Consider the following 115343-nt stretch of genomic DNA (forward strand, 5'->3'; position numbering starts at 1 on the left):
CGGATCGCCTCGTCGAGGTCATGGGTGATGAACATGGTGGTTTTGCCCAGCTTGCGGGAAAGCTCCATGAACTGGTCCTGCAGCTGCTTGCGGATCAGCGGGTCCAGCGCTGAAAACGGCTCGTCCATCAGCAGGATCTCGGGGTCGGAGGCGATGGCGCGGGCCAGCCCGACGCGCTGCTGCATGCCGCCCGACAGCTCATGAGCGTATTTGTCCTCCCAGCCCGAAAGCTCCACCAGCTCCAGCACCCGGTCGGCTTCCTCCCAGCGGCGGGCCTTGCCGGTGCCGCGGATTTCCAGCGGCATCGCCACGTTGTCGCGCACCGTGCGGTGCGGCATCAGGCCGAAGTTCTGGAACACCATGGCAACCCGGCGGTTGCGCAGGTCGCGCAGGCCTTCGGCGTTCAGCCCCATCACATCGTCGCCGTTGATGTAGATATGGCCGTCGGTCGGCTCCAAGAGCCGGTTCACATGGCGCACAAGCGTCGATTTGCCGGAGCCAGACAGGCCCATCACGCAGAACAGCTCGCCGCGTTCGATCTGGAAGCTGGCATCGGCGACGCCGACCACGCAGTTGAACCGCTCCAGCACCTGCGGCTTGGTCAGCCGTTCGGCGTGAATGGCCTTCAGCGCCTCGGCGGAGCGTGCGCCGAAGATCTTCCAGACGCCGCGTGCGTCGATTGCAATGTCCTTTTCCATCCGGACCCCCGTCTAACTTAATGAAGGTGCCCCGGCGGCAGGCCGCCGCCGGAGCGCGCGTGTGGGAGGGCGTGTTATTTCAGGCCAAGCCAGGTATCGACGGTATCGCCATTGTCGGCGATCCAGTCTGCAACAACCGCGTCGATCTCATTGCCTTTGACCACCACCTCGTAGGTGAGTTCGGACAGGGCTTCGGCGCTCATGTCGATGCTGGACAGGAAGGAGGCAGCGGCCGGGTTGCGGTCCTTCAAGGAGCTGGAATAGGCCACGGTCACGGTCTTGACCGGCTCGCCGGTGGAGATGTGCGAGTTGTTGTACCAATCGGCATGCTGATCCGGCTGCACCATCTTGTAGGTGGCTGCGTCATGCTCCGGCTCTTCCAGGATGGTCACGTCATAGAGCGCGTGCACATAGTGCGGCGCGTAGCAGTAGAAGGCGGCGCCTTTCTCCTGGCCGACCAGATCCTTGAGGCGGGAGTAGAACACGGTTTCGTCTTCGGTGGTCGGGGTCAGGAAGGTTTCGATGCCGTAGTCGCGCACCCGCACCTTGAAGGTGTTGGTCGAGGCCCAGCCGGAAGCGCCGACCCAGACCTCGCCCATGCCGTCGCCATCGCTGTCAAACAGTGCCTGTGCTTCGGGGGTGGCGAGGTCGAAGATCGATTTGATGTTGTGTTTCTCGACCATGTAGTTGGGCACGCAGATGCCTGCGCGGCCCTCGTAGCTGCCGGAAGAGAGGGCCACGGAGCCTTTCTGATCGACATATTCATCGGTGAAGGAGGCCTGGTTCGGCAGCCAGACATCCGGGTGCACGTCGATGTCGCCGCGGCCGCCGTCCATCGAGGCGAAGATCACCGCGTTGGCGCCGGGGGCGTAGCCGGCCTCGCTGCCGAGGCGGGTTTCGATCACCTGGCCGATGATCCGGCTCATGATCTTGGCTCCGGGCCAGCTGGGCTCGCCCACCATGACTTTCTCCTGTGCCGTGGCACTAGTGGCCGCAGCTGCGCCCAGGGCGGTAACGGCGGTGGCGAAGATGATATTTTTCATCGTTTTCTCTCTCCTGTTGGTGTTTGTTTCAAGCGCCTCAGGCGCGCGCCCGCTTGCGCTGCGGGTCTAAGAAAGGAATATCCGTGACGGTGGCACCGAGGCGTTTCATCCGGCCGTCGAGCTGGCCGATTTCCAGCCGGGTGCCGTTTTCCGCGTGCTCGACACCAAGCCGGGCGATGGCGATGGCATGTTCCAGCATCGGCGAGCGGGTGGCGGAGGTGAGGGTGCCGACCTGCCGTTCGCCGGCATAGACCGGGCTGCCGTGCAACGGCACGTCATTGCAGCCCAGCAGCAGGCCCTTGAGCACCCGGCGCGGCTCGCGCGCGTTGCGCTCTAGCGCCACCTTGCCAGTGAATTGCGGTTTGGTCAGGTCGACGGCAAAGCCCAGGCCCGCCTCAAACGCCTCCACGCCCGGTGCGAATTCCGCGTTGGCGGCCGCCAGCCCGGCCTCGATCCGGATGATCTCCAGCGCGGCGGAGCCCATCGGGGTGACCCCGAATTCCTCGCCTGTCTCCATCACCGCGTCCCAGATTTCCAGCGCGTGGGCCTGGGAGCAGAAAATCTCATAGCCCAGCTCGCCGGTGTAGCCGGAGCGGGACAGCATGAAGGGCGCACCCTCGCGGTCGTGCAGCCGCGCCACGGTGACGCCGAACCATTTGAGCTGGTCCAGCTGCGGCACATGCGGCTGGGTGAAGGCGATCTTGCGTAGGAGGTCGCGCGACCTGGGGCCTTGGATGGCCAGATTGGGCAATGCGCCGCGCATGTCGTGGATGCGGACCTGCAGGCCCATCTGCTGCGCCAGCGTCTCCAGCACCCGGCCGCTTTCCTCGGAGCCGCAGCACCAGCGGAACAGGTCGGGGGCGAGCCGGAACAGGGTGCCGTCGTCGATCACCGTTCCAGCCTGGTCGCACATCAGCGTATAGGAGCCGCGCCACACCGCCAGTTTGGCGACGTTGCGGGTCGTGGCCTGCTGCAGCAGCACTTCGGCGTCGGGGCCGGCGATGTCGTATTTGCGCAGCCCGCTCATGTCCTGCAGCGTCACTGCATTGCGGCAGGCCCAGTATTCGCCTGTGGTGCCATGCGACGGGAAACTCACCGGCGCCCAGAAATCACGCGCGGGGGCAAAATGCTGGGTCAGCGGCTCCAGCCGCTCGTGAAAGGCGGAGTTCTGGCTGATCGACATCGGGGCGTCTTCCTTTTCGCGGTAGGCAACAGCGCGGCGCAGGGGTGTTTCTGGGCGGTAGATGCGGACATGCACATCCGTGGGGTTCCAGCCGTTGATCGGGTCGATATCGTCCGGGCAGGCAGTGGAGACGCAGACCAGATCCTCCAGCGCCCGCATTGCTACATAGTCGCCGGGGCGGGAGTGCGATTCCTCGGTCAGGATGTGGTGCGAATGCGGATCGACCCAGGTGTTCCAGAAGAAATTGATGGCAGGCCAGGCCGCGCGCGGTGCCACGCCGTATGGGGCCAGCGCGTGGGACATGTTGTCGGAGCAGTTCACATGGCCGGGGAAGCCGCGCTCCTCGTACCCGCGCGCGGTGCAGGCGAGGCCGAAGGTGTCGTGGCGGCCGCAAGTGTCCTGGACCACGTTCAGCATCGGGTGCATACCGGGGTCGAAAAACTTATCTAGCAATCCCGGCCCCGGATAGGCGCGGCGCACCATCGAGCGGGTAGCGGTGCTGTCGATCATCAGCTCCTCGCCGCGCTCCAGCCCGGCGGCGCGGAAGGCGGTGAAGTCGGAACACTGCTGCCCCTCCACGTCGATGATCTGGATGATCTCGCCTTTCTTAACCTCATAGGCAAAGCCGGTGCCGCGGCTGACGGTGAACTCGTCGCGGGTGTCGCCGAGCAGCGGCGGCAGCAGCGGCGCGGTGCCCGTTCCGGGCTGCCAGGTGATCTCCATCCCGCCAGAAACGGTGCCGTGCACCAGGTCGTGCGGCAGTGCGGTGCGGAAGATCCAGACCGTGGCCCGGGCGGAGGCTTTCAGAATCAGCGGCTCCTCCGCAGCGGCACGCGTGCAGGCCGGAATATCGGTGGCGCTGTCACCACCACGGGCGCATACCCAGCCCAGAAGCTCGCCGACGTCACTTTCCGCCAACTGCAGCGTGCCGTCTGCTGCCAGCCCCAGTGCATCCAGCGCCGGGCCGCCCGCCGTGTCAAACGCCGCGATCTGGCAGTCCGAGCCGGTAAGCGACAGCAGATCCCCCGGCCGCATCTCCTGCATCAGGCCTTGGCGCGGGGCGAGGCGGTGCGTCACGCCTTCGCGGGGCTTGGGGAAACCGGGGAAGGACCGGGCCAGGGTTCTGAACCCCATATTGTCGAAGTCGCGCAGGACTGCGTAGCGGGTCATTTTTTTGCCGAATCTAGTTATGTAACTGGTTACATAGTTGATGAAACCAGTTACATATGTCAAGATTTTCGTTAACAATGAGGCCGGAGCGGTAAAGGAAGGCAGGCGGAATGCAGCGGAACACTCCCCGGAAACGCGCCAACTTGCGTGACGTTGCGGCGGCGGCCGGCGTCTCGGTGGCGACGGTTTCCCGCGTCATGAACGCACCGGAAACCGTGGCAGAAGCAACCCGGAAGAAGGTCGAGGAGGCGATGAACAGCCTGCACTGGGTGCCCAGTGCCGCAGCCCGCGCCATTAACACCGGGCGCACACGGTTTGTCGGGGCGCTGGTGCCGACGCTGGACAACGCCATTTTTGCCCGGGTGCTGGCCAGCATGGAAAGCCGGCTGGCGGCGCACCGGCTGTCGCTGGTGGTGGCGACAACCGACAATGACCCTGCCCAGGAGGCGGAGAAAGCCAAGGGACTGGTCGATATCGGCGCGGAGGGGCTGATCGTGTCCGGTATTACCCACGCGCCGCAGTTCTACAGCCTGATCGAACGCTGTCAGCTGCCGACGGTTTCCACATCGTTCTATGATCCGGGCTACCGTCTGCCCACTATCGGATATGATAACGCAGCAGCGGCCCGTACCGCTCTCACCCATCTGACGGATCTGGGCCACCGCCGGATCGCGGTGGTGCATGGACCAAGTGCCAGCAACGACCGGACGCGATCGCGCATTGCCGGGCTCGAGGGTCACAGCCCGAAGCCTGACCTGAGTTTCCATGAAGTCCCTTTGTCCATTGCCGGCGGCTGCGAAGCGGGCCGCGGCATCCTGCAGGCGGAGGAGCAGCCAAGCGCTGTTCTGTGCCTGTCGGACGTGCTGGCGTCGGGCGTGCTGTTTGAGCTTCAGCGCGAGGGTGTGGCTGTACCACAGGAAAAATCGGTGATGGGGCTCGACGACTTGGCCGCGTCAGCCCATTTGTTTCCCGCGCTGACCACCGTCCACTTGCCGGTGTCGCGGATGGGCACAGCGGCGGCAGACGCAATAGCCTCATGGGTAGAAACCCAACAGGCGCCCACGCCCAGCTTGTTGAAATCAAAACTGGTGGTCAGGGATTCGACAGCGTTCTTATCGGCAGCTGCCAAGCCTGGCACTGGCAATAGGGATGGTTCAGATTCGGATGGGCAATCCATTCCGGGCACTGCCTGAAACCGCTGCAAGTAAACGGTGTCCGTTCCCGCATCTCCTTCCCCTTAGACAGCCATTTCATTGGCCACGCATGCTATTTGCGTTGGGTTCTCTACTTTGCACCATGTCCCCTTGCACGCCGCAGATGTCCGACGGTGCGGTCGAATTTTGGCCGATTGCCTGCCCGGCATCTGGCAAAATGATAAGCATGCCGAAAACGCGGCAAGTGAGGGCTTAAACAAAATCTGTGATAACTGCGGGGGATCCGCTATGTTTTTAGTATCAGCCCTAGGCAGAATCCTGAATTGGCACCAGGCTGCCGGCAACCGGATTTTGCTTTTTGATGGGATACCGCAGAACGCAGTCAGAGCCGCAGATCACTCCTGCAGATGCTATCAAAGCACTTGAGAAGCAGCTGGCGCAGGAAAAGGCACGGTTTGCCGCCACCGCCGCAATCCTAAAGGTCATCGGACAGTCGCGGGAAGACATTCAGCCGGTTTTCGACATCATTGTAAAAAGCGCCACCGAGTTGTGCGGCGCACGGTTCTGCATGCTGTGGCGCTGCAGCGGCGGCATGATCCACTACTGCGCAAGCCACGGCTTCACGCAGGCGTTCATGGACGGTTACCTGGCCAATTATCCGGCACCGCCAGCTGCCGGTTCCATTTCCGGGCCGGCTATCCGAACGGGCCGCACGGTTCATCTGACCGATGCCCAGGCGCCGGACTATTACGATCACAAGACCGCGCGTCAGTTCGGCTACAAGGAGATGGCCGCTATTCCGGTCAAGGCTGGGCCAGGCATATGGGGCGTTCTTGTTCTGGGGTGGCCAACAGGAAAGGCTGCTCTGGCAACTGACATCAGCTTGCTGGAAACCTTTGCCGAACAGGCCAGCATCGCCATCAGCAATGCGCGGCTATTCAGAGACACTAAGGAAGCGCTGACGCATCAAACCGCGACATCTGAGGTGCTGGGTGTGATCTCCCGCTCGCCCAATGAGATCCGGCAGGTGCTTGACGTCATTCTGAAAGTAGCCTCTGACATCTGCAAACCGCAGACGGCCTATGCGACACTGCTGGATCCCGACGGCAAATACAGGATCGCAGCGGCGCATGGCATGACGCCGGAATTCCGCGGGTTCCTTGCGGAGCAGGCGTTTGAGCCAGAGGCCGGCAGTTGCACGGGGAGAACGGCGCTGCTGCAGAAAACAGTGTATATCAGGGACACCGAAGCCGACGCGGAGTTCAAATGGAAAGCCGCCGCCAAGCAGGGAAATTTCCGGTCGGCGCTGGGGGTGCCGCTGATCAAGGATGGTGTCGTGGCGGGTGTCATAACCCTTGGCCACGAACAGACCGGAGCTTTCACGGAGAAGCAAATCAGCCTTTTAGAAACCTTTGCGGCGCAGGCGGTGATAGCGATCAGCAACACGCAGCTGTTCGAGGAAGTACAAATGCGCACGGCTGAGCTGAGCGAAGCGCTAGAGTATCAGACCGCGACATCGGAAGTGCTGAGTGTGATCTCACGGTCGCCGAGCGAACTGGAGCCAGTGCTGGACTCTATCCTCCAGGTGGCCTCCCGGCTGTGCGATCCTGAATATGCGTTTTTTGCAATGCTGGACGCAACAGACGGGCTGTACAGGATCAGCCGGTCCCACAACGTACGGCCTCGGTTTCTTCGCTATCTTGAAGACAACCCGATTGCACCGGGGGAAGGCAGCTGTATCGGCCGGACGGCTTTGACTGCCAGGACAGTGTATATTGCGGATACGCTAAATGACGACAGCTACACTTGGAAGGAAGCGGCGGGAATTGGCAATTTCAGAAGCACGCTGGGGGTGCCTCTGATCAAGGACGGTGTGGTCCTCGGGGTGATCGTGATGGCGCACAGCCAGCCGCGGGCCTTTTCCAAAAAACAACTGGGCCTGTTGGAGACCTTTGCCTCTCAAGCGGTAATTGCAATCAGTAACACCCGGCTATTCGAAGAGGTGCGGGCGCGCACCGCAGAGCTGAGCGAGGCGCTAGAGTATCAGACCGCGACATCAGAAGTGCTCAGCGTTATCTCGCGTTCGCCGAATGAGCTGGAGCCGGTTCTTGAAGCGGTGCTCAAAGTCGCTGTGCGGATTTGCAGCCCTGAGGTGGCCTATGTGGCGCTGCTGAACGAAGAGAGCGGCGCCTATGACGTGGCCGTCACCCACAATGCGAATGACATCTTTGAGGAGATTCTGGCTCAGCAGGAATTCGTGCCGGGGATGGCGACGACAACCGGCAGGGCCGCATTGACAGGCCGAACAATCTACATACCCGACATCGAGGCCGATCCTGACTACGGCTGGCGGGAGCAGGCGCGCAAGGGCGGCTTCCTGTCCAGCCTCGGTGTGCCGCTGATCAAGAACGGCAAAACCATCGGCGTGATCACACTGGCCCATGTCCGCAGGAATGCCTTCAGCACCAAGCAGATCGCCCTGTTTGAAACCTTTGCGGCGCAGGCAGTGATTGCGTTGAGCAATGCGCGGCTGTTCACGGACTTGCAGAATGCGCTGGTCCGCCAAACTGCCAGCGCCGATATCCTGCGAGTGATCAGCAGTGCGCAGGAGGATGCAAAACCGGTTTTTCTGGCGATCGCAGCGGCAGGGGTGCGGCTGCTAGACTGCGACGGGGCCGCAGTGCTGATCCGGAATGGGGATCATTTCTCCCCGGCCGCGGGAATGCGCAGAGACGGGCCGATGGACACTTTGAATCCCGATCCGGTGCTGATTGACCCCAAGCTCAATTTTCCTAGCCAGGTCTTTGTGACTGGAAAGATGGTGCATGTTCCGGACTTCGCCGAAACGGACCTGCCCCCGCATGAAGTCGCAACGGTGGAAAAATTCGGCCTGCAGTCCTGCCTGTACCTGCCGTTGCTCCGCGACGGCGATTGCGTCGGGGTGCTGGCGTTTTCGCGTGCGGACAGCAAACGCGCCTTCACCGGCGAGCAGGTCCGGCTGGCAGAGAGCTTCTGCGACCAGGCGGTCATCGCCATTCAGAATACGCGCATGTTCAACGAGACCCAGTCGGCCCTGGCGCGCCAGACGGCCAGTGCTGATGTGCTGCGGGTGATCAGCAAATCACCGACCGACACCAAGCCGGTGTTCGACGAGATCGTGCGCCTGGCGATCTCATTGATTTCCTGCGATCTGGCGATTGTGACCGAATGCGATGGCAAGGCGTTCTGGCAGACTGCGGTCGCAACGCCTGCCGGTGTGGAAACTGAAATCAGCCAGACCCGGCATCCCGTCGACCCAGCACAGAACTTTCCGTCGCAGTCCTATACAGGCAAGAAGATCCTGCACATTCCCGACTGGTCAAAGGTGGAGCTTCCCCCGATGGACTGGCGGATCTATCACGCCAGCGGCTTCCGCTCCTCCTTGATGCTGCCCTTGCTGCGGGACGGGGTGTGCATCGGCGGCCTGGGATTCATCCGCAAGGCAGCGCGGGCGTTCTCCCGGGATGAAATTGCAATGGCAGAATCCTTTGCCGACCAGGCGGTGATCGCCATCGGCAACGTCCGCCTGTTCCAGGAGGTGCAGGAGGCCCGCGCCGCGGCAGAGAAAGCGAATGAGGCCAAAAGCGCGTTCCTGGCCACGATGAGCCACGAAATCCGCACCCCGATGAACGCGGTGATCGGCATGAGCGGGCTGCTGATGGACACCGAACTGAACGTTGAGCAGGCCGACTATGCCCGCACCATCCGCGACAGCGGCGACGCGCTGCTGGGGATCATCAACGAAATCCTCGATTTTTCCAAGATCGAGGCGGGCCAGATGGTCATCGAGGCGCACCCCTTCGATCTGCGCGACTGCATCGAAACCTCCCTGGACCTGATCAGCGGGCGAGCTGCTAAAAAGCAGCTGGATGTTGCCTATGTCATGGACGACAGCGTGCCGCCTGCCATCAGCGCCGACCTGACCCGGCTGCGGCAGATTCTGCTCAACCTCCTGTCCAACGCGGTTAAGTTCACCGACACCGGCGAGGTGGTGCTGTCGGTAACGTCGGACCCACCTGCAGATGGCCGGGTAAAGCTGCATTTCGATGTCCGCGATACCGGCATCGGCCTGTCCGCGGAGGGGATGAGCCGCCTGTTCCAGTCCTTCAGCCAGGCGGATTCCTCAACCACGCGTAAATACGGCGGCACCGGGCTGGGGCTGGCGATTTCGAAGCGGCTGGCAGAGCTGATGGGGGGCACGATGCAGGCCGCCAGCGAGGGGCCGGGCAGGGGATCGGTGTTCAGCTTCACCATCCTGGTGGAACCGGCAGGGATGCCGAAACCGGCGGCCCGCAGCTTGCTGGGCCAACAGCCGGAATTGGCTGGCAAGCGCATCCTGATGGTGGATGACAACGAAACCAACCGGAGAATCCTGACGGCGCAGACCCGCAAATGGGGGACGCAGACAACCGCCGTGGCCTCAGCCGGTGCGGCGCTGGAGGTGCTGGCGAAGGATGCTGAATTCGACCTGGCGATCCTGGACATGCACATGCCCGGAATGGACGGGGTGGCACTGGCGCGCCGGATCAGGGCGACGAACAACGACCTGCCGCTGGTGCTGTTCAGTAGCCTTGGGGATCGCGGCACCGGTGCGGAAGAGGGGCTGTTTGCGGCCTGTCTGGCCAAGCCGCTGCGCCAGTCGCAACTGTTCGATACGCTGGCCGGGCTGTTTGCGCCGTCGGCTGTGCCTGCGGCAAGGGCCGGCACGGGCGGCAAACCGGCAGCCGATCCGGAAATGGCCGCGCGCCACCCGCTGCGGATCCTGCTGGCAGAGGACAATCTGGTTAACCAGAAGCTGGCGGTCCGGCTGCTGGAGCAGATGGGCTACCGCGCCGACCTTGCCAGCAACGGGATCGAGGCGCTGGAAAGCGTGGCACGCCAGGTCTACGATGTGGTGCTGATGGATGTGCAGATGCCTGAAATGGACGGGCTGGAAGCCTCGCGGCGGATCACCGGCGCATATCCGCAGGACGGCAGGCCCGCGATCATCGCGATGACCGCAAATGCGATGCAAGGCGACCGGGAGATGTGCCTCGAAGCGGGTATGGACGGCTACATTGCTAAACCCATCCGCGTCGAACGGCTGATCGAGGCGCTGGAAGGCATTCAACCGCGCGGAAAGGAGACGCCATGAGCGCCAGCCCCCTGGACCCCGCTGTCTTTGCAGAGCTGCAGGCCGCCACCGGCGCGGATTTCGCGGCAGAACTGGCCGCCACCTTTCTGGAAGAGGCGCCGGGCATGATCGCACAGCTGAAACAGGCGGCGGCGGCCGGCGATGGCGACGCTTTCCGCCGCGCCGCGCATTCGCTCAAGTCCAACGCAAACACCTTCGGCGCCACTGCGCTGGCGGCACTGGCACGGCAGATGGAACTGTCCGGGCTTGGCGGCCCGGCACCGGATCTTGCCGCGCTGGATAGGGAATACACCCGCGCGGATGCCGCGCTGCGGGGGCTGCTGGATGGCTGAGGCGCTGGGGCATGTGCTGATTGTGGACGACAACAAGGTCAACCGGCTGCTGCTGGCGCGCAATGTCGAGCTGCTGGGGCACCGCGCCGAGGCCGCGGAAAACGGCAAGGTCGCGATGGAGCGGCTCAGGGCCGAAACCTTTGACCTGATCCTGCTGGACATTGAAATGCCCGAGATGGACGGCTTCGAAGTGCTGGCGGCAATCAAGGCGGCACCGGATCTGCGCGATATGCCAGTGATTGTCACCTCTTCGCTGGAAGGGCTGGAAAATATCGTGCGCTGCATCGAATTGGGCGCGGAAGACTACCTCCCAAAACCCGTGAACCAGGTTCTGCTGGGCGCCCGGCTCAGCTCGAGCCTGGAAAAGAAGCGCCTGCGGGATGAGCAAAAGCGGCTGCTGGACCGGTTTGCAACCCACGAGGTGGCGCTGGACCTGCAGAACTCAGGTTTTGCCATCGGCGGCAAGCGGCTCACCGCATCGGTGCTGTTCTGCGACATCCGCGATTTCACGGCTTTGTCCGAAGATCTGCTGCCGGAGGCCACCATCGAGCTTCTGAACACCTATTACACGCTGATGTTCGACGCCGTCAGCAGCAACGGCGGCATCGTGAACCTGATGATTGGCGACGGGCTGATGGCGCTTTTCGGCGCGCCGCAGCCTCTGGAAAACCCGGCGCAAAGCGCGGTGGCGGCGGCCGGGGAAATGTTCGGCATGATCACGGTTCTGAACCAGGAGCAGCGCGCGGCGGGCGCGCCGGAAATCCAGCTGGGAGCCGGCATTGCCACTGGCGAAGTGGTGGCAGGTTATGCCGGCACGGACGACCGGGCCGCCTACACATGCGTCGGGAAAACCGTCAATCTGGCGGCCCGTCTGGAGGCGCATACCAAGATTGCCTGCCGCAGAATACTGATTGACGAGCAAACCCGGAACGGCCTGCCGGACTCCGCCAAAGCTGAAAAGATTGAGCAAGTGGAGTTCAAGGGGTTTTCAGAAGCGCTGGATATTTTCGCTCTTTGACCCAGTTGCAAGTCGCCGAGTCCGCTGGGCCGCCGAATTTGATAAAGGCCTAATCAAGGACAGAACTATGCAAAGCTTCCGCTGCAGAAAAAACGTGCTTCAAACCGGCGGATTGCCGGCGTCACGGCAGACGTGCAAAATATCTTGAACAAATAGCTCTACTGCATATCGCGGGATCTGACCGCGGCGTGTTGCCAAATAGAAGGTCGAATTCCAACGCAGCTGCTTGTTCCTGACCTCTTTGAGTTTGCCTTCTGCTACCCGGCTATCAGCAAAGTGTTTTGGCAGCGGCCCCAGAAAATGACCGGTTTCGATCAGCATTGCCATCGCTTCCATATTGGCGACGACGGCCTTTGGTTCCGGTGTTCCTAGGTCGGGCGATACCAGCATATCGTAAGAGCGCTGGCACAACTGGTACTGAAAGATGGTTTCTAGGCTGGCCTCCTTGTCCTGTTGCTCAAAGAGGGGATGCCCCGGTGCGCAATACAGACAGTGCTCTTCAGCGCATAGCGGCACATAAGCAAGCTCTGGCACCTGATGACGGAACGGCGCGAAGGCTGCATCAAGCTCACCCATAATCAGCTGCTGCGTCAGATCCGTGGGGGAGGCAACCACCATCTTAATTCGGACTTCATTCGGCCGAGATAAGAACCGCTGCAATGCCTTGACCAGATCAAGGTCTGGTAAGCTGTCGATTGCATCCACCATCCCGACTCGCAGGTCCCCGGCAAGAGTATTACGCAGCTCCAGAAGCTCTGCATCGAAATCGCGGGCACTGCGCAGCATATCACGTGCCTTCTGATAAGCGATCGCGCCGCGTTCCGTCAGCCGGAACCCGCCACGGCCGCGTTCGCAAACCCGGTAACCGAGAGAGGTTTCCAGGTCGCGGATACGAACACTGATCGCGGACTGTGTGATCCCAAGGGCATATTGCGCATCGGAGAACCCGCCGCACTCAACTACAGTGACAAAGGTTTCCAGCAAAGTGTTGCGCAGCAGTTTCATAGTCAGTGTGGTCCCTGTGAAGCGCGCTAATTACATAAAAAATTCTCATGTGAAGATATGCAACATAATATTTTGCCACACTGCACACTGTGGTGATGTCTCTCAAGACCCCGTCAAAAACGTAAAGGGTAGGGGCACTCACATGAATAATGACTTAAAATTGGCAGCTTCACCTTTGCTATGCCCGGCCCCCGCCCTTGCTTTTTTGTGGACTGGAATTCGCCATAGTGAAGCTTCCGGACTTAATCACGACACCCACGAGCAGGAGTTCAATAGCGCTTCACGAACGCACCGTCGGCTGCGTTACCTTGGCGGTCTGCCCGATGGGTAAGCTCGGCTCCATGGTGGAGACCGTTTAGCAGACTGCGGACGGCCGCCTTTCCGCAAATCGTCCTGCTCCTTCCGGGGCCAGTCTATCATAGAGAAATTCGGAGAATCATATGTCTGGACACGGTTACGAATCCGGCCGCCTGAACCTGCCCTTTGTCGGCATCGCCACCTTCGGCAAGAAACCCTATGTCGAGGATTGGGACAGCATCGACGCCGATGTGGCAATCCTGGGCGCCCCGTTTGATTTCGGCTGCCAGTTCCGCTCAGGCGCGCGGTTCGGCCCACGGGCGGTGCGCGAAGCTTCGACGTTGTTCAGTTTCGGTCATGCCGGCGCCTATGATCACGAAGATGATGCCACGTACATGGGTGAGGACGTGCGCATCGTCGACCTGGGTGATGCCGACATAATTCACACCAAGACCGAGGAAAGCCACGCCAACATCGAATACGCCGTAAGGAAAATTTTGGATGCAGGCGCACTGCCCGTCACTATCGGTGGCGACCATTCCATCAACATCCCATGTATCAACGCCTTTGCCGAGGACTGCGCCAGGAACGGCTCTCTCCATTTGGTCCAAATCGACGCCCATCTGGACTTTGTCGACGAGCGCAAGGGCGTCACCGATGGCCACGGCAACCCGATGCGCCGCGCGATCGAAAAGGAATACGTCTCCGGCATGACTCAGCTGGGCATCCGCAATGTGTCATCAACTGCCAAGGAAGGCTATATCGACGCGCGTGAACGCGGCTCGGACATCCTCTCGGTGCGCCAGGTGCGCAAGCTGGGGACGGACGCCGTGCTGGATCGCATCCCCGCAGGTGCACGCTACTACGTGACCATCGACATCGACGCCTTCTGTCCGTCGATCGCACCCGGAACTGGTACCCCCAGTCACGGAGGCTTCCAATACTACGACGTGCTGGAAATCTTGCAGGGACTCAGCAAACGCGGCGAAGTTGTCGGAATCGACCTTGTTGAAGTGGCCCCGGCCTATGACCCCTCCGAAAGCACCCAGATCCTGGCGGCCCAGCTTTTGCTGAACTTCATCGGCTTTATCTTCCACAACAAGGCATAAGCCCCTCCCGAGGCGCCTGCAAATTCAGCCCCGGTGTCAGCCGGGGCGTGTCGGCATCTGTGCATCAGGCCTCTTGCCAACAAGCGAGCGCTCCGTTTACCTGCAACAACAGCACCGTTTCAGGCGTAGTGTTTGTTCCGGGACATTTTGCCGATGCCGGGATTCATGCTGTTTGTGGGATCTACCGTTTTGTAGAACGCCGCCAGGTCCGGTTTGGCCGGGTACAGATGGCCGACGTTGTGCTCAGCCGGGTATTCCACCCCGCGTTTGTCCAGCAGTGCCAGCATCGCGTCCTTCAGCGCTTTCACGTCTGCCCCCTTCTTCACGATGTAATCCTGATGCAGCACGTGGCACATGAAATGCCCGTAATAGAGCCTGCTGACCAGCTGATCCCCGATCTCCGGCGGCAGCTCCTCGAACCAGTCCTGATCGTTGCGGCGCAGGGCGATGTCCAGGGCGATGATGTCCTCCACCTCTGCCCGGTGCACGGCCATATAGCGCACCGCGGCGCCGGCCGCGGCAAAGCGGTGCAGCCCTGCCATCTTGGCCTCGCGCGGGGTGCATTCGAAGTAGCTGAGGTCGCCGTCCCCCGCCATTTTATCCAGCAGCGCGCGGGCCTCGGCGATGCCGCCATCGCGCATTTTGAGGATCAGGTGATGCGGGTGGGACTGGCGGAACGCCCGCATCCGCCGCGGCAGGATGTCCGGCCACAGGCGCGACAGCATCTGCATCACCCGGTCGGTCAGATTGCCCAGGCCGGGAATGCCCGCCAGCCGCGCATCCACCGCGCCCTTCAGGGCAAAGAACACCGGCAGCCGGTCTGTGCCCAACTTGTCGATCATCACCATGGTGTCCTTGCCATAGCGGTCCGACAAGTCAAAGACATCCCTGTGCATGTATTCGGCGCTCACCGGCAGGGTGGCAAACTCCGCCAGGATGCGGCGGCGCAGGGCGGTCAGCGCCGCGGTGGTTTGGCTGCCGACATAGAAAGTCAGCTCCTCAGCATTCTTGGCGTAGGTATCCAGCCGCACCGCAAAGACCGCCAGCTTGCCCGCACAGCCCGCAGCCTCGTAAAGCCGCGACTTGTCGGCATTGAACCGCGCCGGAGTCGGCGCGTCGATGTCTCTAACCCTGCGCGCATAGGAGGTGTCGGAGGCTTTCCGGTTGCCGGTCTCAACATCCTCAGGGCGGTAATCGCCGCGTTGCAGTCGGGTCAGGATCTCCTCCGGGCTGGCGCCCAGATTTATGCCCAGGTGGTTAACCAGCTCCAGCTGGCCGTCCCCGGTAATGCGAGCAAACAGCGACAGCTCGGTATAGGACGGCCCCCGCTCTACCAGCGACCCGCCGGAGTTGTTGCAGACCCCGCCCACAATCGACGCCCCGATGCAGGAGGAGCCGATCACCGAATGCGGCTGGCGGCCCAGCGGCGCCAGCAGCTTTTCCAGCGCAAAGAGGGTGCTGCCGGGGAAGCTGACGACCTGCTTGCCGCCGTCCAGCAGCTGCAGCTGGTCCATCCGCCGGGTGTTGATCAGCACCACACCGCGGTCATAGCTGCCCTTGGGGGTGGACCCCTCGGTCAGGCCGGTGTTCGCCGCCTGCATGATGATGATCTTGTCCGCCGCTACACAGGCCTGCAGCACCTTCCACTGCTCCAGCAGGGTTGCGGGCTGGACCACCGCCAGCGCTTCCCCCTCGCCGGAGCGGAACCCCTTGCGGAACCGCCGTGTGGCGCGGGCGCTGGTCAGTACATGGCGGCGCCCGCATAGGGATTTCAGGGTCTGGATCAGTTCTGCATCGGTCATCACAGCCGCCTTTCCCTGCTCAGTAAGCCACAGATGGCAGCCAGGTTGCCAGTGCCGGCCACAGGTAGACGAACATCAGGCCGGTCAACTGCAGCAGCACGAAGGGAATGATGCCCTTGTAGATATGGCCCAGGCGGATCTCCGGCGGGCAGACGCCCTTGAGGTAGAACAGCGCAAAGCCAACCGGCGGCGTCAGGAAGGACGTCTGCAGCGTCACCGCCACCAGGATCACGAACCACACCAGCGCCGGTTCATCAATGGCGCCGAAACCGGGGATATCCAGGCCCAGCCCGTTCACGATCGGGCGCATCAGCGGCAGCACGATCAGGGTGATCTCGATCCAGTCCAGCACAAACCCCAAGAGGAACACGATGAACAGGATCATGAAGACGGTGCCCTCGGGGCCGAAACCGGTGCCCTGGATCATCTCCTCGATCAGTGCATCACCGCCCAGCTCCCGCAGCACATAGGAAAACACCGTCGCGCCCAGGAAGATCGCAAAGATATAGGCGGTGGTGTTGAAGGTCGCCTTGAGCACGTTGACCAGCTTCGCCAGCGTCAGCTTGCGGTAGCCAAGCGCTAGCAGCGTCGCCCCCAATGCGCCCACGCCCGACGCCTCCGTCGGCGTGGTGAGACCTGCAAAAATAGAGCCTAACACGGCCAGAATCAGCCCCAGCGTCGGCAGCACCGCAATCAGCACGTCCTTGACCGCGGCCCAGTCCGGACGCTTGGCCCCCGCAGGCACCGGCGCGACGTCGCGTTTGATCAGCGCAATCACGAAGATATAGGTGAGGTAGAGCGCGCCGATGATCACGCCCGGGAACACCGCGGCCATGAACAGATCACCAACGCTCAACGCCATCTGGTCCGCCATGATCACCAGCATGATCGAGGGCGGGATCAGAATGCCCAGCGTGCCGGAGGCCGAGACCACGCCCGCTGCCAGCGCGGGGCTGTACTTCTGCTCCATCATCGACGGCAGCGACAGGACGCCCAGCAGCACCACAGAGGCCCCGATGATGCCGGTGGAGGCCGCTAGGATGATGCCGATCATGGTGACAGTGATCGCCAGCCCGCCACGCACGGTGCCGAACAGCCGCTGCATTGCCCCCATTAGCCGCTCGGCAACGCCGCTTTCGTCCAGCATCAGACCCATGAAGATGAACATCGGCAACGCCACCAGCACCGCGTTCGACATGGTGGCATAAACCCGGTTCACCACCGCCCCCAGCGTCAGGTAATCCAGCCCGGTCAGGGTTTCCTCCAACCCGGTCCAGTTCATCATGCCGTTGTCGAACAGATAGGCCAGCCCGCAATAGGCCACCCCGACCCCGGCCAGCGTCCAGGCCACCGGAAAGCCGGTGAACAGCAGCGCAATAAAGGTGAGGAACATGGCAATAACCAGCTTTTCCTCGGTGGTCTCCACCAGGAAGGTCAGCGCGGTCGCGACAACAGCAAAGCCAACCAGCGCCCAGATCACCAGCCGCAGACTCTTGCCGGCGCGCTCCTCTGCCGGACCGGCCAGCAGCGCGTGGCCGTCATGGATCAGCCGCGCCAGCGCCGCTGCCGCCAAGAGGACAAAGCTCAGCGGGATCACCGCTTTCAGCGCCCAGCGGGCCGGCAGGCCCGTGGGGCTGTCGGAACGTTCGCTCACCCGCCAGCTTTCGTAAAAATAATCATAGCCCTGATCGATCATCAGATAGATGAACGGCACCAGCAGGGTCAGGATGCCGATCACCTCGATGATCCGCCGGGCGCGGCGGCTCAGCTGCATATGCAGAACATCGACCCGCACGTGGCTGTCGGTGACCAGCGCATAGGAAATGCCGATCATCGTCACCAGCCCGTAGAAATGCCACTGGATCTCGTCCAGCTTGGGATAGTTCTGGTTCAGCATGTAGCGCAAGGCGACCTGCGAGACGACGGCCAGCACCAGCAGCAGGTTGGCCCACATCACCAGATTTCCGGTGCCCTTGACCGCGTTGTCGATCCACACCGCCAGCTGCTGCCGGTCCTCGTCGCCATGCTCAAGGATCTCTTCGTAGCGTTCGATCGGGTCGTCCTGCAGGTGCAGATTCTCAGCCATGGTTTCCTCCTCCGGAACGTGGCGTGCGCGGACGTGAATGCGCCCGTGTCAGTCAGGGAAATGACGAAAATCAGGGAAAGCGGGGCGGCGGGAATATGGCCGCCCCGAGGTTGCGCAAGCGGCTTACTTGCGCGGGAGGAATGCGTTTTCCTTCCAGACCGCATAGCCTTCGCGGAAGGTTTGCATGTCCAGCAGCACCCGGCCGAAGAACTGGTCGTTGGTGGCCTCTTCCGCGGCAACCTCATCCCAGGTGGCGCGGAACAGCTCCAGCATCTGCGCGTCCCACTGCTTGATGTGGACGCCGTTGTTTTCGACGTTGTCGATCAGCGCCGCGTGCTGGATCGCCTCGCCTTCGGCAAAGCTGTCGGCCATCGAGGCCTTGCAGGCATTTTCGATGATGGCCTTGTGCTGGGCGCTGGCCTCGTTCCAGACATCCTTGTTGACCAGCAGTTCAAACACGGTGGCCTGCTGGTGCCAGCCGGGGAAGTAGTTGTATTTTACCAGCTTGTGGAAGCCCAAACGGGCGTCGATCGCAGGCATCGAGAACTCGGTTGCGTCGATGGCGCCCTTCTCCAGCGCCGGGAAGATCTCGCCGCCGGGCAGCAGCGATGTCGCCACGCCCAGCTTTTGCATCACCTTGCCGCCGAGGCCAAAGAAACGCATCTTCAGGCCGTTCAGGTCCTCGGCGCTGTTGATCTCCTTGGCGAACCAGCCGGAGGTCTCCGGCGCGATCACCGCGCAGGGCAGCACCTTCACATTGTATCCCGCCTGATCGTACATCTCCTGATACAGGGTCATGCCGTTGCCATAGTAGAGCCAGGCCATGTATTCGCCCGCCTCCGGCCCGAACGGCACGGCAGAGAACAGCGGCGCAGCCGGGATCTTGCCTGCCCAGTAGCCGGCGGTGGTGTAGCCGGAGTTGATCTTGCCCGAGGACACCGCATCCAGGATCTCGAACGGCGGCACCAGTTTGCCGGGCTCATAGACTTTCATCTTCAGGCTGCCGCCGGACATCAGGTCCAGCTGCTCTGCCACCCGCGGGATCGGCGTGCCGAGGCCCGGCAGCGCGGTCGAAAAGGCAATCGGGGTCTTGAGCAGCAGCTTGTCAGCGGCCTGCGCGGCAGGGGCTGCCAGCAGCGATGCGGCCACGGCCAGCGAAGTCAGGGTCTTTTTCATGGGGTCTCCTCCGGGTTCAGTCCGGCCGCTCCTCCGGCCGCAATTCCAACCGCTGATGCGGTATGACTGGTAAATATTGTTGACCACACAACTCAGTCAACAACTTTATTTACCACTGAGCTGACTGCCCGCGGGAACGTGAAGCGTACAAAACCGCATGTTTTTTCCGCACTTTGAAGGCAGGTTCAGAAAAGATTGTTTTCTTTCATGCTATTGTATCAACCCCGGATATCCGTATTTCTGGGTACATCAGCTTGCAGTTTTTCGGGGCAGTGGTAAAGTTTCAGAATGACCTCTGTTCCGAGGTTTCCCAGCATCTAAGTGGACGCCATGACCGACATCCGCCCGTTTGACCCCGTTGGACACGAATCAATTGCCGATGCCGTGGTCGAGCAGATTGAGGCGATGATCGTCGACGGCATCCTCAAGGAAGGCCGCAAATTGCCCTCCGAGCGGGAGCTGGCAGAGGCCATGGGGGTGTCGCGCCCCAAGCTGCGCGAGGCACTGCAAACGCTGGAAAGCCGCGGCCTGGTCAATGTCCGCCATGGCGAGGGCACCTTCATCGCGCCGCTCACCGGGCGGGCCATGTCCCCCGCGCTCCTGTCGCTCTACACCCGCCACGGCGGCGCCTTTTACGACTACCTCGAATACCGCCGCGAGCAGGAGGCCTTCGCCAGCCGCCTGGCCGCCACCCGTGCCACAGACTCTGACAAGGCACGACTCACCGAGATCGTCGCCGATATGCAGACCGCCTGGGAGCAGGACGATCAGGACGCCAGCCAGGAGGCCGACTTCCGATTGCACACCGCAGTGGTCGACGCCAGCCAGAACACCACGCTGATCCACATGATGGCCTCGGTCTACGACCTGACCCGGCAGGGGGTGTTCTACAACCGGGAATTCCTGCGCACGATGGATGGCACCGGCGCGGAGCTGCTGAAACAGCACAAAGAGATTGCCCAGGCGATCATCGACGGCAACCCGGACCGCGCCGAGACCGCTGCACGGCGGCATATGGATTTCGTTGAGGAATCCTTCCGTGCCGGCCAGGAGCAGCAAGCCCGCGAGATCCGCGCCGCAAAGCGGCGGCAGCTGACGAGGTAGGTTTCTAGCCTGTGCCGCCAAAGGGCATAGCCGAGCGGCGTCAAGTCAGCTGCAAAGGCGCGGCATACTGACTTCAAAGAAAATTGACGAGCCCTTGAGGGTTGCCATTTTTCACAATAAATCAAAATCTTATGAAAAATCTCTCCAACCATTGGTCACATTTTTTTCAATCGTTTACGAACCACACTTCCAACTTTCTTCATCTCAGTGCGAGCCAACAGGCAGCGGCAGTGACTGGTATGCAATTTGGTGAGCTGAAAGGGCTCGATTTCGCCCCGGACGGGACTGCTGGCTCAGGTTGTGCGAATGGACGCTGAACGTATGGGCTCAGCCCGACAGTACCAGAGGTGAACTTCGCCATCACCGGTAAACTCAGCCTGACATCAGCTACCTGACAAGGCCGCTGAAACTGGCCCGGCGCTGCCAGTTGGCGCCGGGTGTCCTGTGCGGTCATTGCGGCCGTGTTCAGCTGGACATCAGCACCGGGATCCGTGCTTCTTGCAGCACGTGCTCGGAGGCATCGCCGAAGATCAGCCGGTGCAGCCTGGAATGGCCGTAGCCGCCCATGATCAAGAGGTCGCATTGTTGGCTGGCCGCCTCCATCAGCAGGCGGAGGCCGGCCGAGTGCTCGCCGTCCGGGATATCGCGCACCTCTGCCGTCACCCCGTGGCGGGACAGCATGCGCGCGATCTCGTGCCCTTCGGTGGAGATATCGGCGGAGGTGTGCGGGTGCTCCTCGATGGTGACGACCTCTGCAAAGGCGGCGGTTTGCAGGAACGGCAGCCCGTCGTGCAGGGCGCGGGCCGCTTCGCGGGAGGGTTTCCAGGCTGCCAGAATCCGGGTGCCGATGGGCTGGTCGCCCCAGTCATCCGGCAGCAGCAGCAGCGGGCGGCCGCTGTTGGCAACTAGATCCTTCTGAAATCCTCTTTGGTCGAACCGTTCCCGCTCCGCGTCCGGGAAAAGGGCCACGGTCAGATCTGAGCGGATGGCGGATTCCCGCAGCTGATCCGCGGCATCCGGCGAGCGGGCGGCCTGCGAGCGCCATTCCGAAAGGCAGCCGGCCTGATCCGCTGCGGCCTTGAACAGCTTTTCGATCTTGCGGTCTTCCTCTGTCACCCGGCTGCTGAAATCCCCGATGGTGATTTCGTCTGCGGCGATGGCAATGCCGGAGTAGGGCACAAAAGCCTCCCGCGTGTGCAGCCCGGTCAGATGGGCATTGAACCGCGCGGCCAGGCCGCAGGCCGCGGGCAGCAGCTGTCTGGCGGCAAACTCTGATGTCAGGCAGGCCAGAATGGTCTTGTAGCTCATGGCGTCTCCTCCCGGTGTGGCGGTCAGGGTGCGGTGTGCACATGCCCGGGCCGCCAGTGAATTATAGCAGGTTCAGCCGCCAACGCGCTTGACCGTGGTCAAGGGCTGGCGCACGGGGCAGGGGGGTGTTTACCCCGGTTAATGCACCGGCGGCGGCGCTGGCTGAGGCTGGAAGGGTAGCGACTCACCCGGTTTCGGAGGAAACTGAAGGCGGCCCTTGGCGCATTCAGCCGGCAGACGGCAAGACAGGAGCAGGCCGGGGGCGGTCCAGAAAGGATAGGCCGATGCTTGTACATGAGATCATGACCGTGCCCGCGCGCTTTGCGGCGCCGCAGGACAGTGTCGGCAGCGCGGTGCAGCAGATGCAAAACCTTGGCATCGGGGTGCTGCCGGTGGTCGAGGAGGGCCGGGTGGTGGGCATTCTCACCGACCGGGATCTGGTGCTGGCGCTGGCTGGCCAAGACAGCGCGCTGGACGGGATGCCGGTTGCTGCCGTTATGAGCCCCGGGGCGGTCTGCTGCCGGGCCGAGGACACCGTCGAAGCAGCGGCGGCCCTGATGGGGGACCACCAGATCCGGCGGCTGCCGGTGCTGGATGAGGAGGGGCGGCTGGCGGGGCTGCTGTCGGTCACCGACATTGCCGTACATGCCTCGGAACAGCTGGCGGGTGAAGCGCTGGGGGAAATTGCCGAATACCGCTAGGCGCGGGGGCTTAGCCCAGAACCGGGGTGATCTCGGTTGCCAGCCGGTCAGGGTCGGTGCCTGCAACCTCTGCCAGGGCGGAGAGATCATTGATCCGGATGTCCATGTGATCGGCGGTATCAACAAGCCCGTTTCTGACAAAGCGGCGCAGGGTGCGGCAGACATGCACCGCCGTCAGGCCGGTAAAGTCGCCGATGTGCTGCTGGGTCAGCGGCAGGTGGAACGCGCAATTCTCGGACAAGCCCAGCGGTTTCAGCCGCAGGCACAGTTCAATCAAAGCATAGGCGATACGGCTTTGGGCGCTGCCGCGGCCCAGGCGCAGCATGCGTTCGGACAGCCGGGTGCGTTCGGCGGCCTGGACAATTTCATTTGCCCGCGCCAGCCGCGGCGAGGCCGCCAGCATCGCGTGCCAGGCGGGCAGGGGGATGACGCAGACCAGGGCGTCCGTCACCGCCTCGATGCTGAGGCCGGCTGTTTTTCCGTCCGCGGAGGTTGGATCCGCTGCATCCCCCGGCAACAGGAAATCGATCAGCTGCACCTCGCCGTTCATTGAGGATTTCGAGGTCGCCAGCCAGCCGTCGATTACGATGATGATCTTGCCGCTGTCTTCGCCGTCCTGCAGCAGCAGCCGGTTGGCCGGCACGGTCTGGATGTTCTTGCGGAAGCTGTGCAGCGCGGGGTCGCTGCCGTCAAAATCCATGGCACCGATGCGCAGGCAGGTGACATCGGCGTTCCGGGGCGGGATCGGGCCTTCCTTGGTCACAGAAACGTTTCCTGTCGCAAATGCAGTACGGGTTCCAGTCCGGAGGCCGCTGCGCGCAGGCGGCGGGCTGGGGCGGGCCGGCGTCACAGTGCAGAAGCGACGTTACGCCCGCAAAGCGATTCTGTCGACGGGACGGGGGCGGTCCTGGGGACGGGGGCGCGGCGTCTGCGCCCCCGCGGGTCTCAGATGTGCAGCGCGTGCCCCAGCGCGCGCAGGCAGGCCTCCTGCAGGCCTTCCGACTGGGTCGGGTGGGCGTGGATGGTCGCGGCGATGTCTTCCAGGCAGGCGCCCATTTCGATGGCCAGCGAAAAGGCGGCCGACAGCTCCGAGACACCGGCGCCAACCGCCTGCAGCCCCAGAACCGCGCGGTCGGCGTCGCGCCAGACAACGCGGATGAAGCCATCTTCGCGCTCTGTCGTCATCGCACGGCCATTGGCGGCAAAGGGAAACTCGGTGCTGCTGCTGCCCTCCACCTCGCCCGGCAGGGCGCCGCAGGTGACAATTTCGGGGTCGGTGAAGCAGACGGCGGGAATGGCGCGCTTGTCCCATTCCACGGCGTAGCCCGCGGCATGTTCGGCCACCATTTCGCCCTGGGCCATGGCGCGGTGCGCCAGCATCGGCTCGCCGGTGACATCGCCGATGGCGTAGATGCCGCGCATCGAGGTCTGGCAGGTCTTGTCGATGCGGATGAAGGGGCCGTTCAGGGTCAGCGCCAGCTCATCGATGCCGATGCCCTCGGTGCGGGGGCGGCGGCCGATGGTCACAAGGACCTTGCCGGCCTCGATCCCGCCCTGGCTGGTGGCCAGAACGCCGCCGACATAGCCTTCGGCGCGGGCGCCGGTCATCACCTTGACGCCCAGGGCCTCCAGCCGTTTGGCGACGGGCCGGGTCAGGGCCGCATCGTAAAGCGGCAGAATGCGGTCCTCGGCCTCGACCACGGTGACCTTGGTGCCGAGCTTGGCAAAGGCTGTGCCCAGCTCCAGCCCGATATAGCCCGCGCCAACGACGGCGAGGGTTTCCGGCACCGCCTGCAGCGACAGCGCCCTGGTTGAGGACAGGATATCGCCGCCAAAGGGCAGGGCGGGCAGTTCCACGGGCGCGGAGCCGGAGGCGATCACGATGCGTTCGGCGCGGATCTGAGTGGTTTCCTCACCGCGTTTCACCGCCACCGTCTTGCCGTCGATGAACCGCGCGCGGCCTTCGACCAGGCGCACGCCGGCCTTGCGCATCAGGCCGCTGACGCCGCCGGTCAGCCGCTTCACGATGCCGTCTTTCCAGGCCATTGTCCGGCTCAGGTCGATCTCAGGCGTGCCTGCGGAAATGCCAAGCGGCCCACCGGTCGCGTGCGCCATCTTGTGGAACTCATCCGCGGCGTGGATCAGCGCCTTGGAGGGGATGCAGCCCACGTTGAGGCAGGTTCCGCCGGGGTTGGCCTCGTCCACCACGATGGTGTCGACGCCCAGCTGGCCCGCGCGGATGGCGCAGACATAGCCGCCGGGGCCCGCGCCGATGATCAGCAATTTGCATTTAAGGTCAGTCATTTAGCCCTCGACAAACAGCATGGCCGGAGTTTCCAGCAGGGATTTCAGTTTCTGCACGAACACCGCCGCGTCCCAGCCGTCGACCACCCGGTGATCGAAGGAGCAGGAGATGTTCATCATCTTGCGGGGGCGGAATTGCTGGCCGTCCCAGACCGGGCGGATCTGCATCTTGTTGACGCCGACGATGGCCACTTCGGGGTGGTTGATGATCGGAGTGGTGGCAATCGCGCCCAGCGGCCCCAGCGAAGTGATGGTGATGGTGCCGCCGGTCAGCTCCTCGCGCTTGATCGAGCCGTCGCGGGCGGCGTCGGCGAGTCGGGCAAGCTCGCCTGCGTTGTCCCACAGGCTGTTTGCCTCCGCATGGTGCAGCACCGGCACGTTGAGGCCCTGAGGCGTCTGGGTGGCGATGCCGATATGGACGCCGCCGTGGCGGTAGATCACACCGTCCTCATCGTCGTAACGGGCGTTGAGGCCGGGCTGTTCGCGCACCGCCTCGACGATGGCGCGCATCAGGAAGGGCAGGAGGGTCAGCTTGGGGCGGCTGCCTTCGTGCTTCTTGTTGAGCGCGGCGCGCAGGTCCTCCAGCGCGCCCATCTCCACCTCCTCGACGATGGTGATATGCGGGATGTGGCGTTTCGACAGCGCCATCTTCTCGGCGATCTTGCGGCGCATCCCGATGACGCGCTGCTCCTCGACGCCGGTGTTGCGGCCGCGGGTGACGCTGCCCTGGCGGATGCCGCCGGATTCGATCCAGCTGTCCAGATCCTCGTGGCTGATGCGGCCGCCCGGGCCGGTGCCGGGCACATGGCGCAGGTCGACGCCTTCGGAGCGCGCCCGCGCCCGCACGGACGGTGCCGCCAGCGGCTTGGCACCCTCGGGCCGGGGCAGGCGGTGGCCGGGTTTCTTGGCGGCAGCCGGGGCAGGGGCCTTTGCGGGCGCCGGTTGCGGTGCCTCCTCAGCCGCAGGCTGCGCTGCTTCATCCGGGGCCGGTGCGGGCTGCGGCGCCGGGGCTGCGGGTTTGGCTGTGTCAGAGACAGAGGCAGAGCCGGGCGTCTCGTTGCCCTCTCCCTCGACCTCGATCCGGATCAGCACGGAGCCGATCGCCATCATCTGGCCGATCTCGCCGCCCAGTTCCAGTACCTTGCCGGAAACCGCTGAGGGCACCTCGACCGCGGCCTTGTCCGTCATCACCGCCGCCAGGATATCGTCCTCGCGCACGATATCGCCGGGCTTGACGTGCCATTCTGTCAGTTCCGCCTCGGCAATGCCTTCCCCGACATCGGGAAGGCGCATCGCAAACACACCCATCCGGTCAGCCCTCCATCACTTTTTTCAATGCCTCGCCGACGCGGGCAGGGCCGGGGAAATACTCCCACTCCTGCGCGTGCGGGTAGGGCGTGTCCCAGCCGGTGACGCGGATAATCGGCGCCTCCAGATGGTAAAAACAGCTCTCCTGCACCAGGCTCATCAGCTCGGCGCCGAAGCCCGACGTGCGGGTTGCCTCATGCACGATCACGCAGCGGCCGGTCTTTTCGACGGAGGCCTGGATCGTTTCCAGGTCCAGCGGCAGCAGGGTGCGCAGGTCGATCACCTCGGCGTCGATGCCAGAAGCCTCTGCCGCGGCTTCGGCCACATAGACCATGGTGCCATAGGCTAGAACGGTGACATCCGCGCCTTCGCGGGTGATGCTGGCCTTGCCCAGCGGCACGATCTCCGCACCCTCCGGCACCTCGCCCTTGGGGTGGTTCTTCCAGCTAGTGACCGGGCGGTCATGATAGCCGTCAAACGGCCCGTTATAGAGCCGCTTTGGCTCCAGGAAGATCACCGGATCGGGATCTTCGATGGCGGCCAGCAGCAGCCCCTTGGCGTCGTACGGGTTGGAGGGCACCACCACCTTCAGCCCCGACACATGGGTAAACAGGGCTTCCGGGCTCTGGCTGTGGGTCTGGCCGCCGAAGATACCGCCGCCGGTGGGCATGCGGATCACCAGCGGACAGGTGAAATCGGCGTTGGAGCGGTGCCGCAGCCGCGCTGCCTCAGACACGATCTGGTCATAGGCGGGATAGACGTAGTCGGCGAACTGGATCTCGATTACCGGCTTCAGCCCGTAGGCCGCCATGCCGATGGCGGTGCCAACGATGCCGGATTCGTTGATCGGCGCGTCAAAGCAGCGGGATTTGCCGTATTTCTGCTGCAGGCCCGCGGTGCAGCGGAACACACCGCCGAAAAAACCCACATCCTCGCCGAAGACGACGACGCGGTCGTCTGCCGCCATGGCAACATCATGGGCCTCGCGGATGGCCTCGATCATGGTCATGCTGGCCATCTCAGTACCCCGCCTCCTGGCGCTGCCGGATCAGATGCGGCGGCATGGTTTCATAAACGCCCTCGAACATGTCGCGCGGGCTGGGGGCCTTGCCGCCGCCCAATGTGCCGACGGCCTCAGCCTGTTTCTGGGTGGCGATGACGCCGTCCAGGATTTCCGCCTCGGCCTGTTTGTGGCGGTCCTCGCTCCACTCGCCGATGGTGATGAGGTGCTTCTTCAGCCGCTCTATCGGGTCGCCCAGGGGCCAGGCGGCGGCCTCGCGCTTGGAGCGGTAGGCGGAGGGGTCGTCGCTGGTGGAATGGCCGCCGGCGCGGTAGGTGACATGTTCGATCAGGGTGGGGCCATGCCCCTGGCGCGCCCTTTCACAGGCCCATTTCGCCACCGCGTGCACGGCCAGGTAATCGTTGCCGTCCACCCGGATCGAGGCGATGCCAAAGCCGTGGCCGCGGGCGGCAAAGGTGCCGACGCCGCCGCGGGCAATGCCCTGGAAGGTGGAAATGGCCCATTGGTTGTTGACGATGTTCAGGACCACCGGCGCGTCATAGGTCGAAGCAAAGACCATGGCGGAGTGAAAATCGCTCTCCGCCGTGGAGCCGTCGCCGATCCAGCCGGTGGCGATCTTGGTATCGCCGGAAATCGCCGAGGCCATCGCCCAGCCGACCGACTGCACAAACTGGGTGCCGAGGTTGCCGGAGATCGAGAAGAACCCGTGTTCCTTGGAGGAATACATGATCGGCAGCTGGCGCCCGTGCAGCGGGTCGTCGGCGTTGGAATAGATCTGGTTCATCATGGTCAGCATCGGATAGCCGCCCGCAATCAGCAGCCCGGCCTGGCGGTAGGTCGGGAAGTTCATGTCGCCCTGGCGCAGGGCGCGGGAAAAGGCGCAGCTGACCGCCTCTTCGCCCAGGTGCTGCATGTAAAAGCTGGTCTTGCCCTGGCGCTGCGCGTTCAGCATCCGCGCATCGAAGGCGCGCAGGGTCAGCATGTGGCGCAGGCCCTCGCGCAGCTCTTCCGGGCTGAGCGCGCCGGCCCAGTCGCCCACCGCCTCGCCGTCCTTGTTGAGCACGCGGACGATGGAAAACGCCATATCGCGGATCGCATCAGGATCCACATCCGTTGGCGGGCGTTTGACTGCCCCGGCGCGCGGAATTTCGAAGTCCGAGAAATCAGGCGTGCTGCCCGGCCTGCAGCCTGGTTCCGGCACATTCAGCGATAGCGGCGGGAAGTCATCACTCATGCGGTTTCCTTCTTGTCTGGGCGTGTTCAGGCGGCGCGCGGTTTGTTTTCAGGCGCGCAGCCTGTCTTTCCAGCTTAGCAAAACCGGTTGGTTGAAAAGCCTCAATTTTGGGGCCGGTGCGGTAAATTTTAGAGAAAAAGCAACGGATTGAGGGGAATCTTGGTGGTTTCCGCTATGAATTCAAAAAGGTGGAGAGGCTTGCCGCTCCGCGGGGCAGGGGCGAAACAAGGCTGGAAGAAGTTTTGTAAGAAGCAGAATATTCATCGTGACCCAGCCGCCTGGAAGCGCGTGAGGCCCTGGTCTCATTTAATTTCAAAGCCAGCAGAGGGCGAGGACGGCAAGAGCGATAGCTGACAGTAAGGCTTTTGGGCAGCTGCCGTAATGCGTTGCGACCCGCTGCCAGCCCTTCAGCCCTGCGTGCATAATCTCTATGCGGTTGCGACGTTTGTCGGGTCGCTTGTCGTATCTGATGGCTCCCTTGCGCTGTTTTAGGCCGGGGATGCAGCACGTATCCGTTTGCCATTTTGCCTGGCCTGAAGAGATCGCGCGTAGCGTAAGACTGTTAGGCAAGACACTCAAAATCATCGTCATTGCCGCCGCGGTGTAAGCTGGTGTCTCAGAACTTGGGAAGAATGCCGCTGCTAACGCGCCTTGCTCTGCCATTGCAGGAAGGCATTGAACAGCTGCTGCTGTGTGCTGATGCCCAGTTTGGCATAGGCGTTCTTGCGGTGGGTCTTGACCGTCGGCAGGGCAATCCCGAGGGTCAGGCTGATCGACAGGCTGGAATGGCCCTTGAGGATCATCTGCACGATCTCCGCCTCCCGCGGGGAGAGGATGGTGCGGGCAAAGTCCTGCAGCGTCCGCTCTGGTTTGGCTGCGCTGAGATCCGGGGCCTGCCGGGACCAGAGCCGGGCGAATGCTGCCCCGAACAGCGGCAGGAAGGGGCGCAGCCGGTCCAGCAGATCATCGGGAAAACCGCCGTCTGCCGCAGGACGGGCAAAGCTGACTTCGCCCATGGCTCCGCCGGGCAGTTCTGTCAGCAGGGTGAGTTCCACCAGCCCTGCGGGCCAGCCGGGGGTGCGGTAGCCGATTTCCTCGGCGTCCTCGACCAGAATGCCCGGGGTCTCCGGCGCCGGGTTCCAATTGTCGGGTGCCAGGTCCGCCATCCTGTAAAGCCCCGGCTGCAGCCCGTCGAGCAGCGCGTTATAGACCGGGTTCAGCAAGTAGGTGCTGTTCACATAGAGCTGCACTGCGTCCTTGGCGGCGCCTTGCGGGTAGCTGTCATCCAGGTAGTGCGGGCGCTGGCCGGGGCGGTTCACAACACAAAAGGCAGCAGTGAAGGGCAAAAGCGGGCGGGCGGCGGCGATCAGCCCGGCCGCGCCGCGCTGGCCGCTGATGACGCTGGCCAGCGCGCTGTTCGCAGCCGCAATGTCAGTGCCTTGAAATTCCACATGATCCTCCCGGTTGATCCGCCATAGCACGCGGCAGGGGGGCGTGCATCATCCTTGGGGATGATGGCGGCGGGGCAGGCGCGCGCGCTACCCTTCGGGCAAAGAAGGAATATGCCGATGATGAAAACCCCGATTGTGTTGGATGCCGAAGCCGTGGCGCAGCTGCTGCCGCAGGTCGATGTGCTGCAGGAAATGCGCGCGCTTTTTGCAGACCTGGGCCTTGGTCAGGCGGTGCAGCCTGCACAGACATTGACGCTGTTTCCGGAAGGGCAGGGAGATTTCATCACCTATCTGGGGGCGGCTGCCGGGGCAGGCACCTTTGGCGCCAAGCTGTCGCCTTATCTGCCGCGCGCGGGCGGGCCGGTTATCACCGCCTGGACCGTGCTGATGTCGATGGAGACGGGCCAGCCGCTGATGCTGTGCGACGCCGGCCGTTTGACCACCGAACGCACCGCGGCCACCACGGCGCTGGCGGTGGATCTGCTGGCAGGCGAGGGGGCTGCGCGGGTGGCCGTGATCGGCTCCGGCGCGGTGGCGCAGGCGCATTGGCGGCATGTGCAGGGTCTGCGCGATTGGCAGGAGGTGCGGGTCTATTCGCCCGGCCTGGGTGCGGATGCGGGCAAGCAGGCCGCGTGGCGCGGGATCTGCCCGGAGGCAGAGTTTGCCGCCAGTGCGGAAGAGGCCGCGCGGGGGGCGGATGTGGTGATGCTCTGCACCTCTTCGGGGACACCGGTTCTGGATGCAACCGTGGTGGCGCCCGGCGCGCTGGTCACCTCGATCAGCACCAATGCGGCAGAGGCGCATGAAATTGCGCCCGCCTTCCTGGCCTCGGCGCAGGTCTATTGCGACTATCGCGAGACCACGCCGGCTAGCGCCGGGGAGATGGTACTGGCCGCGCGGGATCATGGCTGGAGCGCGGATCAGCTTCGGGGTGATCTCGCGGGGCTTGCTGCCGGAACCTGCGAAGGGCCTGAAGCCGGCCGGTTGGTATTCTTCCGCTCCATCGGGCTGGGGCTGGAGGATATCGCCGTGGCCAACGCTATCTACCGCGCCGCCAGCGCTTGAGAGACAGGAGAGAGACATGCATATCGAACCTTTCGGTGTCGAAATCTGGATGAACGAGTGGGAGACCAAATGCGAATGGAACCTCGCTGAGACCTGTGTTGAGAGCCTGACCATCGAGGAGCTGCTGCAGCTGGCCGGGAAAAACTCTGCCGATCTGTCAGAGCTTCTGGCGATGAAGATGACTTATGGCGCGATCGAGGGCTCGGACCGGCTGCGCAATGCCATTGCGGCTTTGTATCAGGGACAAGGCCCGGAAAATGTGATCGTCACCCATGGCACCATCGGCGCCAACATGCTGGTGCACAAAGCGCTGGTCGAGCGTGGCGACCGCGTGGTGGCGGTGGTGCCAACCTATCAGCAGCATTACTCGATCCCGGCCAGCATTGGTGCGGATGTGCATCAGCTGCGCCTGCGGGAGGAGAACGGGTTTCTGCCTGACTTGGACGAGCTGCGGGCACAGGTGACGCCGGGGACGAAGCTGATTGCCATCAACAATCCCAACAACCCGACCGGCGCGCTGATGGACCGGGCGATGCTGGAGGAGATCGCCGCCATTGCCCGCGAGGCGGGTGCCTGGATCCTGTGCGACGAGGTTTACCGCGGCACCGATCAGGAAGGGGACGGGATGACTGCCTCGATCGCGGATATCTATGAAAAGGGGATTTCCACCGCCGGCATGTCCAAGGCCTATTCACTGGCCGGGTTGCGGCTGGGCTGGATCGCCGGGCCGAGGGAGGTGATTGAGGCGGTGGCCATTCACCGCGATTACGACACCATCTCGGTGGGCATGATCGACGATCACTTTGCCGCGCTGGCGCTGGAAAACCGCGAACAGGTGCTGGCGCGCAGCCAGCGGATCACCCGCGGCAATCTGGAGATCCTGTCCGACTGGGTGGATCAGGAGCCGAAGATCTCCTGGGTGAAGCCGCGCTCGGGTACCACCGCGCTGCTGAGGTTCGATCTTCCGATGACTTCGCGGGAGTTCTGCGTGGCGCTGCTGAAGAAGACAGGGGTGATGTTCACGCCGGGTTCGGCCCTGGGCATGGAGGGCTATGTGCGCATCGGCTATGCCAATGGGCCGGAAGTCCTGAAGCAGGGGCTGGGTCTTGTGTCCGGCTTTTTGGCAGCACAGGGGTAGTCAAGAGGATGCGCGGCGGCTGAACGCCGCCGGCCCGCTGTCTGTTTGAGGCAGTGTATTATTGCGTTGCTTGGCGCAAACAAGGCTCTGAGCCTTCATCTCAAGATCCTCATTGGCCTTGCCAGGCTTCTGTGAAGCCTGCTTTCCTAGCCTGTTCTGGGGTTCGGGCAAGCCAAACGCCACTGAGACAGATTGCCAGGGGATTTGATCTTGCCAGATCATAGGAGGCGCTGCCGTCACGACGTTCACCAGGCGCCAATCGCGTGGTCCGGGACCACATGTCCGCTGGGAAGGCCGCTGGCGGAATGCCGCGTCAGAAGCCCCTCAGCGCCTTCAGCGCGGTGAGGTCCAGCCTGGCCCGGAACGGAACCGGGGCTTGATGGGCAAGATCGGGTCCTTCCAGATATTCGCAGAACTTGCAGACGGGAAGCCTGCACATGTCTGCTGCAGGCACATGTCACACATTGCAAACTTCGGACAGCCTCCAAGCAGCCCGCTTCAGGGAAGTCGCCAGCGTGTTTTCTCCATGCCAAATGTTCTGGCAGCCCGCTCAAAAATGCGGCGCAACCACGTTGTCTGAAAATCAGCCCGGCTCCGCGGTCTTTACAGCCCTCCGGCATTCTCATCACGCTCTGCCGCATGCCCGATGCCCTGTCCATTGTTGTCGTCGAAGCCGACCGCGAACGCGCCTTCCTGATTGTAGAGGGGCTGCGGGTTGCCGGGGAATTCGACATTGAGGTCATTTCGAGCCCTTCGGGCCTGGCCCGTCAGATTCAGATGCGTGACCCGGATGTCGTGCTGATAGATATTGCAGATCCCTCGCGAGACGCGCTCGAGGAACTGACGCTGGCCTCCGGCCCCAAGGACCGGCCAGTGGCGATTTTCGCCGACCGCAGCGCGGACGGGCTGTCTGCTGCTGCGGTGGAGGCGGGGGTTTCGGCCTATGTGGTTGACGGTTTGCAGCCCGCCCGGCTGAAACCGGTTCTGGATGCTGCAATTGCCCGCTTCCGGCTGTTTCAGCGGATGCGCACGGAGCTTGCCGAGACCAAGCGGGCGCTGGAAGAGCGCAAGGTGATCGACCGCGCCAAGGGGATGGTAATGAAAGCCCGGGGCGTTGGCGAGGATGAAGCCTATGCGCTGCTGCGCAAGGCGGCGATGGATCAGAACAAGCGTGTGGCCGAGGTGGCGCAGGCGCTGGTCACGGCGGCGGGGCTGCTGGCATGAGCGTGACGCGGATCCCCGCCGGTTATGTCCCGCTGACCGATGCGGCGCCGCTGATTGCGGCGCAGGAAATGGGGTTTGCCGCCGAAGAGAAACTTGCGCTGGACCTGCACCGCGCGCCCTCCTGGTCGTCGCTGCGGGACATGCTGGCCTTTGGACAGGTGGACGCGGCCCAGATGCTGGCGCCGGTGCCGGTTGCGGCGGCGCTTGGCCTGGGCGGCGCCAGCGCGCCTTTGTCGGTGCTGTCGGTGCTGTCCGTCAACGGCACGGTGATCGGGGTCAGCAGCAGCCTGGCCCGCAGACTGGCTGATACTGGGCATGGGTTTTCCTTTGACGATGCCCTGTCTGCTGGACAGGCGCTGATCGTTGCGGGCGGCCCGGAGTTGCGGATCGGCGTCCCGTTTCCATTTTCCATGCACGCTGAACTGCTGAACTATTGGCTGAAGGGGCTGGGGGCGGACACGCCCCCGGACATCGGCATCCGCACGGTGCCGCCGCCGCAGATGGTGGAGGCCATCCGCCGCGGCGAAATCGACGCTTTCTGCGTTGGCGAGCCCTGGGGGTCGATGGCGGTGGAGCAGGGGGCCGGCGCGCTGCTGCTGCCGGGCCGGGCGATCTGGTCTTTTGCTCCGGAGAAGGTGCTGGCCGTGCGCAGTGCCTGGGCAGACGCGGAGCCCGGCCTGGCCAACCGCCTGATCCGGGCGCTGTGGCGGGCAGGGCGCTGGCTGGCCGATCCGGCCTCGCGCGGGCTGGCGGCGGAAATCCTGTCCGCGCGGCGATACCTGGATCTGCCCGCTGAAATCATCGAGCGCGCGCTGTCTGGGACGTTCACGGTGACGCCGCAGGGGCTGCAGCGCGAAGCGCCCGGTTTTATCGGTTTTCACGAGGGTGCGGCGGGGTTTCCCTGGCGCACCCAGGCACAGTGGATTGCCCTGCAACTGGCCCAGCGGAACGGATTGGACCAGCAGACGGCGCTGGAAACCGCGGGAGCCGTTTTCCGCAGCGATCTGTACCGTGCCGCCCTGCGGGGCACTGGCGCGGAATTGCCGGGCGCCGCCTCGAAACCGGAGGGCGATTTTGGCGCGCCGCGGACGGCTGGCAGAGAATCGGAACCTGCCGGCCTGCTGCAGAACCGGTTTTTTGATGGCCGCGTTTTTGATCCCCTGATCGCGGACTGATGAAAATACAGGCAGCTTGCCGCGCCGCAGCGCTGCAATGCAGAATTTCTTGCTGCGAGAGCAAAGAAACCTTTGGCGCAGGCCGGGCCTTGCGGCAATCTGAGGTCAGGCAGGCAACGGAGCCTGACTGAGAATTTTCCCGAAGACCGGGGTTCACTGAGCAAAGCCGCTCGACCCACCGCCACTCCTTCCGGCGGTGCGTGTCAGCGGCTTTTTCTGTTCCGGCGCCTGCCGCCGGACGCAGCTAGGAAAAGGAACCAACCCGATGAAGACACTCATCATGGCGCTTGCGGCCTCAACTGCACTGACCGGACCGGCTTTGGCCGCCACCCTGGATTTGGAAAAGGACGTGCTGACCTTCGGCTTCATCAAGCTGACCGATATGGCGCCGCTGGCGGTGGCCTATGAACAGGGCTTCTTTGATGACGAGGGGCTGTTTGTCACGCTGGAAGCGCAGGCGAACTGGAAGGTTCTGCTGGATGGCGTAATCAGCGGCACGCTGGACGGCGCCCATATGCTGGCAGGCCAGCCGCTGGCCGCGACCATCGGCTATGGCACCGAGGCGCATATCGTCACGCCGTTTTCCATGGACCTGAACGGCAACGGCATCACGCTGTCCAACGAAGTGTGGGAGATGATGAAGCCGAACCTGCCCACGGACGCAGACGGCAGGATCGCGCATCCGGTCTCCGCCTCCTACCTGAAGCCGGTGATTGAGGATTTCAACGCCAAGGGCAAGCCGTTCAACATGGGCATGGTGTTCCCGGTTTCCACCCATAATTATGAGCTGCGCTATTGGCTGGCGGCGGGCGGCATCAACCCCGGCTATTACTCGCCCGAGAACGTGACCGGGCAGATCGGGGCAGAGGCGTTCCTGTCGGTGACCCCGCCGCCGCAGATGCCCGCGACGCTGGAGGCCGGCACGATCTCCGGCTACTGCGTCGGCGAGCCGTGGAACCAGCAGGCGGTGTTCAAGGGCATTGGGGTGCCGGTGATCACCGATTACGAGCTGTGGAAGAACAACCCGGAAAAGGTGTTCGGCATCACCGCGGAATTTGCCGAGGAAAACCCGAACACCATGCTGGCGGTGGTCAAGGCGCTGATCCGCGCGGCCCAGTGGCTGGATGAAAACGAAAACGCCAACCGCCCGGAAGCGGTGGAGATCCTGTCGCGCCCCGAGTACGTCGGCGCCGATTACGAGGTGATTGCCAATTCGATGACCGGTACCTTTGAATACGAGAAGGGCGACAAGCGCGACGTCCCGGATTTCAACGTGTTCTTCCGCTACAACGCCACCTACCCGTTTTATTCGGACGCGGTCTGGTACCTGACCCAGATGCGCCGCTGGGGGCAGATTGCCGAACCCAAGCCGGACAGCTGGTATGACGAGGTTGCCCGCTCTGTCTACAAGCCGGAGATCTATCTGGAAGCCGCAAAAATGCTGGTGGATGAAGGGCTTGCCAGCCCGGAGGATTTCCCCTGGGACAGTGACGGCTACAAGGCCCCGACGCCCGCAGAGGACATCATCGACGGCATTCCCTTCGATGGCAAAACACCCAACGCCTATATCGACAGCCTGCCGCTCGGACTGAAGTCCGGCCAGACCGTCGTTGGCAGCGCCATTCAGGGCTGACCCCGGACAGGAGGGCAGGGGGGCGGTGCGCCCGCAAGAGCGGGCGGCCTTCCCCTCCCTCAGCATTTCCCAGAGGACGACACCATGACGATCGCCGACCCCGACACTCTGAACCCCGCCAGTGAACAAAAGGAGGCCCGCCGCGCCCGGCTGTTCACCCGCATCAGCAAGATGGACGCCTGGTTCCAGGTTTTTGGCCTGGCCTGGGTGACGCCGGTGCTGAAAGCCGCCTCCGGGGACAATCCCAGGGCGCAGATCAGGGAAATCTGGCGCTTGCTGGCGGTTCCCGTCATCGCCATTGCCGCCTTCCTGATGCTGTGGGCCGTGCTGGCGCCCAAGGTGCAGACCTCGCTGGGCGCCATCCCCGGGCCCGCTGCTGTGTGGAGCGAAGCGGTGAACCTGCATCAGGATGCGCAGGCCAAGGCCGCCAAGGAGCGCGCCCATTACGAGAAGGTGGAGGCCCGCAACCAGCGCTTCATCGACCGCGGCCAGCCGGAGCGGGTGAAAGACATCCCCTTTACCGGCGCGCCGTCTTATTACCGGCAGATCGGGACCTCGATCCTGACCGTTTTCTTCGGGTTCCTGATTGCTGCCGCCGTGGCGATCCCGCTGGGCATCCTGGCCGGGCTTTCACCGGCTGCAAACGCGGCCATCAATCCGCTGGTGCAGATTTTCAAACCGGTGTCGCCGCTGGCCTGGCTGCCGATCGTGACCATGGTGGTTTCGGCGCTTTATGCCAGCAACGACGGGCTGTTCTCCAAGTCATTCCTCGTTTCCGCAGTCACCGTGACCCTGTGCTCGCTGTGGCCGACGCTGATCAATACCGCGCTGGGGGTGGCCTCCATCGACAAGGACCTGGTGAATGTCTCCAAGGTCCTGAAAATGAACACCTGGACCAAGATCACCAAGCTGGTGCTGCCCTCGGCACTGCCGCTGATCTTCACCGGGCTGCGGCTGTCGCTGGGGGTCGGCTGGATGGTGCTGATCGCGGCGGAGATGCTGGCGCAGAACCCGGGCCTTGGCAAATTCGTCTGGGACGAATTCCAGAACGGCTCCAGCCAGTCGCTGGCCCGGATCATTGTTGCGGTGCTGACCATCGGTATCATCGGCTTCCTCTTGGACCGGGTGATGTACGCGCTGCAGTCGCTCTTTACCTTCACGAACAACCGGTGAGCCGTCATGAGCATTCTTGAGTTCAAAAACGTCTCCAAGAGCTTTGGCGAGGGCAACAGCCGCACCGACGTTCTGAACAACATCAGCCTGCAGGTGCAGGAGGGCGAGTTTCTTGTGCTCTTGGGCTTTTCCGGCACCGGCAAGACAACCCTGATCAACCTGATGGCCGGGCTGGAGAGACCGGCGGAGGGGTCGGTCAAGTACCGGGGCAGGGAGGTCACCGGCCCCGGTCCCGAGCGCGGGGTGATCTTCCAGAGCTATTCGCTGATGCCGTGGCTGACGGTGAACGGCAATGTTGCGCTTGCGGTTGACACGGTCTTTCCCGGCCTCCCGAAGGCGGAGAAACAGGCGAAAGTGGACCATTATGTGGAAATGGTCGGCCTCAGCCACGCTGCGCACCGCCGCCCGGCGGAGCTGTCGGGGGGCATGCGCCAGCGGGTCAACGTGGCGCGGGCGCTGGCGATGGATCCGGAGATGCTCTTGCTGGATGAGCCGCTGTCGGCGCTGGACGCGCTGACCCGCGCCAATCTGGCGGATGAGATCGAGGCGATCTGGGAGGCGGACAAGAAGACCTGCGTGCTGATCACCAACGACGTGGATGAGGCCATTCTGCTGGCCGACCGCATCCTCGCCCTGAACCCGGACGGCAGCCTGGGGGAGGCGTTCACCGTCGCCATTCCCCGCCCGCGCGACCGCTCCGCGATGAACACGGACGAGAGCTTCAAGCGCCTGCGGGCGTCGGTCACCTCCCGCTTGATGGATGTGGGCATCCAAGCGAGGGCCGAAGGCACGAAGACCCTGCCGGACGTGACCCCGATCCACGGGCTGCCGGCGGCTGTGGCGGAGGCTGCAAAGTCGATCACCGAGGAGCGGTTTCTGGATTTCTCGCAGCTGCACAAGATCTACCCGACGCCCAAGGGGCCGCTGACGGTGGTCGAGGATTTCAACCTCAAGATCAGCAAGGGCGAGTTCATCTCGCTGATCGGCCATTCCGGCTGCGGCAAATCCACGGTGCTGACGATGGCCGCCGGGCTGAACCCGATCTCCAAGGGGGCGATCAAGCTGGACCGCCGCCATGTCGAGGGTGCCGACCCGGAGCGTGCTGTGGTGTTCCAGTCGCCCAATCTGTTCCCCTGGCTGACCGCGCGGGAGAACTGTGCCATTGGCGTCGACAAGGTCTATCCCAAGGCGACGCAGGCCGAACGGCAGGACGTGGTGGAATACTACCTGGAGCGCGTCGGCCTGGCGGATGCGATGGACAAGCCCGCACATGCGATGTCGAACGGCATGCAGCAGCGGGTCGGCATCGCCCGCGCCTTTGCCCTCTCCCCGAAACTCCTGCTGCTGGATGAACCCTTCGGCATGCTCGACAGCCTGACCCGCTGGGAGCTGCAAGAGGTGCTGATGGAGGTCTGGAGCCGCACCAAGGTGACCGCGATCTGCGTCACCCATGATGTCGATGAGGCGATCCTGCTGGCAGACCGGGTAGTGATGATGACCAACGGGCCCCAGGCCACCATCGGCAAGATCACCGACGTGGACCTGCCGCGCCCGCGCACCCGCAAGGCGCTGCTGGAGCACCCGGATTACTACACCTACCGGCAGGAGGTGCTCGATTTCCTGGAGGAATACGAGCACGGGGCGAAACCCGCTCCCAAACCAGCCGCAAAACAGATCGCAGCGGAGTAAGACCATGACCCAGAAACTCGTCATCATCGGGGCCGGCATGGCCTCTGGCCGGGTGATTGAGCATCTGCTTGATGCCGATCCCGGCGCCTATGACATCACCCTGTTCAACGCCGAGCCGCGCGGCAATTACAACCGCATCATGCTGAGCCCGGTGCTGTCGGGCGAGAAGACCTATGAGGAGATCGTCACCCATTCGGACGCGTGGTACGCGGAGCGCGGCATCACCTGCCGGTTCGGCGAGCATGTGGTGAAGATCGACCGCGAGATGAAAGTGGTCGAGGGTGAGAACGGCCATGTGCCTTACGACAAGCTGGTGATCGCCACCGGCTCCGCCCCCTTCATCATCCCGGTGCCGGGCCACGACTTGCCTGGGGTGATTTCTTACCGCGATCTGGATGACACCAACGCGATGATCGAGGCCGCCACCAAGGGCGGCAAGGCGGTGGTGATCGGCGGCGGCCTCCTCGGGCTGGAGGCCGCGGCGGGGCTCAAGGAGCGCGGCATGGATGTGTCCGTGCTGCACCTGATGGGCCACCTGATGGAGCGCCAGCTGGATGAGGCCGCAGGGTATCTGCTGCGCAAGGATCTGGAGGCGCGCGGCATCACCGTGAAAACCCAAGCCTCGACCAAGGCGATTTTGGGCGAGGACCGCGCCCAGGCGGTGCTCTTGGAAAGCGGTGAGACGCTGGGGGCGGATCTGGTGGTGATGGCAGTGGGCATCCGCCCGGAAACCCGGCTTGCCACGGACGCGCATCTGGATGTGGCGCGCGGCATCGAGGTGAACGCGCAGATGCAGACTTCCGACCCGGATGTCTATGCGGTGGGGGAATGCGTGGAATTCGGCGGCCATCTGTTTGGCCTGGTGGCGCCGCTCTATGACCAGGCCAAGGTGCTGGCGGACAGCCTGCTGGACCAGCCCAACGCCTTTGCAGTCAAGGAACTGGCGACCAAGCTCAAGGTCACTGGCTGCGACCTGTTCAGCGCCGGGGATTTCGCCGAGGATGAGGGGCGCGAGGACATTGTTTTCCGCGACCCGGCCCGCGGCATTTACAAGCGGCTGGTCATCGAAGACGACCGGCTGATCGGCGCGGTGATGTACGGTGACACCGCAGACGGCAGCTGGTTCTTCGGGCTGATCAAGGACGGCACCGACATCGACGAGATGCGTGAGACGCTTATCTTTGGCCCGGCCTTTCAGGGGGGCGCCTCCGCGGACCCTCTGTCAGCCGTTGCAGCCTTGCCGCCTGAGGCGGAGATCTGCGGCTGCAACGGCGTCTGCAAGGGACAGATCACCAGCGCCATCGAAGGCGGCGCAACCGACCTTGGCGCGATCCGCGCCACGACCAAGGCCAGCGCCTCCTGCGGCACCTGCACCGGGCTGGTGGAACAGCTGCTGGCGGTGACGCTGGGCGATGGCTATGCCGCCCCGCAGGCGCAGCCAGTCTGCGGCTGCACCCATCACACCCACGAGGACGTGCGCCGCCTGATCAAGTCGCAGGAACTGAAAAGCCAGGCCGCGGTCTGGCAGGAACTGGGCTGGACCACCCCCAACGGCTGCCATGTCTGCCGCCCGGCGGTGAACTACTACCTGCTGGCGGACTGGCCGCTGGAATACTGCGACGATCCGCAAAGCCGTTTCGTCAACGAGCGCAAGCACGCCAACATCCAGAAGGACGGCACGTTCTCCGTGGTGCCGCGGATGTGGGGCGGCATCACCACCCCGGACGAACTGCGTGCGATTGCCGATGCCGCTGACAAATATGATGTGCCGAAGGTGAAGGTGACTGGCGGCCAGCGTATCGACCTGCTGGGGGTCAGGGGCGAGGACCTGCCCGCGATCTGGTCCGACCTGAACCGCGCCGGGCTGGTGTCGGGCCATGCCTATTCCAAGGGGCTGCGCACGGTAAAAACCTGTGTCGGCACCGACCATTGCCGGTTCGGCACTCAGGACTCGACCGGGCTGGGCATCAAGCTGGAGAAACACCTGTGGGGGTCCTGGACGCCGCACAAGCTGAAGCTGGCGGTCTCCGGCTGTCCGCGCAACTGCGCCGAGGCGACCTGCAAGGACATCGGCGTGGTCTGCGTCGACAGCGGCTATGAAATCCACGTCGGCGGCGCCGCGGGGATGGAGATCAAGGGGACCGAGCTGCTGTGCAAGGTGGCGAGTGAGGACGAGGCGATCGAAGTGATCTCGGCGATGACCCAGATCTACCGCGAGAACGCCCGGTATCTGGACCGGATCTACAAATGGCTGGCCAGGGTCGGGCTTGATTGGGTCAAGGTGCAGATCGTGGACGACGTGGAGAACCGCAGGGCGCTGGCGGAGCGGTTTCAGCTGTCGCAATCCGTCTACCGCAAGGACCCTTGGGCGGAGCACGCGCAGGACAGCGCCACCCGGGCGCGATACGCGCCGCTTGCCAATCTCACCCTGGAGGCTGCGGAATGAACTGGATCGACATCGGCCATATCGACGACATCCCGCCGCATGGCGCGCGGGTGGTGAAAACCCCGGTGGGCTGCGTTGCCTTGTTCCGCACCGGCGCGGCAGAGGTCTTTGCCGCCGACGACCGTTGCCCGCACAAGGGCGGGCCGCTGTCCGAGGGGATCGTGCATGGCCAGAGCGTCACCTGCCCGCTGCACAACTGGGTGTTTGATCTGAACACCGGTGCAGCGCAGGGGGCGGATGAGGGGCGGATCGGCACCTATCCGGTGCGGGTGGACAGTGGCCGCCTGCTGATTGACGGTGATGCTATTGGAAAGCGGAGCGCGGCGTGATGCCGGGGGCCGCCTGCCAGGAAGTCCGCTCCACCTGTCCCTATTGCGGCACCGGCTGCGGCGTGCTGCTGCGCCCGGACGGGCAGGGCGGGCTGGCGGTGCGCGGTGATCCGGACCATCCGGCCAACCGCGGGCAGCTCTGCTCCAAGGGGCTGGCGCTGGGGGAAACCCTGGGGCTGGAGGGCCGCCTGCTGGCACCGCGGGTGCACGGGCAGGAAACCGATTGGGACAGCGCCCTGGACCTGGTGGCCGCCAGTTTCCGGCAGGCGGTGGAGCAGCACGGCCCGGACAGCGTCGGTTTCTACCTGTCGGGCCAGATGCTGACCGAGGATTACTATGTCGCCAACAAGCTGATGAAGGGCTTTCTCGGCTCCGCCAATATCGACACCAACTCGCGCCTGTGCATGGCCTCCACCGTTGCGGGCCACAAACGCGCCTTTGGCACCGACACGGTGCCCGGCACCTATGAGGATCTGGACGAGGCGGATCTGATTGTGCTGGTGGGTTCCAACCTGGCCTGGTGCCACCCGGTTCTGTATCAGCGAATTCTGGCGGCGCGCGGAAGCCGCGGCACCAGGCTGGTGGTGATCGACCCGCGCCGCACCGCCAGTTGCGACCAGGCGGACATGCACCTGAAACTGCGGGCAGGCAGCGACGTGGCGCTGTTCAACCACCTGCTGGCGGCGCTCCGCGCAGGCGGCGCGCTGGATGCGGACTATCTACGGCATGTGAATGGGCTGGGCGCGGCGCTGGACGCCGCCGCCGCGGAGGATGCCTCTGTGACCGGGTTGTCCGAGGGAGAAATCAAGGCTTTCTGCGATCTGTGGATTCGCACCGAGAAGGTGGTGACGATCTTTAGCCAGGGGGTGAACCAGTCCACCTCCGGCGCGGACAAGGTGAATGCGATCCTGAATTGCCATCTGGCCGCGGGGCGCATCGGCAAGCCCGGCTGCGGGCCGTTTTCCGTCACCGGCCAGCCCAATGCCATGGGCGGGCGCGAGGTGGGCGGGCTGTCCAATATGCTGGCCTGCCACATGGATCTGGACAACAGCCGCCACCGCGATGCGGTGCAGGCGTTCTGGGACGCGCCCGCGATGCCTGACCGCGCGGGCCTGAAGGCGGTCGACCTGTTCTGCGCTGCAGGCGACGGGCGGCTCAAGGCGCTGTGGATCATCCACACCAACCCCGCCGTCACCATGCCGGAGGCCGATGCCGTCTCCGCCGCGATAAAGGCCTGCGATTTCACCGTGGTCAGCGACATTACCGCCGCAACCGACACCGCCCGTCTGGCGGATGTGCTACTGCCCGCTGCCGCCTGGGCGGAAAAGGACGGCACCGTCACCAATTCGGACCGCACCATCAGCCGCCAGCGCGCCGCCCTGCCGCCGCCGGGTGAGGCCCGCGCCGATTGGGACATTCTGGCCGGTGCGGGCCGGCGCATGGGCTGGGGCGCGGCGTTTGATTACCAGTCTCCGGCGCAGGTCTTCCGCGAACATGCGGCCTTGTCCGGGCTGGCAGGCGGCTTCGGGCTGGACTTCGATATCTCCGGCCTCAGCTCCCTGTCCGATGCTGGCTATGACGGGCTGGCCCCGGTGCGCTGGCCGGTCAACCGCGACAGGCAGGGCGGGCGGTTCTTTGCGGACGGGCGGTTCTTTCACCCCGACGGCAAGGCCCGGATGCTGGCGGTCCGGCACAGGCCCCCGGCGGCCGCCCCGGACCGCCAGTACCCGTTCCGCCTGAACACCGGCCGCATCCGCGACCAGTGGCACACGATGACCCGCACCGGCATGGCGCCGCGCCTGACCGGACATCTGGCCGAGCCTTTCGCCGATATCCACCCGGAGGACGCCCGGCGGCTGGGCGTGCAGCCCGCCGACCTGCTGCGGCTCAGCAGCCCGCACGGGCAGGCCATCCTGCGCGCCCGGATCACTGCGGATGTGCAGCCCGGCGACCTGTTTGTGCCGATCCACTGGACTGGAGAAACCGCCCCTTCTGCGCGCATCGATACCCTTGTCGCCGCCGCTGTTGATCCGGTTTCGGGCCAGCCCGAAAGCAAAGCTGCCGTTGTTGCGGCGGAACGCTGGCAGCCCGCCTGGTACGGCTTTGCCGTATCCTGCAGTCCAATGACCCCCCAGGCAGAATACTGGGCCGCGGCACGCACCGGATCCGGATACCGGGCGGAACTAGCGGGGCTGGCTCCGCTTGTGGATCTTGAAGCCGTGGCGCGGGTTCTCTTTGCCCTGCCTGAAACCGAAGTGCAGGTGATCACGGACCGCCACAAAGGTATCGCCAGGCTAGCCTTGTTTCAGGACGGCAGGGTCATGGCCGCGCTGTTCACTGCGCCGGAACCGGTGGCGGTCAGCCGGGACTACCTGGCGGGTCAGCCGGGCAGCTGCACGGCAGAGGTGCTGACCGGTGTTCCGGCGGCGGGGCGGCCTGATCCCGGGCCTGTGGTCTGCGCCTGTTTCGGCGTCGGTGCCAACACCATCTTGCAGGCCATCGAAAGCGGCGGGCTGTTGAGCGTGGACGAGGTCGGCGCTGCCTTGCACGCAGGCACAAATTGCGGCTCCTGCCGCCCTGACATTGCAGACCTGCTGGCACGGCGCCCGTTCAGGCAGGCCGCGGAATAGGAGGGTTTCAGATGCCGGTTCCTCCAGCAAAGGTGCCCGCGATCTGCTCACTCTGCGCGCTGTGCAAGGGCTGCAGCAGGCTGATACGGTTTTCGATCGCCTTGTCGAGAAAGAGGTTCTGAGCCTTGCTCGGCCTGCAGCCAAACGGGTCTTTGCCGGGAAACACGTCGGGGCCCACAGCTGGCCGCAGGACAGGATCAACGCGGCCGTTGTGGGGGAGGCCTTGAAGGGCCGCCGGGTCGTGCGCCTGAAATCGGGAGATCCCAGTATCTTCGGGTGTGCTGCGGAAGAACTGGCCGCCGCGCTTGCAGCAGACATCGATGCGGAGATCGTTCCCGGGATCACCACTGCCTGCGCCGCCGCTGCGCAATCCGGTACGCCACTGACCGAACGCGGCCTGTCTGACACGCTTGTGCTGACCACTGCCAGATGCAAAGCCGGCGACTCTCTGCCCGATTGCGTCCGGCATGAAATGCCGGGAACCACAATTGCCTATTACATGTCGGTGGAGCAGGCACCGCGGGTGCGCGACGGTCTGCTCGGCCAAGGCTTGTCAGCCTCCACTCCGGTCACGATAGCTGCGGATGTTTCCAAGCCAAGTGCACGGACCGTCTCTTGTGGCCTCAGCGTGCTTCCGGACACCCTGAAACTTCATGAAATCTCCGGTTGTGCAGCAATTATCATCACATTTCCAAAACTCGGGTCCGGGCAGGTTTCTCTCCCAAAAACTAAGTCTTGCCGGCAAATAGCACGGCCTTAGGCGGACTGCCGGAACGCGCGAAATTCCTTCTGCCATGCGGCGCGAGTTTTTGAGCATTGCAGAAGATCAGGCTCTGGTCTCATTGAATTTCAACGCCAGCAGATGACGAGGGCGGTAAGAGATATAGCTGACAGGAAGACTTTTGAGCATTGCTGTACCGTGTGGCGGCCCGCCGCCAGTCCTTCTGCCTGCCGAACATAATCTCAATGCGGTTGCGCCGCTTATATCGGCGTTTGTCGTATCTGATGGCTTTCTTGCGCTGCTGTCGGCCGTGGATACGGGCACGTATCATTTTGTCTTTAAACATTTTATAACCTACATCTTGGGCGTCCGTCATCCAGAAATGATCAGACACACACCATTCGTTTTTCAACCGTGAATCATGCCGCCAATCGGATATCAACGGGTCCTGAGCCTTATAGGTGACGCAGTTTGGGGTAGCGCGTACCCGGGCAAAAATGAATTCCAATAATCATACTTATGTTAAATAATTTAACCGAGCAAATTACCTGATGCGGACCAGTCAGTCCGTCCCTTCAGCCAGACTTTGCACCGACTGAAGGTATGTGATGACGTTGCCCAGGGAGCGGGATACCATCATAGGCTGACCGCTTGGCAGGGCCAAAGTCACAAATTGATCCTCATCCAGGGTCGGGCCAAACATTGGCATATCACCGTGGGCGGCAACCGGCTGGCGGCCATCTATTTGCTTGGCAACAGCTGCCATCGGGAATTCACCGTTATTGCGCGCGGCCAAGTGGGTCAGGTCCGGCGGCTGCAAGGCCATCATCTCCGCCATCGGTCCCTGGCTTGCCGCGTCCTTGCCGTGGCATTCAGCGCAGAAATACAGGAACAGGTCCCGCCCCTCTTCCACGCCGTGGATTTGCGCCCAGCCCGGCCCTGCCGCAATTGCAAGTGTTGTCGCCAGCCGCATCAGCATTGCTGTTCTCCTTTGCTCCGGAACCTCCGTGCCGCCCGGCCCGAACCCGGTATCTACCGCACATGATGTGATGATAGCGGCAATCCGGCAGCGCAGGATTGACTCAGAGCAAGGCAGGATGAGCGGAACCCGGCTAGGCTCCGCAAGTGCTGCAACGGGACGGGGTGCTTTGCCATGACCAAAACTGCCGGTGCACTTCTTGCCGCGGCGGCTGTTCTGCTCTCGGCCGCCGCCGTCTATCTGTTCATTTCAGAAAATGGCGCGGACTTGCCGGATGGCTTCGTCCAGGGCAACGGCCGGATCGAGGCCGAACAGGTTGAGATCGCCGCTGCCCGGGCCGGCCGGGTGGCCAAGGTGCTGGCGGCCGAGGGCAGCCTGGTGGCGGCGGGCAGCATCCTGGTGGAAATAGACACGGATGAGCTGTCGGCGGCGCATGACCGGGCCACCGCCGAAGCCGCGCTTGCGCGCCAGACCAAGGCCGAGGCCGAGGCGCTGGTGGTCCAGCGCCAGAGCGAGCACCGCCGCGCAGAGCATGAGCTGGACCGCGCCACCGCCCTGCTGGCCGGGCACAACATTTCAGAAACGGTGTTTGAAGAACGCGAAACCGCCCACCAGGTCGCCGAGGCGGTGCTGGGCGCGGCCAAGGCGCGAGTCGCCACAGCGGAGGCAGGGATTGCGGCCGCTGAAGCAGAGGTCCGCCGGATCGCCGCGCAGATCGAGGACAGCACCCTCACCGCGCCGGTGCCGGGTCGGGTCCTGTACCGGCTGGCGGAACCGGGTGAGGTGGTCGGCGCCGGCGGCCCGATCCTGACGCTTCTGAGCCTTGAAAACATCTATATGGAGGTGTTCCTGCCCGCCCGCGAGGCCGGTCTTCTGCCAATCGGCGCCGAGGCGCGCATCGTGCTGGACGCCCTGCCCGATTACGCCATTCCCGCCACCGTCACCTTCGTCTCGCCAGAGGCCCAGTTCACCCCCAAGCAGGTCGAGACCCTCAGCGAACGCGAGCAGCTGGTGTTCCGCGTCCGCGTCCGCATCCCGCAGGATCTGGTGGCGGCGCGGATCGAACATGTGAAAACCGGCCTGCGCGGCATTGCGGTGATCCGGCTCGATCCGGACAGCCCCTGGCCCGAAGCGCTGGAGCGGCGCATCCCGCCTGAGCTGTTCGAATGACCGCCCGGGCAGACAGTCCCGGCATACACGCCGCAGGCGTCACGCACCGCTACCGCAAGCACATTGCGCTGGACGCGCTGTCGCTGGACCTGCCGCCGGGCCGGCTGGTGGGCTTCATCGGGCCCGATGGGGTCGGAAAGTCGACCCTCCTCAGCCTGATCACCGGCGCCAGGAAACTGCAGGCAGGTACCATAGATGTCCTTGGCGGCCCCATCGGCGACGCCGCGCACCGGCACCGCATCTGCCCCGCCATTGCCTTCATGCCGCAGGGTCTGGGCCGCAACCTCTATCCTGAGCTTTCCGTACGCGAAAACCTCGAATTCTTCTCGCGGCTGTTCGGCCAGGGCGCGGCAGAGCGCGAGGCCCGCATCGGATCGCTCCTCACAGCCACCGGGCTGACGCCTTTTGCAGACCGGCTGATGGGCAGGCTGTCGGGCGGCATGAAGCAGAAGCTGGGCCTCTGCTGTGCCCTGATCCACGACCCCAAGCTGCTGGTGCTGGATGAACCGACCACCGGCGTTGACCCGCTGTCGCGCCGCCAGTTCTGGGCGCTGATCGGCGCCATCCGGGAAACCAGCCCCGGCCTCACCGTGCTGGTTTCCACCGCCTATATGGAGGAGGCGCAAAGTTTCGACTGGATCGTCGCCATGGATGCGGGCCGGGTGCTGTACCAGGGACCGCCGGATGACCTGAAGCGCCAGACCGGCGATCTGGAAACCGCATACCGCCAGCTGCGGGCAAACGGCAGCCCGCCGCCGGTTCAGCACCCTGCCCCAGCGGCGCACAGCGGCGAGCCGGTCATCACCGCCCGCGGCCTGACCCGCCGCTTTGGCGATTTCACCGCCGTTGACCACGTCGATTTCAGCATTGCCCGCGGGGAAATCTTCGGCTTTCTTGGCTCCAATGGCTGCGGCAAGTCGACCACCATGAAAATGCTGACGGGCCTCCTGCCCATCAGCTCCGGCGAGGCGCAGCTGTTCGGCAGGCCGGTGGATGCCAGGAACCGCGCCATGCGGCACGAGACCGGCTATATGAGCCAGGCGTTTTCGCTTTATGGCGAACTGACCGTTGAGCAGAACCTGCAGCTGCACGCCCGCATTTTCGGGATCAAAGACCGCGCGGCCCGGGTCGCGGAACTGACGCAGCGATTCGGCCTTGCGGCGCACAGCACCTCCCTGGCCGCTGCCCTGCCCCTTGGCATCAAGCAGCGCCTGTCGCTGGCGGTTGCGCTGATCCACCGCCCGCGGGTGCTGATCCTGGACGAGCCGACCTCCGGCGTCGATCCGGAGGCGCGGGACATGTTCTGGGCGCTGCTCCTCGGCCTGTCCCGCAACGACGGCGTGACGATCTTTGTCTCCACCCATTTCATGGGCGAGGCCGAACGCTGCGACCGGGTTTCCTTCATGCATGCGGGCAGGGTGCTGGCCGAAGGCACACCCAAGGCGCTGATGGCATCGCAGGCTGCGGACACGCTGGAACAGGCCTTTGTCTCCATCCTCAGGGCCGCCGACCCCCCTGCCCCGGTCTCCGCTCCGGAAACCGCCGTTCAGGCACAGGGCCGCGCGGCAGGCGGTCTCACCCGCGCGCTGGCCTATGCGCGGCGCGAAACGGTGGAGGTGCTGCGCGACCCGGTGCGGCTTGCCTTTGCCTTCCTCGGGTCGGTGATCCTGATGCTGGTGTTCTGCTTCGGCATTTCGCTGGACATTGATGAACTGGACTATGCCGCCCTCGACCTGTCGCAAAGCCCCGAAAGCCGCGCCTATCTGGCGGAGATTTCCGGCTCCCGCTACTTCCGCCCCACCCCGCCCCTGTCCAGCGCCGCCGAGGGCCGCAGCCGGCTGGTCGCGGGCGAGGTCTCGCTGGTGGTGGAGCTGCCGCCCGATTTCGGCCGCAAGCTGCGCGCAAATGAACCGGCAGAGGTGCTGGCGATTGTCGATGGCGCCATCCCCTTCAAGGGTGAAACGGTGGAGGGTTACGCCGCCGGTCTGCATCAGACCTTCCTGAGCGCCGAGGCCGCCGCCAGCGGCATCCGGCAGGGTGAAACCGCCCGCATAGAGCCGCGGTTCCGCTACAATCAGAGCTTCGAGAGCATCGCCGCCATGGCGCCCGCAATGCCCGCCATCCTGCTGATCATGCTGCCCGCGGTGCTGATGGCGGTCAGCGTCGCGCGGGAAAAGGAACTGGGCTCGGTCACCAATTTCTACGTCACGCCCACCACCCGGCTCGAATTCCTGATCGGCAAGCAGATCCCCTATATCGTGATCGCCTATCTGAACTTCCTGCTGCTGACGGCGATGACCATCGCGGTCTTCGGGGTGCCGCTCAAAGGCGACCCGCTGCCGCTGGCCCTTGGCGCGCTGCTCTATGTCTGGGCTGCCACTTCCTACGGGCTGCTGATTGCCACCATGACCTCCAGCCAGGTGGCGGCCACCTTTGCGACCACCATCGCCTCGGTGGTGCCGACAATCCAGTTCTCCGGCCTGCTGCAGCCGGTCTCGACGCTGGAGGGCGGCGCCCGGACCATCGGGTCGCTGTGGCCGTCCTCCTATTTCCTGCATCTGAACGTCGGCGCCTTCACCAAGGGCCTGGGCTGGGAGGCGCTGATGCCGGACATTCTGGCGCTGGCCTGCTTCGGCCCGGTGTTCACCCTGCTGGCCGCGCTGGCGCTGCGCGCGCAGGAGAAGTAGATGCAGCGCCTGTCCCGCATATTCTGGCTTGGCCTCAAGGAGATGATGAGCCTGCGCCGCGACTGGGTGATGATGGCGCTTCTGGCCTGGTCCTTCACCCTTGCACCGGTGATGGAAGCGACCGGAGTCGCAACCTCGGTCAACAACGCCTCCATCGCATTTGCCGATGAGGACAACTCGCCCCTTTCCCGCACCCTGGCCGCCGCGTTTTTCCCGCCGGAGTTCCAGCCGGTGGTGCAGATCGAACCCGGCACCGGGGCGGCCCGGATGGACGCCGGCCATTTCCTGTTCGTGGTCGCCGTGCCGCCGGGGTTCGAAAAGGACGTCCGCGCGGGCCGGGTGCCGGAGATCCAGGTGCTGATCGACGCCACCGCGATGGAACAGGCAGGCATCGGTGCCAATTACATCACCAGCATCCTCAGCACCGAAATCCGCCGCTTTGCCATCGGCGCCGATCTGGCCGTGCCGCAGCCGCTGGACATCATCATCCGCAGCGCCTTCAACCCCAACCGCGACACCGTGCGCTTTGCCGGCATCAACGCGCTGATCGGCCAGATCATGTGGCTGACCACGATCCTAACCGGCGCCGCGATGATCCGCGAGCGCGAGCACGGCAACATCGAGCACCTGCTGGCGATGCCGCTCTCGCCCTTCGATATTGCCGTGGCCAAGATCTGGGCCAACGCCGCGGTGGTGCTGGTTGCGGCGGCGCTGTCGCTGGGTTTTGTGATGCAGGGCGTGCTGGAGATCACCATCGCCGGCTCCAAGCTGCTGTTCCTCTGCGGCACCGCGCTGTTCCTGTTCACCGCCACCGCGCTGGGAGTGTTCCTGGCCACGGTCGCGCGCTCAATGGCGCAGTTTGCGCTGCTGGTGATGCTGACCATCCTGCCGATGCTGATGCTGTCGGGCGGCGAAACCCCGGTGGAAAGCCAGCCCGTCTGGCTGCAGGCTGCCACCACCCTACTGCCCTCGCGCCACTACATGGCCGCCAGCCAGGCCATCGTCTTCAAAGGCGCAGGGGTTGAGACCGTCTGGCCCGAGTTCCTGTGGATGGCGCTGCTGGGCGCGGCCCTGCTGGCGGCCAGCCTGGTGCTGTTCCGCCGCTCAGTCGCGCAGGACGGCTAGCGGATCACCACCACGGTGCATTTGGCATGGCGCACCACCCCCGCCGCGGTCGAGCCCAGGAAATAGTCCTGCAGGCCCGGCCGGTGCGAGGCGATGACGATGCAATCCGCGCCATGCGCATCGGCGTAGTCGGTGATCGTGCGCCCGGCATGGCCGGTCACTACATCCGCCTTGACGTCCGTCACCCCGCCCAGGTCCGCCTTGAGCGACGCCAGCATTTCTGCGCGGGTGCCTTCCAGCAGCCCCTCCGGCAGCTGCTGCGCCATATAGCCGGGGATCTCGTCAGCCACGGTCAGCGCAGTGATCCTTGCATCGCTGTCCGCCAGCAGGCGGGCAGCCTCCAGCGAGCGGGCCGTATTGGCACCGTGATCCGGTGCGACGGGAACCAGAATATGCTTGTACATCGTGATCCTCCTTTGATGCCGCCCGAGTGTACGCCGCCCGCCGCCGCCCCGCATTGACGGAGGTTAGCCGCCTCAAGGCCGCCGATTGATCCGGATCATGGCACCTGCCGGCAAACCTGTTCTACTGATCAATGCGGTGCGCACCCGCCTGCCGCGATCCAGCCCGGAGGCCCGCCATGCAACGCAAAACCTCTCTCTTCGTTCTTGCCACTGACACCAGCGACGCAACCATCACTGCCGCCGCCGAGGCAGCGCAGGGCCAAAACACCTACCTAGCCTGCCTGCTGCTCGATAATCCGCCCGGCAGACCCTACTTTGTCTCCGGCACAACAGCCTTCGGCTCGGCTGCGATGCCCGCGAACTGGGTTGATCATCTGCGGGACGCCCGCCAGGCGGCAGAAACCCGCGCGGCAGAGGTGAACGATCTCCTCACCCGCAACACCTGCTCTGGCGATGTGCACTATGCGGTCTGCGCCGGCTCGGACATCCGGATGCTTTGCGCCCAGCGGGCCAAGACCTGCGACATCGCGCAGTTTGCCGATGGCCTCAGGGACCACGAGGCTGTCTTCCGCGAGGCGCTGCACGGCCTCCTCTTCCAATCGCCGGTACCGGTGATTGTGAACGGCGCGCCTTTTGCCAGCTACAGCCGCGTTTTCCTGGCCTGGGACAGCAGCCTTGCTGCCTCCCGCGCGGCCCACGCGGCGCTGCCCTATCTGCGCCACGCTGACGAGGTCGTGATCGGCTGCTTTGAAACCAGCACCTCCGATCAGCGCGGCGGTGAGGATCCGGGCACCGATGCCGCCGTATGGCTCAGCCACCAGGGCTGCAAGGTGACCGTGTCTCAATTCCCCGGCGGCGGGCAGGATGTCGGCCACGGCATCCAGCAGCGCGCGCGCGAGGCCGGGGCCGGGCTGGTGGTGATGGGCGCCTATGGCCATTCCCGCCTGCGCGAGGCCGTTTTCGGCGGCACCACCCGCACGATGATCGAGCAGACGGACCTGCCGGTCCTGTTTGCCCACTGACGCCCTCTGCCCCCTAGCCCATGAACTCAGGAGCCGCCTTATGACCAGCCAGGCCCCGTTTGATGCCTACAAGCCTGCTGAAATCGCAAACCTGGTAGAGACCGCCGGGACCGCCAAGGCCCGGCTGCCGCTGCCGCAGATGTTCGTGCTGGCGATGCTGGCGGGCGCTTTCATCGGCTTCGGCGCGGCGGCCTATACCATGACCCTGACCGGTGCATCCTCCGTCACAGGGCCTATACGGGTGCTCGGCGGCGCGGTGTTCTCGCTCGGCCTGATCCTGGTGGTTATCGCCGGGGCAGAGCTGTTCACCGGCAATGTGCTGATGGTGATCGCCGCGGTGGACCGCAAGATCCCGCTGCGCCTGCTGCTGCGCAGCTGGGGCGTGGTCTATGCCGGCAATCTGGCCGGCGCTGCCGGGCTGGCCGCCGCCTTTGCCCTTACAGGGCTGCTGGACGGTGCAATGGGTGCAACCGCCGCCGGGATCGCAGAGGCCAAGGCCGGCCTTGCCCCGCTTGAGGCCTTTATGCGCGGCGCGCTGTGCAACGCCCTGGTCTGCCTCGCCGTCTGGCTGTCTTTCGCGGCCCGCACCGCCGCCGGCAAGGTTCTGGCCATCCTCTGGCCGATCACCGCCTTCGTTCTGCTGGGGCTGGAGCACTCCATCGCCAACATGTACTTCTTCCCGCAGGCGTGGGCAGCGGGAGCGGACCTTCCCCTTTCTGCGGCAGCCGCCAATCTGTTCTGGGTCACCGTCGGCAACATCGCAGGCGGCGCGGGCGGGGTCGCCCTGGCCTACTGGTTTGCCTTCCTGGGCGGCTCTGCGCAGCGCCAGCCTGAACAGCCGACTGAGCAAAGCCGCTGACGCCGCCGCCTTACTCTGCCTTGCGGTCTGGCAGCCGGATTTCCTGCAGCACCGCCAGATACCCCGTCAAATCAGACAGCGTGACCACCCCCAGCAACTGGCGCTCCTCTGCCACCAGAAACTTGCGCCGCCCGGTGGAGGAGATCTTTGCCATCAGCTCCGCAGCCGGCATTTCAGGCCCGACCGTATCGTCCGCATCCGCAGGAACATAGACGTCGCCCACACGGGTATCCGCCCAGTCCGCGCGCGGGGTCTGCGCCAGCAGGCTGGTATCTGCATAGCCCAGCAGCACGTCGCCCAGCACCACCGGCACAAAGCTTTTGCGGCCGCTTAGCATCACGTCATCCGCAAGGTATTGCAGGCTGACCTCCGGCGGCACCGATATCACATGATGTGTCATCAGAGCGGCAACCGTCTTGCCCTTGAACGCAGCCTCCTGCAGCTGGCGGGCATAGGTGCCCTTGGCCGCCGCTAGCACAAACACCCCGATCAGCACCTGCCACAGCGAAGCGACCGGATTGCCGGAAAACAGCCCGATGACACCAAAGAGGATCAGCGCATAGGCAAAATAGCTGCTGATCCTTGTGGCGGTGGCAGTCGCCTGCAGCAAATCGCGGCTGCGGCTCCACAGGAAGGCGCGGAAGATCCGCCCGCCATCCAGCGGAAAGGCCGGCAGCAGGTTGAACACCGCTAGCACCAGGTTGATCAGCGCCAGGTAGTCCAGCACAGGGTTCAGCGCCATCCCTGGCGCAAGCCACCCGCCCATCTGCGCCAGCAGCCAGAAGCCAAAGGCCAGCGCAAAGCTCATCAGCGGGCCGGCTATGGCAATCCAGAACTCGCTGGCGGCGGTCTTCGGCTCCGATCCCAGCTCGGCAACCCCGCCGAAGATGAACAGCGTGATCCCCTTGATCTCAACACCGTAACGCCGGGCCACCACCGAATGGGACATCTCGTGCAGGATCAGCGAGGCAAAGAAGCCCAGCATCGCCAGCAGCGCCAGGGTGAAGTACAGGCTGCCGCCGGCACCGGGATAGATCATCGGGAAATACTGCGCCGACAGGCTCCAGGTGATCAGCGCGGCGATCAGCGCCCAGCTCGGATCGATGCGGATGTCAAACCCCTGCAGGGTGGCGATCTTGATGGCATTGGAAAACATCGGCTCCCCCTCCGGTCCCCAGCTTAGGGCCAAACCGGCCCCGCCCCCTTGATCCGGCTCAAGCCCGGAACAGGCTGCCCGCCAGATAGGCCACCGCAGCAGCACAGGAGCCGATGGCCAGCGTCTCCAGCCCGGATTTCCACCAGGGCGCCAGCGACCAGACGCTCTTGCTGGCGCCGATGCCAAAAAACACCGCCCCGGTGGCAATGGCCGCCGTCAGGAACGGATCAGGCAGCCCCAGCATGAAGGGCAAGAGCGGCACGATGCCCGCGGCCATAAAGGCGGCAAAGGTGGTCAGCGCCGCCGCCACCGGGTTGGGCTCGGCCGGCGCCAGCCCGTATTCGCTGGTCAGCATCAGCGAGATCCATTTCTCCGGCTTGGCGGCAACCGATTGCACCGCTCCGTCCAGCACCTCGCCGCTCAGCCCTAGCTCCTGAAAGATCTGGCGCAACTCCTCGCGCTCGCCCTCCGGGTAGTCGCGGATATGGCGCTTCTCCACCTTATAAAGCCGCCGCCGGTCGTCCAGATCCGCCTTGGTGCCCAGGTAATTGGCCGCCGCCATGGAAAACCCGTCCGCCAGCACGTTGGCAATGCCCAGGGCAATGATCACGCCTTGCGAAAACCCGGCCCCCTCGACACCCGCGGCAATGGCAAAAGTAGTGACCGCACCGTCAATGCCGCCGTAAACCGCGTCCCGCAGCCGCCCGCTTCCATTGCTGCCCGCAAGCCGCCGCGCGATGTCTTCCTTGCTGTGCCCGTGATCGCCCTTCATACCCGCAGGATGGCCCGGAACGGCAAAACCCGCATTGAGGGAGGTCAAGCCGCAGCAGCAGCCCGCGTGGTCCGGCGGCTGGCGAGATAGCGCAGGGTTTTCAGCACCTCCGGCGCCACCAGGATCGGCAGCACCAGCAGCGCGATCAGCCCCCACTGCTCCGCCTGCAGCGGCACCGTGTGCAGCAGCACTTGCAGCGGCGGCCAGTACACCGCCGCCGCCTGCGCCCCGATGGTCACCGCCAGCGCCGCCAGCAGCAGCGGATTGCTGAAGAACCCGATCCGCCAGCACGGCAGATGCAGGGAGCGGAAGGCAAAGACGCTGGCCTTCTCAAAGACCACCATCGCGGTAAAGGCGGCGGCGCGGGCCAAATCCTCGTTGCCGTCCAGCAGATGCAGAAACAGCCACAGGCTGGCGAGCCCGGTATAAAGCCCCAGCGCCAGAATGGTCAGCAGCCCGGCCTTCCCCACAATCGGCGCGTCCTTCTTGCGCGGCGGATGCTCCATCTGGTCCGGTTCACCCTTCTCCAGCCCCAGCGCCACGGCTGTCACGCCATCGGTGACCAGGTTCATCCACAGAATCTGAGTCGCCAGAAAGATCAGCGGCCCGCCGATCAGGATATTGATCAACAGCGCAATCACCTCGCCCGCGTTGGAGGACAAGAGGTAGCGCACGAACTTGCGCACATTGGTGAACTGCCGCCGCCCCTCGCCGATGGCGCGGACGATGGTGGCAAAGTTATCGTCCAGCAGCACCAGGTCAGAGGCATCCTTGGCCACATCGGTGCCCCGCACTCCCATCGAGACGCCGATATCGGCCTGTTTCAGGGCCGGCGCATCGTTCACCCCGTCACCGGTCATCGCCACGATCTGATGCTGCCCCTGCAGGGCCGAGACGATCCGCATCTTGTGGGCGGGCCTTGTGCGGGCAAACAGCACATCCTGCTGCAAAAGCCGGTCCAGCTCCGCATCCTCCAGCGCCTCCAGCGCATCGCCGGTCAGGGTCTTTCCCGCAGGCAGGCCCAGCTGGGCGGCAATTGCCTTGGCAGTCAGCGGGCTGTCACCGGTGATCATGATCACCCGGATGCCCGCCGCCCGCGCCGCGCCGATGGCATCCCGCACTTCGGGCCGCGGCGGGTCAATCAGCCCCGCCAGCCCGAGGAAGGTCATGTCCTTTTCCTCGATCCCGCCGCCCTGCGCCGCGCCGGCTGCCAGGCCGATCACCCGCAACCCTTCTGCGGCCATCGCCTCATAGGCGCCGGTGATGGCGGCCGCTTCCTCCGCACCCAGCTGCCGCGGGCCGTCCTGGGTCAGCACCTCCGTGCAGATGCCCAGAACCTGCTCCGGCGCGCCCTTGGTCAGGACCTTTCCGCCGCCGCCACTGCGCGCCAGCACGCTCATCCGCTTGCGCTCGCTGCTGAAGGGGATCTCCGCCACCACCGCATCCGGCGACGGCAGCGCTGCCCAGCCCTTGTAGCCCAATGTGACTAGCGCGCCCTCGGTCGGGGCGCCGGTCATCTGCCAGTGGTCGCCGTCCTGGTGCAGGCTGGCATGGGTGCAGGTCAGCCCCGCTTCCAGCAGCTCTGCCAGCACCGCATCCTCCCGCGCGCCGGTGACCGCGCCGTTCCAGGCAATATGGCCCGCCGGGTCATAGCCGGTGCCGGTCACCTGATAGCTGCGGTCCAGCGTCCAGACCCGGGTCACGGTCATCTTGTTCTCGGTCAGGGTGCCGGTCTTGTCGGTGCAGATGACTGAGGCCGCACCCAGCGTTTCCACCGCCTGCAGACGCCGCGCCAGCGCCCTTTGGCGCACCATTGCCGCCGCCCCCAGCGCCAGGGTGATGGTGACCACCGCAGGCAGCCCCTCCGGCACCATCGCCACCGACAGCGACAGGCCGGTCATGAACATCTCCGCCGCGTCCCGCCCCATATACAGCCCCAGCGCCAGGATCGCCGCCGCCACCGCCAGCGCCGCAAACCCCAGCTGCCGCGCCAGACGGCCCAGCTGCACCTGCAGATTGGTCTTCTTCAGGCCCACCGCCCCGGTCAGCGCCGCAATCTCGCCAAAGGCGGTGCGCGCGCCGGTCGCGGTGACCACCGCCAGCGCGCGGCCCGCTGCCACCACCGTGCCGGCAAACACCTCTGCTGTGTCTGTGCCGGGCGCCTTGTCCACCGGAACCGATTCCCCAGTCAGCGCGCTTTCATCCAGCCGCAGCCCGGCGGCTTCGTGCAGGCGCGCGTCAGCAGGCACCCGGGCGCCCGCCTCCAGGATGATCAGATCGCCCGGCACCAGCTCGCGCGCCTCGATCACCTGCTCGCGCCCGTCCCGCACCGCCAGCGCCTGCGGCGACAGCATGCTGCGCAGGCTTTCCAGCGCGGTCTCCGCCCGCCATTCCTGCAAAAAGCCCAGGATCCCGTTCAGCCCGATTACCAGCCCGATCGCCAGCGTGTCGGCATATTCGCCCAGCGTGAAGGCAATGATCCCGGCGGCGATCAGGATCAGCACCAGGAAATTGCTGAACTGGCGCAGAAACACTTTCAACGGCCCGGTCCGCCTGCCCCGCGGCAGCTCGTTCCAGCCATAGGTCCGCCGCGCCGCCTCCGCCTGCTGCCGCGTCAGCCCGCTGCGCCGCCCGCCACTGCTGTCCTGAACCGGGTTTGCCATGCGCTTTGCCCTCCGCAGCCGCCTCCGGCCGCCGTTTCCAGCCTGCCGCAACTTTGGCCCTTCCGGCAACTGCACCAACGCCGCAGGGGGCCTTCCGAAGGCGAACCGGAAAATAAACCGGAACTGAAAGCGGAACAGAATCAGCAGAAAGCACCCGCAAAACATTTATAACACAATGATAGTAATGTTATTTTATCCTATTTCCTGGCGGCCGGAAACGGACTATAAAACGGAACTTGAACAGGAACAAACGGGCGTCACACCCCGAAACCGGAACAGAGGCAATGCATGGCGGCGGACAGGCCAACCAACCTGGCGGATGATGGCGAGCCGATCACCATCGTCGAGCCGCTGATCCCCGAAGAAGCCTCCCGGCACCGCCCTGCCCTCAACGATCTGGCGGTGGAACTGGCGATGGCCTCCTCAGCCCTGCGCGCCGCGCTGCCAGAGGCGGTCCGCACCCCGCTGGCCGGCCTGGTGCGGTCGATGAACTGCTACTACTCGAACCTGATTGAGGGCCACAACACCCACCCGGTCGATATCGAACGCGCGCTCAATCAGGATTTCAGCCAGGACCAGGCCAAGCGCGATCTGCAGCTGGAGGCGGTCGCCCATATCGCGGTGCAGAAATGGATTGATGAGGGCGGGCTGCCCGGCCACCCGCTCGATCCCGCCGTGCTGCAGGTGATCCACCGCCGGTTCTGCGAGAACCTGCCCGGCAGCCTGCTGGTCACCCGCAGCCCCGACGGCACGGAGACCCGGATCATCCCCGGCGCCTTCCGTACCGACTATGTGCAGGTGGGAAAACACGTCGCCCCCAGCCCCGGCGCGGTGGCGCGGCTGCTGGCCCATATGCGCAGGATGTACGGCACCCAGGGCCGCAGCGGCGCCATCATCGCCACCGCCTGCGCCCACCACCGGCTGGTCTGGGTGCACCCCTTCATCGACCTGAACGGGCGGGTGTCGCGCATGGTGGCCCACGCCATGCTGCGCCAGAACGTGAATTCCGAGGGCCTGTGGTCCGCCTCCCGCGGCCTCGCCCGCAAGGAGGCCGAGTACAAGCAGCGCCTGATGGCCGCAGATGAGCCCCGCCACGGCGGCGCCGACGGCCGCGGCAACCTGTCGGAGCAGCGGCTGGCAGAGTTTGCCGCCTTCTTCCTGGAAACCGCGCTGGATCAGGTCCGCTTCATGGAACAGCTGATGCAGCCGCAGGCCCTGCGCGCCCGGGTTGAGGCCTGGTGCCAGGGAGAAATCCGCGCAGGCCACCTGCTGACCGGCGCCGAAACCGTCATGCGCGAGGCTCTGACACTGGGCAAACTGGAGCGCGGAAGCGTGCACGGCCTGCTTGGCGTCAGCGACCGCCAGGCCCGCAAGGTGACCGCCGGATTGCTGGCGGCCGGCGCCTTGGCATCGCCAACCCAGCGCGCACCTTTGCAGCTGAACTTCCCGGCCACCCTGGCCGGAGACTGGATGCCCGGCCTGTTTCCCAGCCGCTGACACCGCGCCCCTGCCCGCCCGGCAGCCGCCAACTATAGAAAACGCTTGCACGAAATCCCGCTCTTTGGCCAACAGTCCCGGAAAAGAGGCGGCAAACGCCAAATTCCGTGAACGCGCCAGGCAGCAAACACACGGGTAAAATGCAGAGCGGCGCAGATGGCAGGCACAAGGGAAGATGGGTCGTGCATACACACCTGAGGATCTGAATGCGGTGATCCTTCTGCATTCAGAATGTATTGCGGCCCAGCTCCACGTGCAGCACGAGTTCTTGAAAAACCGATTGCAAACCAGGCGACTACCTGCTCCGTCGGCACGATGGTGATCACATGCAGTTCATCGGCGTGATGAATTTCAAGGGCGGCCCCGGCAAAATCACCACCTCCGCCCATCTGACGCAGCGCCTCGCGCTCAAGGGCTACAGTGTGCTGGCGATCGACCTTGACCCGCAGGCGTCCCGCCTTGCCCTGCACGGCGTCCAGCCGGAGTTCGACCTCAAGGACGGCGGCACGCTTTACGACGCCATCCGCTATGACGACCCGGCGCCGATCTCCTCGGTGATCCGCAAGACCTATATCCCGAACCTCGACCTGATCCCCGGCAACCTCGAACTGATGGAGTTCGAGCACGACACCCCCCGTGCGCTCGCGCAGGGCAGCGCCGGATTGTTCTTTTTCCGGGTCAAAGAGGCTCTAACACATGTCGATTCCGACTATGACGTGGTGGTGATCGACTGCCCGCCGCAGCTCGGCTTCCTCACCATGTCGGCGCTCTCCACCGCAACCGGCGTGCTGGTCACCATCCACCCGGAAATGCTCGACGTGATGTCGATGTCGCAATTCCTGCGCATGACCGCCGACCAGATGGACGTGATTGCCTAGTCCTGCGTTGACATGAGCCACGACTGGATGCGCTACCTCTTGAACCGCTATGAACCGTCGGATGCGCCGCGGAACCGCATCGTTGCCTTCCTGCGTACCATGTACGGCTACAAGGCGCTGTTCGCGCAGGAGCTGGTCGAAAATAGCTTTGGCAACTAGTCGCAGGTCGCCGAGGTGCTGGCCGTCACCAAATCCTCCGTCTCAATCGCCATTGACGAGGCAATCGGCACCGATCTGATCCGCGCCATCGGCTCGGCACAGGGCATCGGCCGCCACCGCTGGGACGCGCTGGCCAAGGCGATTCACGGGCCGCTCGTCTTTTTGTCTTTCGTGATGATGGCATAGGATATATGCCCCTCACGCCTTTTGGGCGTCAAGTGAAGCGGGCCCGGAATTGATCCGGGGGATCAATTCCTCGCTGAACGGGGGCGTGGCCGCCTGATTGGTCAAACCAAAGGCGGCATGAATACCAAGCTGCACGCCATCTGCGACAGCCAGGGACGCCCGCTGGACCTATTCGTTACAGCTGGGCAAGTCAGCGACTACATCGGCGCCCGCGCTTTGGTGGGCGGCTTGCCAAGGGTGGAAAGGCCGCTGGGAGATCGAGGCCATGATGCTGATTGGTTCCGAGAAGCGTTGAAAGACAAAGGGATACGCGCCTGCATCCCCGACCGGAAACAGCGGAAGAAACCGGTGAAACACGACAAGCGCCGTTACAACCGCCGCAATCGGATAGAGATCATGTTTGGCAGGTTGAAGGATTGGCAGCGCGTGGCGACCCGATACGGTAGGTGCCCGAAGGTATACCTATCAGCAATCGCCCTCGCAGCAATGGTCATATTTGGCTATGTGTCCTGACCCTAAAAGGCTGATACCGTTTTTCAAGACAACCCTGACCAAATCACGTGCAAAACGTCATGCTTTTCACTGGCGTCGATGTTTTACCAGTCCTGTCGATGATGAATGGCCGGGCTTCTGAGGTGTAGAGGAGCAGATCATCCCACGGTTTATCAAGTGCCAGGAAAACGTACTGAAAAAAAACTGGCATAGGATTTTTAACTGCTGAAACCCACGCTCACCCGCAAGCCTGGGCTTGCGTTGGAAAGAGACAACTCTGAACCATGCAGATCGGCGATGGCCGCCACGAGACTGAGGCCAAGGCCGCTGCCTGGTGTGGTACGGCTCTGTTCCAAGCGGTACAAGCGGCGCAGCACGTTTTGGTGTTCGGTTTCTGGGATACCAGGCCCGTGGTCGCGGACCATCAGAGTTGCCTTTGCCGCTTCCTGTTGCAGAGATACCGCAACATCCGTTCCCTCAGGTGTATGACGCAGTGCATTTTCGATAAGGTTGGCAAGCATCTGGCCGATAAGCGCCTTGTCACCGGTAATCATCACCGGTGCTCCCGGTAGATCAAGCACCAAATTGCGGCCCTGCTCCTCTGCCGCAGGTTCGTAGATGTCGGCAAAAGTACTGGCGATCTCGCATAGATTTACCGTCCCGAACCGGGACCGTGGCGCGCCGTCTTCCAACTGGGCGATCTGCAACAAAGCCTGGAACGTGCTTGTGATGCCCTTGGTTTGCTCCAGCGCCTTATCCGCTAGTAACTGTGCCTCTTCCGGCAGTTCCGGAGTTTCCTGCAGGCGCTGAAGTTGCAATTCCAACCGCTGGACAGGTGTCTTCAGGTCATGGGCAATATCCGCCGACACTTGCCGCAGCGCCTCGGTAGACTGCTGCTGCGCGTCGGCCATGCGGTTCACGCTGCGGCCGATGCGGGCGATATCCCCCTGACGATCTGGCATTTGCGGCACCCGGGCGCACAGATCACCTGAGGTCAGCGCCGACAGCGTGGTTTCGATACCCGCCAAAGACCGGGCGGCGCGCCGCGCAAGAAACACCCCGCCCAATACCGCAGCGGCGATGGCAGGAAGCAGGCTGAACAGAACCACCCGAAGATAGGTCTGGCGCAAGTCGTCCAGCGGCTTGGCGCTTTGCGCAATCGTCAACAGGCCGCCATGCACATAGGCGCTGAGTGAAATAAAGCGGCCTTCGATCGCCACCGGCGCCGGGCCGAGCGCCACTACCCGGAACCCCTCCTGCTGCTGCGTGATGGCGGCATTGCCGGCCACGATCCGCCCGCCGGGCCGACGGTAGCTGAGCAGGCGGCGCTGCGGGTCGGTCTCTGCCGTTTCGGCATTGACGAGCGCCGCCAGCGCCGCGGCAGAGGGCGTTGCGCGGAACCCCGCCATGTCCTGCATCAGGCTTTCCCGGATGGCCCGGTCCTGCGTGCCATGCGCCACATAGTACGTGACCCCAAGGCTCAGAGCACTGGCCGCAACAAACAAGAGCGACAGCCACAGCGACTGCCGCACTGGCGAGGAGCGCAGCAGAACGCGCGCACGGGTCAGGGCATCATTCGGCAATGCGGTACCCCGCGCCGCGCACGGTTTCGATCAGGCCGGTGTCAAAAGGCCTGTCGACCTTGGACCGCAGGCGCGAAATATGGGTCTCCACAACATTGGTCTGCGGGTCGAAACTGATATCCCAGACCGCTTCCAGCAGCATGGTGCGGGTCTGCACCCGCCCCTTGCGGCGCAATAGGTGCTCCAACAGGCGGAACTCGCGCGGCAGCAGCTCGATCTCTTGGCCTGCGCGGGCAACCCTGCGGCGGACCAGGTCCATCTCCAGATCCCCTGCCCGCAGAACGGTCTCCTGCACTTGCAGGCCCGGGCGCCGGGCCAGTGCCGCGACACGGGCTGCCAGCTCGCCAAAGGCAAAAGGTTTGACCAGGTAATCATCCGCCCCAGCCTCCAGCCCGTCAATCCGGTCGTTTACCCCGCTCAGCGCGGTCAGCATGATGGCTGGTGTGCGAACACCAGCGCCGCGCAGGGTCTTGATCAGGCTCAGCCCGTCCAGCGACGGCAGCATCCGGTCGATGATCAGCACATCGTACTCCGCCGCAGCGGCCTGCAGAAGCCCTTCGCGGCCGTCGGTCACAAGATCAGCAATATGCCCCTCTTCACGCAAGCCCGAAGCAACGTAGGGGCCGGTCGTGGCATCGTCTTCTATCACCAGGATCTTCAAGCCATCCCCCGCTTCGCTGCGCCTCCCGGGTCTTAAACCGGATCCGGGTTCAGCGCACATTACAGATCTGTATAGAATGCGTCAGGCGATTGAAATGACGGCCTGCCATCTGCCTTGCATCCCTAGTGAAGCAAGGAATTGAAGATGCCCCAAACCAACGCTCCCAAACGGTTCGCCTTTGCCCTGACCGCCGCCGCCTCTGCCGCCGCAATGATGGCTCCGGCGCCCGCCCCCGCCCTGGCCGTGCCTGCAGGCGGCTATGCCGATCTGGTTGAAACCATTTCCCCGGCCGTCGTCTTTGTCGAAGTCACCGCCAAGGCGGAACCCACCACGGACCAGCAGGGAATGTACAATGACAAGTTCATGGAAGACTTCATGCGCCGCTTCGGCGGGCGCGCGCCGGATTTCGGCAACAGCCGCCAGGTCAAGGGCGCAGGCTCCGGTTTCGTGATTTCTGAAGACGGGCTGATCGTCACCAATCACCATGTGATCAACAACGCCCAGACCGTCTCCGTCACCCTCTCTGACGGCAGCAAGCATGACGCCATGATGATTGGCGCCGACCCGCTGACCGACATCGCGCTGCTGAAGGTCGAAACAGGTGCGCCGCTGACCGCGGTGGAGTTCGGCTCTTCCGGCGACCTGCGCGTCGGGGATGAGGTGCTCGCCATGGGCAGCCCCTTCGGCCTTGCAGGCACCGTGACCTCCGGCATCGTCTCGGCCACCTCTCGCAACATCAACTCCGGCCCGTTTGACGACTTCATCCAAACCGATGCAGCCATCAACAAGGGCAACTCCGGCGGCCCGCTGTTCAATGCCGAAGGCGAGGTCGTCGGCGTCAACACGATGATCTACTCGCCGGGCGGCGGCTCCGTCGGCATCGGCTTTGCTGTGCCATCCGATATGGTTCAGAAGATCGTTGCCGACCTCGAAGACGACGGCGAGATCACCCGCGGCTGGCTGGGCGTGCAGATCAAGCCGCTCTCTGAAGACGCCGCAAATGTGCTGGGCCGCGAGGCCGGCAAGGGTGTGGTGATCGAAGGCGTCGAGCCCGGCAGCCCTGCGGCGGAGGCAGGGCTGAAACCCGGCGACGTTGTGTTGCGGTTCGGTAAAACGGAAACCGTTGAAGTGCGTGATCTGACCTCCGCCGTGGCCATGAATCCCCCTGGTGCAGAGACCCGGATCCAAGTCTTGCGCAAGGGCAAAGAAGTCACCTTGAACGTGATCCTGGGCGACCGTGCCAGCCAGGATGCCTGAACCATTACATAACATCACCTCCTGCCTGGAAGCAGACAGGAGGCACGACCGCTAACTTCGCTGGACCTTTTGAAGCTGACAAGCAATCGCATTTGCAACCGTGCTGGAATCAAGACCAAGCATTCTTGTTCCGCATGCAACCGATCCATCGTATCCAAGACCGGGACGCGGGATATGAACCTGCCTTTAGACACAACTGCAGGAAATGTGATTATCGGCCCTGCAAGTCTAGCCGAAGGTGGCAAACGCCAATCTTGCCGAAGCAATCAATCAACTGTCTCAAGCAGGCACCCAGAATTAGAACAAGTTCTACCTGCTTTGGGTCGGGAATGCGGCAGGTAAAATAGTTTATTGCGCCGGCGGAATTCACATTAGAATTCAGCGGTTCCGGAACCCCTGTTACCGCAAAGCACTGTCCGTGCGCCCAGTTTGAGATCAACCACAGATATTTTGTAACGTGTGACGGGCGGAAGGCCTAGCCGGATCAGCTCATAGCATAACTGGCTTTCTTGCCCTCACAGACATGAAAAATGACGATTCTAGTGCCAAATTTGCACACAGGGTCAGTAGAAAAAACCTCTCTGGCCATGCATCTGGAGGTGATCAAAACTAGCGTGTCCGACGCACTGCCTTCGGTTAACTTTGTGCTTGTCTACGCAGAGACCAGCCTCTCAACGGCACAGCTCAAGAAAATGGGCGCCACCTATAGCAAGCGCGCAAGCCGGCGGCTCTTGAATGGCTCAGCCAAGTTGAGCGCGCTTTTCTTCTGCCAAGCGCGTCTACCAGTGTGTTTACCGAATAGGACCCAATTGGCCGCAGTAAATACCTGATCCTGGACCGGACGCCGCGGCGTCCGGATCAAGCAGCCGGTCAGTCTGCTGTCCATTCTTCTACACATACCGATGACATCAGCTCAAACAGCGCGTTGAATCCACCGAGGCCAAGCACCACAACGGCTAGTACAGCACGCTCACTTGGTTGGCCTCCATTTATCTAAGCCCACCATTTCCAATTGCAATGAGCACGAAGCATACAGTGCAGGGTCAGCACCAGCGCTCTTTGGCGGTCACGGTCATTTCTTTTCTTTCCCTAGATCGGACGAACGTAGCGGCAAATTTCCGGTACAGGCAGTTGACAGTCTTGACGGTTAGAGCTTGCCAATGACGCACGAAAAAGAATTTGGGTTCCTTGGCAAGACAATAGCCTTGGGCTCAACAGGCTATCGCACATTTCTCAATTCTAATGGCCACGGTCAGCCAAGCCTTCCAGCTTGCCTGCAAGAATGCGTTCAGGGTCAGCAAGCAGCAGTCACAATGATTTCCACCTTGAGCTCCGGCCGGGCCAGCTTTGCCTCCCCGCAGGCCCGGGCCGGGGCATGGCCCTGGGGCACCCAGGCGTCCCAGACCGCGTTCATCTCGGCAAAATCCTTCATGTCGGCCAGCCAGACAATTGCCTGCAGGATCTGCTGCGGCGATGAGTCGGCCTTTTCCAGCAGCGCTTCGACCCGGGACAGGCAGTCGCGGGTCTGTTCAACCACATCGGCGCCATCACCGACCTGGCCGCAGAGATAGGCCACACCGTTGTGCTTCACGATCTTGCTCATCCGGGGGCCGGTTTCGATCCGTTCGATCATCTTGTTCTCCTATTCAGCGGCGGTGGCAGCAGGGTCGTCCATCGCTGCCAGTTCGCCCAGTGTCACGGGTTTTATCGGCGGACGGATCCGGTAGTAACCCGTCTCATCCGGGGTCTGCCCGCTGGCCTCGGCCAGCAGCGCGGTAACCGTCAGCCCGCAGTAGCGGCCCTGGCACGGCCCCATGCCCGCGCGGCCAAAGGCCTTGGCCTGGTTCGGACCCAGGCAGCCCAGCTTGGCATAGCTGCGGATATCGCCTGCAGTGACTTCCTCGCAGCGACAGACAATGGTGCTGTCCGCAGGCCGCAGGGCGCCTGCATAGGGCGGGTAGGCCGCATCCAGAAACGGCCGGACTGCGGTTTCCCGGCTTCGCTGGCTGAACAGCGGGGCAGCCCGGCGGTCGCGCTCCTGCGCGGTGATCCGGCCCAGCTCTTCCGTCGCTTTCAGCGCCGCGATCCGCCCGGCAAATTCGGCGGCCATGGCGCCGCCGATGCCGGCACCGTCACCGGCGATCAGAACACCGTCCTTGCCGGTCTCGCCCCAGGTGCCGGTTTCCGGTACAAAGCACTGCTGCGCTTCGGACCAGGCATGCGGCACCCCGATGGAGCGCGCAGCCTGGGTGTTCGGCACCACCCCGTGATGCAGCAGGACGGTATCGCACGCGATGCTGTGCTCCTGCCCCTTGCTGCGGAAGGACACGGCTTCGGCCCGGGTGCTGCCCGTTACCGCGATGTTTGCCGCACCGGTATAGCGCGGCACGCCGGCGCGTTTGATCTCCGCCAGCATTTTCAGGCCCTTGGCCAGATAGCGCCAGCCACGCAGCGCACCCGGCAGGTGGCGGGCGGATGCCATCAGGCTGGCCGCGGTCTGGGTCTCCACCAGGGCCAGCGGAGGCGTGCCGGCACGCACCATCTGCGCTGCAATCAGATAGAGCAGCGGCCCGCTGCCGGTCAGTACGGCACAGCGCGGCAGGACGCCGGATTGCTTCAGGAGAATCTGTGCAGCGCCTGCGGTCATCACGCCCGGCAGGGTCCAGCCGGGGGCGGGCATCGGGCGTTCCAGCGCGCCGGTAGCCAGGATTATCCGTTCCGCCTCCACCTGCCCGGCCCGGCCATGCCGGGTAAAGGAGATGCGGAACCCGTCCTCGATGGCCCAGACAACGGCACCGGACAGATGCGTGATCCCGGCCCCGCCAAGACCCGCCGTCAGGGTCGCCCCACGCAGATACTCTTGCCCCAGAATGGCGCCGCGCGTGCCCGCGGCGCGGTCCACATCGCGATAGATCTGCCCGCCGGGGCGGTTCTGTTCGTCCAGCAGGATAACGCTCAGACCCTGTTGGGTTGCCTCGGCAGCGGCGGCCATGCCGGCCGGGCCGGCGCCGATGATGGCCAGGTCACAGCATTGCATCATTGGCCTCCGCTTCATGCGGGCGGGCAATCTGCATACCCTCTTCCACTTCCAGCATGCAGGCCTGCTGCACGCGGCCGCCGGTTTCCACTAGGCATTCGAAACAGGCGCCCATCATGCAAAACGGCGCCCGCGGCGCGCCCGACACCGGCGTGTGGCGGAACACCTGCACGCCAACGGCCAGCAGCGCGGCGGCCAGGTTGGCGCCTGCGGGCAGGTCCAGCGCCAAACCGTCAAACCAGACCCGCACACGGGGGGCATCGCCTGCCAGCTCAAGAAACGGGGAATCGGTCTTCACTGAACACCTCCAGATCAGGGGCGGCTTCGGTGCCTTCCAGCCAGTCGGGCAGGAAGAGCGCATGGGCCGCGGCCAGGGTGATGCCGCTGTGGCAGGTGACAAGGTAAGCGCCCGGCAGTTCGGGGCTTTCCTGGTAGATCGGCAACCCGTCGGGCGACAGGATGCGCAAAGCGCCCCAGCTGCGCACCAGCTGCGCGCGGGCCAGCGCCGGATAGGCCGCGATCGCCTCGGCGGCCAAAGCGGACAGGCCCGGCTGCGTCACCCCGTCATCCAGCCCGACCTCTTCGTTGGTGGCGCCGATCTGGATGCCGCCCTCGTCCACCTGGCGGGCAATCAGCGAGGGGCGGTTGATCAGTTTCGGCATCTTCTCGGTGATCAGCACCTGGCCGCGCTGCGGCCGCACTGGTGCCTTGAAACCCAGCTTGGGGCCCAGCTCCATCGCGCCGAGCCCGGCGGAGAGCACAACCTTGCCTGCCGTAACCACGGTGCCGTCGCTGCACTGGACCTTGAAGGCATCGGGCTTGGAAACCCTGGTAACGGTCTTACCGTTCAGAACTGTGCCGCCCAGCCGCCGCACGTCCTCCGCCAGAGAGACCAGCAGGCGCAGCGGGTTTGCGTGGCCATCCTGATGATGCAGGATCGCGCCCGCCACCTTGGGGCCGATATGCGGCTCCTCGCGGCTCAGCGCGTTGCGGCCCAGAACCTCGTAAGGGTAGTTGCCGCTCAGCCTGTCCTTCAGCGCATCGTACTGCGCCACGGTGGCATAAAGCGTTTCCTCGGAGAAATGCAGGTCATAGCCGCCGTTCTGCTGCAACCCGACAGAGCGGCCGGTGCCGTCTTCCAGTTCTGCCGCAAACCCGGCCCAAGCTGCAGCGGACTGCTGGCTCCAGCTGGCATAACGCGGCTGCTTCATGCCCTTGGACTGCACCCAGACCAGGCCGAAGTTGCCGCGGCTGGCCCGGAACGCGCCGTCATCGCCGTCCAGCACCGTGACGCGCTTGCCGCGCCGGAGCAGCCCCCAGGCCACGGACAGGCCAACAACGCCGCCGCCGATCACTGCATAATCTGCTTCCATCCTGCCGTATCCCAAAGGTTGGCTGCGGTTGCGGGGCGGCGCGCGGCCGCCCCTGTCCTTGATACGGGATTACTTGCCGATCTGGTCAAGAATGCCCTGGCCCCAGTCGGCGCCAACGTCTTCCAGAACCACCGGCCAGACGTCTTGGCGCACCTTGGCGGCCATCGCAGCCAGTTCGTCGCCGCTCAGATCGACCACCTTGGCCCCCAGTTCATCGGCCAGGCGCTGCTCCCATTTGCCCTGATCCTCTTCGGCGACGGTCCAGCGCTGCGCTTCAAACTCCGCTGCGGCGGCTTTCAGCGCCTCCTGGTCATCGGCATCCAGCTCAGCCAGCGAACCGTTGGAGATGATCATGTACCAGACCTCAAAGTGAGTGTTGGCAGGCACATAGGCCTTGGTCACGTCGCGGAACGAAGCGTAATAGCCTTCGGCGCCGGAACCGATGACGCCGTCAACTACGCCGGTCTGGATCGCGGTGAACGCCTCGGAGAACGGGATCGGCGACGGGATGTAGCCCAGAGCTTCGCCGGTCAGCTGGAAACTCTTGATGCCGGGCACCCGCACCTTGATGCCGTTGGACTGCGACGGGTCGCCCGGGCTGACCGCATCGGTATTCAGCGCAATGCCGCCGAAATACACCGGGTAGGCCGCCAGCATGGTGATGTCCTGCTTGGCATAAAGCTCTGCCATCACGTCGCGCACCGCACCGCCGGGGCCGTAGATCTTGCGTGCCTCATCCCAGTTGTTGGCCAGATAGGGGAAGGAGCTGATCTGCATCCGGCGGTCAGCCGCGGCTGCGGCCGGCTGGGTTGCCATGTCGATGGCGCCAACGCTGATGCGCTCCTGCACGGTGGTGTAATCGCCGAGCGCAGAGGCCGGGAAGATGTTGATCGACACATCGCCACCGGTGGCTTCGTCCACCTGGGCTGCAAAAGCGCGCAGCTCCTTGTCGATGGTGGTGTCCTGGGGGCGCACGTGGCTCATCTTGAGGTCGGCGGCCGAGGCGAGGCCTGCCAGCGACATCAGGGCAGCAGCAGCGGTGCCGGTCAGAAAGTGTTTCATGGGTAGTCTCCTCCGTAGGGTGTCAGGTGTTTGTCAGGGGTGGGGTCAATAGCCGAAGAAACGCGGCAGAAAGAGCGACAGGTCGGGCCACAGCGAGGTCAGGAAGACCACCGGCACATAGCCTGTCAGGATCAGGATCATTGCGGGCGGGATCACCTTGGTGACCTTCACATTGCCGATCCGCGCGCCAAGGTAGAGGATCGAGGCATAGGGCGGGGTGACGCCGCCCATCGCGGTATTGACGCCCATGATCGCGGCGAATTGCACCGGGGTGACCCCGATCGCCTGCATCAGCGGCAGCAGCAGCGGCGCAATCAGGATAATGGCGGTGACATCGTTCACGACCATGCCGACCAGGAACAGCAGGATGTTGATGAAGATCAGCAGCAGCACCTTGTTGTCGGTAATCTCGAAAATCGCGCTGACCATCTTCTGCGGGATCGCCTCATAGACGAACATCTGGCTCAGGATCATCGAGAACAGGATCATCACCATGATCGCGCCCACCGCCGTGGCGGCTTCTTTGCCGGCCTCCAGGAAGCTGTCCCATTTCAGGCCCTTGTAGATGAAGAAGCCGACCGGCAGCGCATAGATCACCGACAGCGCGGCGGCTTCCGTCGGGGTCATGATGCCGCCGTAGATGCCGCCCAGGATGATCACCGGCATCAGCAGTGCCGGGGTCGCGTTAAAGCCTTTCTTGGCCACATCGCCTGCCAGCTGGGAGAAGGTGGGCGCATCATCCAGCACCAGGTCGAACTTGCGGCTCATCCACAGGTTCATGGCCGAGAAGTTGAACATGATCAGCAGGCCCGGCCCCAGGGTCGCCAGGAAACAGGCGAGGATCGAGGTATCGGTCACCCAGCCATAGACGATCATGGTCACAGACGGCGGGATCAGCAGCCCCAGGATCGACGAGTTGGCAATCAGCGCAGTAGCGTATTCCCGCGGGTAGCCGCGCTTTTCCATCTCGGGGATCAGCAGCGGGCCGATGGCGGCGATGCCGGTCAGGCCGGAGCCGGAGATCGCGCCGATGATGGCGCAGCTGACCGCCGCCACAACGCCCAGGCCGCCGCGGATATGGCCGATGAAGGCATTGACGAAATTCAGCAGGGAGGCGGCGATGCCGCTGGCTGACATAATGGTTCCTGCCAGAACAAACAGCGGAATGGCCAGCAGAACCGGGTTGCCCAGCTGCTGGGAACCCCACAGCATCATGCCTTTCATGGTCACATCGCCCAGGAAATACATAATCATCAGGGCGGCGCCGAAACAGTAGGGCAGCGGCACGCCCAGGGTCAGGGTCAGCACCAGAACGGCGATGGCAAGGAGTGCGATTTCAATCATTTTGCGGCTCCGGCGCGCAGGGCGTTGATATGGCGGAACAGGTGCACCGCGGTGTAGAGCATCATCAGAGCCAGACCGGCCACGAGCGCCACTTCGGAATAGAATGTCGGCAGGTAGAGCGTCGGGCTCTCCTTCCAGACGCGCCAGGCGTACTGGGTGTACTCCCAGGCCCAGCTCAGCAGCCACACGCCGACGGTCAGGCTGATGATTTCCCCGATGATCGCCAGCACGGTATGGCCGCGCTCTGTCTTGATGGCGATTTCCAGCACGTTGGCGCGGATGTGGGTATCCTCGCGCGAAGCGTTCACGGCACCCAGAATGTAGAGCCAGATGGTCGGGTAGAGCATGGTCTCCTCCAGCCCCATCACCGGGATCTGCAGCAGATAGCGGGTGACCACCTGGACGAACTGGCCAAGGGCCACCAGGCAGATCAGCCCGGTCAGCAGATATTTTGAAAATGTGTCCATCTGTCCTCCTTCCGGTGTCCCCTCACCGGGTTTGGTGGATTTGGCTGGACAAGCGTCATAAGATCAATTTCAAAATATCTGTGACTCCATAAACTGACTTGATACCCCAGCCATGAACTTCTCGATCCGCCAGATCTTCACCTTCCGCGAAGTCATGCGCAGCGGCTCCATCTCCCAGGCCGCGCGCACCGTCGGGCGCACCCAGCCCGCCGTCAGCACGATGATCTCCACGCTGGAGGGCGAGCTGGGCTTCAGCCTGTTCGTCCGAGAACAGGGCAAGCTGATCCCGACGCCGGAAGCGCAGTTTTTTCTCGAGGAGTGCGAAACCGTTCTGGAGCGCATCGAGCGGATCGAACGCACGGTCAGCAAAATCCGCAGCCACGAGGCCGGCAAGCTGCGCGTCGCGTGCCACCCGGCGGCCTCCGGGATGTTCATGCCGCGGATTCTAACGGATTTTCTGCAGGGCAAGGATGAGCTTGAGGTCGCCCTGATCATGCGCTCCTCAGACGTGATCGAGGATCTGATCGCCTCGCAGCAGTTCGACATCGGCTTTGCCGAGACCCCTGCCCCGCGCCCCTCTGTCCGGCAGATGGATTTCGATCTGGAGTGCGTCTGCGTCGTTCCTGCCAGCGACCCGCTTGCGGCAGCCGCAGAGATCACCCCGCAGGATCTGGACGGCAAACCGATGGCGGTGCTGTTCGATCAGCACCCGCTGACAGTGCGGACTGAGGCCGCCTTTCACCGGAGCGGCTGCTGCTTCCATAAGCGACTGGAATTGCGGACTTGGGCGCCTGGCCTGCAATTCGTTGCGGCAGGTATGTGCTACATGATCTGTGACATGATCACCGCCTATAGCTGCCTGCAGCAGCGCCAGACCAAAGAAGATCTGGTGTTTCGCCGATTCCGACCGCGAATCGGAACAGGCGTGTCGATCCTGACGCCGGGCTACGCCACCCAGTCGCTGACATCCAAGGCGTTCACAGAGCAGCTATGCAACGCCATCGAAAACATGCAGGCTGAACTGAACAACAGCCTCTAACAGAGGCGCACAGACCTACGGCAGTTTCCGGAACACTGTGTTGCGTGATTTGGCTGCACCTGAACTCGCCAGCCCGCCTGGAACCAAACCGTTCCAATTCTGCGAAGGCAACACTGCCAGCCTTGCACCTAAGAAGCTCTTTCTTAATCGGCCTACTAAACAGGGCGTCTCAGGCCTGCCTGTTTTTCCCACTCAGAAATAGTCGGGAAAAAATGCTCGGGTGGTAGTCCGGCAGATTTCTACTGCGCCTATTCTGCTGAACTCATCTGGATGGGCGTGAAAATCGGTCCACAAACCTTCCAGTAAAGACATGATTGCCATGGCCACTTTTTCTGGATCGCCGCGGGTGCCGCTGGCTTCGCACAGCACTCGGCAGCAGCTGCGCACATGGTCATGCAGGGCGGTTCCGCGGGTTTCGATATAACCGGGTCCCAGCGCCTGCAGATCTGGCTCGGCGCGGAAGGCAAAAGTCAGCCGGGCGCTGCGCTTGTTGAGCACCGCTTCTGAGAAATCCGTTTCGAACAGCGCCTGCAGGCGGGCGGCGGCATCTTCCGGCGTGCTGACCCCTGCGGCGGCCTGGCTGGTGAAGCTCTGCCAGGCGTCATTGTACTGCCGCGTCATGTGGATGGCGAGTTCGCGAATCAGATTGTCCTTGGACTGGAAATGCAGGTTGATCATGCCGCGCGACAGCCCGGATTCCTCCTGAATACGGCTGATCGTGGCGCCGCTCACGCCGTGCCGGAGGATTACGCTGGCAGTAGCTTCCAACAGGACCTCCCGGTGCAGATCCTTGTCTACCTTCCGCTTTTTCTTGGCTTCTTCGGCACTTGCCATCTGCCCGCCCCTCTTTTTCTTGCCACAGGCCCGCCGCCTTTCCAGCACCATGCCCGCGTTTGCAACAGATTTCCATCGACAATGAACGATCATTCACTTAAGCATAATGTATGAACGTTCATTCATGATAGCAACACTCCGGACAGAGGGCCGAGATGACCAAACTTGGAAACGACTTCGAAAACTTCAAAACCTGGGACAAGGAGAATTACTTCCATCCGTGGGAAGGGCTGGAAGTCCAGGGTGCCGGAAAAGCCGACAGGACGTTCAGCGAGTACGCCGAAGGCATCTATGTCTACGACGAACACGGCAACAAGATGATCGACGGCCCCGGCGGCATGTGGTGCATGCAGCTGGGCTACGGCAACACGGAAATCGCCGATGTGATGGCGGCGCAGGCCCGCAAGATGGCCTATTGCTCGCCCTTCAGCGAGGCCACATCCGTCAGCGCGGAATTCGCCCATGCCATCGCCGAACGCGCACCGGGCGACCTCAACCGGGTCTACTTCACCACCGGCGGCTCCACCGCGGTGGACACCGCCATCCGCTTTGTCCACTTCCGCAACAACCTGCTGGGCAAGCCGTCCAAGAAAAGGATCATCACCCGGGCGCATGCCTACCACGGCGGCACCTATCTGACCGCCTCGCTCAGCGGCAAGCCAAGCGAGCGCCAGTGGTTCGACACTGACCAGTCCATCCCCCATTTCCTACCGGACGTGAACGCCTTCCGCCGCCCCCAGGGCATGAGCATCGACACATTCCTGGATGAAAAGGTGGCGGATCTGGAAAACGCCATTTTGGAATTGGGCGCGGACAATGTCGCCGCCTTCATCGCAGAGCCGGTGCTGGGCTCCGGCGGCGTGATCGTGCCGCCCGCGGGCTACCACAGCCGCTGCCTGGAGGTCTGCCGCAAGCATGACGTTCTCTACATCTCGGATGAGGTCGTCACCGGCTTCGGCCGCCTCGGCCACTGGTTCGCCTCCGAGGAGCTGTTTGGCATTACCCCCGACATCATCACCTGCGCCAAAGGGCTGACCTCGGGCTATGCGCCGATGGGTGCCGCGATCTTCTCCGACCGGCTGTTTCAGGACATCGAGGGCGATATCTCCAAGGACGTCTATTTCACCAGTGGCTACACCTATTCCGGCCATCCGGTCTGTGCCGCCGCGGGCCTCAAGAACATCGAGATCTTCGAGCGTGACGGCATTTTGGAGCATGTCCGTAAGGTGACGCCGCATTTCCAGAAGCGCCTGCATCAGATGCTGGAGCTGCCGCTGATCGCGGATGTGCGCGGCATGGGGCTGGTGGGCTGCATCGAATGCTCGCTGACCCGCGACGGCCAGGCCAGCGCCGAGATTGACGCCACCATCGGCGCCGTGATCGACGCCCGCTGCCAGGAACTGGGGCTGATGGTCCGCCCCTACGGCAGCATGGCGATCTTCTCGCCGCCGCTGGTGATCACCAAAGCCCAGATCGACGACATGTTCGACATTCTGACCGAAGGCGTCCAGCGCGCAACCCGGGAACTGCTGGGCCAGGGCCTTGAACTGGAGGCAATGCGGGCCTGAGGCCCGCATCCCTTAGAAGAACCAAAACAAACCCAACACGGGAGGGAACCATGAAAACCAAGCTGACAACCAGCCTGCTGGCCGGATCGGCTGCCATCTGGGGCGCCGCCGCTGCGGCAGAAGGCGAACTGGTGATCTACAACTGGAGCGACTACCTGGACCCCGCGATCATCGAGGCCTTCGAGGCAGAAACCGGCATCGATGTCACCTATGACACCTATGATTCCAACGCGATGCTGGAAACCAAGGTGCTGGCGGGCAGCTCCGGCTATGACATCATCGTCCCCTCCTCCACCGGCACCGCGCGGCTGATCTCGGCTGGCGTGCTGCAAGAGATCGACAAATCCAAGATCCCCAACCTGCAGCACGTCTGGCCCAAGATCGCCGGGCTGATCGAGACCTTCGATCCCGGCAATGAATACCTGGTGCCCTACAACTGGTGGACCTTCGGTATCGCCTACAATACCGGCAAACTGGCTGAACGGCTGGGCGCGGACCACCCCAAATCCTGGGACCTGCTTTTTGATCCGGAGATTTCCGCCAAGCTGGCCGATTGCAGCGTGATGATCGTGGACTCGCCCATCGATGTGATCGGCGCCGCGCTGATCGACATGGGCCAGGACCCCAACACCAGCGACAAGGACCAGATCACCGCCGCCGGCGCGCATATCGGCGTCATCCGGGACAATATCGCCCAGATTTCCACCGACGCCATGATCGGCGCCCTGTCCGACGGCGATGCCTGCCTCGGCCTGACCTGGAGCGGCGACGCCTATTGGGCCGCCAATGGCGCCAAAGAGGCTGGCAATGGCGTCAATCTGGAATACATCATCCCGGAGGAAGGCACCCTGCTGGATTTTGACGGCCTGGCCATCCTGGCCGATGCCAGGAACGTGGAAGAGGCCCATGCCTTCCTGAACTACCTGATGCAGCCCTCGGTCTCGGCACAGAATGCCAACTTCATCCGCTACGGCAGCGCCAACCTCACCGCCCAGGCCGAAATCGACCCGGAGCTGACCGGCAATCCCGCCGTCTATCCGACCGAGGCGACGATGGAGATGCTGACCACCCCGGTGCTGCAGGACCGCAAGACAGAGCGCCTGTACACCCGCACCTGGTCCAAGGTCCGCACCGGCCAGTAAGCCCCGGCGCGGCTTCCGGGCCGCGCCATTCCAGCCCTGCCGCGGCCTGCGGGCCGCGCATCAATTGCCCTGCTGCAGCGCCCGCTTACACCGCCGCAGGGACTTGCAACTGGGGAATCTGCAACAATGAACTTCCATGATCCGGCCAGTGCCGCCGCCGCCCGGGCTGAACCCGCCAGTCCTCTGAAACCAGCCCGACCGCCGCTGATCCGCTTCGAGAATGTGACCAAGACCTTTGGCAACTTCACCGCGATCTCGGATCTGAACCTGGACATCCAGGAACGCGAGTTCTTCTCGCTCCTCGGCCCCTCCGGCTGCGGCAAGACCACGATGATGCGGCTGCTGGCAGGGTTTGAGGAAGTGACCTCGGGCCGCATCCTGCTGGACGGCCAGGACCTGACCGGCATCCCGGCCAACCGGCGCCCGATCAACATGATGTTCCAGTCCTACGCGCTGTTTCCGCATATGACGGTGGCAAAAAACATCGGCTTCGGCCTCAAGCAGGAGCGCTGGAAGAAGCGCGACATCCAGGACCGCGTCGACGAGATGCTGGCGCTGGTGCAGCTCGAAGGTTTTGCAGACCGCAAGCCGCACCAGCTCTCCGGCGGCCAGATGCAGCGGGTGGCGCTGGCGCGCTCGCTGGCCAAGAAACCCAAGGTGCTGCTGCTGGACGAGCCGCTGGGCGCGCTCGACAAGAAGCTGCGCGAGGAGACCCAGTTCCAGCTGATGGATGTGCAGGACCGGCTGGGCCTTACCTTCATCATCGTGACCCACGATCAGGACGAGGCGATGACCGTCTCCTCCCGCATCGCAGTGATGAAGGCAGGCAAGCTGCTGCAAACCGACACGCCTGCGCGGATCTACGAGCATCCGGCGTCCAGCTATGTCGCTGATTTCATAGGCAACGTGAACCTGATCAATGTTGAGCTCGCGGGCATGGAGGGCGATCTGGCGCTGGCCCGCTGGGATGGCGGAACCCGGCTGGCGATCCGCCCGCAGCCCGAGGATGTGATGACCCCCGGCGCCCGCAAGACACTGGTGCTGCGTCCCGAGAAGATCCACGTCACCAAGGACCGGCCCGCAGACGCCCACAACGTGAACATGGTGGAGGGCACGGTTGAGGAGATCTCCTACACCGGCAGCGCTTCCACCTTCCTGGTGCGGCTCGACGGCGGCATGCTGATCCGCGCTCAGGAGGCCAACCGCCTCCTGACCTCGCGCCGCGAAATCGACTGGAACGACCGGGTCTGGCTCAGCTGGCGCGCAGGCGCCTGCGTGCTGGTCGACGCGTGAGGGCCGGACCATGAGGACATCACGCCGCCTGCTGATCCTGCTGCCCTATCTCTGGCTGGGGCTGTTCTTCCTGGTGCCCTTCCTGATCGTCATCAAGATCGCGCTGTCCGATTCCGTCACCGCCAGCCCGCCCTATGCCCCGACATTCAGCCTCGATGAGGGGCTTGCAGGCCTGCGCGCCTCCTTCGCGCAGTTCGATTTCGAGAACTTCCTCTGGCTGGCCGAGGACGGCATCTATCTCAAGGCCTATCTCAACAGCGTGAAGGTCGCCGCCATCGCAACCCTGCTCACCCTGCTGATCGGCTACCCGGTGGCCTATGCCATGGCCAAGGCGCCGCAGGACTGGCGCAAAACCCTCCTCCTGCTGGTGATCCTGCCGTTCTGGACCAGCTTCCTGATCCGCATCTACGCTTGGATCGGCATACTCAAGAACGAGGGCTTCCTGAACCTCGCGCTGATGAAACTTGGCATCATTGAACAGCCGCTGGCGATCATGCACACGGAGATCGCGGTCTATGTCGGCATCGTCTATTCCTACCTGCCGTTCATGATCCTGCCGCTGTATGCCTCGCTGGAACGGATCGACGGCTGGCTGCTGGAAGCCGCCGAGGATCTCGGCTGCGGCGCCCTTGCCGCCTTCCGCCAGATCACCCTGCCGCTGTCACTGCCGGGGGTGGTTGCGGGCTGCTTCCTGGTCTTCATCCCGGCGATCGGCGAGTTTGTGATACCCGACCTCCTGGGCGGCTCCGGCACGCTGATGATCGGCAAGACCCTGTGGCTCGAGTTCTTCTCCAACCGCGACTGGGGCGTGGCGGCGGCGGTGGCCATCGTACTGCTGACCATCCTGATCGTGCCCATCGTGCTGTTCCAGCGCCATCAGCAGAAACATCAGGAGGAACTGGGATGATCCGACGCTTCAACATGTTCAATCTAACCTCGCTGACCTTCGGCCTGGCCTTCCTCTACCTGCCGCTCTTGCTGGTGGTGATCTACTCTTTCAACGACTCCCACCTGGTCACCGTCTGGGGCGGTTTCAGCACCAAATGGTACGGCATCGTGCTGAACAACGACGCCTATCTGGAGGCCGCCTGGATCACCCTGCGCATCGCCTTTGTCTCGGCCACGCTGGCGACAGTGCTGGGCACGCTCAGCGCGGTTGTCATGGTGCGGGCGGGCTCCTTTCCGGGCCGCACGCTGTTCTCCGGCATGATCTTTGCGCCCTTGGTGATGCCCGAGGTGGTGACCGGCCTGTCGCTCCTCCTGCTGTTCGTTGCAATCGGTCTCGACCGCGGATTCTGGACCATCACCATTGCGCACGCGACCTTTTCCATGTGCTATGCATCGGTAGTGATCTCCTCCCGGCTGGCCAGCTTCGACCGCTCCCTTGAAGATGCCGCGCTGGATCTGGGGTGCACACCGATTTCGGCCTTTCGCCAGGTGACCCTGCCGGTGATCGCGCCTGCAGTGATCTCGGCCTGGCTGCTTTCATTCACCCTGTCGCTTGATGATTTGGTGATCGCCACCTTCACCTCCGGCCCCGGCTCCACCACCCTGCCGATGAAGCTTTATTCCTCGGTCCGGCTGGGTGTTTCGCCAGAAATCAACGCGCTGTCCACGATGCTGATCGGTATCGTTACCTTTGGCGTCATCGCCGCGTCGCTGATCAACCGGCGGCAGGACCGGCGCCAGAAACAGGAAAACCGCGCGGCGGCCGCCGCCGCGTGAAACGCAATCAAACAAATTTGGATACGGCAATGCAGTACAACATGTCCCAGTTCTATATCGGCGGCACCTGGACAGGTCCCCTCGGCAGCAGCTCGGCGGAGGTGATTAACCCCGCGACAGAACAATCCATGGGCCCGCTCGCGCTTGGCAGCGAAGCTGACATTAATGCCGCTGTCGCCGCGGCGAAGGCGGCGCTGCCCGGATTTGCCGCCACCAGCCGCGAGGACCGCATTGCGCTCCTTGAAAGGGTTCTGGAGGTCTACACCTCCCGTATTGATGATTTCGCAAAAGCCATCTCGCTGGAGATGGGTGCCCCGATCACCATGTCGCGCGAGATGCAGGCGCAGGTTGGCATCGACCACCTGGAGGCCATCATCGCCGACCTGAAAGCGCTCGATTTCGAGGAAACCCTGCCCAATGGCGACACGCTGGTGCGGATGCCGGCTGGCGTCTGCGGGCTGATCACGCCCTGGAACTGGCCGATCAACCAGATCGTGCTGAAGGTCGGCCCTGCTCTAGCTGCGGGCTGCACTATGGTGCTGAAGCCCTCCGAGCTGACACCGCTGTCGGCGATCCTCTATGCCGAAGTGCTGCACGAGGCCGGCGTGCCCGCGGGCGTCTTAAACCTCGTCCACGGCGAAGGCCAGGTGGTTGGCGCCGCGCTGTCGCGCCACCCGGATGTCGCCCTGATGTCCTTCACCGGCTCCACCCGCGGCGGCGTCGCAGTGACCCGCGAAGCCGCGGAAACCGTCAAGAAGGTGGCGCTGGAGCTTGGCGGCAAATCCCCAAACTTGGTGTTTGCCGACTGCGATCTGGAAACCGCCATCGCCGAAGGGGTGGAAGCCTGTTTCGTCAACACCGGCCAAAGCTGCGACGCCGCCACCCGGATGCTGGTGGAGCGCAGCGTTTACGGCTGCGCGGTGGAGCTGGTGCAGGCGAAATGCGCGCAAATGACCGTGGGCAATCCGGCGGAACCGGGCGATCACATGGGGCCGCTGTCCAGCGCGCAGCAATACGCCCGCGTGCAGGAGATGATCGAGGCCGGCATCGCCGAAGGCGCGCGGCTGGTGGCCGGCGGGCCGGGCAAGCCGGAAGGCTTTGAGGCCGGTTATTATGCCTGCCCCACAATCTTCGCCGATGTGACCAACGACATGCGCGTGGCGCAGGAGGAAATCTTCGGCCCGGTGCTGGTGATGATCCCCTTCAGCAACGAGGAAGAGGCCATCGCCATCGCCAATGACACGCCCTACGGCCTGTCGGCCTATGTGCAGACCGGCGACAGCACCCGCGCAGGCCGCGTTGCCCGGGCGCTGCAGTCCGGCATGGTCAATGTGAACGGCGCCTTCCTGGGTGCAGGCTCCCCCTTCGGCGGGGTCAAAATGTCGGGTGTCGGGCGCGAGGGCGGCCGCGAAGGCATTCTCGAATTCCTCGAAACCAAGGTGATTGCAGCACCCTGACGGGAGCTGCAAAAACGGACCAGTGCCATGAAAACCCTCCGCCGCATCTACAGCGCTCACGCCTATGACACCCAGGCCCCTGCCGGCAGCTACTGGGAGGCCACGCTGCCCGCCGCCCCTGCCTATCCGCCGCTGGACGGCGACCGGCGCACGGGCGTGGCCATTATCGGCGCGGGCTACACCGGCCTCAGCACCGCGCTGCATCTGGCCCGCGAGCACGGCGAGGCGCCGCTGGTAATCGACGCCGCCCGGCCCGGCTGGGGTGCCTCGGGGCGCAATGCCGGCTTCTGCGGCTTCGGCGGTGCCAAGCTGGGCGGCAGCGCCATTATCCGCCGCTTCGGCGAGGACGATCTGCGCGCCTTCTACAGCGCCCAGAAGGAGGCGGTTGCGCTGGTCCGCGATCTCACCTCGCCTGGCGGCATCGAGGCCGATGTGCAGGAGGACGGCGAATACTGCCTGGCCCACAGCCCCCGCGCGGCTCGCGCCCTGCCGGAAATGGCCGCAGGCCTGCGCCATTACGCCGGGGTGGACTGCCCGGTGCTGTCAGCCTCAGAAATGCGGCAGGAGGGCCTGCACGGCGACGGCTTCTACGGCGGATTTCTGCTGCCCCTGGGCTTTGGCCTGAACCCGGGCAAATACGCGGCCGGCCTGGCCCGCCTTGCGCAGCAGGCGGGCGCCGTGATCCACGGCGGCACCCCGGCGCTCTCGGTGCAGCAGGAGCGCTGCGGCACCTATGCCGTCGAAACGCCTTCGGGCCGCATCATCGCCGACCGGCTGATCATCGCCAGCAACGGCTACAGCAGCGACAACCTGCCGGACTGGCTGCGCGGGCGCTATTTGCCGGTGGTCTCGCATATAATGGTGACGCGGCCCCTGACCGAAGGCGAGAAACAGGCGCAGGGCTGGACCACCCGGCGCATCGCCTATGACACCCGCAACCTGCTGCATTACTTCCGCCTGCTGCCGGACAACCGGGTGCTGTTCGGGATGCGCGGCACCAGCAACATCACCCCCGGCTCCACACAGCAGATGCGACGCCGGATCCGCCGTGATTTCGAGATGATGTTCCCGGCCCTTGCCAAGGCTGAAACAGAATACCATTGGAGCGGCCTGGTCTGCCTGACCCGCGGTCTCACCCCCTATGCCGGGCAGATCGGAGACTGGCGGCGCGCCTGGACCGGATTTGGCTACCACGGCGGCGGCGTTGCAATGGCGACATATACCGGGCGGCTGATTGCTGGAATTGCCGCCGGAAAGCCATGCGTTTCCCCTTTACCCGAGCTCATGAAGGTGCAGCCTTCAACGTTCCCATTGCTGAGTTTCCGCCGCCACCTCCTACCTCTAGCGTACACATATTACGGCATGAAAGACCTGCATTAGGAACTTCCGCGCTGACTCGACTGAACAGACTCGCTGCGCGTGGAACACTTCCGGTACCACCGGGGGCGGTTGAGTTTTCGGTGCAGAGCAGAACTTCCGAACTGAATTTTCTCATCGTGTAAGAAAACCAGGATTTACCGGCCTGTGCCATCAAAGCGAAACCTCAACCTGTCTGAGCGCAAGGTTTGCCACCCCGTGCAATGCGTCTGCTGTTGCACCGTCACGGGCTTGCGCTGCAAACCCCTGGATCAGCACCGAGACAAATTTTGCCAGCAAGTCCGGCTTGACGGATACAGCCATGTCCCCGTCGGCGATACCGCGCCGGATCCGGTCTGCGATCATCGACTCGCTGGCTTGCCTGTAGCCGGCAAGCAGTTCCTGCGCGCATTCGCTGCCTTTGCCGCAATTGGTTGCGGCACTGATCAGGAGACAGCCCTTGGGCCTTTGTTCCGTGCAAAAGGCCTCAATCGCCTCGGACACAAGGCGGCGTAGAGCCTTGGCGGCAGTTGCTTCTTCATCAAGGGCGCGAGGGGCGTAAGCCGCAACATGCTTGACATAATGGGCGGTGCAGCGTTCAAACAGCGCCTGTTTGTTGCCAAAAGCCGCGTAAATACTGGGCGGGTTCAATCCCATGGCAGCACTGAGTTCTGCCATGGACGCAGCCTCATATCCTCGTTCCCAAAACAGCAGCATCGCCTGCTCAATCACGTGATCGGTGTCAAAGGACCGCTGCCGCCCCATGGCTGCCTCCATTATTATTTACCGATCACTACACAAATGTGCTTGACCCGGCAAGCCGCCCGTTATTTATCAATCACTACAGAATAGGTGAAGGCTAGGATGAAAGCAGCAGTTATCGAGAGTTTTGGCGGGGTGGAAGTGTTCCGGATAGCGGAACAGCCGCACCCCGAACCCAAGCCGGGGGAGGTGCTGATCCGGGTCCATGCGTCCAGTGTGAACCCTGTGGATGCGGGGGTCCGGTCTGGACGGATCCTACCCTATGACCCAGCCCAATTTCCGATGATCCTAGGCTGGGATGCGGCAGGCACTGTCGAGACGCTTGGCCCTGAAACGGAAGGGTTTGCCCCCGGAGACCGGGTGATGGTGCTCTCACCGCAACCAGGATCGCTGGTAGGCACCCATGCGGAATTTACCACCCTGCCTGCCAGCCAGATTGTGAAGATTGCCGATGCGGTTTCTTTCATCACAGCCGCTGCAATGCCTTTGATCGGCAGCACCGCACTGGCGGCATATCAAGCGCTGGATCTGCCGCCGGGCGCCCGTGTTCTGGTCAACAATCCCAAAGGGGCGGTTGGCGCAATGGCTGCAGCGATCGCGCCTTTGCTGGGGTTCGAACTCGCGACCTCTGATGCACAAGACGTAGATGGCGCCATTGACGTGCGCGGCGGTGAACATGCGCATCAGGCTTTTGCTGCGGTGAAGGACAGCGGGGCCTATGCAACCATTGTTCCGGAGTGGTGGAAGCCGGGCGGGGTCTTTACCGCAGCGCGGGGCATCACCCCAGTGACAGTTCAAAATCCCGCCAATCAGCAGGTTCTGCTGCCATTGTCGGATTGGCTGGCCCAGGGCGTCCTGGATCCGGGGATCGAGGAGATCATGCCGCTTCACCGGATCGCAGAGGCGCACCGGAGGCTGGAGGCGCCCGGACGTACCGGCAAGTTTGTTCTGGACCATACCTGCTGACACCTGCAGCGAAAGGCACAGGCAGGGCCGCCCCCGCCTGTGCCGGTTTTTCGTGCTGCCGAAGGGTCCCGGATTGCTACGCGGGCGCGGGCACGCCCATTGCAGCAGCCGCCCGGGCCAGACACTGCTGCGCGTCATCCATGAGGTCTACGAGAATGCGGCCTGCAGGCGCGGCCGAGCGGATCAGGCCGATGCCTTCGCCGGCAAAGGCGGTTGCCACATCCGGATCGCCTGCATCCTGAGCTGCCAACCATTTAGCGGCTTCAGCGCCTGCTTCCATCCTCAAGGCATCTTCGGAGCCGTGCCATTTCTGAATGAAGGAATTGCGCAGCACACGGCCATTGTAGCGCGCAGGCCAATCATAGCCGCGGACCACGTCGACCACCTTGGTGCGGATCGTATCGTCACCGGTCGCAGCAAGCGCGCGATCCAGGATGCGGGGATGCACCAGCGCCTCGTGCGAGGCCCAGAACCGGGTGCCGATCACCGCACCATCTGCACCCAGCATCAGGGCCGCAGCCAGACCGCGCCCGTCGGTGATGCCGCCTGCGGCACAGAGCAGCGCCGTGCTGTTCCGGCGCGCGATTTCGTCCGCTATCTCGGGAACCAAAGCAAAGGTGCCGCGCGCTTCGCCATGGCCGCCGGCGTCCGCCCCCTGAGCCACAAGAATGTCCGCGCCGCAGTCCAGCGCCTGTCGGGCATCGCGCAGGGTTTGGACCTGGCAGATCAGCGGCACGCCGGCATCCCGGATCGCAGGCGCAAATGGCGCCGGGTTGCCGAAGGACAGGAACACCGACGCGGGATCCTGCGCCAGTACCAAATCAAGCAGATCCGGCTGTTCCGCCAGCTTCCAGGTGATCAGCCCGCAGCCCGCGCGGGCCCCCGCGGCGGCTGTGAACTGCTGTTCAATCCAGCCGGCATCACCATAAGCCCCCCCGATCATGCCCAGCCCGCCGGCTTGAGTGACGGCGCGGGCCAACGCGCCGCCCGCAGCAAAGGCCATCGGCGCCTGGATCACCGGACAGGTGATCCCCAGCGCCTCTGTCAGCCGCGTCTTCATTGCGCTTTCCTCTGGTATTCCTGCACCGGCAGGCCGCCGACACCCCAATCCTCCAGCCGGACCTCGTCAATCACGACAAAGGTGGTTGCTGGATTCTTGCCCAGAATGTCTTGCAGAAGACCGGTGACCCCGGTAATCAGCTGCGCCTTTTGATCTGCGCTTGGGCCGTTGCCATCAGGGCCGCCTTCGCGGGTCACCTTGATATTCACATAAGGCATGAGTCAGTCCTTTCGTGGAGCATAGGAAAACACTTTCGCAACGATGCGCCATTCGGTGCCGTGGCGAACCAGGGTCAGCAGGTCGTGGAAGTCCCGGCCCATCATGGTCATCCGGGCGCTGACATGGGCCAGACGGTTGCTGGCAAAGGCAATCTCCAGGGTCTCCTCCTCGCGCGGGTCGCCGCGTTTGGCGGGCGGCTCACGCCCGTCGACGCGGGTCATGTAGGTCTCAAGATCCAAGTAAAGCTCATCGCCTTCAGTGGCGCAGACATAGGCCAGCTGCGGGTGGAAGATCTCGCGCAGCATGGTGCTGTCGGCCTGGTGGAGGCCCTCAAAATAGGCCCCCATCAGTTCGCCGACCGCTTTGTGATCGGCGGGCGTCATTGGATCAACCCTTCGGCGCGCATCGCTGCCTGTGCCGATGGACGGGCTGCACTGCGGTTCACAAAGGCGGCAAGATTGGGCCAGCGGGCCAGGTCGATACCGGTGAAATTTGCCCAGTTCGAGACAACGAACAGGTAGGCATCCGCCACCGAGAACTGGTCTTCAATCAGCCACTCTCGGCCTTCCGCCAGCTGGGTTTCAATGAAATCGAACTTGCCCGCAACAGCGGTACGCGCAGCGTCCTTGCCGGCCTCGGATGTGCCCTCGCGGAACAGCGGGCCAAAGGCCTTGTGCAGCTCACTCCCGATCCAGTTGAGCTGTTCCTGCATCCGGGCCCGGGCCAGGGTGCCAGCCTCCGGCGCCAAGCCTGCCTCCGGGTGGCTGTCCGCGATATACTGCAGAACCGCTGCCCCTTCAGTCAAAATGCTGCCATCGTCCAGGCCCAGGGCCGGAACATAGCCCTTGGGGTTGATCGCGCGGTAGTCCGCACCCGTTTCAGTCCTGCCCGCGGCGGTATCGACGGCTTCAATTTCAAACGGGCGGCCGGTTTCATGCAGGGCGATATGGCTTGCCAGCGGGCAAGCACCGGGCTTGTAGTAGAGTTTCATAACAGTCTCCTGTGTTGGTGATGCCCTCTGACTACCTCCGAATATGATTGATTGATAATATTGTGTTTTCAGCACTATGATCGAAAAAATCGAACATGTTGGAAACTCATGAAACATGACCAGCTCATTGCCCTGGACGCCATTGTCATAACCGGCACATTCCGCGGCGCGGCGGAGCGCCTGCACAAATCGCAATCCGCCATCAGCCACACAATCCGTCAGTTGGAAGAGGAGCTGGAATTGGAGCTGCTCAGCCGCGAAGCCTACCGCCCCGCACTCACCCCAGCAGGCGAAATCTTCTACCGCGAGGCGTCGCGGGTTCTGCGCCAGATGCAGGGGCTGAGATCCACCGCGGCCCGGCTGCGCGCCCGCGAAGAGCCGGAGCTGACCGTCGCCGTCAGCGCAACAATGGATTTGGACCCTTTGCTGCCGGCCCTTGCAGAAACCGGGCGGCGCCACCCCGCAACACATCTGCGGCTGCGGATGGAGATGATGGGCGGCCCGATCGCCCGGCTGATGGAGGGCAAGGCAGATATCGCGCTCGCGTCCCTTGATGGGGTGCCATTGGACGAAGTTGAGGCTGAACCGGTTGCCGAGGTCACGATCCGGCCCGTGGCCAGCCCTGATCTTGGCCTGCCGTCCGGTTCCCGCGCATTGTCCGCATCCGAAATGCAAGGCCACGTGCAGGTGGTTGCCGCCGGCACCGGCGGCGCGGCGCATGAACAGAGCCGCGACCTGCTGTCTGGCGGGCTGAAGTGGACCGTTTCCGATCTCACGGCCAAGAAGAAAGTGATCCTCGCCGGGCTCGGCTGGGGTGGTTTGCCCGACCATATGACAGATGCTGAGCGACGCTCCGGAGCGTTGCTGTCCCTGAACCTGGAAGGGTTTCCTCTTCGCCGGACCATGCTCTACAAGATGAGACGCAGGGACCAAACAGTAGGAGTCGTTGCCAATGAACTTTGGAGCAAAATCGGTACTGCCAAGCCGGACTAAATCAGGAAACCCCTAGGACTGCTAACCTTCTGCAGCTGAAGCAGAACGCTATCATATTAAAGCGAAAGCTTTCCAAGGGCGACGTGGCTGGCTCCTACCCGGCTTGCATCACGGTGTCATGTGCTGCAGCGCAGATTTGCCCGGCCCGCCATTCGTGTGCCGTACAGCCTTTTTCAGTTTGTAAAAGGCTGGGCTGCCGGACAAAACGGACCGCTGCCTTTGAAACCCAATTAAGTCGGAAATTGGCCCTCCGAACAGACCCCGGCAGGAAAGAAGCCCTGGCGCACTCCGCCAGGGCCCTGATTTTTGAGGGGCCAGGCGGTTATCAGACACCCGCCATCTCGCGTTTTTCCGCGTTCCTGAAGAAGATCAGGTAGAAAACCGGCGCGGCCACCAGCGTCAGCACGGTCGCAAAGGCCAGCCCGCCCATGATGGTGATTGCCATCGACACGAAAAACGCATCGGTCAGCAATGGCGCCATGCCAAGAATGGTGGTCACTGCTGCCAGCATCACCGGGCGCAGGCGTGAGACCGAGGCTTCGACAATGGCTTCGCGCAGAGGCTTGCCGGTTTCGCGCACCAGGTCGATCTCCTCGACCAGCACGATGCCATTCTTGATCAGCATACCGGACAGGCTGAGCAGACCCAATAGTGCCGTGAAAGTGAAGGGGAAACCGGTTCCCAGCAGCCCGATCACCACGCCGTTCACCGACATCGGCACCAAGAGCCAGATGATCACCGGCTGGCGGATTGCGTTGAACAGCAGTACCGAAATCAGCACCATTATCAGCAACGTCACCGGCAGCTGCTTGCCAAGGCTTTCGTTAGCGTCGCCAGAGCTTTCATGCTCGCCGCCCCATTCCATCATGTAGCCGGGCGGGATGTCCATCGCCTCGATGGTTTCCTGCACTTGGGCAAATACGGTGGCCGCAGTCATGTCCGGCGGGATGTCGGCGCCAACAGTGAGCGTCGGCAGTCGGTCCCGGCGATGCACCAACGTGTTTTCCACCTCGACATCGATGCCATCAATCATCTGCTCCAGCGGCAGGAACTTTCCGGCAGAAGAAGAGAAAACAACCTGATCATAGATGTTGTAGGAGTCCTCCTGCGCTCGGCGTACCACGATGGGGATCAGCCGGTCATGTTCCCGGAAGACGCCCATCTGCACACCATCGGTGGAGAACTGCAGCGCGTCGGCGATGTTTTCCCGGGTGACGCCGGCAGTCTGTGCCCGGTCGGTAGCATAGACAGGTTTCAGCACCGGCTCCTGCTCACGCCAGTTTTGACGCGGGAGCAGGATATTGGGGGAAGCCGCTTCCAGCCGCCGGATCGCTTCTTCGCCCAGGCGGCGCAGGACGCGCGGGTCGGGACCGGAGAAGCGCACCTGGATCGGATCACCGCCACCCGGGCCGAACACCAGCCGCTTGGTGCGGAATTCGCCTTCAGGGAAGCGGGATTGGCCAAATGCCTCCAGCTCAGCCTGCAGCGGCGGGATAGCGTCCAGGTTTGCGGTACGGATGATCAGGTGGCCGTAGCTGGAGTTCGGCTTTTCGGCGGAATAGGTCAGCATGAAACGGGTTGCCCCCTGACCCGAGAAGGATGCCACTGCAACCACATCATCGCGGGCGCCCAGCCAGTCCTCGAACACCTGCAGATGCTCGGAAGTGGTGTGTATCGATGTGCCCTGAGGCAGCTTGTAATGAACAAAGAACAGCGGGGTGTTGGAGTCCGGGAAGAACTGCTGCCGCACTTGCCCGAAACCGAAAAAGCAGACCACGGTGACGGTAATCAGCCCAGCGACGACCATCCAGCGCAGCTTCAGAGATGCCCGCAGAATTGCGCCGTAGGTGCGGAACAGAACACCATCATAGGCATCACTGTCCCCCTCCTTGCCCTGCTTGAAGAAGTAGTGGCCCAGCAGCGGGGTGGCCGTCAGAGCCAGGAACCAGCTAAGGAGCAACGAAATGGCAATCACCGCAAACAGCGAGAACAGGAACTCACCAGTCGCATCCGGGCTGAGACCGATACCGGCAAAGGCCATGATGCCGATCACCGTAGCGCCAAGCAGCGGGATTTGGGTTTTTGACGCCGCATCGTGTGCCGCCTCGCGGGAAGTCTTGCCGCGCAGCATGGAAATTTGCATCCCCTCCGCCACAACAATGGCATTGTCGACCAGCATCCCCATGGCAATGATTAGCGCACCAAGCGAAATCCGCTCCATCTCGATCGAGAACATGTTCATGAAGAACAGTGTGCCCACCACTGTCAGCAGCAGGGTTGTGCCCACCACAACAGCGGCGCGCCAACCCATGAACAGCGCCAGCACGACCACCACGATGGAAACCGACATGGCAAGGTTTACCAGAAAGTCGTTGGAGGCCTGCTCGACCACCATATGCTGCTGATAGATTGGTTTCAGATCGACACCATAGGGGATCTGGCTGTCCAGTGCGGCGAGCTTGGCGTCAACGTTCTTGCCCACTTCAACGATGTTTTCGGTGGCAAGGCCGGCAATCCCGAGAGTGAAGGCTTCAACCCCATCAAAGCGGATGATCAGATCCGGATTGTCGATGCGGCCACGATGCACGTCGGCCATGTCGATCACGTTAACCACCTCACCCTGCCAGCCGATCGCTAGGCCCTGGATTTCGGAAACCGAGTCCGAGCCTTCAGGCGCGCGCATCAGAGTTTCGGCTGGCCCGGCGTCCAGACTGCCTGCAGAGCGGACCGAGTTGGACGTGGCCAGCGCGTTGCTGATCGCGTCAATCGGAACATTCTGATTGACCGAAACCGCGAGCGTGGGTTCAACAAAGATCGCCTCCTGCGGCAACCCCGCGATTTCAACATCGGCCACCCCGTCCACCGTCAGCAGCTCGCGCCGCAAGTAGGTTGCCAGATCATGCTTTTCGGCGTCCGTGTAGCCCTCCGCCGTTACCGCATAAAATAGGCCGAACACATCGCCGAAGCCGTCGTTCACAACCGGCTGGCTGACACCCTCCGGCAAAGCGCGGGCGGCATCGCGTACTTCCGCACGCAGTTTGGTCCAGATGGCAGGCAATTCGGTGCCATCGTACGTATCCTGCATCTCCACTTCGATCAGGGAGAAGCCGGGCTGGTTCACCGAAGTGATCAGCTTGACCTCGCCCATTTTCTGGATCGCTGATTCCAGAGGCTCGGAGACTTCGCGCGCAACCTGCTCACTGTTGGCGCCCGGATACTGCGTGGCGATCACCGCGGACTTGATGGTGAAGGCCGGATCTTCAAGGCGTCCCAGGTTCAGAAATCCCCAGATGCCGCCAAGCAGGGCCGCCAGCATGATGATCCAAGTATAGAGCGGCCGGTTGATCGACCCGCGTGCAATGTCCATCTGCCTGCCCTCAGTTTCCGAAACCGGTAAAGCGCCTGACCTTCTGGCCGTCTTTCAGCGCGCCGCCCCCGGTCAGCACCACTTCTTCGTCTCCGGCCAGGCCCTCCGCCACGCGGAAATCACCGTTCTGAGTGGCTTCAACCTTCACTTTGGTCCATGCAATGGTGCCTTCCTTAGCGCCTACAGGGGAATAAACCATGACGCCGGTGCTGCCGTCGGTTGCGGTTACCAGGGCCGTTGCGGGCACTCTGATGCCTGCTTCGCCGGTGTTCACCCGCACTTTCACAGTTGCAGATGCGCCCGGAAGGATCTGGCGGTTTTCAGGCGGGGTCAGGCGGAGTGTCACCTGATAGGTCTGACCGACGCTGCTGGCCTCTGCATCATATTCCAGGATCTCCAGCGGATACTCTGCGTCCTGGCCGGGAAAATTCGCGGAAATCGTCAGCACGTCGCTTTCCTCAGCCCTTTGGAACAGGACTTCAGGCACATCGACTTTGATATGCAATTCAGACATGTCGTGCAGCCGCACGATGGGGGTCCCCGAACTGACGGTGGTGAACTGCTCCACTTCACGGCTGGACACCAGCGCATCAAAAGGAGCGTTCAGGGTAGCATGCTCAAATTCATACTCTGCATCGCGCAGCGCCACGCGTGCCAGCCCTGCCTCGGTCTCAGCGTCGTCGATCGAGACCTGACTGACAGTGCCGGTCAGATTTTTTAGGCGCGCAACAGTCCGGTCGGCCTGTTCCTTGCGCAGCTGCGCCTGCTCCAACTGTAGCTCGAACGGTTCCAGGTCAAGCTCGGCAATCAACCCGCCATTGGCCACCGTACGGCCTTCGGCAACCGGAAATTTCAGTATTTGCCCGGAAACCTGAAACGCAAGGTCCACTGTCTGCTTAGCTGCCACTTGGCCAAAAAACTGCCGTTCCAGAACCAATGCTTCCGAGGAGGTTTGCAGCAGCTTGACCGGCTTCAGCGCCCCTTGAGCCAGCACAACCGCAGGCAAGGTTGCAAACCCGGTAATCAAAGCAACGGCAAATGAGGTTGTCCAGCGCATGCGTATCACTCCTTCGGGGCAGTTTTCTGGCTGTTCGCATCGTATGGCAATTTCAGGTGGCGCATCCACTGGTGCAAGACAAGATGCCGGGATCGGTGCGGCATAGTCTCTTTGGCTTTTTTTGCCTGTGAACAAGTTCACAAAGTACAAGAAATCTCCATGAAGAGCCGCCAAGAAGGAAATGAAAACTCACGGCAAGACACCTTCGCACTCAATGAGAAGGGCCGCAGTCCTCCGCCCCTTGAGAAGGTGCTCTGCTCCCTGAAAACTGGGACGTTCGGATGATCAGCCCCACCTGAGTGGTCCGGTTTGATTGTTAGTGCATGACTGGCCTTTTGATCCTCCCCCAGTGAAGTGGTCCGCCGTTATGTTTAGGAAAACGGAGGATCAGAATGGGAACGAAGCGGCACAAACCCGAAGAAATTGTCACGAAGCTGCGGCAGGTTGAGGTGCTTGTCGGGCAAGGGATGGCGCGGGTGGATGCGATCCGCGAAGTGCGCATCACCGAGCAGACCTATTACCGCTGGCGCAAACAGTATGGCGGGATGGGAACCGACCAACTCAGGGAACTCAAACGATTGCATAAAGAAAACGAACGGCTGCGTCGCGCCGTATCGGACCTGACCCTGGACAAGCTCATCCTGACGGAAGCTGCGAAGGGAAACTTCTGAGCCCCGCCCGCCGCCGGGCCTGCATTGACCATGTGCGCAGCCTGTTCAGGGTGTCTGAGCGGCGCGCCTGCCGCGTCCTGAAGCAACACAGATCCACGCAGCGCAAGCCGCCCAAGAGCCGGGCGGACAAAACACGCCTGGTTGCGGACATTATCGTGCTTGCCCGCCAGTATGGCCGCTACGGCTATCGGCGGATCGCAGCATTGCTGAGAGGGGCAGGCTGGCAGGTCAACTGTGAACAGGCATGCAATTTTGACCCCGTAGCGGGGAAATCGGCGTCCAAAGATGACCCCCTTACACTGATGTGAATCATGCCCCCGAGGTTATCGGGGAGCACAGAGTGGGATGTTGGTCGTGGAGACGATAGCAAAGATCCGGCGGGCGTATTTTCAGGATTGAGGAATTGAGCCGCCATTGGTCCGAGGCCAATGCCGAACAAGCCGATCAAGCAAATCTGCCGGGAACTGCGAGCTCGTCACTCCAAGCTCCTTGGCAACACCGCCTTGTGTGGCACCAGGCTTATAAAGCCGACCAACAGCTGCGGCTTTGAACTCATCTGTGAACGTCCGTCTCGATTGTCCCATTCCATGCTCCTTTCGTGGACAGGGGTAATTTACCCCGCTGTCCGGGAACAGGGACGAAGTTCAAACCGTGAAACTGCACAATGCGGGACAAACCCGTCCTTTACCAGGGGACCCTCAGTAGCCGCTTAGCCATCAGTTTCAACCGCTGGCGCTCTCCATATTCCACGCCGCCAGAAGTTTCGGCAGCGCTTCGTTCCAGTCCAGCACACCGGCGGCTTGGGCCCAGACCTGATACTGTCGGATCAGGTCTTTCTCCAAGGCGGGGCTGCGGCCTGCAAGATCGGTCAGTTCAGTGCGGTCGGCCTCGATGTCGTAGAGCTCCCAGGGACAATCATGCAGCCGCACCAGCTTGAACCGGCCCAGCCGGATCGCGGCGTTGCCCTCGTGCTCCCAGAAGATCGGCTGCGCGCGCTGCCAGTCCTTGCCCTGAAAGAGGCCCAGCAGCGACTCTCCTTGCAGCGGCTGGATCTCATGGCCGCCGACCTCGGTCTGATAGGCGGTGCCGGCGGCTTCCAGAATGGTCGGCAGGATATCGACCACATGGCAGGCTGCATGGGCAGCACTGCGCGGTTTGAACCCCTTTGGCCAATGGGCGACCAGAGGGGTCGAGATGCCGCCTTCATGCACATAATGCTTGTACAGGCGGAACGGCGCATTGGAGACATTGGCCCAGGGCTTGTCATAGCTTTGAAATGTCTGGGCATCGCCCGGGCGCAGGCCGGTCACATTGCCCATGGTGATCTGCCTGCCGTCGTGCGTTTTGTCCGGGTAGAACTTCGCCCAGCCGTCCTCGGCCATGAACTCGGCGCAGCCGCCGTTGTCGCTGAGGAAAAGGATCAGCGTGTTGTCGAACTGCCCGAGCCGTTTCAGGGCCGAAATCAGTGTGCCGACCGACTGGTCCATGCGGTCCACCATTGCCGCATAGGTTGCCATCTTGCTGGCCTCCCAGTCCTGGTTCTTTTCCTGTTCCCAGCCATGCACGGTGCTGTCGCGCGGGGAGATGTCCCAGCTGCGCTGGAAAACGCCTTGGCCGTTCATCGTTTCATGGCGTGCGGTGCGGATATGGTCCCAGCCTTTCGAATAGACGCCATCGTATTTTGCGATGTCCTCAGGATGGGCATGCAGCGGCCAGTGCGGCGCAGTATGGGCGAGGTAGAGGAAGAATGGCTTTTCGTCCGCGACCGCGCCTTCGATCATGCCGATGGCCTTATGGGTGATGGCGTCGGTGAAGTAGAAATCATCCGGGAAGGTTTCGACCCGGCTGTCATCCTCCAGCATGTAATGCGGCGAGAAGAAATGCGTGGCGCCGTCCATGATCCCGTAAAAACGGTCAAAGCCGCGCTGGCGCGGTGTCGGATGCTCGACGTCGCCGATCCGCCAGCTGTCCACACTTCGCGGCTCGAAATCGCCGGCCACATGCCATTTGCCGGACATCAGCGTGGCATAGCCGCTGGCGCGCAGATGCTCGGCTATGGTGGCGCTGTCGTTGCGCAGGAACCCCTGATAGGCGGGCGTGCCCAAATTCGCGCCCATATGCCCGACGCCGGCGTTATGCGGGTAGAGCCCGGTCAGAAGCGACGCCCGCGTCGGGCAGCAGCGGGCACAGTTGTACATCGCAGACAGCATCACGCCGCCCCGCGCAAGTGCGTCGATGTTGGGAGTCTGGATTTCAGACCCGGTGCAGCCGAGGTCGGCAAACCCCATGTCGTCCGCCAGGATCAGGATGACATTGGGCTGGCCGGTGTCTGTCTTGGAGCTGTGGCTGGTCATGGCTGAGCTTTCATCAGCGGTCAGGATGCGCGGGCGGAGGCAAGCGGGCCGCCCTCGACGGTGACCCGGTGCATCAGGCGGCGGAAACCGTGGTAGTCGTTGATCGCCTTGTGCCAGGTGGCACGGTTGTCCCACATGGTAATGTCACCGGCCCGCCAGCGCACGCGGCATTGAAACTCCGGCTGCTGGCAATGGGCATAGAGCATGACCAGAAGCGCCGAGGATTCGTCCGGATTCAGCCCTTCAATGCGGGTGGTGAAAACCGGGTTCACAAAAAGGCCGCGCCGCCCGCTCAGCGGATGGGTGATGACCACCGGATGCCGGGCGTCCTGGGTGGCGGCCTCTGCATTTCCCAGACGGCCCGATTTCACCGCCTCGCTGCCCATCGCGGCGGCGCCGAACACATGGCGCGAGGAATGCACGGCCGTGAGACCATCAAGAAAACGGCGCATCGGCGCTGAGAGCGCCTCATAGGCGGCGCCCATGGACACAAACAGCGTGTCGCCGCCATAGGGCGGCATCTCGATGGCGTGCAAAATGGAACCCATCGCCGGTTCCTGATCATAGGAATGATCGGTATGCCAGCCCTCACCAACGGCCTCTGTCTGGTCCTTCTCTTTCAGAACTGTGGCAATTTCCGGGTGGCCCTCGACCGGCTTGAAGAACCGGTTGACATTCACCGGCCCGAAACGGTGGGCAAAGGCCAGGTGATCTTCTGGCCCTGCGGTCTGCCCCCGCAGCACGATCACCGAATACTCCGCAAATGCGTCCAGGATGGCGCTGAAATCCTCGCCGCGGCGGATATCCGCTCCCAGGATTTCCGCGCCCAAACCGCCGGTCAATGGTAAAATTTCCATGATATCCTCCGCTGTCGCCTGCAGGCAGCATAGGGTCTGTCCTAAAACGGGAAAAACTGATTTAATCTGCTTCAAAGAAAGATTTTCCCAGTGGTTCGCTTCACCCTTCGCCAACTCACCTACCTGACGGAAACCGCGCGGCAGGGTGGTATTGCCCAGGCGGCGCGGCACCTGAATGTCTCTGCCGCGGCTATCGCCTCGGCACTGGACAAGCTGGAGGCCGCCACCGGCCTGACCCTGTTCGACCGGTTTCCGGCACAAGGCATGCGGCTGACCCGCGCTGGAGGGACGTTCGCCACCCAGGCCGAGGCGCTGCTGAAGCAGGCCGCTGCACTGGACCGGCAGGCCGCGGATCTGGCGTTTGGCCGCACCGGCAGGATCCACATCGGCACCCATCACGCACTGGCGCAGCAGATCGTCCTGCCTGCGGTGCTTGCTTTCCGCGAAAGCCATCCGGGTGTCCGTATCGAGGTGAAGGAAGCGGAATACCCGGCATTGGTGGCCGCGCTGGACACTGGCGAGGTGGATGCGCTGGTGGTCTTTGACCAGGGGTTCGACCCCGGTCGGCATGAGGTTGAAGTTCTTTTGGAGCTGCCGCCTCTGGTTCTGTTGTCAGGCGCACACCCTCTGGCTGCGAAATCCCGGATCAGCCTGTCCGACCTGACCGGTCTGCCCTATATCTCCGTCTCGCCCGCTGGCCCCGGCCCCAGTTACCTGCAACTGCTGCAGGCCGCGGGCGTCCACCCCGAAGTGCCGTTCCAATCCCAATCCCGCGAGCTTGTTCAGGCTTACGTCGGCAAGGGGTTCGGTTTCACGCTTGCAGGCTTCCCGCCCAAACAGGACTGCACGACTGAAGGCGACTCAATCGTTGCGCGGCCGCTCAAGGAAAGCATCGGGCACTACAGGGTGGTGATTGCCCGCCCACGCCTAGCAGTTCAGTCAGGCCTGACTGACCGGTTTTTGGAGCTCTGCAGGCCTCCGGTCTCAAGTTCCGTACTTGCAGGTATTCAAAGATCTGCAAACCCGTGATGCTGCCGTTCGTCTTTTCTGCAGCATCTGTCGCGATGGGTTCAGAGCACCCAATGCACCCGTAACGTTTCCCGAAGAACAAGCAATCGGACAACGGTCATTCAAACCAACAGTAAAATTCAGGTGTCAGCGCGGTGCTGATGTCTGGGCTTGGCGGGAGGATTGGAGGGCCCAATATGCCAAGGGTCCAACTTCCCGCAGTCACCCCGAAACGAAAAGCCTGGAACAAGGGCCGGGTCGTCGGCCAGAAAAGGCCGCTGTTGCCGAAACAAGTGTGGGCAATCCGCGCGCGGCTCGAATTGGCCAGGAATCTGCGTGATCTCACGCTGTTCAACGTGGCGATTGATAGCAAGCTTCGCGGATGCGATTTAGTGAAACTGTCCGTCAGCGATTTGGTCAGAGATGACCGCGTTCGCGAGAGGGTATCTGTGATCCAGAGCAAAACCCGGCGACCCGTTCAGTTCGAACTCTCTGAAAACACGCGGGATACCATTACTGCATGGATCAAGTCGCCGGAAATGATCGGCTGCCGTTTCATGTTTCCTAGCCGGTTTCATGACCGCCTACATATCTCAACCCGCGAATATGGCCGACTTGTGCGGGATTGGGTGGCTGCGATTGGGTTGGAACCCAGCGGCTACGGCACCCATTCGCTGCGCCGGACCAAGGCGGCGGAGATCTACCGCAAAACCGGAAATCTCAGAGCAGTTCAACTGTTGCTCGGGCACACAAAGGTTGACAGCACTGTCAGATATCTTGGTATCGAACTTGAAGATGCGTTGAGCATCGCCGAGCAAATCGACATTTGAACCACCTTGGCGGGCGGCACTTGCCGTTCGCCAATCCAGACCAGACCTACGGTCGCACCGCTGCAGTGTTACGGTTCGAGCCCTAAGCGGCCGCTTCTACCAAGCTTGATTGCTGCAAACGCAAAGGGCTGCACTATAACCCGAAGCTGACATACTGCTCATTTAGAAACAGGAAGGTACGGTCTTTCGGGAGAGGCGTGGCCACACCGCATGTCAAACGGCAGGTGGGCATTCCAGGTGACCGAGCCAAACACCTGACCGCAATCCTTTGGTTTGCAACTGGCGACTTCGCAACACCGCAAAAGGAGTTCAATTGAAGACGTCAGTACTCTGGCAATTCTGCTGAGTGGCGCTTCATCTTGTCAAAATTGTCCATTGAAAACTCTACCGGTTCCCCAGTTTCCCAATCAAACAGGTCGCGTTTGAGGGTCGTAAGTGGCCCCATGTAGACGTGCAAGGCCAGGGACGGTTTTTCGCCATCACCAACAACTGCATGAATTCCATCGTCTTCCAGAGTGAAAACCTCTCCGGCTTTCACTATATGAGTTCTTTCGTGCTGCAACTGCCCCCCGTCGCGCTTGAAGAGAATATTCTTCTCCCCCCCAGAGTAAGCCGCGATGTGAACCTTCAGCCTATGCTCATGAGGCGGCATGGTGACGTGGGGCTGAAACCGGCAGCGCCAGATTGAGACCTGTTCGTCCTGATAAAGCATGATTTCGTCTTCACCATCAACTTCTGTTGCCGCGATGACAGGCTCAGGATCAGCTACATAGCGCTCCAGTACCAAGCGAATTTCTTCATTCGGCATGCTGCTTGCCGCTGCTGTGCGTACGTCTTCGACAACAGTTTCAAAAGTAAAGCTCATCGGTTCCTCCGGGTGGCCATTGAGAGGGTGGACAGGATTTAAGAGGCAACTTCAAACTCTTGGACACTCCGGGAATCTGCAACGTTGAAAAAATTCACGCACAGGTGAGGAGATTTAATCTGCCTGTACAGGTCAAGGAGGCAGCTTGGATCTGAGTGCGAAGGCAAGGAAACGATGCGTGGATATGGGGCTTGTGTTTGTGCCTTGGCCCGTCCGCATTACTCAGCGGGCACCACACATGCTTGCTGAGCAGCCTTTGCAGATCGCAAATCGAAGTATCGATTGGCTATGAGCGCAGACAGGATCAAGGCAATACCTGCCTTCTGCAGAGCTGTAACCTGTGTTTGATACACAAGGTAGGAGAGGATCAATCCGAATACGGGGACAAGCAAGCTAAAGCGCACAATCTTTTCACCGCCATACCGGCTGATCAAGTAATTCCAGATCCCGTATCCGCCGAGGTATGCAATCAAAATCCAGCCGATAAGAACCGCAGCATAGACCAGCTCAGTGGCGGTAAGGCCAACGAGATTGTGATGAATCATCCCTTCAGTTGCGTTCGCCCAGATCGTCACAGGGATGCTGATGAAAACGCTGGCATAGATTAGAACCGGGAACATGGCGACGTCAGGGGTCTTTTGTTCAATCCGGGAAATGGTGACATTGCCTACCGACCATGAAAACGCCGCCATGACCAAAAACAGAACGGCAACTGTACCTGTCGCTGTTGCCCCACGACCCGCGGCAGCAACCAAATAGACGCCGAAAAGGCCCAGCAGCAGCACGCCAATTGTGGAGAGGGCGAAGGGTTTGCGATAGAGAACAGATAGGAGAACTGGAGTGAAGAACGCCTGCAGCTGAAGCAGCACCGACGCAATCCCCGGAGAGGCTCCCAAATCCAGTCCGATATTCTGGAACCCATATTGGCACCCGCCAGCAGCCACGCCCCAAAGGGCCACGAGGTGAAGGTTCTTTGGACGCTTTACAAAGGGCAAGAACAGCCAGCAGGCTAGAAACTGAACCGCCAGAATTGAAATTGGTCCCGTAAAGCCAATCAGCTCTTTGATTGCGATGAAGTTTGCACCCCATGACGTGCTCCCCTGAAAAGTCCGCGATTTGAAGTTAGCCTGTTCTCCAAGCGAGGAGACAGACGATGCGGAAAAGCCGTTTCAGCGAAGAGCAGATCATTGGCATCCTGAAGGAGCACCAAGCCGGAATGGGGGCGAAGGAACTGTGCCGGAAGCACGGCATCAGCGATGGCACTTTCTACAAATGGCGTTCGAAGTATGGCGGCATGGATGTGTCCGAGGCCAAGAGGCTGAAGGCTCTGGAGATCGAGAACGCCAAGCTCAAGAAGATGTTGGCCGAGCACATGCTTGATGTGGCAACGCTGAAAGAGATGCTGGGAAAAAACTTTTGAAGCCCGGTGCAAGGCGGAGAGCCGTGGACTGGGCCATGACAGAGAAGAACTACAACCAGCGGCGGGCCTGTGCCCTGGCCGGGATTGATCCGCGCGTCTATCGGCGTAGATCAACCAGGCCTGCGGACGCCGAGTTGCGAGAGAGGCTGAAGGAGCTGTCCAGCGAACGGCGGCGCTTTGGCTATCGTCGGCTGCACCTGCTGCTCGGCCGCGAGGGCTGGAAGGTGAACTGGAAGAAGCTCTACCGGATCTACCGCGAAGAGGGGCTGAGCGTGCGCAAGCGCGGCGGGCGGAAACGCGCCATTGGGACGCGTGCGCCCATGGCGTTCCCGCAAGGGCCGAACCAGAGATGGTCGCTGGACTTCGTCTCGGACAGCCTGTCCGATGGCCGCCGATTCCGGGTGCTATGCGTCATAGACGACTTCAGCCGGGAATGCCTGGCCGCGGTCGTGGACACCTCACTCTCCGGCCAGCGGGTTGCCCGTGAGCTCGATAATATCGCCCGAACGCGTGGCTATCCCTGAATGGTGGTCAGCGATAATGGGACCGAACTGACGTCGAATGCCATTCTGAAATGGCAGGAAGACCGGAAGGTCGAGTGGCACTACATCGCGCCAGGCAAGCCCATGCAGAACGGCTTTGTCGAAAGCTTCAACGGCCGCCTCCGGGACGAGTGCCTGAACGAGCACTTGTTCGCCAACCTGCGCCACGCCCGAGAGCTGATCGCGGCCTGGCGTGACGATTACAATCACCATCGCCCGCATACGAGCCTCGACGGGCTCACCCCGTGGGAGTATCACCAACGGTCAGTAGAGGACCAAACCCAGAACAGGGCGAACTAATAACCGCGGACTCTGCGGGGAGCACGTCAGTACCGTTCCGAACCGGGTTTGGCTCGCTGACATTACTTACGTCGATACGAACGAAGGATGGCTCTACGTTGCCGCCATCAAGGACATGGCCACGCGTGAAATCGTGGGTTGGGCCATGGGCGATCATCTGCGATCCGAACTGTGCTGTGATGCCCTGAACATGGCCCTGGGACGCCGTGGCCCCGTTCCTGGGCTCATTCATCATTCGGATCGCGGCGTGCAATATGCAGGCAGCGAATACCGCGCGCTGCTCGGGTCCGCGAAGATCATCCAATCAATGAGCCGAACCGGCGAATGCCTGGATAACGCACCAATGGAAAGTTTCTTCGCATCACTGAAAAAGGAACTGGTTCATCGGGAGCGCTTCAAAACGCGCGCCCAGGCAAAGGCTGCGATCTTCGAATACATTGAGGTCTTCTACAACCGTCAGAGGCGGCATTCAGCCATCGGCTACCAAACACCCGCGCAAGCGTATGAAAACATGGATTGGAAAAACGCTGCATAGGGTCAATAATCAAACTGTCCGGAAATCGGGACGAACTCCACTTTGATTTACTTGCACGGAGGCGGACATTGACCGTCGCGTAATTTTGATTGGGCACAACATCCTCAGTACAGCGGACAGCGCGGTGGCTGAATTCACACACTGCCGTCCCGGTCCCAGGGTGGCTCCTCACCGCCGAGGTGTTCCAGGATGAAATCAATGAAAACCCGAACCTTGGCAGGCAGATAGCGGCGCTCCGGGTAGATGGCATAAAGGGTCTGCGATGGCAGCAGGCAGTGCGGCAGCACTCGCACCAGCCGACCCGCCGCCAGATCCGGACCGGCAGTGAAGGTCGGCAGCCGGCCGATGCCAGTGCCGCCCAGGATCGCCTCCCGCAGCGCTTCGCCGTTGTTGACGCTGTAGCTTCCGCCGGGCCGGAAGGTCTCCAATTCGCCGCCGCAGTTAAAGACCCATTCCTGAAAATCCCGGCTGTAGGAATACTGGAGGCAGTTGTGCAGGCGCAGATCGCTGACCGTTTCCGGCACACCGTGGCGCTCCAGATACGCCGGGGCGGCAACCAGGACATTGTGCAATGGCGCAATCTTGCGTGCCACCAGCGCGGAATCCGCCAGCGTGCCGCCGCGCAGCGCCAGATCGAACCCGTCGGCGAACAGGTCGGCCACCCGGTCATCCATCACCATGTCCACAGACACGCCGGGATAGCGCTCCAGAAAGCCAGAGATCAGCGGTGCCACGTGCAAGCGCCCGAAAGCCATCGGCACATTCACCCTTAGACGCCCCTTGGGTGCCTCTTGCAGCGCCAGAACGCTGTCCTCGGCCTCCTGTGCCGCCTCCTGCGCCCGGACCGCATGGGCATAGAAATGCTCTCCTGCCTCGGTCAGGCTGACATTGCGGGTGGAGCGGTGAAACAGCTGCGCCCCCAGCCGCTTCTCGATCTGGGTGATCCGCTTGCTGACTGCGGACTTGGTCACCCCCAGCCGCCGCGCGGCCGCGGCAAACCCCTGCGTTTCGGCAACCGCCACGACCACCGGGATGTCTCCCATTCCTTCCATTGGCAATCTCCGATAAGGGTGAGTTTTTTTCAACATAGGGTTTCACTTTAGCCGGATTATCGTCCGTATTGAAACCGCCTACCTTTGCCGGGTCATCAAGGAGACGAGCCATGGCAAAGATGCTGATCGACGGTGTGCTCACCGAAAAGCCGAAACCGGGCGACGGGGTATTCCGCCGCATGAGCAGCGGCTTCCGCGGATGGATCGAGCCGCGCGCGGATGCGGAGTTCCCGGCTGAAAAAGGCCGCTATCACCTCTATGTTTCCATGGCCTGTCCGTGGAGTCACCGCACCACGCTCCTGCGCGCGCTGAAAGGGCTGGAGGAGATCATCACCATCACCCAGATGCTGCCGCTGGCAGGCCCTGATGGCTGGCAGATCGACACCGCAGTGCATGATCCGGCAGCCGGGGTGCCGCAGGACGCTTACCTGTATCAGGTCTATCAGCGGGCAGATCCCGGCCACACCGGGCCGGTTACGGTGCCGGTGCTTCTGGACAAACAGACCGGCCGCATTGTCAGCAATGAGTCCGGTGACATCATGCGGATGCTGAATTCGGCCTTCGACGGGCTGACAGGCGCAACTCCGGACTTCTTTCCGCAGGAGCAGCAGCAGGACATCGACCGGATCAGCGCTGAAATCTACGCACCGGTCAACAATGGCGTCTACCGAGCAGGCTTTGCAACCACACAGGCAGCCTATGACGCGGCGATTGCCGCCATGTTCGGCAAGCTGGACGAGCTGGATGCTCTGCTTGGCACCCGCCGCTACCTGACCGGAGAGCGGATCACCGAGGCGGACTGGCGCTTGTTCACCACCCTTGTCCGCTTTGATCCGGTCTATGCGACCCATTTCAAGACCGACCGCAAGCGGATCGCCGATTACCGCAATCTCGGCCCCTATCTGCGCGATCTCTATCAGGTGCCCGGCGTAGCCGGCACGATCGATATGGAGGCGATCCGCCAGCACTATTTCCTGAGCCACCGGCACATCAACCCGCATGGGATCATCTCTGCCGGTCCGGACCAAGACCTGAGCCAGCCTCACGGCCGGGGCAGCACAACCCAATCCGCCTGAACCCGTCACCCCAAAACCGAACCGGGGCCGCTTCCCCGGAAACAAAACTGGAGAGTTCCATCATGAAACTGCTTTCGAAACTTGCCGTTGCCGCTGCCGCTTTTTGGCTGCCCGCCCAGGGATTTGCCGGCGCAGAGGACACTGCCGGCATCCTGAAACTGGAATACACAGATGGCCGCCCGGCCTCGGTTGGCGTGGAAGACGTGAACACGGTGCTCCGCAGCGTCGGGGTCCGCGTCAGCACCGTTGCACTGCCGGAACAAGCGCAGCCGGTTCTTGAAGCCTCCCGAAGCCGTGCAATTACCGCGGGGGAAGAGGCGCAGCTGATCTCCGATTTCGCACTCAGCCGCGAAGACCTGCTGGCGGAAATTGCCGCCGCAGGACGTGAGCCAACGGTCGAAAACGGCGGCTCCCTGACCACTTCGGAACCGGGCGTTGCGCCCTATCCCAAGGTCTACGACATGAACAAGATGGACGCCGAGACCCGGATCTGGGTCCACAAGAAATTCGGCCCGCTGCACATCAACCACGCCGAAGACGGCACTGGCATTGATGAGGTGATGACCATCGTCTCCGGCGGCCCCTGGGTCTGGTTCTTCGAACTGCCCGGGGATGTCATCGGCAAGCTGACCCTTGGCCATGTCGGCCCGGAGGGTGAAGCCTGGCGCATCAGCTACCCAGGCATCCGCCCGCACGGCGGCTTCCTGGACCCGGAGTATGGCCTGGTTGTTGCCTATGCGCACGGGCCGGAGCAGTTCGAGATCCACTTTGACGCGGACAATATCGCCGGTTCCCGCCTGAACGGCACCAACGCTTGGATCGACATGTCCGGGGACAAGCCTTTGCTTCTGGATGCGCCGCTGACCGGCAACTGACACTTACGCGGCTGCCGGCGGCCGAGCCGCCGGCGGTCCCTTCCCCTCTCATCCCGGTGACCTGATGAAATCCCCCGTTCTTACCATCGACTTCTTCCACGACGCGGTCTGCGGCTGGTGCTTTGTGATGTCTCCAAAGCTGCGTAAACTGGCCGCTGAATTTCCAATCCGGGTGCGCCACCGCACCTTTGTGCTGCAGGACTCGCCCGCCAAACTGGCCGCTGCCTTCGGCTCTGCGGAGAAAGCCAAATCCGCCATTCTGGGCCATTGGGAGCGATGCGCCGAACATGACGAAGGTGGCCGCATCAATGTGGAGGGGATGCGCCGCCAGCGCTTTCCCTATCCCGCCGGGAAGTTGAGCGCCAAAGCCTGCAAGGCCGCAGAGCTGCAGGCCGGGGATGCCGGGCACTGGGACTATTTTGATGCGGTGCAGGCGGCGCATTTGACAGAAAACCGGAATATTGCAGATGAAACCGTGCTGCTGGATGCGGCCCGCTCCTGCGGGCTGGATATCGGCCGGCTGCGCAAGGACATGCATAGTGCCGAAGTTGCGCAACTGGTTTCCCGGGACCGGCAGCTGAACGAAGGCACGCCGCGCAGGATGAACAGGTCGCTCAGCGCATCGATGACGTTGCCGGAGTTCAGCTTGCGATCCACGCGGATTGCCAAGCATTCTCGGCTGTATTCGTCGATGATGTTGAGCGTGCGGAACGCCCTTCCGTCATCAGTCCGGCAATGCACGAAGTCGTAAGACCAAACATGATCACGGTATTCTGGCCGTAGCCGAACGCACGATCCGTCATTCAGCCAGTGCCGCCCCTTCTTTGGTTGTTTCATGGGCACTTTCAGCCCCTCTCGTCGCCACAGCCTTTCGACCCGCTTGTCATTCACATGCCAGCCAGCATCTCTCAGCAGCGCTGCGATCCGACGATAGCCATAGCGGCCATATTGCCGGGTCAGCTCGATCATGTCGGCCACCAATCGTTCTTCATCCAGGCGACCAACTGGCACCCTACGCTGCGTGGATCGGTGTTGTCTCAGAACGCGGCACGCGCGGCGTTCCGAGACATTCAACTCACCACAAACGCGATCAATGCAAGCACGGCGACGAGCGGGGCTCAGAAGTTTCCCTTCGCGGCTTCCGCCAAGATCAGCTTGTCCAGCGTCAGATCAGAAACAGCTTTGCGAAGCCGCTCGTTCTCTTTCTGAAGCCGCTTCAGTTCCCTCAATTGGTCAGTGCCCATTCCACCGTACTTCTTCTTCCAACGGTAATAGGTCTGTTCAGTCACGCCAATCTGCCGGATCGCATCCAGACGCGGCATTCCTTACGCGGTCAGTATTTCAACCTGCCGCAACTTCGTGACAATCTCTTATGGCTTTGGTCGCTTGTTGGCCATGCGTTTCCTCCGTTTTACTAAACATAGCGGAGGACCACTTCAGTGGGGGAAGACCAGCACCTGGCTTATAAAGCCGACCAACAGCTGCGGCTTTGAACTCATCTGTGAACGTCCGTCTCGATTGTCCCATTCCATGCTCCATTCGTGGACAGGGGTAATTTACCCCGCTGTCCGTGAACAGGGACGAAGTTCATTCGCATTTGCAGCGAACTTCCGGACACCGCCCGATCTGCATGTGCTGGCCCGCGTGGTTGGTGACCAGGTATGGGACCGCTTTGGGCCGGACTTACTCTCCATGGCCTCCAGTGAGGCAGCGGCAAATTTTATGGTCGAAGCGAACTTCCACATAGAGCAACAATTTGGCATCCACCTTTTGCTGGCGGGCGCCGTCAAGACTATTATTTAGGCGCCACGGCATTCTTTGCGGTTTTTCTTGCTGACCTGACCCGCTGCCGATTTCACCAGCTGGATGAAGGTTTTGACCACCAGATTCGGCTCTTCGCCGCGTTTGCGCACCAGCTTGATCTCGGACTTCAGGTCAAACATACCATCTCCTACCGAGCGCACCCGGCCTTCACGCACCCAGATGTCGGCGAAGCTTTCCGGCAAGTAGCCGATATAGCGGCCGGTCAGCACCAGCATCGCAATGCCTTCGATCTGATGGGCGCTGGCGTTTGAAGGCAGCCCGCGGGAGACCGGCGCCACCAGGTCTTCGTTCAGGTAAGCCCGCTTGCAGAAATTCGCCTGCGGTAGCAGCTCTTCTACCCTTTCCGGCGTGTCTGCCGTGAACAGGGGATGACCACGGCTGCAATAAAGACCGATCCGCTCGAATCCCAGTGTCTCATAGATCAGCCCCGGCTTGTGCTTGTGAAACACGCCAACCCCCAGCGCGATCTGCGCATCCTGTACCGCCATCTCAATGTCATCCGGCGCCAGGGAATGCATTTCGACCTCGACCTGAGGCGCAATCCGGGTGAATTCGCCCAAGGCACCCATGATCGGCGCCTCGTTGTTGAACACCCAGTTGTCGATCGCCGCCACCGAAAGCCGCCCCACCAGCTTGCCGCGGGTGCCGTCCACCGTTTCGCCGAATTGATCCAGCGCCGCAAACAGCTTGTGCGAGGCGGCATAGACGATCTCGCCCTTGTCAGTCAGCCGGAACCCCTTGCGGCCGCGCTGGCACAGGCGCATGCCCAGCCGGGTCTCCAGATCGGCAATCTGCCGCGAAATGGTGGACGCCGAGACGTTCAAAGTGATCTGCGCCGCCGAAAACCCGCGCGCCTCCACCACCGTGCAGAACACGTAAAGCAGATGCAAATCGGCTTTGGACAGGGCGGGGGGCAGCATGGCTCCACCATACTTGTATATTTGTAAAAGTTAAGTCTTTTAGTTTGTAATTTAATAAAAGAGAAACCCAGTCAATCCTGTCTCCCAAGCATGTAAATACTGGGAGGTTGAGCAGCATGGATGCGATCACGACAACAGCGAAACGCTGGGGGATCAACAACGACTATGCCAAGCTGACGGATGTTTTGCTGGGCAGGCCGGAGTACTTCAAATGGGTCGAAGCCGGCCCGCTGATCGGCCGCACCCTGGCCAATGCGCATAAGACCGGCGTGCAGTTCGATCTGCAGCTGGCGATGAAGCAGCATTCCGAGATGGTGTCGATCTACGAGGAGGCCGGTGTCACCTGCCACTACCTCGACAGCGACGCGGTGCTGCACCGCAACTTCTTTGCCCGCGACAGTTCAGCCATGACCCCTTGGGGCGCGCTGATCTGCCATATGCAGCTGAAATGCCGCCGGGCGGATTACGCCACCGCAATCAAGTTCTATCAGGACAATGATATCCCGATCTGGAAGTTCGCCACCGCGGGCCATTTCGAAGGCGGCGATTTCAACATCATCGAGCCGGGCCGGGTGCTGATCGGCTATTGCGGCGAGCGGTCCGAGAAAGAGGGCTCGGAACAGGTCGCCGAATTTGTCCGCGCCGAAGGCTGGGAGGCCGTGGTCGCCCCGATCAGCCGCGAGTTTGTGCATATGGACGGGCTGATCGTACCGCTGGCCGAGAAACTGGCGGTGGCCTGCATCGACGCGATGGAGCCCTGGCTGGTGGATATCGTCAAGGGTTGGGGGATTGAGATCGTCGATGTCTCCTATGCCGAGGCCAAGAACCTGGGCGTGAACCTGGTGGCCTTGGGCGACGGCAAGGTGCTGTCGATGGCCGGCGCCAAGGACCTGAACGCCAAGATGCTCGCCCTGGGGTTTGAGGTCTACGACCCCGATATGTCGATGTTCACCCTCGGCGGCGGCGGCGTGCATTGCCTGAGCCAGGCGCTCTGCCGTGAATACACCCCCCAAAGCGCATGAGCAGCAACCATCGCATAAACGGCGCCCGGCTGTGGCAGAGCATAATGGAGATGGCCAAGATCGATGCCTTGCCTGGCGGCGGCTGCGGGCGGCTCACGCTCACCGACGGTGATCTGAAGGCGCGCGAGCTGTTCACCCGCTGGTGCGAGGATGCGGGCTGCACAGTCACCTATGACCGGCTAGGCAATATGTTTGCCCGCCGGGAAGGCCGCGACCCGGATGCGCTGCCGGTTGCTATCGGCAGCCATCTGGACACCCAGCCGCATGGCGGCAAGTTCGACGGCATCTTTGGCGTTCTGGCTGGGCTGGAAGTGGTGCGCACGTTGAACGATCTGGGGCTGGAAACCGATGCTCCCATCGAAATTGTCAACTGGACCAACGAGGAAGGCGCGCGGTTTGCGCCGGCGATGCTGTGCTCCGGAGTTTATGCGGGGCTGTTTGATCTGGACTTTGCCCTGAGCCGTGAAGATGCAGACGGCCTGCGCTTTGGCGACGCGCTTGAGCGGATCGGCTACGCAGGCACTGAAGCTTGCGGAGACAACAAGTTTGGCGCCTTTCTGGAGGCCCATATCGAGCAAGGCCCGGTGCTGGAGCACCACGGCGAAGTGATCGGCGTGGTCACCGGCGGCCAGGGGCAGCGCTGGTATGACGTCACAGTGACGGGCCGTGATGCCCATTCCGGCTCCACACCGATGCCGGGGCGCAGCGATGCGCTGGTGGCTGCGGCCAGGCTGATCCAGGCGGTACAGCATATCGCGCTGGACAACGGCCCGGATGGGGTCGGCACGGTGGGTGAGCTGCACGTTAATCCGAACTCCCGCAATACGATACCGGGCGAAGTGCGTTTCACCATAGACTTCCGCCATCCCGATGATGAGGTCCTGAGTGTAATGGACACCTCTCTCCTGGCCCAGGTCGGTGCCGAAAAAGATGCCAAAGTGGAACTGGAGATGATCTGGCACAACCCGCCGGTCCGTTTTGACACAGCGTGCGTCGATGCCATTGAAACTGCAGCGGAGGCGCAGAAACTGCCCTATCGCCGGATGGTTTCAGGCGCCGGTCATGACGCCTGCCAGGTGGCAAGGAAGGTGCCAACCGCAATGGTGTTTGTGCCTTGCCGGGACGGGCTCAGCCATAATGAGGCGGAATGGGCGGAACCGGAACACCTGGAGGCTGGCTGCAACGTGCTGCTGCAGGCCGCCCTCACGCTTTCAAGACAAATGGCCCCGGCGTCGTGATCACACGCTCGAGGCAAAAAAACACAAAGTGATCATCCAATCAGGGAGACTGACATGACCAAAACCAAGACACTGGCAGCCGCTGCATTAACAGCCGCGCTCGGCACGTCCGCCATGGCGCAGGATGTGGTGATCGGGGTGCCGAACTGGGCCTCGGTCCGCGGCACCGCGCATATCCTCAAGGTGGCGCTGGAGGACAACCTGGGCCTCTCGGTCGAGCTGCAGAACGGCACCAACCCGATCATCTTCGAGGCGATGGATTCCGGTGCCATGCATGTGCATCCGGAGGTCTGGCTGCCCAACCAGCAGAACCTGCACGACACATTTGTCACCGGCAAGGGCTCGGTGGCGCTGAACCCGAACGCGGTGCTGTCGGACCAGCAGATTTGCGTCACCAAGGACACCCAAGAGCGCACCGGCATCTCCGCGCTCAGCGATCTGACCGACCCGGATATGGCCGCCAACTTTGACACCGATGGCGATGGCCGCGGCGAGATGTGGATCGGCGGGGCAGGTTGGGCCTCGACCAATGTCGAAAAGATCCGCGCCAAGTCTTATGGCTATGACGAGACCATGAACCTGATGGAGATGGACGAGACCCTGGCGCTGGCGCAGGTCGACAACGCGGTGGCGCAGGGGCAGAACATCGTCTTTTACTGCTATACGCCGCACCACATGTTCTCGCTCTACGATCTGGTGCCACTGTCTGAGCCTGCCTATGACGCCGCAGAATGGGACGTGAAACAGCCCACTGACGACCCGAACTGGCTGGAGAACTCCAAGGCCGGCACTGCCTGGGACGCGGCCAAGCTGCATGTGTTCTATGCCGCAAGCTTGGCAGACAGCCAGCCGGAAGCCGCCGACATGCTGAGCAAGGTGAAACTCACCACCGAACAGGTGAACGCCGTGGTCTATGCGCTGTCGGTCGACGGCCAGGACCCGGCTGAATTTGCCCGCAAATGGGTCGATGAAAACACCGATCTGGTGGACTCCTGGTTCCAGTAAACGCCGGAATCTAAGGGCCACAGGCGGGCGGCACGGCTGCCCGCCAAACGAACCGGGACATCCGGAGACTGAGCTTATGACTGACAATGTGATCACGCTGGACGGTGTGTGGAAAATATTCGGGCCGAATGCTGATGCTGCCATGGCGGCGATCCGCGAACGGGGCCTGGGCAAATCCGAGGTGCTGGAGGAATTCAACTGCGTCGTCGGCATCGCCGATGTGTCCTTTGAGGTGAAGCGCGGCGAGATCTTCTGTGTGATGGGGCTGTCTGGTTCCGGCAAATCCACCATGGTGCGCCACCTGAACCGGCTGATCGAACCCACGGCGGGCAATATTTCGGTGATGGGCCGGGACATGCTGACCCTGTCGGACGCTGAATTGCGCGAGATGCGGGCGATGAACATTGGCATGGTGTTCCAGCACATGGCGCTGCTGCCGCACCGCACCGTGCGCGACAACGTGGGCTTCCCGCTGCAGGTTCGCGGCGAGCCGAAATCCACCCGCTGGGAAGTCTCGCAGCGCTGCCTGGACAAGGTGAACCTGACCGGATTTGAGGACCGTTTCCCGCGCGAGCTCTCCGGCGGCATGCAGCAGCGGGTCGGTCTGGCCCGCGCGCTGGCCTCGGACCCGGATGTGCTGCTGATGGATGAGCCGTTCTCGGCGCTGGATCCGCTGATCCGCCGACAGCTGCAGGATCAGTTCATGAAGCTGTCCGCAGAGCTGAATAAGACCACGGTCTTCATCACCCACGACCTGGACGAGGCGATCCGTATCGGCAACCGCATCGCCATCATGAAGGACGGCCGCATCGTGCAGATCGGCACCCCGGAAGAGATCGTCACCCAGCCCGCCGACGACTATGTGCGGGACTTTGTCGAGGGCATCTCGAAACTGAAACTGGTCTTTGCCCATTCGATTATGGTGCCGATCAGCGAATACAAACCGACCCGGCCCGTCGATTTCGGCGAAAGCCCGCGGGCGCATCACGGAACCGATCTGGACCAGCTGATCGACATCGCAACCTCAACCGAGAACGTGATTGTCATCACCGGCGATGACGGCGCCGACATCGGCGTGGTCGACCGCGCCACGCTGCTGAAAGGCATTCAGGGGGGCAAGGCATGAAGGATACGAATTTTCAATCGCCCGATCTGAGTGTAGAAGAATTTGCCGTCGAAAACGGCCCCTACTACGCCCGCGAATTCGCACGCATCCAGGGCAAGACCGGCTTTGCCTGGTCCTGGAACACCATGGCCGCCGTCTGCGGCCCGCTGTGGGGTGCGGCGCGGGGCGCCTGGGGCTTTTTCTGGATGTTCCTGGTGCTGGAGCTGTTTGCCCTGGTGCAGATCGGCCGCGGCCTGTGGGGTGAACTCGGTGCCGATCAGCTGGCCCGCTATGAGCGCCTGCTGGGCAACATCGCCAAACGCGAGGCGCAGGCGGCAGACCTGACTACCGCGGGCGATGCTGCCGGGGCAGCCGCCAAGATGAAAATCGCCGACAACTTGCGCGCCGCCGCCGACAAGGCTCTGGAAGCCGCCAATGCCGCTAGCAGCACCGCGCTGGCCATTCTGCTGACCGGCGTTGCCCTGATGGCACTGATCAAACTGGCCGAGGGCTTCTATGCCAACACCGCCTATGAGGCCCAGTATCTGCGCTGGCGCTCCGGCCAGAAGGCACAGTCAGGCATGAGCCGCAACGGGCTGATTTTCGGCTCCATCGGCCTCTTGGCAATCTGGCCGCTGACCCTAGTCCGCTTCACCGTTGCCAAGCCGGACGAGGCGATGGCGTGTGTCACCGGCGGCCTCTTGGGCGAGCGGCTGCCGATCACCGAGTTCCCGGTCGGCAAGGAATACTTCGCCGCCTTGTCCAAGAAAGGCGATGCCGGCTTCGACTGGCTAGCCAATAATTTCGGCGACGTGTTCGACGGGGTGACCGCCGGAATCCGCTGGGTGCTGGACGGGCTCGAGGTGCTGCTGATCCAGACCCCCTGGCCGGTTGTGATGTTCGTGACCGTGGTGATGGCGCTGCGCCTGGCCGGGCCGCGGGTGGCGATCTTCACCGCTGCCTCGCTCGCCTACCTCGCCTTCATGGGGCTGTGGGAGCTGGCAATGATCACCGTGGCGCTGATTGGCGCGGGGGCCTTCCTCTGTGTGGCAATCGGCATTCCGCTCGGCATCTGGTTCGGCAAGTCCAAACGGGCATATGCGATTGCAGAACCTGTGCTGGACTTCATGCAGACCATGCCCGCTTTTGTCTACCTGATCCCAATCATTGCCTTCTTTGGCACCGGCAAGCCGCCGGGGGTGCTGGCCACACTGGTCTTTGCGATGCCGCCGGTGATCCGCCTGACCGCCCTTGGCATGCGCGGCGTGCCTGAAGCCACCAAGGAAGCCGCCGTCGCCTTTGGCTGCTCCCGCCGCCAGCTGTTGTTCAACGTCGAGCTGCCGCTGGCACTGCCCTCGATCATGACCGGCATCAACCAAACCATCCTGATGTCGCTGTCGATGGTGGTGATCGCCTCGCTGATCGGCGCCGAAGGCCTGGGCGCCCTGATCCTGGAAGCGCTGCAATACGCGGCCAAAGGCCAGGGTCTCTTGGGCGGTCTCGCCATCCTGTTCTGCGCCATGGTCATCGACCGCATCGCCCAGGGCGCCTACCGCAGAAAAGCCGGCGAAAGCTAACCCCTCCCCCGGGCTGTCCCGGACTGCCCCGGTGCTGCAACTTTGGCATCGGGGCCTTTTCTACTCTAACCCGGAAAGGCTGCACATGACTGACGAGCATCTGAAATCCATGATGGAGAACCTCTATTGGTGGGGCATCCCCACCATGTTCCGCTGTCCCAACGAAGAACCGCAGGGCCAGGACATCGCCCTGGTCGGCGTGCCCCATTCCACCGGCAACGGCACCACCGAACGCGACCAGCACCTGGGGCCGCGCGCGCTGCGCAATGTTTCCGCCATCGGGCGCCGGATGCACGGCGAGTTCCGGCTGAACCCGTGGGAAGCCGCCAAGATCGCCGACATCGGCGACGTGCCTTTTCCCCGCGCCAACGACAACGAGGACTGCATCGAGCAGATCACCCGCTTCTACCAGGAAATCGACGCGGCCGGCGCCCGCCCGGTGTCCATCGGCGGTGACCACTCGATCACCGGCGGCATCGTGCAGGCTTTGGGCTGCGGCCAGATTACCAAGGGCGAGCCGGTCTGCTTCCTGCATTTCGATGCCCACACGGACGTCTTCACCAAGGTCGACCACTTCCTGGGCGCCAAGAAATCCGCCGCCCATTGGGGCGCCTATCTGGTGGATCAGGGCAAGGTCGACCCGCACCATTCCATGCAGATCGGCATCCGCGGCCATGCCCGCACACTGGACTGGCTGGAGCCGTCTTATGACTATGGCTACAACGTTGTCCCCATGAAGGAGTTCCGCAAGCGCGGAGTTGAGGATGTGGCGGCACAGATCAAGGAAGTCATGGCGGGCCGCCCGGTCTACATCACTTTCGACCTCGACAGCCTGGACCCGACAATTGCGCCGGCCGTTTCCAACCTGGAGCCGGGCGAGAAGGGGTTCGACATCGACGAGGCGGTGGCCCTTCTGCACGCCGTGCGCGGCATGAACATCGTCGGCGGCGATATCGTCTGCATGATGCCGACCAAGGATAGCCCGAACCAGATCACCGCCCTGACCGCCTCTGCTATCATGTTCGAGATGATCTCTATGATTGCGGAAAACGTGAAGAACGGAGCCACAGCATGACTCAAAAAGGCGATGACTTCTTCCAGCCGGTATCCGCCATGGAGCTGCCCCGGTTCGCCGGGGTGCCGACCTTCATGCGGCTGCCCTCGCTGACCCCGGACCACCCGCGCTACGAAGACGTGCAGATGGGGCTGGTCGGCGTGCCTTGGGACGGCGGCACCACCAACCGGCCCGGCGCCCGGCATGGGCCGCGTCAGCTGCGCGACTATTCCACCATGATCCGGGCGATGAATCCGGTGACCGGCGTGAACCCCTTTACCACCGTCAACTGCGCCGACTTGGGCGATGTGCCGCCCAATCCTGTTGATATCCAGGACAGTCTGGAACGGATCACCGCCTATTACAGCGCCTTCAAGGCGGCCGGAATCACACCGATGACCGCGGGCGGCGACCACCTGATCACCCTGCCGATCCTGCGCGCGCTGGCTTCGGGCGGGCCGCTGGGGCTGGTGCAATTCGACAGCCACACCGACCTCTTCGACAGCTATTTCGGCGGCTATAAATACACCCACGGCACCCCCTTCCGCCGCGCGGTGGAGGAAGGGCTGGTCGATCCCAAACGCTTTGTCCAAGTGGGGATCCGCGGCACCGCCTATAACACCGAAGACATCGAGTGGGGCCTGGAGCAAGGCATCCGCATCATCCGCGTGGAAGAGCTGTTCGACCGCGGCATCAAGGACGTGATGGAAGAGGTGCGCGGCATCCTTGGCGGCCAGTCCGCCTATTGCACCTATGACATCGACTTTGTCGATCCCACCTATGCGCCCGGCACAGGCACGCCCGAGATCGGCGGCCCCAACAGCTTCCAGGCCCAGCAGGTGATCCGCGAGTTGGCGGGCGCCAACCTGATCGGTGCCGACCTGGTCGAGGTCGCACCCCCCTTTGACGAGAGCGGCAGCACAGCCTGGCTGGGCATCTCACTGATGTTCGAACTTATGTGTGTGCTCTCGCAGTCCATGGCACACCGAATGGGGTGAGCCCGGAGTGTCTTCGCCCCCAATAAAGGGTCACTAATTGACCGATCGGGTATGATACGTTGAGTTCGAATGTACGCTCTGTGGATGCAGCACTGCAGAAGGTCAATTGTTCGCAGAGGTCGGCTTAGGGCCAATCAGGTTCCGAAGGGCGAAGACGGTTCGCAACTTTGCAGCGGCGGCTTCCTGCGCATCGCGTCACTTGGTGTGGAGCGCAGCATCAGCCGGGGCAGCCGCCACCTGCTGGATGGCTGCTTTCGGGAAAAATGGCCCAAATGCTTCGCACCCGCATCGGAGCTGGCACAGCGCCTGATACGAAGGTCGCGTTTGGGCTGCCTATCGTCATTCACGCCTGGCGCGGCGAACGCCCGGTCGGAGCCCATTTTTAACCTAGCGAGCAGCTGCAGCACTTCGCAACTGCAGCGAGATTGCTCGCGAAAGACTGACTGACACCGGCCCGTACCATCTATACTGGATGCTGTACAGCTCGCGGCCGAAGGAGACATTGGTCAACTCCGTAAATTGAGACAGCGCCAAGGAGGGGGTAGCAGAGCGCAGACCACCGCAGGTGCAGCTCTGCTTTCCTTGCAGCAGCTGATTGCAAAGGGCCGGTTCAGTCTTGCCGCCTCTCTGGAGATGCGTCTGACAGGCTGCCC

General features: G+C 62.9%; 93 protein-coding genes and 10 pseudogenes (2 of these 103 only partly in view). 54 read left to right on the forward strand and 49 right to left on the reverse strand.

Annotated features, from left to right (window positions below; translation table 11 throughout):
• From RA21_RS09020 to RA21_RS09030, 3 genes are all read right to left on the reverse strand, one after another.
• A protein-coding gene (locus tag RA21_RS09020) for a quaternary amine ABC transporter ATP-binding protein (RefSeq protein ID WP_039147976.1) crosses the window boundary here: on the reverse strand, positions 1–698 show its 5' portion. Its footprint begins 352 nt before the window's first position; the window shows 698 of its 1050 coding nt (coding positions 1–698); the start codon lies at positions 696–698; its stop codon lies beyond the left edge, outside the window.
• 74 nt (positions 699–772) lie between these two features.
• On the reverse strand, positions 773–1741 hold the full coding sequence (locus tag RA21_RS09025; RefSeq protein WP_039147979.1) for an ABC transporter substrate-binding protein: 969 nt from the start codon (positions 1739–1741) through the stop codon (positions 773–775).
• Between the two features lie 37 nt (positions 1742–1778).
• Positions 1779–4094: a DUF1989 domain-containing protein gene (locus tag RA21_RS09030; RefSeq protein WP_039147981.1), complete on the reverse strand. Its 2316-nt coding sequence runs from the start codon at positions 4092–4094 to the stop codon at positions 1779–1781.
• A 110-nt stretch (positions 4095–4204) separates the two neighbouring features.
• On the opposite strand from RA21_RS09030, the gene RA21_RS09035 reads away from it, so the two are divergent.
• The 4 genes from RA21_RS09035 (at position 4205) to RA21_RS09050 (ending at position 11771) form a co-directional block, all read left to right on the forward strand.
• Positions 4205–5287, forward strand: coding sequence for a substrate-binding domain-containing protein (locus RA21_RS09035; RefSeq protein WP_039147984.1), 1083 nt, complete (start codon positions 4205–4207; stop codon positions 5285–5287).
• Between the two features lie 322 nt (positions 5288–5609).
• The gene (locus RA21_RS21965) at positions 5610–10421 is read left to right on the forward strand and encodes a GAF domain-containing protein (RefSeq protein ID WP_052257624.1); all 4812 of its coding nucleotides are present in this window, start codon (positions 5610–5612) and stop codon (positions 10419–10421) included.
• Positions 10418–10753 (forward strand): Hpt domain-containing protein, encoded by a 336-nt coding sequence (locus RA21_RS09045; protein ID WP_039147987.1) that lies wholly within the window; start codon positions 10418–10420, stop codon positions 10751–10753. Before RA21_RS21965 ends, RA21_RS09045 begins: the two co-directional genes overlap by 4 nt.
• Positions 10746–11771 (forward strand): adenylate/guanylate cyclase domain-containing protein, encoded by a 1026-nt coding sequence (locus tag RA21_RS09050; protein ID WP_039148173.1) that lies wholly within the window; start codon positions 10746–10748, stop codon positions 11769–11771. Before RA21_RS09045 ends, RA21_RS09050 begins: the two co-directional genes overlap by 8 nt.
• Before the next feature lie 99 nt (positions 11772–11870).
• Here the strand turns inward: RA21_RS09050 and RA21_RS09055 are convergent, their stop codons facing one another.
• Positions 11871–12776 carry a LysR family transcriptional regulator gene (locus tag RA21_RS09055; protein ID WP_039147989.1) on the reverse strand — a complete coding sequence of 302 codons (906 nt, stop codon included), beginning with the start codon at positions 12774–12776 and terminating at the stop codon, positions 11871–11873.
• A gap of 440 nt (positions 12777–13216) precedes the next feature.
• On the opposite strand from RA21_RS09055, the gene speB (RA21_RS09060) reads away from it, so the two are divergent.
• Complete coding sequence (gene speB / locus RA21_RS09060; protein WP_039147992.1) at positions 13217–14182, forward strand: agmatinase; 966 nt, start codon at positions 13217–13219, stop codon at positions 14180–14182.
• Positions 14183–14301: 119 nt separating this feature from the next.
• Here speB (RA21_RS09060) and dld read toward each other — a convergent pair whose 3' ends face one another.
• The 3 genes from dld to RA21_RS09075 form a co-directional block, all read right to left on the reverse strand.
• On the reverse strand, positions 14302–15984 hold the full coding sequence (dld, locus tag RA21_RS09065) for a D-lactate dehydrogenase (RefSeq protein WP_039147995.1): 1683 nt from the start codon (positions 15982–15984) through the stop codon (positions 14302–14304).
• 19 nt (positions 15985–16003) lie between these two features.
• The gene (locus tag RA21_RS09070) at positions 16004–18070 is read right to left on the reverse strand and encodes a TRAP transporter large permease subunit (RefSeq protein WP_039147998.1); all 2067 of its coding nucleotides are present in this window, start codon (positions 18068–18070) and stop codon (positions 16004–16006) included.
• Positions 18071–18193: 123 nt separating this feature from the next.
• Positions 18194–19246 (reverse strand): TRAP transporter substrate-binding protein, encoded by a 1053-nt coding sequence (locus RA21_RS09075; RefSeq protein ID WP_019296391.1) that lies wholly within the window; start codon positions 19244–19246, stop codon positions 18194–18196.
• Between the two features lie 330 nt (positions 19247–19576).
• On the opposite strand from RA21_RS09075, the gene RA21_RS09080 reads away from it, so the two are divergent.
• Positions 19577–20350, forward strand: coding sequence for a FadR/GntR family transcriptional regulator (locus RA21_RS09080; RefSeq protein ID WP_039148002.1), 774 nt, complete (start codon positions 19577–19579; stop codon positions 20348–20350).
• Between the two features lie 465 nt (positions 20351–20815).
• Here the strand turns inward: RA21_RS09080 and RA21_RS09085 are convergent, their stop codons facing one another.
• Positions 20816–21658: a universal stress protein gene (locus tag RA21_RS09085; RefSeq protein ID WP_039148005.1), complete on the reverse strand. Its 843-nt coding sequence runs from the start codon at positions 21656–21658 to the stop codon at positions 20816–20818.
• A gap of 284 nt (positions 21659–21942) precedes the next feature.
• On the opposite strand from RA21_RS09085, the gene RA21_RS09090 reads away from it, so the two are divergent.
• A complete protein-coding gene (locus tag RA21_RS09090; protein ID WP_039148007.1) occupies positions 21943–22359 on the forward strand; it encodes a CBS domain-containing protein in 417 nt (138 codons plus the stop codon).
• Between the two features lie 10 nt (positions 22360–22369).
• Here RA21_RS09090 and RA21_RS09095 read toward each other — a convergent pair whose 3' ends face one another.
• The 7 genes and pseudogenes from RA21_RS09095 to RA21_RS09120 all read right to left on the reverse strand — a co-directional run bounded on the left by RA21_RS09095 (position 22370) and on the right by RA21_RS09120 (position 29677).
• The gene (locus RA21_RS09095; RefSeq protein WP_039148010.1) at positions 22370–23122 is read right to left on the reverse strand and encodes a Crp/Fnr family transcriptional regulator; all 753 of its coding nucleotides are present in this window, start codon (positions 23120–23122) and stop codon (positions 22370–22372) included.
• Positions 23123–23304: 182 nt separating this feature from the next.
• Positions 23305–24663: a dihydrolipoyl dehydrogenase gene (lpdA, locus tag RA21_RS09100; RefSeq protein ID WP_039148012.1), complete on the reverse strand. Its 1359-nt coding sequence runs from the start codon at positions 24661–24663 to the stop codon at positions 23305–23307.
• Positions 24664–25971, reverse strand: a complete 1308-nt coding sequence (locus RA21_RS09105; RefSeq protein WP_039148014.1) for a dihydrolipoamide acetyltransferase family protein — start codon at positions 25969–25971, stop codon at positions 24664–24666.
• A gap of 4 nt (positions 25972–25975) precedes the next feature.
• Positions 25976–26989 carry an alpha-ketoacid dehydrogenase subunit beta gene (locus tag RA21_RS09110; protein WP_019296398.1) on the reverse strand — a complete coding sequence of 338 codons (1014 nt, stop codon included), beginning with the start codon at positions 26987–26989 and terminating at the stop codon, positions 25976–25978.
• 1 nt (position 26990) lies between these two features.
• Positions 26991–28226 carry a 3-methyl-2-oxobutanoate dehydrogenase (2-methylpropanoyl-transferring) subunit alpha gene (locus RA21_RS09115; protein WP_039148016.1) on the reverse strand — a complete coding sequence of 412 codons (1236 nt, stop codon included), beginning with the start codon at positions 28224–28226 and terminating at the stop codon, positions 26991–26993.
• Between the two features lie 312 nt (positions 28227–28538).
• Positions 28539–28733 (reverse strand): annotated as a pseudogene (locus tag RA21_RS23145) (IS5/IS1182 family transposase); the annotation flags it as partial.
• Between the two features lie 134 nt (positions 28734–28867).
• Positions 28868–29677 (reverse strand): response regulator transcription factor, encoded by an 810-nt coding sequence (locus tag RA21_RS09120; protein WP_019296400.1) that lies wholly within the window; start codon positions 29675–29677, stop codon positions 28868–28870.
• Positions 29678–29797: 120 nt separating this feature from the next.
• Here RA21_RS09120 and RA21_RS09125 point away from each other — a divergent pair, with 120 nt between their 5' ends.
• Both RA21_RS09125 and RA21_RS09130 read left to right on the forward strand, forming a co-directional pair.
• Entirely contained in the window at positions 29798–30742 is a 945-nt protein-coding gene (locus RA21_RS09125) for an ornithine cyclodeaminase family protein (RefSeq protein ID WP_275041410.1), read from the forward strand.
• Positions 30743–30758: 16 nt separating this feature from the next.
• Positions 30759–31880 (forward strand): aminotransferase, encoded by a 1122-nt coding sequence (locus RA21_RS09130; protein ID WP_039148019.1) that lies wholly within the window; start codon positions 30759–30761, stop codon positions 31878–31880.
• A 313-nt stretch (positions 31881–32193) separates the two neighbouring features.
• On the opposite strand, the gene RA21_RS23425 is transcribed toward RA21_RS09130, so the two are convergent.
• On the reverse strand, positions 32194–32319 hold the full coding sequence (locus RA21_RS23425; RefSeq protein WP_019296403.1) for a hypothetical protein: 126 nt from the start codon (positions 32317–32319) through the stop codon (positions 32194–32196).
• A 200-nt stretch (positions 32320–32519) separates the two neighbouring features.
• On the opposite strand from RA21_RS23425, the gene RA21_RS09135 reads away from it, so the two are divergent.
• From RA21_RS09135 to RA21_RS22280, 9 genes are all read left to right on the forward strand, one after another.
• Complete coding sequence (locus RA21_RS09135; RefSeq protein ID WP_019296404.1) at positions 32520–33104, forward strand: ANTAR domain-containing response regulator; 585 nt, start codon at positions 32520–32522, stop codon at positions 33102–33104.
• Positions 33101–34279, forward strand: a complete 1179-nt coding sequence (locus tag RA21_RS09140; RefSeq protein ID WP_039148022.1) for a CmpA/NrtA family ABC transporter substrate-binding protein — start codon at positions 33101–33103, stop codon at positions 34277–34279. The genes RA21_RS09135 and RA21_RS09140 overlap by 4 nt, the downstream gene beginning before the upstream one ends.
• A gap of 265 nt (positions 34280–34544) precedes the next feature.
• Positions 34545–35912, forward strand: a complete 1368-nt coding sequence (locus RA21_RS09145) for a CmpA/NrtA family ABC transporter substrate-binding protein (RefSeq protein WP_019296406.1) — start codon at positions 34545–34547, stop codon at positions 35910–35912.
• Between the two features lie 84 nt (positions 35913–35996).
• Complete coding sequence (locus RA21_RS09150) at positions 35997–37085, forward strand: ABC transporter permease (RefSeq protein WP_019296407.1); 1089 nt, start codon at positions 35997–35999, stop codon at positions 37083–37085.
• Between the two features lie 6 nt (positions 37086–37091).
• Complete coding sequence (locus tag RA21_RS09155; RefSeq protein WP_039148024.1) at positions 37092–38774, forward strand: ABC transporter ATP-binding protein; 1683 nt, start codon at positions 37092–37094, stop codon at positions 38772–38774.
• A 4-nt stretch (positions 38775–38778) separates the two neighbouring features.
• Complete coding sequence (gene nirB, locus RA21_RS09160; RefSeq protein WP_039148025.1) at positions 38779–41220, forward strand: nitrite reductase large subunit NirB; 2442 nt, start codon at positions 38779–38781, stop codon at positions 41218–41220.
• Positions 41217–41549 (forward strand): nitrite reductase small subunit NirD, encoded by a 333-nt coding sequence (gene nirD / locus RA21_RS09165; protein ID WP_019296409.1) that lies wholly within the window; start codon positions 41217–41219, stop codon positions 41547–41549. The genes nirB and nirD overlap by 4 nt, the downstream gene beginning before the upstream one ends.
• Complete coding sequence (locus tag RA21_RS09170; RefSeq protein WP_039148027.1) at positions 41549–44179, forward strand: nitrate reductase; 2631 nt, start codon at positions 41549–41551, stop codon at positions 44177–44179. The genes nirD and RA21_RS09170 overlap by 1 nt, the downstream gene beginning before the upstream one ends.
• Positions 44180–44240: 61 nt before the next feature.
• Positions 44241–44939, forward strand: a complete 699-nt coding sequence (locus RA21_RS22280; RefSeq protein ID WP_241480965.1) for a uroporphyrinogen-III C-methyltransferase — start codon at positions 44241–44243, stop codon at positions 44937–44939.
• Between the two features lie 89 nt (positions 44940–45028).
• Here the strand turns inward: RA21_RS22280 and RA21_RS09180 are convergent.
• A pseudogene (locus tag RA21_RS09180) lies at positions 45029–45240 on the reverse strand (transposase); the annotation flags it as partial.
• A 222-nt stretch (positions 45241–45462) separates the two neighbouring features.
• Positions 45463–45879 carry a c-type cytochrome gene (locus RA21_RS09185; RefSeq protein WP_052257625.1) on the reverse strand — a complete coding sequence of 139 codons (417 nt, stop codon included), beginning with the start codon at positions 45877–45879 and terminating at the stop codon, positions 45463–45465.
• A 174-nt stretch (positions 45880–46053) separates the two neighbouring features.
• Between RA21_RS09185 and RA21_RS09190 the strand changes: the two genes are divergently transcribed.
• Genes RA21_RS09190 through RA21_RS09200 form a run of 3 tightly spaced genes read left to right on the forward strand, consistent with a single transcriptional unit; the run spans position 46054 to position 50861 of the window.
• Positions 46054–47049: an HlyD family secretion protein gene (locus tag RA21_RS09190; protein ID WP_039148033.1), complete on the forward strand. Its 996-nt coding sequence runs from the start codon at positions 46054–46056 to the stop codon at positions 47047–47049.
• A complete protein-coding gene (gene rbbA / locus RA21_RS09195) occupies positions 47046–49736 on the forward strand; it encodes a ribosome-associated ATPase/putative transporter RbbA (RefSeq protein ID WP_039148036.1) in 2691 nt (896 codons plus the stop codon). The genes RA21_RS09190 and rbbA overlap by 4 nt, the downstream gene beginning before the upstream one ends.
• Positions 49737–50861: an ABC transporter permease gene (locus tag RA21_RS09200; protein ID WP_039148039.1), complete on the forward strand. Its 1125-nt coding sequence runs from the start codon at positions 49737–49739 to the stop codon at positions 50859–50861.
• Here RA21_RS09200 and RA21_RS09205 read toward each other — a convergent pair.
• On the reverse strand, positions 50858–51265 hold the full coding sequence (locus RA21_RS09205) for a universal stress protein (protein WP_039148042.1): 408 nt from the start codon (positions 51263–51265) through the stop codon (positions 50858–50860). The genes RA21_RS09200 and RA21_RS09205 overlap by 4 nt on opposite strands.
• 176 nt (positions 51266–51441) lie before the next feature.
• Between RA21_RS09205 and RA21_RS09210 the strand changes: the two genes are divergently transcribed.
• Both RA21_RS09210 and RA21_RS09215 read left to right on the forward strand, forming a co-directional pair.
• The gene (locus RA21_RS09210; RefSeq protein WP_039148044.1) at positions 51442–52287 is read left to right on the forward strand and encodes a universal stress protein; all 846 of its coding nucleotides are present in this window, start codon (positions 51442–51444) and stop codon (positions 52285–52287) included.
• Positions 52288–52327: 40 nt separating this feature from the next.
• On the forward strand, positions 52328–53146 hold the full coding sequence (locus RA21_RS09215) for a formate/nitrite transporter family protein (RefSeq protein ID WP_039148047.1): 819 nt from the start codon (positions 52328–52330) through the stop codon (positions 53144–53146).
• A 10-nt stretch (positions 53147–53156) separates the two neighbouring features.
• On the opposite strand, the gene RA21_RS09220 is transcribed toward RA21_RS09215, so the two are convergent.
• The 3 genes from RA21_RS09220 to RA21_RS09230 are packed head-to-tail and all read right to left on the reverse strand — an operon-like array spanning position 53157 to position 57737.
• Positions 53157–54302 carry a site-2 protease family protein gene (locus RA21_RS09220; protein WP_039148049.1) on the reverse strand — a complete coding sequence of 382 codons (1146 nt, stop codon included), beginning with the start codon at positions 54300–54302 and terminating at the stop codon, positions 53157–53159.
• A 58-nt stretch (positions 54303–54360) separates the two neighbouring features.
• Positions 54361–55074, reverse strand: a complete 714-nt coding sequence (locus tag RA21_RS09225) for a VIT1/CCC1 transporter family protein (protein WP_039148051.1) — start codon at positions 55072–55074, stop codon at positions 54361–54363.
• 44 nt (positions 55075–55118) lie between these two features.
• Positions 55119–57737, reverse strand: coding sequence for a cation-translocating P-type ATPase (locus RA21_RS09230; protein WP_039148179.1), 2619 nt, complete (start codon positions 57735–57737; stop codon positions 55119–55121).
• A 288-nt stretch (positions 57738–58025) separates the two neighbouring features.
• On the opposite strand from RA21_RS09230, the gene RA21_RS09235 reads away from it, so the two are divergent.
• From RA21_RS09235 to RA21_RS09245, 4 genes and pseudogenes are all read left to right on the forward strand, one after another.
• Complete coding sequence (locus RA21_RS09235; RefSeq protein ID WP_019296421.1) at positions 58026–59234, forward strand: Fic family protein; 1209 nt, start codon at positions 58026–58028, stop codon at positions 59232–59234.
• A 175-nt stretch (positions 59235–59409) separates the two neighbouring features.
• Positions 59410–60247, forward strand: a pseudogene (repA, locus tag RA21_RS09240) (plasmid partitioning protein RepA); the annotation flags it as partial.
• Positions 60248–60286: 39 nt separating this feature from the next.
• Positions 60287–60457: a hypothetical protein gene (locus RA21_RS22845; protein ID WP_019296424.1), complete on the forward strand. Its 171-nt coding sequence runs from the start codon at positions 60287–60289 to the stop codon at positions 60455–60457.
• A gap of 81 nt (positions 60458–60538) precedes the next feature.
• Positions 60539–60970 (forward strand): annotated as a pseudogene (locus tag RA21_RS09245) (IS5 family transposase); the annotation flags it as partial.
• A gap of 197 nt (positions 60971–61167) precedes the next feature.
• Here RA21_RS09245 and RA21_RS09250 read toward each other — a convergent pair.
• Positions 61168–62367, reverse strand: a complete 1200-nt coding sequence (locus RA21_RS09250) for a sensor histidine kinase (protein WP_241483494.1) — start codon at positions 62365–62367, stop codon at positions 61168–61170.
• Positions 62368–62521: 154 nt separating this feature from the next.
• On the reverse strand, positions 62522–63193 hold the full coding sequence (locus tag RA21_RS09255; RefSeq protein WP_039148056.1) for a winged helix-turn-helix domain-containing protein: 672 nt from the start codon (positions 63191–63193) through the stop codon (positions 62522–62524).
• Positions 63194–63337: 144 nt separating this feature from the next.
• On the opposite strand from RA21_RS09255, the gene RA21_RS09260 reads away from it, so the two are divergent.
• Complete coding sequence (locus RA21_RS09260) at positions 63338–64450, forward strand: trypsin-like peptidase domain-containing protein (RefSeq protein WP_036761829.1); 1113 nt, start codon at positions 63338–63340, stop codon at positions 64448–64450.
• A 1294-nt stretch (positions 64451–65744) separates the two neighbouring features.
• Here the strand turns inward: RA21_RS09260 and RA21_RS09270 are convergent.
• The 7 genes from RA21_RS09270 to RA21_RS09300 form a co-directional block, all read right to left on the reverse strand.
• Positions 65745–66083: a RidA family protein gene (locus tag RA21_RS09270; RefSeq protein ID WP_019295400.1), complete on the reverse strand. Its 339-nt coding sequence runs from the start codon at positions 66081–66083 to the stop codon at positions 65745–65747.
• A 9-nt stretch (positions 66084–66092) separates the two neighbouring features.
• Entirely contained in the window at positions 66093–67487 is a 1395-nt protein-coding gene (locus RA21_RS09275) for an FAD/NAD(P)-dependent oxidoreductase (protein ID WP_039148185.1), read from the reverse strand.
• Positions 67474–67785 carry a (2Fe-2S)-binding protein gene (locus tag RA21_RS09280; protein ID WP_019295402.1) on the reverse strand — a complete coding sequence of 104 codons (312 nt, stop codon included), beginning with the start codon at positions 67783–67785 and terminating at the stop codon, positions 67474–67476. Before RA21_RS09280 ends, RA21_RS09275 begins: the two co-directional genes overlap by 14 nt.
• The gene (locus RA21_RS09285) at positions 67760–68860 is read right to left on the reverse strand and encodes an NAD(P)/FAD-dependent oxidoreductase (RefSeq protein WP_019295403.1); all 1101 of its coding nucleotides are present in this window, start codon (positions 68858–68860) and stop codon (positions 67760–67762) included. The genes RA21_RS09280 and RA21_RS09285 overlap by 26 nt, the downstream gene beginning before the upstream one ends.
• A 69-nt stretch (positions 68861–68929) precedes the next feature.
• Positions 68930–69922, reverse strand: a complete 993-nt coding sequence (gene dctP / locus RA21_RS09290; protein WP_052254243.1) for a TRAP transporter substrate-binding protein DctP — start codon at positions 69920–69922, stop codon at positions 68930–68932.
• A 45-nt stretch (positions 69923–69967) separates the two neighbouring features.
• On the reverse strand, positions 69968–71266 hold the full coding sequence (locus tag RA21_RS09295) for a TRAP transporter large permease (protein ID WP_039137818.1): 1299 nt from the start codon (positions 71264–71266) through the stop codon (positions 69968–69970).
• On the reverse strand, positions 71263–71733 hold the full coding sequence (locus RA21_RS09300) for a TRAP transporter small permease (protein WP_019296843.1): 471 nt from the start codon (positions 71731–71733) through the stop codon (positions 71263–71265). The genes RA21_RS09295 and RA21_RS09300 overlap by 4 nt, the downstream gene beginning before the upstream one ends.
• Positions 71734–71845: 112 nt before the next feature.
• Between RA21_RS09300 and RA21_RS09305 the strand changes: the two genes are divergently transcribed.
• Positions 71846–72772, forward strand: a complete 927-nt coding sequence (locus RA21_RS09305) for a LysR family transcriptional regulator (RefSeq protein WP_019296844.1) — start codon at positions 71846–71848, stop codon at positions 72770–72772.
• Between the two features lie 192 nt (positions 72773–72964).
• Here RA21_RS09305 and RA21_RS09310 read toward each other — a convergent pair whose 3' ends face one another.
• Entirely contained in the window at positions 72965–73606 is a 642-nt protein-coding gene (locus RA21_RS09310) for a TetR/AcrR family transcriptional regulator (RefSeq protein WP_193747976.1), read from the reverse strand.
• 155 nt (positions 73607–73761) lie between these two features.
• Between RA21_RS09310 and RA21_RS09315 the strand changes: the two genes are divergently transcribed.
• The 7 genes from RA21_RS09315 to RA21_RS09345 all read left to right on the forward strand — a co-directional run bounded on the left by RA21_RS09315 (position 73762) and on the right by RA21_RS09345 (position 82171).
• On the forward strand, positions 73762–75174 hold the full coding sequence (locus RA21_RS09315) for an aminotransferase (protein ID WP_019296846.1): 1413 nt from the start codon (positions 73762–73764) through the stop codon (positions 75172–75174).
• A 50-nt stretch (positions 75175–75224) separates the two neighbouring features.
• Complete coding sequence (locus RA21_RS09320; RefSeq protein WP_039148063.1) at positions 75225–76316, forward strand: extracellular solute-binding protein; 1092 nt, start codon at positions 75225–75227, stop codon at positions 76314–76316.
• A 126-nt stretch (positions 76317–76442) separates the two neighbouring features.
• Positions 76443–77609: an ABC transporter ATP-binding protein gene (locus RA21_RS09325; RefSeq protein WP_039148065.1), complete on the forward strand. Its 1167-nt coding sequence runs from the start codon at positions 76443–76445 to the stop codon at positions 77607–77609.
• A 10-nt stretch (positions 77610–77619) separates the two neighbouring features.
• Positions 77620–78516, forward strand: a complete 897-nt coding sequence (locus RA21_RS09330; protein WP_039148068.1) for an ABC transporter permease subunit — start codon at positions 77620–77622, stop codon at positions 78514–78516.
• Positions 78513–79334 (forward strand): ABC transporter permease, encoded by an 822-nt coding sequence (locus RA21_RS09335; protein WP_039148070.1) that lies wholly within the window; start codon positions 78513–78515, stop codon positions 79332–79334. Before RA21_RS09330 ends, RA21_RS09335 begins: the two co-directional genes overlap by 4 nt.
• 41 nt (positions 79335–79375) lie before the next feature.
• The gene (locus RA21_RS09340) at positions 79376–80791 is read left to right on the forward strand and encodes an aldehyde dehydrogenase family protein (RefSeq protein ID WP_039148188.1); all 1416 of its coding nucleotides are present in this window, start codon (positions 79376–79378) and stop codon (positions 80789–80791) included.
• Between the two features lie 27 nt (positions 80792–80818).
• On the forward strand, positions 80819–82171 hold the full coding sequence (locus tag RA21_RS09345; protein WP_019296852.1) for an NAD(P)/FAD-dependent oxidoreductase: 1353 nt from the start codon (positions 80819–80821) through the stop codon (positions 82169–82171).
• Between the two features lie 150 nt (positions 82172–82321).
• On the opposite strand, the gene RA21_RS09350 is transcribed toward RA21_RS09345, so the two are convergent.
• Entirely contained in the window at positions 82322–82912 is a 591-nt protein-coding gene (locus RA21_RS09350) for a TetR/AcrR family transcriptional regulator (RefSeq protein ID WP_237754572.1), read from the reverse strand.
• Between the two features lie 99 nt (positions 82913–83011).
• Here RA21_RS09350 and RA21_RS09355 point away from each other — a divergent pair, with 99 nt between their 5' ends.
• On the forward strand, positions 83012–83875 hold the full coding sequence (locus tag RA21_RS09355) for an NADP-dependent oxidoreductase (RefSeq protein WP_039148072.1): 864 nt from the start codon (positions 83012–83014) through the stop codon (positions 83873–83875).
• A 76-nt stretch (positions 83876–83951) separates the two neighbouring features.
• On the opposite strand, the gene RA21_RS09360 is transcribed toward RA21_RS09355, so the two are convergent.
• Genes RA21_RS09360 through gstA form a run of 4 tightly spaced genes read right to left on the reverse strand, consistent with a single transcriptional unit; the run spans position 83952 to position 86145 of the window.
• Complete coding sequence (locus tag RA21_RS09360) at positions 83952–84935, reverse strand: NAD(P)H-dependent flavin oxidoreductase (protein ID WP_039148075.1); 984 nt, start codon at positions 84933–84935, stop codon at positions 83952–83954.
• The gene (locus tag RA21_RS09365) at positions 84932–85153 is read right to left on the reverse strand and encodes a tautomerase family protein (RefSeq protein WP_039148078.1); all 222 of its coding nucleotides are present in this window, start codon (positions 85151–85153) and stop codon (positions 84932–84934) included. The genes RA21_RS09360 and RA21_RS09365 overlap by 4 nt, the downstream gene beginning before the upstream one ends.
• 3 nt (positions 85154–85156) lie before the next feature.
• Positions 85157–85537, reverse strand: a complete 381-nt coding sequence (locus tag RA21_RS09370) for a nuclear transport factor 2 family protein (protein WP_039148081.1) — start codon at positions 85535–85537, stop codon at positions 85157–85159.
• Positions 85534–86145: a glutathione transferase GstA gene (gstA, locus tag RA21_RS09375; RefSeq protein WP_019296858.1), complete on the reverse strand. Its 612-nt coding sequence runs from the start codon at positions 86143–86145 to the stop codon at positions 85534–85536. The genes RA21_RS09370 and gstA overlap by 4 nt, the downstream gene beginning before the upstream one ends.
• 108 nt (positions 86146–86253) lie before the next feature.
• On the opposite strand from gstA, the gene RA21_RS09380 reads away from it, so the two are divergent.
• Positions 86254–87138: a LysR family transcriptional regulator gene (locus tag RA21_RS09380; protein ID WP_019296859.1), complete on the forward strand. Its 885-nt coding sequence runs from the start codon at positions 86254–86256 to the stop codon at positions 87136–87138.
• Positions 87139–87463: 325 nt separating this feature from the next.
• On the opposite strand, the gene RA21_RS09385 is transcribed toward RA21_RS09380, so the two are convergent.
• Both RA21_RS09385 and RA21_RS09390 read right to left on the reverse strand, forming a co-directional pair.
• Positions 87464–90505 carry an efflux RND transporter permease subunit gene (locus tag RA21_RS09385; protein ID WP_039148084.1) on the reverse strand — a complete coding sequence of 1014 codons (3042 nt, stop codon included), beginning with the start codon at positions 90503–90505 and terminating at the stop codon, positions 87464–87466.
• A gap of 10 nt (positions 90506–90515) precedes the next feature.
• Complete coding sequence (locus RA21_RS09390) at positions 90516–91562, reverse strand: efflux RND transporter periplasmic adaptor subunit (protein WP_019296861.1); 1047 nt, start codon at positions 91560–91562, stop codon at positions 90516–90518.
• A gap of 392 nt (positions 91563–91954) precedes the next feature.
• On the opposite strand from RA21_RS09390, the pseudogene RA21_RS22285 reads away from it, so the two are divergent.
• A pseudogene (locus RA21_RS22285) lies at positions 91955–92466 on the forward strand (transposase); the annotation flags it as partial.
• A gap of 156 nt (positions 92467–92622) precedes the next feature.
• On the opposite strand, the gene RA21_RS23150 reads toward RA21_RS22285, so the two are convergent.
• From RA21_RS23150 to RA21_RS09410, 3 genes are all read right to left on the reverse strand, one after another.
• Positions 92623–92817: a transposase gene (locus RA21_RS23150; RefSeq protein WP_082008920.1), complete on the reverse strand. Its 195-nt coding sequence runs from the start codon at positions 92815–92817 to the stop codon at positions 92623–92625.
• A 138-nt stretch (positions 92818–92955) separates the two neighbouring features.
• Positions 92956–94587: an arylsulfatase gene (locus tag RA21_RS09405; RefSeq protein WP_019297418.1), complete on the reverse strand. Its 1632-nt coding sequence runs from the start codon at positions 94585–94587 to the stop codon at positions 92956–92958.
• A 20-nt stretch (positions 94588–94607) separates the two neighbouring features.
• Complete coding sequence (locus RA21_RS09410; protein WP_039148089.1) at positions 94608–95444, reverse strand: TauD/TfdA dioxygenase family protein; 837 nt, start codon at positions 95442–95444, stop codon at positions 94608–94610.
• Between the two features lie 90 nt (positions 95445–95534).
• Between RA21_RS09410 and RA21_RS09415 the strand changes: the two genes are divergently transcribed.
• Together RA21_RS09415 and RA21_RS09420 are read left to right on the forward strand one after the other, a co-directional pair.
• Positions 95535–96473 (forward strand): LysR family transcriptional regulator, encoded by a 939-nt coding sequence (locus RA21_RS09415; protein WP_039148098.1) that lies wholly within the window; start codon positions 95535–95537, stop codon positions 96471–96473.
• A gap of 176 nt (positions 96474–96649) precedes the next feature.
• A complete protein-coding gene (locus tag RA21_RS09420) occupies positions 96650–97282 on the forward strand; it encodes a tyrosine-type recombinase/integrase (RefSeq protein WP_039148191.1) in 633 nt (210 codons plus the stop codon).
• A gap of 322 nt (positions 97283–97604) precedes the next feature.
• Here RA21_RS09420 and RA21_RS09425 read toward each other — a convergent pair whose 3' ends face one another.
• The 3 genes and pseudogenes from RA21_RS09425 to RA21_RS23430 form a co-directional block, all read right to left on the reverse strand.
• Positions 97605–98147 carry a hypothetical protein gene (locus RA21_RS09425; RefSeq protein WP_019297414.1) on the reverse strand — a complete coding sequence of 181 codons (543 nt, stop codon included), beginning with the start codon at positions 98145–98147 and terminating at the stop codon, positions 97605–97607.
• Positions 98148–98365: 218 nt separating this feature from the next.
• Positions 98366–98932: an EamA family transporter gene (locus tag RA21_RS09430; RefSeq protein WP_272946436.1), complete on the reverse strand. Its 567-nt coding sequence runs from the start codon at positions 98930–98932 to the stop codon at positions 98366–98368.
• Positions 98909–99235: pseudogene (locus tag RA21_RS23430) on the reverse strand (EamA family transporter); the annotation flags it as partial. The gene RA21_RS09430 and the pseudogene RA21_RS23430, both read right to left, overlap by 24 nt.
• Positions 99236–99300: 65 nt before the next feature.
• Here RA21_RS23430 and RA21_RS09440 point away from each other — a divergent pair.
• Positions 99301–100409: pseudogene (locus tag RA21_RS09440) on the forward strand (IS3 family transposase).
• Between the two features lie 28 nt (positions 100410–100437).
• Positions 100438–100944 (forward strand): annotated as a pseudogene (locus RA21_RS09445) (IS3 family transposase); the annotation flags it as partial.
• A gap of 134 nt (positions 100945–101078) precedes the next feature.
• Here RA21_RS09445 and RA21_RS09450 read toward each other — a convergent pair.
• On the reverse strand, positions 101079–101996 hold the full coding sequence (locus RA21_RS09450; RefSeq protein ID WP_039148101.1) for a LysR family transcriptional regulator: 918 nt from the start codon (positions 101994–101996) through the stop codon (positions 101079–101081).
• Positions 101997–102106: 110 nt separating this feature from the next.
• Between RA21_RS09450 and RA21_RS09455 the strand changes: the two genes are divergently transcribed.
• The 3 genes and pseudogenes from RA21_RS09455 to RA21_RS09465 form a co-directional block, all read left to right on the forward strand.
• A complete protein-coding gene (locus tag RA21_RS09455; protein WP_082008922.1) occupies positions 102107–103072 on the forward strand; it encodes a glutathione S-transferase family protein in 966 nt (321 codons plus the stop codon).
• A gap of 62 nt (positions 103073–103134) precedes the next feature.
• Positions 103135–103947, forward strand: a complete 813-nt coding sequence (locus tag RA21_RS09460) for a hypothetical protein (protein ID WP_039148104.1) — start codon at positions 103135–103137, stop codon at positions 103945–103947.
• 127 nt (positions 103948–104074) lie between these two features.
• Positions 104075–104467: pseudogene (locus RA21_RS09465) on the forward strand (DsbA family oxidoreductase); the annotation flags it as partial.
• A 62-nt stretch (positions 104468–104529) separates the two neighbouring features.
• On the opposite strand, the pseudogene RA21_RS22295 reads toward RA21_RS09465, so the two are convergent.
• Positions 104530–105314: pseudogene (locus RA21_RS22295) on the reverse strand (IS3 family transposase); the annotation flags it as partial.
• Between RA21_RS22295 and RA21_RS23010 the strand changes: the two are divergent.
• Positions 105307–105750, forward strand: a complete 444-nt coding sequence (locus RA21_RS23010) for a hypothetical protein (RefSeq protein WP_206540058.1) — start codon at positions 105307–105309, stop codon at positions 105748–105750. The pseudogene RA21_RS22295 and the gene RA21_RS23010 sit on opposite strands and share 8 nt — an antisense overlap.
• Here the strand turns inward: RA21_RS23010 and RA21_RS09475 are convergent.
• Positions 105747–106691 (reverse strand): LysR family transcriptional regulator, encoded by a 945-nt coding sequence (locus RA21_RS09475; protein WP_039148109.1) that lies wholly within the window; start codon positions 106689–106691, stop codon positions 105747–105749. The genes RA21_RS23010 and RA21_RS09475 overlap by 4 nt on opposite strands.
• A 116-nt stretch (positions 106692–106807) precedes the next feature.
• On the opposite strand from RA21_RS09475, the gene RA21_RS09480 reads away from it, so the two are divergent.
• From RA21_RS09480 to speB (RA21_RS09510), 7 genes are all read left to right on the forward strand, one after another.
• A complete protein-coding gene (locus RA21_RS09480) occupies positions 106808–107713 on the forward strand; it encodes a dimethylarginine dimethylaminohydrolase family protein (RefSeq protein ID WP_039148111.1) in 906 nt (301 codons plus the stop codon).
• Positions 107710–108951, forward strand: coding sequence for a Zn-dependent hydrolase (locus RA21_RS09485; RefSeq protein ID WP_052257630.1), 1242 nt, complete (start codon positions 107710–107712; stop codon positions 108949–108951). The genes RA21_RS09480 and RA21_RS09485 overlap by 4 nt, the downstream gene beginning before the upstream one ends.
• Before the next feature lie 54 nt (positions 108952–109005).
• Positions 109006–109956 carry an ABC transporter substrate-binding protein gene (locus RA21_RS09490; RefSeq protein WP_039148117.1) on the forward strand — a complete coding sequence of 317 codons (951 nt, stop codon included), beginning with the start codon at positions 109006–109008 and terminating at the stop codon, positions 109954–109956.
• Between the two features lie 76 nt (positions 109957–110032).
• Positions 110033–111082, forward strand: a complete 1050-nt coding sequence (locus RA21_RS09495; RefSeq protein WP_039148120.1) for a quaternary amine ABC transporter ATP-binding protein — start codon at positions 110033–110035, stop codon at positions 111080–111082.
• Positions 111079–112638, forward strand: coding sequence for an ABC transporter permease (locus tag RA21_RS09500; RefSeq protein WP_039148122.1), 1560 nt, complete (start codon positions 111079–111081; stop codon positions 112636–112638). Before RA21_RS09495 ends, RA21_RS09500 begins: the two co-directional genes overlap by 4 nt.
• 85 nt (positions 112639–112723) lie before the next feature.
• Positions 112724–113713: an arginase family protein gene (locus tag RA21_RS09505; protein WP_039148125.1), complete on the forward strand. Its 990-nt coding sequence runs from the start codon at positions 112724–112726 to the stop codon at positions 113711–113713.
• Entirely contained in the window at positions 113710–114690 is a 981-nt protein-coding gene (gene speB, locus RA21_RS09510; RefSeq protein WP_039148128.1) for an agmatinase, read from the forward strand. Before RA21_RS09505 ends, speB (RA21_RS09510) begins: the two co-directional genes overlap by 4 nt.
• A 610-nt stretch (positions 114691–115300) precedes the next feature.
• Here speB (RA21_RS09510) and RA21_RS09515 read toward each other — a convergent pair.
• Positions 115301–115343: the 3' portion of an aromatic ring-hydroxylating oxygenase subunit alpha gene (locus RA21_RS09515; RefSeq protein ID WP_019294992.1), read on the reverse strand. The gene runs 1145 nt beyond the window's last position; only the last 43 of its 1188 coding nucleotides appear in the window; its start codon lies beyond the right edge, outside the window; the stop codon is at positions 115301–115303.

It is taken from the genome of Leisingera sp. ANG-DT (genome assembly GCF_000813785.1).
Classification (GTDB): Bacteria; Pseudomonadota; Alphaproteobacteria; order Rhodobacterales; family Rhodobacteraceae; genus Leisingera.

Bases quoted from the DNA above. Each gene is read 5' to 3' on its own strand.
- RA21_RS09025 (WP_039147979.1), bottom strand. From the start codon at position 1,741: ATGAAAAATATCATCTTCGCCACCGCCGTTACCGCCCTGGGCGCAGCT.
- RA21_RS09030 (WP_039147981.1), bottom strand. From the start codon at position 4,094: ATGACCCGCTACGCAGTCCTGCGCGACTTCGACAATATGGGGTTCAGA.
- RA21_RS09035 (WP_039147984.1), top strand. From the start codon at position 4,205: ATGCAGCGGAACACTCCCCGGAAACGCGCCAACTTGCGTGACGTTGCG.
- RA21_RS21965 (WP_052257624.1), top strand. From the start codon at position 5,610: ATGGGATACCGCAGAACGCAGTCAGAGCCGCAGATCACTCCTGCAGAT.
- RA21_RS09045 (WP_039147987.1), top strand. From the start codon at position 10,418: ATGAGCGCCAGCCCCCTGGACCCCGCTGTCTTTGCAGAGCTGCAGGCC.
- RA21_RS09050 (WP_039148173.1), top strand. From the start codon at position 10,746: ATGGCTGAGGCGCTGGGGCATGTGCTGATTGTGGACGACAACAAGGTC.
- RA21_RS09055 (WP_039147989.1), bottom strand. From the start codon at position 12,776: ATGAAACTGCTGCGCAACACTTTGCTGGAAACCTTTGTCACTGTAGTT.
- speB (WP_039147992.1), top strand. From the start codon at position 13,217: ATGTCTGGACACGGTTACGAATCCGGCCGCCTGAACCTGCCCTTTGTC.
- dld (WP_039147995.1), bottom strand. From the start codon at position 15,984: ATGACCGATGCAGAACTGATCCAGACCCTGAAATCCCTATGCGGGCGC.
- RA21_RS09070 (WP_039147998.1), bottom strand. From the start codon at position 18,070: ATGGCTGAGAATCTGCACCTGCAGGACGACCCGATCGAACGCTACGAA.
- RA21_RS09075 (WP_019296391.1), bottom strand. From the start codon at position 19,246: ATGAAAAAGACCCTGACTTCGCTGGCCGTGGCCGCATCGCTGCTGGCA.
- RA21_RS09080 (WP_039148002.1), top strand. From the start codon at position 19,577: ATGACCGACATCCGCCCGTTTGACCCCGTTGGACACGAATCAATTGCC.
- RA21_RS09085 (WP_039148005.1), bottom strand. From the start codon at position 21,658: ATGAGCTACAAGACCATTCTGGCCTGCCTGACATCAGAGTTTGCCGCC.
- RA21_RS09090 (WP_039148007.1), top strand. From the start codon at position 21,943: ATGCTTGTACATGAGATCATGACCGTGCCCGCGCGCTTTGCGGCGCCG.
- lpdA (WP_039148012.1), bottom strand. From the start codon at position 24,663: ATGACTGACCTTAAATGCAAATTGCTGATCATCGGCGCGGGCCCCGGC.
- RA21_RS09105 (WP_039148014.1), bottom strand. From the start codon at position 25,971: ATGGGTGTGTTTGCGATGCGCCTTCCCGATGTCGGGGAAGGCATTGCC.
- RA21_RS09110 (WP_019296398.1), bottom strand. From the start codon at position 26,989: ATGGCCAGCATGACCATGATCGAGGCCATCCGCGAGGCCCATGATGTT.
- RA21_RS09115 (WP_039148016.1), bottom strand. From the start codon at position 28,226: ATGAGTGATGACTTCCCGCCGCTATCGCTGAATGTGCCGGAACCAGGC.
- RA21_RS09125 (WP_275041410.1), top strand. From the start codon at position 29,798: ATGAAAACCCCGATTGTGTTGGATGCCGAAGCCGTGGCGCAGCTGCTG.
- RA21_RS09130 (WP_039148019.1), top strand. From the start codon at position 30,759: ATGCATATCGAACCTTTCGGTGTCGAAATCTGGATGAACGAGTGGGAG.
- RA21_RS23425 (WP_019296403.1), bottom strand. From the start codon at position 32,319: ATGTGCAGGCTTCCCGTCTGCAAGTTCTGCGAATATCTGGAAGGACCC.
- RA21_RS09135 (WP_019296404.1), top strand. From the start codon at position 32,520: ATGCCCGATGCCCTGTCCATTGTTGTCGTCGAAGCCGACCGCGAACGC.
- RA21_RS09140 (WP_039148022.1), top strand. From the start codon at position 33,101: ATGAGCGTGACGCGGATCCCCGCCGGTTATGTCCCGCTGACCGATGCG.
- RA21_RS09145 (WP_019296406.1), top strand. From the start codon at position 34,545: ATGAAGACACTCATCATGGCGCTTGCGGCCTCAACTGCACTGACCGGA.
- RA21_RS09150 (WP_019296407.1), top strand. From the start codon at position 35,997: ATGACGATCGCCGACCCCGACACTCTGAACCCCGCCAGTGAACAAAAG.
- RA21_RS09155 (WP_039148024.1), top strand. From the start codon at position 37,092: ATGAGCATTCTTGAGTTCAAAAACGTCTCCAAGAGCTTTGGCGAGGGC.
- nirB (WP_039148025.1), top strand. From the start codon at position 38,779: ATGACCCAGAAACTCGTCATCATCGGGGCCGGCATGGCCTCTGGCCGG.
- nirD (WP_019296409.1), top strand. From the start codon at position 41,217: ATGAACTGGATCGACATCGGCCATATCGACGACATCCCGCCGCATGGC.
- RA21_RS09170 (WP_039148027.1), top strand. From the start codon at position 41,549: ATGCCGGGGGCCGCCTGCCAGGAAGTCCGCTCCACCTGTCCCTATTGC.
- RA21_RS09185 (WP_052257625.1), bottom strand. From the start codon at position 45,879: ATGCTGATGCGGCTGGCGACAACACTTGCAATTGCGGCAGGGCCGGGC.
- RA21_RS09190 (WP_039148033.1), top strand. From the start codon at position 46,054: ATGACCAAAACTGCCGGTGCACTTCTTGCCGCGGCGGCTGTTCTGCTC.
- rbbA (WP_039148036.1), top strand. From the start codon at position 47,046: ATGACCGCCCGGGCAGACAGTCCCGGCATACACGCCGCAGGCGTCACG.
- RA21_RS09200 (WP_039148039.1), top strand. From the start codon at position 49,737: ATGCAGCGCCTGTCCCGCATATTCTGGCTTGGCCTCAAGGAGATGATG.
- RA21_RS09205 (WP_039148042.1), bottom strand. From the start codon at position 51,265: ATGTACAAGCATATTCTGGTTCCCGTCGCACCGGATCACGGTGCCAAT.
- RA21_RS09210 (WP_039148044.1), top strand. From the start codon at position 51,442: ATGCAACGCAAAACCTCTCTCTTCGTTCTTGCCACTGACACCAGCGAC.
- RA21_RS09215 (WP_039148047.1), top strand. From the start codon at position 52,328: ATGACCAGCCAGGCCCCGTTTGATGCCTACAAGCCTGCTGAAATCGCA.
- RA21_RS09220 (WP_039148049.1), bottom strand. From the start codon at position 54,302: ATGTTTTCCAATGCCATCAAGATCGCCACCCTGCAGGGGTTTGACATC.
- RA21_RS09225 (WP_039148051.1), bottom strand. From the start codon at position 55,074: ATGAAGGGCGATCACGGGCACAGCAAGGAAGACATCGCGCGGCGGCTT.
- RA21_RS09230 (WP_039148179.1), bottom strand. From the start codon at position 57,737: ATGGCAAACCCGGTTCAGGACAGCAGTGGCGGGCGGCGCAGCGGGCTG.
- RA21_RS09235 (WP_019296421.1), top strand. From the start codon at position 58,026: ATGGCGGCGGACAGGCCAACCAACCTGGCGGATGATGGCGAGCCGATC.
- RA21_RS09250 (WP_241483494.1), bottom strand. From the start codon at position 62,367: ATGCAGGACATGGCGGGGTTCCGCGCAACGCCCTCTGCCGCGGCGCTG.
- RA21_RS09260 (WP_036761829.1), top strand. From the start codon at position 63,338: ATGCCCCAAACCAACGCTCCCAAACGGTTCGCCTTTGCCCTGACCGCC.
- RA21_RS09270 (WP_019295400.1), bottom strand. From the start codon at position 66,083: ATGATCGAACGGATCGAAACCGGCCCCCGGATGAGCAAGATCGTGAAG.
- RA21_RS09275 (WP_039148185.1), bottom strand. From the start codon at position 67,487: ATGCAATGCTGTGACCTGGCCATCATCGGCGCCGGCCCGGCCGGCATG.
- RA21_RS09285 (WP_019295403.1), bottom strand. From the start codon at position 68,860: ATGGAAGCAGATTATGCAGTGATCGGCGGCGGCGTTGTTGGCCTGTCC.
- dctP (WP_052254243.1), bottom strand. From the start codon at position 69,922: ATGAAACACTTTCTGACCGGCACCGCTGCTGCTGCCCTGATGTCGCTG.
- RA21_RS09295 (WP_039137818.1), bottom strand. From the start codon at position 71,266: ATGATTGAAATCGCACTCCTTGCCATCGCCGTTCTGGTGCTGACCCTG.
- RA21_RS09300 (WP_019296843.1), bottom strand. From the start codon at position 71,733: ATGGACACATTTTCAAAATATCTGCTGACCGGGCTGATCTGCCTGGTG.
- RA21_RS09305 (WP_019296844.1), top strand. From the start codon at position 71,846: ATGAACTTCTCGATCCGCCAGATCTTCACCTTCCGCGAAGTCATGCGC.
- RA21_RS09310 (WP_193747976.1), bottom strand. From the start codon at position 73,606: ATGGCAAGTGCCGAAGAAGCCAAGAAAAAGCGGAAGGTAGACAAGGAT.
- RA21_RS09315 (WP_019296846.1), top strand. From the start codon at position 73,762: ATGACCAAACTTGGAAACGACTTCGAAAACTTCAAAACCTGGGACAAG.
- RA21_RS09320 (WP_039148063.1), top strand. From the start codon at position 75,225: ATGAAAACCAAGCTGACAACCAGCCTGCTGGCCGGATCGGCTGCCATC.
- RA21_RS09325 (WP_039148065.1), top strand. From the start codon at position 76,443: ATGAACTTCCATGATCCGGCCAGTGCCGCCGCCGCCCGGGCTGAACCC.
- RA21_RS09330 (WP_039148068.1), top strand. From the start codon at position 77,620: ATGAGGACATCACGCCGCCTGCTGATCCTGCTGCCCTATCTCTGGCTG.
- RA21_RS09335 (WP_039148070.1), top strand. From the start codon at position 78,513: ATGATCCGACGCTTCAACATGTTCAATCTAACCTCGCTGACCTTCGGC.
- RA21_RS09340 (WP_039148188.1), top strand. From the start codon at position 79,376: ATGTCCCAGTTCTATATCGGCGGCACCTGGACAGGTCCCCTCGGCAGC.
- RA21_RS09345 (WP_019296852.1), top strand. From the start codon at position 80,819: ATGAAAACCCTCCGCCGCATCTACAGCGCTCACGCCTATGACACCCAG.
- RA21_RS09350 (WP_237754572.1), bottom strand. From the start codon at position 82,912: ATGGGGCGGCAGCGGTCCTTTGACACCGATCACGTGATTGAGCAGGCG.
- RA21_RS09355 (WP_039148072.1), top strand. From the start codon at position 83,012: ATGAAAGCAGCAGTTATCGAGAGTTTTGGCGGGGTGGAAGTGTTCCGG.
- RA21_RS09360 (WP_039148075.1), bottom strand. From the start codon at position 84,935: ATGAAGACGCGGCTGACAGAGGCGCTGGGGATCACCTGTCCGGTGATC.
- RA21_RS09365 (WP_039148078.1), bottom strand. From the start codon at position 85,153: ATGCCTTATGTGAATATCAAGGTGACCCGCGAAGGCGGCCCTGATGGC.
- RA21_RS09370 (WP_039148081.1), bottom strand. From the start codon at position 85,537: ATGACGCCCGCCGATCACAAAGCGGTCGGCGAACTGATGGGGGCCTAT.
- gstA (WP_019296858.1), bottom strand. From the start codon at position 86,145: ATGAAACTCTACTACAAGCCCGGTGCTTGCCCGCTGGCAAGCCATATC.
- RA21_RS09380 (WP_019296859.1), top strand. From the start codon at position 86,254: ATGAAACATGACCAGCTCATTGCCCTGGACGCCATTGTCATAACCGGC.
- RA21_RS09385 (WP_039148084.1), bottom strand. From the start codon at position 90,505: ATGGACATTGCACGCGGGTCGATCAACCGGCCGCTCTATACTTGGATC.
- RA21_RS09390 (WP_019296861.1), bottom strand. From the start codon at position 91,562: ATGCGCTGGACAACCTCATTTGCCGTTGCTTTGATTACCGGGTTTGCA.
- RA21_RS23150 (WP_082008920.1), bottom strand. From the start codon at position 92,817: ATGGGACAATCGAGACGGACGTTCACAGATGAGTTCAAAGCCGCAGCT.
- RA21_RS09405 (WP_019297418.1), bottom strand. From the start codon at position 94,587: ATGACCAGCCACAGCTCCAAGACAGACACCGGCCAGCCCAATGTCATC.
- RA21_RS09410 (WP_039148089.1), bottom strand. From the start codon at position 95,444: ATGGAAATTTTACCATTGACCGGCGGTTTGGGCGCGGAAATCCTGGGA.
- RA21_RS09420 (WP_039148191.1), top strand. From the start codon at position 96,650: ATGCCAAGGGTCCAACTTCCCGCAGTCACCCCGAAACGAAAAGCCTGG.
- RA21_RS09425 (WP_019297414.1), bottom strand. From the start codon at position 98,147: ATGAGCTTTACTTTTGAAACTGTTGTCGAAGACGTACGCACAGCAGCG.
- RA21_RS09450 (WP_039148101.1), bottom strand. From the start codon at position 101,996: ATGGAAGGAATGGGAGACATCCCGGTGGTCGTGGCGGTTGCCGAAACG.
- RA21_RS09455 (WP_082008922.1), top strand. From the start codon at position 102,107: ATGGCAAAGATGCTGATCGACGGTGTGCTCACCGAAAAGCCGAAACCG.
- RA21_RS09460 (WP_039148104.1), top strand. From the start codon at position 103,135: ATGAAACTGCTTTCGAAACTTGCCGTTGCCGCTGCCGCTTTTTGGCTG.
- RA21_RS09475 (WP_039148109.1), bottom strand. From the start codon at position 106,691: ATGCTGCCCCCCGCCCTGTCCAAAGCCGATTTGCATCTGCTTTACGTG.
- RA21_RS09480 (WP_039148111.1), top strand. From the start codon at position 106,808: ATGGATGCGATCACGACAACAGCGAAACGCTGGGGGATCAACAACGAC.
- RA21_RS09485 (WP_052257630.1), top strand. From the start codon at position 107,710: ATGAGCAGCAACCATCGCATAAACGGCGCCCGGCTGTGGCAGAGCATA.
- RA21_RS09490 (WP_039148117.1), top strand. From the start codon at position 109,006: ATGACCAAAACCAAGACACTGGCAGCCGCTGCATTAACAGCCGCGCTC.
- RA21_RS09495 (WP_039148120.1), top strand. From the start codon at position 110,033: ATGACTGACAATGTGATCACGCTGGACGGTGTGTGGAAAATATTCGGG.
- RA21_RS09500 (WP_039148122.1), top strand. From the start codon at position 111,079: ATGAAGGATACGAATTTTCAATCGCCCGATCTGAGTGTAGAAGAATTT.
- RA21_RS09505 (WP_039148125.1), top strand. From the start codon at position 112,724: ATGACTGACGAGCATCTGAAATCCATGATGGAGAACCTCTATTGGTGG.
- speB (WP_039148128.1), top strand. From the start codon at position 113,710: ATGACTCAAAAAGGCGATGACTTCTTCCAGCCGGTATCCGCCATGGAG.